General features: G+C 67.8%; 105 protein-coding genes and 1 other RNA gene (2 of these 106 only partly in view). 43 read left to right on the forward strand and 63 right to left on the reverse strand.

What is annotated here, in order from left to right:
- From tgt to secF, 4 genes are all read left to right on the forward strand, one after another.
- Window positions 1-905 carry the 3' portion of a tRNA guanosine(34) transglycosylase Tgt gene (gene tgt, locus A9Z05_RS02280; RefSeq protein ID WP_069616715.1) on the forward strand. Its footprint begins 283 nt before the window's first position, so the window shows 905 of its 1188 coding nt (coding positions 284-1188); its start codon lies beyond the left edge, outside the window; its stop codon occupies window positions 903-905.
- 232 nt (window positions 906-1137) lie between these two features.
- Window positions 1138-1461, forward strand: coding sequence for a preprotein translocase subunit YajC (gene yajC / locus A9Z05_RS02285; RefSeq protein ID WP_006476868.1), 324 nt, complete (start codon window positions 1138-1140; stop codon window positions 1459-1461).
- 107 nt (window positions 1462-1568) lie between these two features.
- Complete coding sequence (secD, locus tag A9Z05_RS02290; protein WP_069616716.1) at window positions 1569-3587, forward strand: protein translocase subunit SecD; 2019 nt, start codon at window positions 1569-1571, stop codon at window positions 3585-3587.
- Between the two features lie 18 nt (window positions 3588-3605).
- Window positions 3606-4556: a protein translocase subunit SecF gene (secF, locus tag A9Z05_RS02295; protein WP_069616717.1), complete on the forward strand. Its 951-nt coding sequence runs from the start codon at window positions 3606-3608 to the stop codon at window positions 4554-4556.
- 167 nt (window positions 4557-4723) lie between these two features.
- Here secF and A9Z05_RS02300 read toward each other — a convergent pair whose 3' ends face one another.
- The 6 genes from A9Z05_RS02300 to A9Z05_RS02325 all read right to left on the reverse strand — a co-directional run bounded on the left by A9Z05_RS02300 (window position 4724) and on the right by A9Z05_RS02325 (window position 9384).
- Window positions 4724-5158, reverse strand: a complete 435-nt coding sequence (locus A9Z05_RS02300; RefSeq protein WP_069616718.1) for a lysozyme inhibitor LprI family protein — start codon at window positions 5156-5158, stop codon at window positions 4724-4726.
- On the reverse strand, window positions 5146-5886 hold the full coding sequence (locus A9Z05_RS02305) for a LysM domain-containing protein (protein ID WP_069616719.1): 741 nt from the start codon (window positions 5884-5886) through the stop codon (window positions 5146-5148). Before A9Z05_RS02305 ends, A9Z05_RS02300 begins: the two co-directional genes overlap by 13 nt.
- 241 nt (window positions 5887-6127) lie before the next feature.
- On the reverse strand, window positions 6128-7405 hold the full coding sequence (locus tag A9Z05_RS02310; protein WP_069616720.1) for an MFS transporter: 1278 nt from the start codon (window positions 7403-7405) through the stop codon (window positions 6128-6130).
- A 202-nt stretch (window positions 7406-7607) separates the two neighbouring features.
- The gene (locus tag A9Z05_RS02315; protein ID WP_006476873.1) at window positions 7608-8189 is read right to left on the reverse strand and encodes a YceI family protein; all 582 of its coding nucleotides are present in this window, start codon (window positions 8187-8189) and stop codon (window positions 7608-7610) included.
- A 65-nt stretch (window positions 8190-8254) separates the two neighbouring features.
- Complete coding sequence (locus A9Z05_RS02320; protein ID WP_069616721.1) at window positions 8255-8815, reverse strand: YceI family protein; 561 nt, start codon at window positions 8813-8815, stop codon at window positions 8255-8257.
- 8 nt (window positions 8816-8823) lie between these two features.
- Window positions 8824-9384, reverse strand: coding sequence for a cytochrome b (locus tag A9Z05_RS02325; protein WP_069616722.1), 561 nt, complete (start codon window positions 9382-9384; stop codon window positions 8824-8826).
- 259 nt (window positions 9385-9643) lie between these two features.
- Here A9Z05_RS02325 and A9Z05_RS02330 point away from each other — a divergent pair, with 259 nt between their 5' ends.
- The 8 genes from A9Z05_RS02330 to A9Z05_RS02370 all read left to right on the forward strand — a co-directional run bounded on the left by A9Z05_RS02330 (window position 9644) and on the right by A9Z05_RS02370 (window position 18765).
- Window positions 9644-10309 carry a paraquat-inducible protein A gene (locus A9Z05_RS02330; RefSeq protein WP_069616723.1) on the forward strand — a complete coding sequence of 222 codons (666 nt, stop codon included), beginning with the start codon at window positions 9644-9646 and terminating at the stop codon, window positions 10307-10309.
- A complete protein-coding gene (locus A9Z05_RS02335) occupies window positions 10306-10941 on the forward strand; it encodes a paraquat-inducible protein A (RefSeq protein ID WP_069616724.1) in 636 nt (211 codons plus the stop codon). Before A9Z05_RS02330 ends, A9Z05_RS02335 begins: the two co-directional genes overlap by 4 nt.
- Window positions 10934-12553 (forward strand): intermembrane transport protein PqiB, encoded by a 1620-nt coding sequence (locus A9Z05_RS02340; RefSeq protein WP_069616725.1) that lies wholly within the window; start codon window positions 10934-10936, stop codon window positions 12551-12553. The genes A9Z05_RS02335 and A9Z05_RS02340 overlap by 8 nt, the downstream gene beginning before the upstream one ends.
- Window positions 12550-13263, forward strand: coding sequence for a membrane integrity-associated transporter subunit PqiC (locus A9Z05_RS02345; protein WP_069616726.1), 714 nt, complete (start codon window positions 12550-12552; stop codon window positions 13261-13263). The genes A9Z05_RS02340 and A9Z05_RS02345 overlap by 4 nt, the downstream gene beginning before the upstream one ends.
- A 484-nt stretch (window positions 13264-13747) precedes the next feature.
- Window positions 13748-15877 (forward strand): site-specific recombinase, encoded by a 2130-nt coding sequence (locus A9Z05_RS02355; protein WP_069616728.1) that lies wholly within the window; start codon window positions 13748-13750, stop codon window positions 15875-15877.
- A 153-nt stretch (window positions 15878-16030) separates the two neighbouring features.
- A complete protein-coding gene (locus A9Z05_RS02360) occupies window positions 16031-17332 on the forward strand; it encodes a class I SAM-dependent RNA methyltransferase (protein WP_069616729.1) in 1302 nt (433 codons plus the stop codon).
- Window positions 17333-17600: 268 nt separating this feature from the next.
- Entirely contained in the window at window positions 17601-18005 is a 405-nt protein-coding gene (locus tag A9Z05_RS02365; RefSeq protein ID WP_006476880.1) for a VOC family protein, read from the forward strand.
- Between the two features lie 73 nt (window positions 18006-18078).
- Window positions 18079-18765, forward strand: a complete 687-nt coding sequence (locus tag A9Z05_RS02370; protein ID WP_069616730.1) for a YafY family protein — start codon at window positions 18079-18081, stop codon at window positions 18763-18765.
- A 73-nt stretch (window positions 18766-18838) separates the two neighbouring features.
- On the opposite strand, the gene A9Z05_RS02375 is transcribed toward A9Z05_RS02370, so the two are convergent.
- The gene (locus A9Z05_RS02375) at window positions 18839-19762 is read right to left on the reverse strand and encodes a carbon-nitrogen hydrolase family protein (protein ID WP_069616731.1); all 924 of its coding nucleotides are present in this window, start codon (window positions 19760-19762) and stop codon (window positions 18839-18841) included.
- A gap of 89 nt (window positions 19763-19851) precedes the next feature.
- On the opposite strand from A9Z05_RS02375, the gene A9Z05_RS02380 reads away from it, so the two are divergent.
- Window positions 19852-20772: a LysR family transcriptional regulator gene (locus A9Z05_RS02380; protein WP_069616732.1), complete on the forward strand. Its 921-nt coding sequence runs from the start codon at window positions 19852-19854 to the stop codon at window positions 20770-20772.
- 87 nt (window positions 20773-20859) lie between these two features.
- Here A9Z05_RS02380 and A9Z05_RS02385 read toward each other — a convergent pair whose 3' ends face one another.
- Genes A9Z05_RS02385 through A9Z05_RS02395 form a run of 3 tightly spaced genes read right to left on the reverse strand, consistent with a single transcriptional unit; the run spans window position 20860 to window position 23788 of the window.
- Window positions 20860-22314: an NAD(P)(+) transhydrogenase (Re/Si-specific) subunit beta gene (locus A9Z05_RS02385; protein WP_069616733.1), complete on the reverse strand. Its 1455-nt coding sequence runs from the start codon at window positions 22312-22314 to the stop codon at window positions 20860-20862.
- Window positions 22311-22637, reverse strand: a complete 327-nt coding sequence (locus A9Z05_RS02390; protein ID WP_069616734.1) for an NAD(P) transhydrogenase subunit alpha — start codon at window positions 22635-22637, stop codon at window positions 22311-22313. The genes A9Z05_RS02385 and A9Z05_RS02390 overlap by 4 nt, the downstream gene beginning before the upstream one ends.
- 11 nt (window positions 22638-22648) lie before the next feature.
- Complete coding sequence (locus A9Z05_RS02395; protein WP_069616735.1) at window positions 22649-23788, reverse strand: Re/Si-specific NAD(P)(+) transhydrogenase subunit alpha; 1140 nt, start codon at window positions 23786-23788, stop codon at window positions 22649-22651.
- A gap of 291 nt (window positions 23789-24079) precedes the next feature.
- Here A9Z05_RS02395 and A9Z05_RS02400 point away from each other — a divergent pair, with 291 nt between their 5' ends.
- The 3 genes from A9Z05_RS02400 to A9Z05_RS02410 all read left to right on the forward strand — a co-directional run bounded on the left by A9Z05_RS02400 (window position 24080) and on the right by A9Z05_RS02410 (window position 27531).
- Complete coding sequence (locus A9Z05_RS02400; RefSeq protein ID WP_069616736.1) at window positions 24080-24589, forward strand: NUDIX hydrolase; 510 nt, start codon at window positions 24080-24082, stop codon at window positions 24587-24589.
- Window positions 24586-25791 carry a tRNA 2-thiouridine(34) synthase MnmA gene (gene mnmA / locus A9Z05_RS02405; RefSeq protein WP_069616737.1) on the forward strand — a complete coding sequence of 402 codons (1206 nt, stop codon included), beginning with the start codon at window positions 24586-24588 and terminating at the stop codon, window positions 25789-25791. Before A9Z05_RS02400 ends, mnmA begins: the two co-directional genes overlap by 4 nt.
- A 120-nt stretch (window positions 25792-25911) precedes the next feature.
- Window positions 25912-27531 (forward strand): FMN-binding glutamate synthase family protein, encoded by a 1620-nt coding sequence (locus A9Z05_RS02410; protein WP_069616738.1) that lies wholly within the window; start codon window positions 25912-25914, stop codon window positions 27529-27531.
- A gap of 110 nt (window positions 27532-27641) precedes the next feature.
- Here the strand turns inward: A9Z05_RS02410 and A9Z05_RS02415 are convergent, their stop codons facing one another.
- Entirely contained in the window at window positions 27642-28253 is a 612-nt protein-coding gene (locus tag A9Z05_RS02415) for a glutathione S-transferase family protein (protein ID WP_069616840.1), read from the reverse strand.
- Window positions 28254-28440: 187 nt separating this feature from the next.
- Between A9Z05_RS02415 and A9Z05_RS02420 the strand changes: the two genes are divergently transcribed.
- The 10 genes from A9Z05_RS02420 to A9Z05_RS02465 all read left to right on the forward strand — a co-directional run bounded on the left by A9Z05_RS02420 (window position 28441) and on the right by A9Z05_RS02465 (window position 39000).
- Entirely contained in the window at window positions 28441-29826 is a 1386-nt protein-coding gene (locus tag A9Z05_RS02420; protein WP_069616739.1) for an aminopeptidase P N-terminal domain-containing protein, read from the forward strand.
- Window positions 29827-29863: 37 nt separating this feature from the next.
- The gene (locus A9Z05_RS02425) at window positions 29864-31051 is read left to right on the forward strand and encodes a UbiH/UbiF/VisC/COQ6 family ubiquinone biosynthesis hydroxylase (RefSeq protein WP_069616740.1); all 1188 of its coding nucleotides are present in this window, start codon (window positions 29864-29866) and stop codon (window positions 31049-31051) included.
- 138 nt (window positions 31052-31189) lie between these two features.
- Window positions 31190-32257, forward strand: a complete 1068-nt coding sequence (dusB, locus tag A9Z05_RS02430; RefSeq protein ID WP_069616741.1) for a tRNA dihydrouridine synthase DusB — start codon at window positions 31190-31192, stop codon at window positions 32255-32257.
- Window positions 32254-32487, forward strand: coding sequence for a Fis family transcriptional regulator (locus tag A9Z05_RS02435; RefSeq protein ID WP_006476892.1), 234 nt, complete (start codon window positions 32254-32256; stop codon window positions 32485-32487). The genes dusB and A9Z05_RS02435 overlap by 4 nt, the downstream gene beginning before the upstream one ends.
- Before the next feature lie 44 nt (window positions 32488-32531).
- Window positions 32532-34097, forward strand: coding sequence for a bifunctional phosphoribosylaminoimidazolecarboxamide formyltransferase/IMP cyclohydrolase (purH, locus tag A9Z05_RS02440; RefSeq protein ID WP_050013802.1), 1566 nt, complete (start codon window positions 32532-32534; stop codon window positions 34095-34097).
- Between the two features lie 154 nt (window positions 34098-34251).
- Window positions 34252-34794, forward strand: a complete 543-nt coding sequence (gene ruvC, locus A9Z05_RS02445; RefSeq protein ID WP_069616742.1) for a crossover junction endodeoxyribonuclease RuvC — start codon at window positions 34252-34254, stop codon at window positions 34792-34794.
- A 192-nt stretch (window positions 34795-34986) separates the two neighbouring features.
- Complete coding sequence (gene ruvA / locus A9Z05_RS02450) at window positions 34987-35568, forward strand: Holliday junction branch migration protein RuvA (protein ID WP_031402135.1); 582 nt, start codon at window positions 34987-34989, stop codon at window positions 35566-35568.
- Window positions 35569-35674: 106 nt separating this feature from the next.
- A complete protein-coding gene (ruvB, locus tag A9Z05_RS02455) occupies window positions 35675-36745 on the forward strand; it encodes a Holliday junction branch migration DNA helicase RuvB (protein ID WP_069616743.1) in 1071 nt (356 codons plus the stop codon).
- A 24-nt stretch (window positions 36746-36769) separates the two neighbouring features.
- The gene (locus tag A9Z05_RS02460; RefSeq protein WP_069616744.1) at window positions 36770-37720 is read left to right on the forward strand and encodes an oxygenase MpaB family protein; all 951 of its coding nucleotides are present in this window, start codon (window positions 36770-36772) and stop codon (window positions 37718-37720) included.
- Between the two features lie 152 nt (window positions 37721-37872).
- The gene (locus A9Z05_RS02465; RefSeq protein WP_069616841.1) at window positions 37873-39000 is read left to right on the forward strand and encodes a ParB/Srx family N-terminal domain-containing protein; all 1128 of its coding nucleotides are present in this window, start codon (window positions 37873-37875) and stop codon (window positions 38998-39000) included.
- Window positions 39001-39061: 61 nt separating this feature from the next.
- Here the strand turns inward: A9Z05_RS02465 and A9Z05_RS02470 are convergent, their stop codons facing one another.
- The 3 genes from A9Z05_RS02470 to tyrS are packed head-to-tail and all read right to left on the reverse strand — an operon-like array spanning window position 39062 to window position 41444.
- Complete coding sequence (locus A9Z05_RS02470) at window positions 39062-39724, reverse strand: histidine phosphatase family protein (RefSeq protein WP_069616745.1); 663 nt, start codon at window positions 39722-39724, stop codon at window positions 39062-39064.
- A 23-nt stretch (window positions 39725-39747) separates the two neighbouring features.
- Window positions 39748-40206 carry a D-aminoacyl-tRNA deacylase gene (gene dtd / locus A9Z05_RS02475; protein WP_069616746.1) on the reverse strand — a complete coding sequence of 153 codons (459 nt, stop codon included), beginning with the start codon at window positions 40204-40206 and terminating at the stop codon, window positions 39748-39750.
- Complete coding sequence (gene tyrS / locus A9Z05_RS02480) at window positions 40203-41444, reverse strand: tyrosine--tRNA ligase (RefSeq protein ID WP_059581097.1); 1242 nt, start codon at window positions 41442-41444, stop codon at window positions 40203-40205. The genes dtd and tyrS overlap by 4 nt, the downstream gene beginning before the upstream one ends.
- A 142-nt stretch (window positions 41445-41586) precedes the next feature.
- Here tyrS and A9Z05_RS02485 point away from each other — a divergent pair, with 142 nt between their 5' ends.
- Window positions 41587-42735, forward strand: a complete 1149-nt coding sequence (locus A9Z05_RS02485; protein ID WP_069616747.1) for an anhydro-N-acetylmuramic acid kinase — start codon at window positions 41587-41589, stop codon at window positions 42733-42735.
- A 104-nt stretch (window positions 42736-42839) separates the two neighbouring features.
- Here the strand turns inward: A9Z05_RS02485 and erpA are convergent, their stop codons facing one another.
- From erpA to rplM, 3 genes are all read right to left on the reverse strand, one after another.
- Window positions 42840-43211 carry an iron-sulfur cluster insertion protein ErpA gene (erpA, locus tag A9Z05_RS02490; RefSeq protein ID WP_034187117.1) on the reverse strand — a complete coding sequence of 124 codons (372 nt, stop codon included), beginning with the start codon at window positions 43209-43211 and terminating at the stop codon, window positions 42840-42842.
- Between the two features lie 217 nt (window positions 43212-43428).
- Window positions 43429-43821, reverse strand: coding sequence for a 30S ribosomal protein S9 (gene rpsI, locus A9Z05_RS02495; protein ID WP_006476904.1), 393 nt, complete (start codon window positions 43819-43821; stop codon window positions 43429-43431).
- 10 nt (window positions 43822-43831) lie between these two features.
- Window positions 43832-44260 (reverse strand): 50S ribosomal protein L13, encoded by a 429-nt coding sequence (gene rplM / locus A9Z05_RS02500; protein ID WP_009687896.1) that lies wholly within the window; start codon window positions 44258-44260, stop codon window positions 43832-43834.
- 311 nt (window positions 44261-44571) lie between these two features.
- Between rplM and A9Z05_RS02505 the strand changes: the two genes are divergently transcribed.
- On the forward strand, window positions 44572-44874 hold the full coding sequence (locus A9Z05_RS02505) for a DUF1090 family protein (RefSeq protein WP_069616748.1): 303 nt from the start codon (window positions 44572-44574) through the stop codon (window positions 44872-44874).
- A gap of 415 nt (window positions 44875-45289) precedes the next feature.
- Complete coding sequence (locus A9Z05_RS02510; protein WP_074801272.1) at window positions 45290-45754, forward strand: OsmC family protein; 465 nt, start codon at window positions 45290-45292, stop codon at window positions 45752-45754.
- Window positions 45755-45819: 65 nt separating this feature from the next.
- Here the strand turns inward: A9Z05_RS02510 and rnpB are convergent.
- The 3 genes from rnpB to pyrC form a co-directional block, all read right to left on the reverse strand.
- Window positions 45820-46231, reverse strand: an RNA gene (rnpB, locus tag A9Z05_RS02515) — RNase P RNA component class A.
- 12 nt (window positions 46232-46243) lie between these two features.
- Window positions 46244-47134, reverse strand: a complete 891-nt coding sequence (locus A9Z05_RS02520; protein WP_069616749.1) for a DUF3025 domain-containing protein — start codon at window positions 47132-47134, stop codon at window positions 46244-46246.
- Window positions 47131-48195, reverse strand: a complete 1065-nt coding sequence (gene pyrC / locus A9Z05_RS02525; protein WP_069616750.1) for a dihydroorotase — start codon at window positions 48193-48195, stop codon at window positions 47131-47133. Before pyrC ends, A9Z05_RS02520 begins: the two co-directional genes overlap by 4 nt.
- Window positions 48196-48398: 203 nt before the next feature.
- Between pyrC and A9Z05_RS02530 the strand changes: the two genes are divergently transcribed.
- Together A9Z05_RS02530 and A9Z05_RS02535 are read left to right on the forward strand one after the other, a co-directional pair.
- Window positions 48399-49313, forward strand: coding sequence for a class II glutamine amidotransferase (locus A9Z05_RS02530; RefSeq protein ID WP_069616751.1), 915 nt, complete (start codon window positions 48399-48401; stop codon window positions 49311-49313).
- Between the two features lie 613 nt (window positions 49314-49926).
- Window positions 49927-55206 (forward strand): autotransporter outer membrane beta-barrel domain-containing protein, encoded by a 5280-nt coding sequence (locus tag A9Z05_RS02535; RefSeq protein WP_069616752.1) that lies wholly within the window; start codon window positions 49927-49929, stop codon window positions 55204-55206.
- Window positions 55207-55287: 81 nt separating this feature from the next.
- On the opposite strand, the gene A9Z05_RS02540 is transcribed toward A9Z05_RS02535, so the two are convergent.
- The 6 genes from A9Z05_RS02540 to A9Z05_RS02565 form a co-directional block, all read right to left on the reverse strand.
- Complete coding sequence (locus tag A9Z05_RS02540; protein WP_069616753.1) at window positions 55288-56013, reverse strand: amino acid ABC transporter ATP-binding protein; 726 nt, start codon at window positions 56011-56013, stop codon at window positions 55288-55290.
- The gene (gene gltK / locus A9Z05_RS02545; RefSeq protein WP_059581074.1) at window positions 56010-56687 is read right to left on the reverse strand and encodes a glutamate/aspartate ABC transporter permease GltK; all 678 of its coding nucleotides are present in this window, start codon (window positions 56685-56687) and stop codon (window positions 56010-56012) included. The genes A9Z05_RS02540 and gltK overlap by 4 nt, the downstream gene beginning before the upstream one ends.
- Window positions 56687-57427 carry an amino acid ABC transporter permease gene (locus A9Z05_RS02550; RefSeq protein WP_069616754.1) on the reverse strand — a complete coding sequence of 247 codons (741 nt, stop codon included), beginning with the start codon at window positions 57425-57427 and terminating at the stop codon, window positions 56687-56689. Before A9Z05_RS02550 ends, gltK begins: the two co-directional genes overlap by 1 nt.
- Before the next feature lie 84 nt (window positions 57428-57511).
- Window positions 57512-58405 (reverse strand): glutamate/aspartate ABC transporter substrate-binding protein, encoded by an 894-nt coding sequence (locus tag A9Z05_RS02555; RefSeq protein ID WP_069616755.1) that lies wholly within the window; start codon window positions 58403-58405, stop codon window positions 57512-57514.
- A 262-nt stretch (window positions 58406-58667) separates the two neighbouring features.
- Window positions 58668-59954, reverse strand: a complete 1287-nt coding sequence (locus tag A9Z05_RS02560) for a Glu/Leu/Phe/Val dehydrogenase (RefSeq protein WP_027807464.1) — start codon at window positions 59952-59954, stop codon at window positions 58668-58670.
- Window positions 59955-60231: 277 nt separating this feature from the next.
- Window positions 60232-61197 carry a LysR substrate-binding domain-containing protein gene (locus A9Z05_RS02565; protein ID WP_069616756.1) on the reverse strand — a complete coding sequence of 322 codons (966 nt, stop codon included), beginning with the start codon at window positions 61195-61197 and terminating at the stop codon, window positions 60232-60234.
- A gap of 255 nt (window positions 61198-61452) precedes the next feature.
- On the opposite strand from A9Z05_RS02565, the gene purB reads away from it, so the two are divergent.
- On the forward strand, window positions 61453-62841 hold the full coding sequence (purB, locus tag A9Z05_RS02570) for an adenylosuccinate lyase (RefSeq protein ID WP_050013818.1): 1389 nt from the start codon (window positions 61453-61455) through the stop codon (window positions 62839-62841).
- Between the two features lie 73 nt (window positions 62842-62914).
- Here purB and A9Z05_RS02575 read toward each other — a convergent pair whose 3' ends face one another.
- Window positions 62915-64336 (reverse strand): FAD-binding oxidoreductase, encoded by a 1422-nt coding sequence (locus tag A9Z05_RS02575; protein WP_069616757.1) that lies wholly within the window; start codon window positions 64334-64336, stop codon window positions 62915-62917.
- A 276-nt stretch (window positions 64337-64612) separates the two neighbouring features.
- On the opposite strand from A9Z05_RS02575, the gene A9Z05_RS02580 reads away from it, so the two are divergent.
- Complete coding sequence (locus A9Z05_RS02580; RefSeq protein ID WP_069616758.1) at window positions 64613-65260, forward strand: TetR/AcrR family transcriptional regulator; 648 nt, start codon at window positions 64613-64615, stop codon at window positions 65258-65260.
- Window positions 65261-65331: 71 nt separating this feature from the next.
- Here A9Z05_RS02580 and A9Z05_RS02585 read toward each other — a convergent pair whose 3' ends face one another.
- The 4 genes from A9Z05_RS02585 to edd all read right to left on the reverse strand — a co-directional run bounded on the left by A9Z05_RS02585 (window position 65332) and on the right by edd (window position 69929).
- Window positions 65332-65835, reverse strand: coding sequence for a gluconokinase (locus tag A9Z05_RS02585; protein ID WP_059581058.1), 504 nt, complete (start codon window positions 65833-65835; stop codon window positions 65332-65334).
- A gap of 13 nt (window positions 65836-65848) precedes the next feature.
- Window positions 65849-67210: a GntP family permease gene (locus A9Z05_RS02590; protein WP_069616759.1), complete on the reverse strand. Its 1362-nt coding sequence runs from the start codon at window positions 67208-67210 to the stop codon at window positions 65849-65851.
- A 216-nt stretch (window positions 67211-67426) separates the two neighbouring features.
- Window positions 67427-68053: a bifunctional 4-hydroxy-2-oxoglutarate aldolase/2-dehydro-3-deoxy-phosphogluconate aldolase gene (gene eda, locus A9Z05_RS02595; protein ID WP_006483410.1), complete on the reverse strand. Its 627-nt coding sequence runs from the start codon at window positions 68051-68053 to the stop codon at window positions 67427-67429.
- 19 nt (window positions 68054-68072) lie between these two features.
- Window positions 68073-69929, reverse strand: coding sequence for a phosphogluconate dehydratase (edd, locus tag A9Z05_RS02600; RefSeq protein ID WP_069616760.1), 1857 nt, complete (start codon window positions 69927-69929; stop codon window positions 68073-68075).
- Between the two features lie 294 nt (window positions 69930-70223).
- On the opposite strand from edd, the gene A9Z05_RS02605 reads away from it, so the two are divergent.
- Window positions 70224-71072, forward strand: coding sequence for a MurR/RpiR family transcriptional regulator (locus A9Z05_RS02605; RefSeq protein ID WP_050013824.1), 849 nt, complete (start codon window positions 70224-70226; stop codon window positions 71070-71072).
- A gap of 93 nt (window positions 71073-71165) precedes the next feature.
- Here A9Z05_RS02605 and A9Z05_RS02610 read toward each other — a convergent pair whose 3' ends face one another.
- The 9 genes from A9Z05_RS02610 to A9Z05_RS02650 all read right to left on the reverse strand — a co-directional run bounded on the left by A9Z05_RS02610 (window position 71166) and on the right by A9Z05_RS02650 (window position 80474).
- Window positions 71166-71588, reverse strand: a complete 423-nt coding sequence (locus A9Z05_RS02610) for a CopD family protein (RefSeq protein ID WP_006483416.1) — start codon at window positions 71586-71588, stop codon at window positions 71166-71168.
- A 23-nt stretch (window positions 71589-71611) separates the two neighbouring features.
- Window positions 71612-72883 (reverse strand): glutamate-5-semialdehyde dehydrogenase, encoded by a 1272-nt coding sequence (locus A9Z05_RS02615; protein ID WP_069616761.1) that lies wholly within the window; start codon window positions 72881-72883, stop codon window positions 71612-71614.
- Between the two features lie 168 nt (window positions 72884-73051).
- A complete protein-coding gene (gene holA, locus A9Z05_RS02620) occupies window positions 73052-74146 on the reverse strand; it encodes a DNA polymerase III subunit delta (RefSeq protein WP_069616762.1) in 1095 nt (364 codons plus the stop codon).
- A gap of 18 nt (window positions 74147-74164) precedes the next feature.
- On the reverse strand, window positions 74165-74716 hold the full coding sequence (gene lptE, locus A9Z05_RS02625; protein WP_069616763.1) for an LPS assembly lipoprotein LptE: 552 nt from the start codon (window positions 74714-74716) through the stop codon (window positions 74165-74167).
- A 38-nt stretch (window positions 74717-74754) separates the two neighbouring features.
- The gene (gene leuS, locus A9Z05_RS02630) at window positions 74755-77349 is read right to left on the reverse strand and encodes a leucine--tRNA ligase (RefSeq protein WP_069616764.1); all 2595 of its coding nucleotides are present in this window, start codon (window positions 77347-77349) and stop codon (window positions 74755-74757) included.
- Window positions 77350-77646: 297 nt separating this feature from the next.
- A complete protein-coding gene (locus tag A9Z05_RS02635) occupies window positions 77647-78102 on the reverse strand; it encodes a biopolymer transporter ExbD (RefSeq protein ID WP_069616765.1) in 456 nt (151 codons plus the stop codon).
- 24 nt (window positions 78103-78126) lie between these two features.
- Window positions 78127-78795: a MotA/TolQ/ExbB proton channel family protein gene (locus A9Z05_RS02640; protein WP_069616766.1), complete on the reverse strand. Its 669-nt coding sequence runs from the start codon at window positions 78793-78795 to the stop codon at window positions 78127-78129.
- Between the two features lie 18 nt (window positions 78796-78813).
- Window positions 78814-79611, reverse strand: coding sequence for a 4-hydroxy-tetrahydrodipicolinate reductase (dapB, locus tag A9Z05_RS02645; RefSeq protein WP_069616767.1), 798 nt, complete (start codon window positions 79609-79611; stop codon window positions 78814-78816).
- A gap of 65 nt (window positions 79612-79676) precedes the next feature.
- On the reverse strand, window positions 79677-80474 hold the full coding sequence (locus A9Z05_RS02650) for an outer membrane protein assembly factor BamE (protein ID WP_069616768.1): 798 nt from the start codon (window positions 80472-80474) through the stop codon (window positions 79677-79679).
- Between the two features lie 141 nt (window positions 80475-80615).
- On the opposite strand from A9Z05_RS02650, the gene fur reads away from it, so the two are divergent.
- A complete protein-coding gene (fur, locus tag A9Z05_RS02655; protein ID WP_006400349.1) occupies window positions 80616-81044 on the forward strand; it encodes a ferric iron uptake transcriptional regulator in 429 nt (142 codons plus the stop codon).
- A 91-nt stretch (window positions 81045-81135) separates the two neighbouring features.
- Here fur and A9Z05_RS02660 read toward each other — a convergent pair whose 3' ends face one another.
- The 3 genes from A9Z05_RS02660 to A9Z05_RS02670 all read right to left on the reverse strand — a co-directional run bounded on the left by A9Z05_RS02660 (window position 81136) and on the right by A9Z05_RS02670 (window position 84114).
- Window positions 81136-81669, reverse strand: a complete 534-nt coding sequence (locus A9Z05_RS02660; protein ID WP_069616769.1) for an ureidoglycolate lyase — start codon at window positions 81667-81669, stop codon at window positions 81136-81138.
- Between the two features lie 13 nt (window positions 81670-81682).
- On the reverse strand, window positions 81683-82690 hold the full coding sequence (gene alc, locus A9Z05_RS02665) for an allantoicase (protein ID WP_069616770.1): 1008 nt from the start codon (window positions 82688-82690) through the stop codon (window positions 81683-81685).
- A 104-nt stretch (window positions 82691-82794) separates the two neighbouring features.
- The gene (locus A9Z05_RS02670) at window positions 82795-84114 is read right to left on the reverse strand and encodes a C4-dicarboxylate transporter DctA (RefSeq protein WP_069616842.1); all 1320 of its coding nucleotides are present in this window, start codon (window positions 84112-84114) and stop codon (window positions 82795-82797) included.
- Between the two features lie 211 nt (window positions 84115-84325).
- On the opposite strand from A9Z05_RS02670, the gene A9Z05_RS02675 reads away from it, so the two are divergent.
- Window positions 84326-85048: a FadR/GntR family transcriptional regulator gene (locus A9Z05_RS02675; protein WP_176730134.1), complete on the forward strand. Its 723-nt coding sequence runs from the start codon at window positions 84326-84328 to the stop codon at window positions 85046-85048.
- Window positions 85049-85150: 102 nt separating this feature from the next.
- Here the strand turns inward: A9Z05_RS02675 and A9Z05_RS02680 are convergent, their stop codons facing one another.
- Together A9Z05_RS02680 and A9Z05_RS02685 are read right to left on the reverse strand one after the other, a co-directional pair.
- Window positions 85151-86209, reverse strand: coding sequence for an L-idonate 5-dehydrogenase (locus A9Z05_RS02680; RefSeq protein ID WP_069616772.1), 1059 nt, complete (start codon window positions 86207-86209; stop codon window positions 85151-85153).
- A gap of 13 nt (window positions 86210-86222) precedes the next feature.
- Complete coding sequence (locus tag A9Z05_RS02685; protein ID WP_069616843.1) at window positions 86223-86996, reverse strand: SDR family NAD(P)-dependent oxidoreductase; 774 nt, start codon at window positions 86994-86996, stop codon at window positions 86223-86225.
- A 151-nt stretch (window positions 86997-87147) separates the two neighbouring features.
- Between A9Z05_RS02685 and A9Z05_RS02690 the strand changes: the two genes are divergently transcribed.
- Entirely contained in the window at window positions 87148-88038 is an 891-nt protein-coding gene (locus A9Z05_RS02690; protein WP_069616773.1) for a LysR family transcriptional regulator, read from the forward strand.
- Window positions 88039-88115: 77 nt separating this feature from the next.
- On the opposite strand, the gene gap is transcribed toward A9Z05_RS02690, so the two are convergent.
- Both gap and tkt read right to left on the reverse strand, forming a co-directional pair.
- Window positions 88116-89126 (reverse strand): type I glyceraldehyde-3-phosphate dehydrogenase, encoded by a 1011-nt coding sequence (gene gap, locus A9Z05_RS02695; RefSeq protein WP_006476940.1) that lies wholly within the window; start codon window positions 89124-89126, stop codon window positions 88116-88118.
- A gap of 86 nt (window positions 89127-89212) precedes the next feature.
- On the reverse strand, window positions 89213-91285 hold the full coding sequence (tkt, locus tag A9Z05_RS02700) for a transketolase (protein ID WP_069616774.1): 2073 nt from the start codon (window positions 91283-91285) through the stop codon (window positions 89213-89215).
- A 215-nt stretch (window positions 91286-91500) separates the two neighbouring features.
- Here tkt and speE point away from each other — a divergent pair, with 215 nt between their 5' ends.
- From speE to A9Z05_RS02715, 3 genes are all read left to right on the forward strand, one after another.
- Window positions 91501-92358: a polyamine aminopropyltransferase gene (speE, locus tag A9Z05_RS02705; protein ID WP_069616775.1), complete on the forward strand. Its 858-nt coding sequence runs from the start codon at window positions 91501-91503 to the stop codon at window positions 92356-92358.
- 87 nt (window positions 92359-92445) lie between these two features.
- Window positions 92446-92862, forward strand: a complete 417-nt coding sequence (locus A9Z05_RS02710) for a glyoxalase/bleomycin resistance/extradiol dioxygenase family protein (RefSeq protein ID WP_069616776.1) — start codon at window positions 92446-92448, stop codon at window positions 92860-92862.
- Between the two features lie 17 nt (window positions 92863-92879).
- Window positions 92880-93647, forward strand: coding sequence for a 16S rRNA (uracil(1498)-N(3))-methyltransferase (locus A9Z05_RS02715; protein WP_069616777.1), 768 nt, complete (start codon window positions 92880-92882; stop codon window positions 93645-93647).
- Window positions 93648-93762: 115 nt separating this feature from the next.
- Here A9Z05_RS02715 and A9Z05_RS02720 read toward each other — a convergent pair whose 3' ends face one another.
- The 3 genes from A9Z05_RS02720 to A9Z05_RS02730 all read right to left on the reverse strand — a co-directional run bounded on the left by A9Z05_RS02720 (window position 93763) and on the right by A9Z05_RS02730 (window position 97493).
- Entirely contained in the window at window positions 93763-94326 is a 564-nt protein-coding gene (locus A9Z05_RS02720) for a barstar family protein (RefSeq protein ID WP_006476945.1), read from the reverse strand.
- Window positions 94327-94342: 16 nt separating this feature from the next.
- A complete protein-coding gene (locus A9Z05_RS02725) occupies window positions 94343-94774 on the reverse strand; it encodes a ribonuclease domain-containing protein (RefSeq protein ID WP_031398890.1) in 432 nt (143 codons plus the stop codon).
- 376 nt (window positions 94775-95150) lie between these two features.
- On the reverse strand, window positions 95151-97493 hold the full coding sequence (locus A9Z05_RS02730) for an NADP-dependent malic enzyme (RefSeq protein WP_305143979.1): 2343 nt from the start codon (window positions 97491-97493) through the stop codon (window positions 95151-95153).
- Between the two features lie 134 nt (window positions 97494-97627).
- Here A9Z05_RS02730 and thiL point away from each other — a divergent pair, with 134 nt between their 5' ends.
- Genes thiL through A9Z05_RS02745 form a run of 3 tightly spaced genes read left to right on the forward strand, consistent with a single transcriptional unit; the run spans window position 97628 to window position 99693 of the window.
- Window positions 97628-98626 carry a thiamine-phosphate kinase gene (gene thiL, locus A9Z05_RS02735; RefSeq protein WP_069616779.1) on the forward strand — a complete coding sequence of 333 codons (999 nt, stop codon included), beginning with the start codon at window positions 97628-97630 and terminating at the stop codon, window positions 98624-98626.
- Complete coding sequence (locus tag A9Z05_RS02740; RefSeq protein ID WP_069616780.1) at window positions 98616-99161, forward strand: phosphatidylglycerophosphatase A; 546 nt, start codon at window positions 98616-98618, stop codon at window positions 99159-99161. The genes thiL and A9Z05_RS02740 overlap by 11 nt, the downstream gene beginning before the upstream one ends.
- 31 nt (window positions 99162-99192) lie before the next feature.
- Window positions 99193-99693 carry a CinA family protein gene (locus A9Z05_RS02745; RefSeq protein ID WP_069616781.1) on the forward strand — a complete coding sequence of 167 codons (501 nt, stop codon included), beginning with the start codon at window positions 99193-99195 and terminating at the stop codon, window positions 99691-99693.
- Between the two features lie 37 nt (window positions 99694-99730).
- Here A9Z05_RS02745 and A9Z05_RS02750 read toward each other — a convergent pair whose 3' ends face one another.
- From A9Z05_RS02750 to A9Z05_RS02810, 13 genes are all read right to left on the reverse strand, one after another.
- Complete coding sequence (locus tag A9Z05_RS02750) at window positions 99731-100789, reverse strand: phosphorylcholine phosphatase (protein ID WP_069616782.1); 1059 nt, start codon at window positions 100787-100789, stop codon at window positions 99731-99733.
- A gap of 199 nt (window positions 100790-100988) precedes the next feature.
- Window positions 100989-101816 carry an orotidine-5'-phosphate decarboxylase gene (gene pyrF, locus A9Z05_RS02755; RefSeq protein ID WP_006483119.1) on the reverse strand — a complete coding sequence of 276 codons (828 nt, stop codon included), beginning with the start codon at window positions 101814-101816 and terminating at the stop codon, window positions 100989-100991.
- Window positions 101817-101855: 39 nt separating this feature from the next.
- The gene (locus tag A9Z05_RS02760; RefSeq protein ID WP_069616783.1) at window positions 101856-102917 is read right to left on the reverse strand and encodes an aldose 1-epimerase; all 1062 of its coding nucleotides are present in this window, start codon (window positions 102915-102917) and stop codon (window positions 101856-101858) included.
- 49 nt (window positions 102918-102966) lie between these two features.
- A complete protein-coding gene (locus A9Z05_RS02765; protein ID WP_069616784.1) occupies window positions 102967-103776 on the reverse strand; it encodes an SDR family NAD(P)-dependent oxidoreductase in 810 nt (269 codons plus the stop codon).
- Window positions 103777-103798: 22 nt separating this feature from the next.
- A complete protein-coding gene (araH, locus tag A9Z05_RS02770) occupies window positions 103799-104812 on the reverse strand; it encodes an L-arabinose ABC transporter permease AraH (RefSeq protein WP_069616785.1) in 1014 nt (337 codons plus the stop codon).
- Between the two features lie 88 nt (window positions 104813-104900).
- Window positions 104901-106412, reverse strand: coding sequence for an L-arabinose ABC transporter ATP-binding protein AraG (gene araG, locus A9Z05_RS02775; protein ID WP_069616786.1), 1512 nt, complete (start codon window positions 106410-106412; stop codon window positions 104901-104903).
- Between the two features lie 66 nt (window positions 106413-106478).
- Window positions 106479-107474, reverse strand: a complete 996-nt coding sequence (locus A9Z05_RS02780) for an arabinose ABC transporter substrate-binding protein (protein ID WP_069616787.1) — start codon at window positions 107472-107474, stop codon at window positions 106479-106481.
- 111 nt (window positions 107475-107585) lie between these two features.
- On the reverse strand, window positions 107586-108365 hold the full coding sequence (locus tag A9Z05_RS02785; RefSeq protein WP_069616788.1) for an SDR family oxidoreductase: 780 nt from the start codon (window positions 108363-108365) through the stop codon (window positions 107586-107588).
- Window positions 108365-109042 carry a 2-dehydro-3-deoxy-6-phosphogalactonate aldolase gene (locus tag A9Z05_RS02790; RefSeq protein ID WP_069616789.1) on the reverse strand — a complete coding sequence of 226 codons (678 nt, stop codon included), beginning with the start codon at window positions 109040-109042 and terminating at the stop codon, window positions 108365-108367. Before A9Z05_RS02790 ends, A9Z05_RS02785 begins: the two co-directional genes overlap by 1 nt.
- A gap of 22 nt (window positions 109043-109064) precedes the next feature.
- Window positions 109065-110090 carry a 2-dehydro-3-deoxygalactonokinase gene (locus A9Z05_RS02795; protein ID WP_069616790.1) on the reverse strand — a complete coding sequence of 342 codons (1026 nt, stop codon included), beginning with the start codon at window positions 110088-110090 and terminating at the stop codon, window positions 109065-109067.
- Entirely contained in the window at window positions 110087-110986 is a 900-nt protein-coding gene (locus A9Z05_RS02800; RefSeq protein WP_011694140.1) for an IclR family transcriptional regulator, read from the reverse strand. The genes A9Z05_RS02795 and A9Z05_RS02800 overlap by 4 nt, the downstream gene beginning before the upstream one ends.
- 351 nt (window positions 110987-111337) lie before the next feature.
- A complete protein-coding gene (locus tag A9Z05_RS02805) occupies window positions 111338-111739 on the reverse strand; it encodes an EF-hand domain-containing protein (RefSeq protein ID WP_050013859.1) in 402 nt (133 codons plus the stop codon).
- An 80-nt stretch (window positions 111740-111819) separates the two neighbouring features.
- On the reverse strand, window positions 111820-113210 hold the 3' portion of the coding sequence (locus A9Z05_RS02810) for a S10 family peptidase (protein ID WP_069616791.1). Its footprint extends 220 nt past the window's final position; only the last 1391 of its 1611 coding nucleotides appear in the window; the start codon falls outside the window, past its right edge; the stop codon is at window positions 111820-111822.

Consider the following 113210-nt stretch of genomic DNA (forward strand, 5'->3'; position numbering starts at 1 on the left):
GCCTGCACGGCTTCATGGGCTGGAACAAGCCGATCCTGACCGACTCGGGCGGCTTCCAGGTGTTCTCGCTCGGCGATCTGCGCAAGATCACCGAGGACGGCGTCACGTTCGCGTCGCCGATCAACGGCGACAAGCTGTTCCTGTCGCCGGAAGTGTCGATGCAGATCCAGAAGGTGCTGAACTCCGACATCGTGATGCAGTTCGACGAATGCACGCCGTACGCGACCAACGGCGTGCCGACCACGCACAAGGAAGCGGCCGACTCGATGCGCATGTCGCTGCGCTGGGCGAAGCGCTCGCTCGACGAATTCGACCGGCTCGGCAACCCGAATGCGCTGTTCGGGATCGTCCAGGGCGGGATGTTCGAGGACCTGCGCGACGAATCGCTCGCGGGCCTTGCCGAACTGGGTTTCCACGGCCTCGCGATCGGCGGGCTGTCGGTCGGCGAGCCGAAGGAAGACATGATGCGCGTGCTGCGGCACGTCGGCCCGAAGCTGCCGGCCAACAAGCCGCACTACCTGATGGGCGTCGGCACGCCGGAGGACCTGGTCGAGGGCGTCGCGAACGGCATCGACATGTTCGACTGCGTGATGCCGACCCGCAACGCGCGCAACGGCTGGCTCTTCACGCGCTTCGGCGACGTGAAGATCCGCAACGCGACGCACAAGAACTCGCTGAAGCCGCTCGATGCGACCTGCACGTGCTACACGTGCCAGAACTTCTCGCGCGGCTACCTGCATCACCTGCACCGGGTCGGCGAGATCCTGGGCGCGCAGCTCAACACGATCCACAACCTGCACTACTACCTGCAGTTGATGAGCGAGATCCGCGACGCGATCGAAACGCATACGTTCGACGCATTCCGGCAGCGCTTCGCGGAGGATCGGGCCAGCGGGGTCGACTGACGGGCCGGTGGCCCGCCCGCTGTCCGCCACATAGGACGAGTACTAAATTGAGCCGCCCCGATACCGGTCGCGACCGCCAAACATTACAATTGCCTTTCCAAAAAAGCCGCGACGGTATCGGATCCTGCTTTAACAGCTTGATCCGAAAGCGCATTTGCCGCGCCGTTTGCGCATGGGGCCGGTGGTAGAATAACCGGCTTATTTTTCGATCTTCCCCTACGGAGAGACCAACGTGCCGTTCATTTCCAATGCCTTCGCGCAAGGTGCCGGTGGCGCCGAATCGAGCCTGATGAGCTTCCTGCCGCTCATCCTGATGTTCGCGGTGCTGTACTTCATCATGATCCGTCCGCAGATGAAGCGCCAGAAGGAACACCGCAACATGCTCGCGGCCATGGCGAAGGGCGACGAAGTCGTCACGAGCGGCGGCCTCGTCGGCAAGGTGACGAAGGTCACCGAAGGCTACATCGGCGTCGAAATCGCCGAAGGCACCGAAATCACCGTGCAGAAGGCTGCCGTCACGACCATTCTGCCGAAGGGCACGATCAAGTCGCTGTAAGGCTTAACACCGAGCGTCCGGCTCCCCGCGCCGTGCCCGCCTGAGAGAGCGGGCCGCCGCGGCGCCGGACGCGACGCTTTCACGCCAACCACCCGTTCGGCCCCCTCATGAATCGTTACCCACTCTGGAAATATGTCGTGATGGTCGTGGCGCTCGCCATCGGCCTTCTGTACACATTGCCCAACTTCTTCGGCGAAGCGCCGGCGGTGCAGGTGTCGAGCGGCAAGGCCACGGTCAAGCTCGACTCGACCACGCTGACCCAGGTCGAATCGGCGCTCGCGTCCGCGCAGATCAAGCCGGACGACATCACCTTCGAGAACACGGCGACCGGCGCGAACATCCGCGTGCGCCTGAAGGACACCGATACGCAGCTGCGCGTCAAGGACCTGCTGCAGAAGTCGCTGAACACCGACCCGAACGATCCGCAGTACGTCGTCGCACTGAACCTGCAGAGCGCGTCGCCGCGCTGGCTGACCGCGCTGCACGCGCTGCCGATGTATCTCGGCCTCGACCTGCGCGGCGGTGTGCACTTCCTGCTCCAGGTCGACATGACGGGCGCGCTCACGAAGAAGCTCGACTCCGACGCGTCCGACGCGCGCACGCTGCTGCGCGACAAGAACATTCGCGACGGCGGCGTGAGCCGCGTCGAGCAGTCCGTGGTCGTCAACTTCAGCGATGCGCAGACGGCGGAAGACGCCCGCAAGGTGCTCGCCGCGTCGATCACCGAGCTGCAATGGGCGACCCAGCCCGGCGGCGGCGGCACGCAAGTCGTCGGCACCTTCACGCCGGCCGTGCAGAAGGCCGTCGAGGACGCCGCGCTCAAGCAGAACCTGACGACGCTCCACAACCGCGTGAACGAGCTCGGCGTGTCCGAGCCGATCCTGCAGCAGCAAGGCAGCGACCGCATCGTCGTCGAACTGCCGGGCGTGCAGGACACCGCGAAGGCGAAGGACATCATCGGCCGCACCGCGACGCTCGAGGCGCGCCTCGCCGACCCGATCAACACGCACCCGAACCCGAACGACCCCGTGCCGCCGGGCGAGGAGCTGTTCACGCAAGGCAACCAGGCGCCCGTGCTGCTGAAGAAGGACGTGATCTTCACCGGCGACCGCATCATCGACGCATCGGCCGGCTTCGACGAACATCAGCGTCCGTCGGTCAACATCCGCCTCGATTCGGCGGGCGGCCGCGCGGTGCGCACGGTGTCGCGCGAGAACATCGGCAAGCCGATGGCGATGGTGCTGTTCGAGAAGGGCAAGGGCGAAGTGCTGACGGTCGCGACGATCCAGTCCGAACTCGGCGACCGCTTCCAGATCACGGGCCAGCCGACGCCGCAGGCCGCGGCCGATCTCGCGCTGCTGCTGCGCGCCGGGTCGCTCGCCGCGCCGATGGACATCATCGAGGAACGCACGATCGGCCCGAGCCTCGGCGCCGACAACATCAAGATGGGCATCCACTCGGTGATCTGGGGCTTCTGCGCGATCGCCGTGTTCATGATCGCGTACTACATGCTGTTCGGCGTGGTGTCGGTAATCGGCCTGTCGGTGAACCTGCTGCTGCTCGTCGCCGTGCTGTCGCTGATGCAGGCGACGCTGACGCTGCCCGGTATCGCGGCGATCGCGCTCGCGCTCGGCATGGCGATCGACTCGAACGTGCTGATCAACGAGCGCGTGCGTGAAGAACTGCGCGCCGGCCAGCCGCCGCAACTCGCGATCCAGGCCGGCTACGCGCATGCATGGGCGACGATTCTCGACTCGAACGTCACGACGCTGATCGCCGGCCTCGCGCTGCTCGCGTTCGGCTCGGGCCCGGTTCGCGCGTTCGCGATCGTGCACTGCCTCGGCATCCTGACGTCGATGTTCTCCGCGGTGTTCTTCTCGCGCGGGATCGTCAACCTCTGGTACGGCGGCCGCAAGAAACTGAAGTCGCTCGCGATCGGCCAGGTGTGGAAGCCGGAAGGCGCCGCCGCCGCGTCGTTCACCGACGCGGACGAATCGACCGACACCGCGCGCGCCGCGAAGCTCGCCGCCCCGGCGAAGGGCAACGCGCCGCGCGCCGGCAAGCCGCAGCTGCGCAACCGCGCGCAGCAACGCGTGTCGCCGAAGAAACCGGGCTCGACCCAATAAGGCCCCGGAGACGAAGCCATGGAATTTTTCCGCATCCGTAAAGACATTCCGTTCATGCGGCACGCGCTGGTGTTCAACGTGATCTCGCTGGTCACGTTCCTCGCCGCCGTGTTCTTCCTGTTCCACCGCGGGCTGCACCTGTCCGTCGAATTCACCGGCGGGACGGTGATCGAGGTGCAGTACCAGCAGGCCGCGGAGCTCGAGCCCGTGCGCGCGACGCTCGGCAAGCTCGGCTATGCCGACGCGCAGGTGCAGAACTTCGGCACGTCGCGCAACGTGCTGATCCGCCTGCAGCTGAAGGAAGGCCTCACGTCCGCGCAGCAGAGCGACCAGGTGATGGGCGCGCTGAAGGCGCAGACCCCCGACGTCACGCTGCAGCGCGTCGAGTTCGTCGGCCCGCAGGTCGGCCGCGAACTGGCGACCGACGGTCTGCTCGCGCTCGCGTGCGTCGTGATCGGCATCGTGATCTACCTGTCGTTCCGCTTCGAATGGAAGTACGCGGTGGCGGGCATCATCGCCAACCTGCACGACGTCGTGATCATTCTCGGCTTCTTCGCGTTCTTCCAGTGGGAGTTCTCGCTGGCGGTGCTCGCGGCGATCCTCGCGGTGCTCGGCTACTCGGTCAACGAGTCGGTCGTCATCTTCGACCGGATCCGCGAGACGTTCCGCCGCGAACGCAAGATGAGCGTGCAGGAAGTGATCAACCACGCGATCACGACCACGATGTCGCGCACGATCATCACGCACACGTCGACGGAAATGATGGTGCTGTCGATGTTCTTCTTCGGCGGCCCGACGCTGCACTACTTCGCGCTCGCGCTGACGGTCGGCATCATGTTCGGCATCTACTCGTCGGTGTTCGTCGCGGGCTCGCTCGCGATGTGGCTCGGCATCAAGCGCGAAGACCTGATCAAGGACAAGAAGACCGCGCACGATCCGGACGATCCGAACGCGGGCGCGCAGGTTTAAGCGCCGCGCCGTTTCGGCGGATATACGAAGGCCGGTCCTGTTGGACCGGCCTTTTTTCATGCAAGCGTCGCTGCCCTCTTCTCCCGGCGCGATGGCACGGGCGGCTTGGCTACGGTGTCGTGCCGGGCTGACTGGCGCCGCCGCGTCGAGATGCCGACGGCACCGCGCTACTTCAACGGTAAGTCAGACACCGCATCGCGTAATTGCGCGGCGCGTCTGTTATTGAGTTCTGCGACACAGGCTAGCCTTCTCACCTCAAGCGCATTGCCAATGGCGCCCCCGCCCAATGAGGAGGCAAATTCGCATTGCGCTTCACGGTATTTCACGAAAGCTTTCTTCGAGGCGGCCAGCTTGGTCGTGGCCAGACTGATGAACTTGGAGTCCTCATCCCACTTGGCAAACGCATTACGCACTTTTTCTTCGGCCCGCTTCAGCTCGACCTCGCTTGCCTCTTGCTTCCGCTGTAAACACTCTCTTATGCCAATCACTCCATTCGAGCAGTCGCCGCGCAGTTCTCGCTCGCTCTGAGCCGAAGTATGCGAGGCAGCTATCGAAACGAGCGGAAAAGCAATAGCTGCAACTAAAAATACTATTCTGCACATATCGCGCCCGTCCTTTTCTGTATCGCCTTCAATGCATAGTCGAGTTTTGCCGCATAATTGAAATCGCCTCCTCCGTTATAGCGTTGTGCTATCAACGTTGTAGAGATCTGCCGCCAGCTTGTGATGACGCGTTGCACAGATGCTTTCTGATACTTCAACGCCTGCCCAGGTCGTAGAACGGTAGCGGTCGGATTAAGCTTTCTCAGCGTATCTACTGTGCTTGCTTGCGCTTTTGCAATCTTGTCGAGGCTATCGCCGGGCTTAACGATGACCTCATAGATTTTGACATCGGCGTTCGACACGCTGCGGTACTCGTAATGGGCCGTTTTCATCAGCAAGTAACCGATCCCCGCACGAATGTTATGTGCCGGCATGCTTCGGACCGACCCCATTGTCAGCTGTCCGTTCCAGGCCGGTGGCAGAATCAAGTCGCCACCTTCGTTTCCCGACAGCAGGGATGCCAGCCCTGGATCGCCAGAGACGCCGATGCGCATGGGCTTGCTGTTCCATTCCGAGTCGGCCGCACCAGATTCGACCCATAGCATCGCCTTGATAAGCTGCCAATCCAACGGCCTGTATCCTGCTATCCCGGAAAGATGGCGGTTGTACTCGTCGACTGCCATCCGGATTTCGCAATCCCAGGAATCCCATCTGGTATCGCCTACCGCCTTGTCGATGCCGTCCTGCCATTTCTCGAAGCCTGTCTTCGATGGTGCTTGACCCGCCATATCAGTCCTTTCCGGTTAATTGCCGGTTGGTGTGCGAAATATCCCGCAAGACTCTACAAAGTGCAGGACAAAATCGCCATAAGACGTGACTGAATTTTGGAAGGCTCATTTTGAGCCTGAGCGGCGCTCGCAGAAATGCCATCAGCTCGCGAGCGCGGCTACATGACTGCCTGCTTGGCGGTACAAAAATCGCAGCCGCCTCAAAGGGCGGCTGACTCCCCGCCCGCGTCGCGTCGAAGCGTCACCGAAACCCGAACCGCCGCCGCAGCACGACCAGCGCCGCGAGGCTCAGCACGGCCGCGAACATCAGGTAAAAGCTCGGCGCGGTCTTCATCCCCGTCTCGCGGATCAGCCACGCGATGATGAACGGCCCGAAGCCGCCGAAGATCGTCACCGCGACGTTATACGCGAGCGACATCCCGGTGGTGCGGGTCTGCACCGGGAACACCTCGGACAACAGCCCCGGCAGCGCCGCGAAGTAGCCGGTCATCAGGAACGCGAGCAGCACCTGCAGCGCGATCAGCGTGCCGAAGCCCGGATGCGCGACGAGATACGCGAACGCCGGATAGATCAGCACGAGGATGCCGATGGCCGGCGCGATCATCACGCGCACGCGGCCGTAGCGATCCGACCAGTGGCCGACGAGCGGCGCGAACGCCATCTGGATCACGCCGACGACGAGAATCGCCGCAAAGGCGGCGGACGGCGCGAGGCCGAGCTGCTTCACGCCGTAGGTCGGCATGAACAGCACGAGATAGGTCGCGACGGTGCCGAGCACGACCACGCCCATCGCCGCGACGAGACGCGCCTTGTGCGACGCGAACGTATCGCGCAGCGGGTTCGCGGTGCCTTCGGCCGCGAGGAATTCGGGCGTCTCGTCGACCTTGGTGCGAATGTAGTACGCGACCGGCCCGAGCAGCAGCCCGAAGAAGAACGGCACGCGCCAGCCCCACGACGCCATCTGGTCGGCCGTGAGTTGCGCGTTCAGCACGGTGCCGAAGCCCGCGGCGAGCAGCGTCGTGAGCCCCTGGCTCGCGACCTGCCAGCTCGCGAAGAAGCCGCGCCGCCCCGGCACGTGCTCGGCGAGGAACGCGGTCGCGCTGCCGAACTCGCCGCCGGCCGAGAAGCCCTGCATCAGCCGCGCGGCGACGAGGATCACCGGCGCGGCGACGCCGATCGTCCCGTAGGTCGGCAGCACCGCGATGATCAGCGTGCCGGCCATCATCAGCAGGATCGACAGCGTGAGCGCGGCCTTGCGGCCCGCGCGGTCGGCATACGCGCCGAGCACGATCGCGCCGAGCGGCCGCATGAAGAACGACACGCCGAACGTGCCGAGCGTGAGCAGCAGCGACACGGTGTCGTTGCCGGCCGGGAAGAACAGCTTCGAGATCGTCACCGCGAAAAAGCCGTAGACGACGAGATCGAACCACTCGAGCGCGTTGCCGATCGACGCGGCGACCACCGCGCGCCACACGCGCGGCGACGAGGCAATGGAGCTGGACTGCGTGACGGCATGCATCGGCGATCTCCTTGTCGTTGTACGTTCTGTTCGGGGCGGCCACCGTCGCGTCGTCGGCCTGCCCGGCGCCGCAGGATTCGCATGGCCACATGCGGCGCTCGGGCGATTATAGGCGCGCAAAAAAAACCGCCGCGCCCCGGTAACGGGAGCGCGGCGGTTAGTCCGCGGCGGCCGGCGCAATGGCCGGCCCCGCCAGCGAGTCTTACTGCTGCTTGACCGCTTCGGCCGTGATCAGCAGCTTCGTCTTCATCTTGAAGCCGTACTGCTTGCCGTAGTCGAGGCCGAAATCGTCCCGGCTGAATTCGCCGACCGCATCGACGCCGCACACTTCACGCTTGAGCATCGGGTGCGGCATGCACTTGAACGAATCGATCTTCAGCGTCAGCGGCTTCGTGACGCCATGCAGCGTCAGGTTGCCGACCACCGACACCGGCTTGTCGCCGTCGAACTTGATCGTGCCCTTGTAGTTCGCCTGCGGGAACTTCGCCGCATCGAAGAATTCGGCCGTCTGCAGGTGCTCGTCGAGCTTCGCGCTGCCCGTGTGGATCGACGCGATGTCGGTCGTCACGTCGACCGTACCGGTCTTCGCCGCGCGATCGAGCGTCACGGTGCCGCTCGACTTGTCGAACTTGCCACGCCAGACCGACAGGCCGCCGAAGTGGTCGGCTTCGAAGCTCGGGTACGTGTGGCTCGGGTCGAACTGGTAGGTCGCGCTTTCGGCGAAGGCCGAGAACGACAGCGAGGCGGCCAGCGCGCCGGCGGCGATGATCAGATGCTTTTTCAAACTTTTTCTCCTAGGAACGGCGCCGCGCCCTCGCGCGGCATTCAGTTGACGCGGCAACCAGCCGCTTACTTCGTAGCGACGAGATGGAACTTGATCTGCACTTCGTCCGCGACGATCGACGTGTCCTTCCACTCGCCGGTGCCGACGTTGAAGGCCGAACGCTTGATCGGCAGCACGCCGTCGAAGGTCTGTGTCGCGCCGTTTTGCGCGACCGTGACGGGCACCGTGACGGTCTCGGCCTTGCCCTTGATCGTCAGCTTGCCGGTCACGTTGTACTTGTTGCCGCCGGCCGGCGCGATCGCCGACGACACGAAGGTCGCCTGCGGATAGGTCTTCGCGTCGAACCAGTCCTTGCCGGCGACCTGGTCGTTGTACATCTTGTCGCCGAGGTCGAAGCTCGCGACGTCGATCGTCATTTGCGCGCTGCCCTGCGCGGCTTTCGCCGGGTCGAACTTCACCTGCGCGGAAAACTTCTTGAACGCGCCTTCGGTCGGCACGTTCATCTGCTTCGACACGGCGGACACCTTGCTCTTCGCGAGATCGACGTCGGCATGCGCCGCGCCCGACGCGACAAGTGCCGCCGCGGCGAGCGCGGTCAGCATGGAGCGGGAGAAAGACACTTTCATGGGATCCTTCATTTGGCAAAGGGAAGCATGCGCGACAACAGGCCGTCGCGGTCCAACAGCTGGTGCTTGAGCGCCGCGAGCACGTGCATCGCGACGAGCGCAAGCAGAATGTAATTCAAAGAGACGTGCAGCGTCTTGAAGGTTTCCTTGAGCGCCGGATCGGGGTCGATCAGACGCGGCAGCGGCACGACGCCGAGATAGACGACCGGGATGTTCGACGCCGAGCTGTACAGGTAGCCCGTCACCGGAATCACGATCATCAGCACGTACAGCAGCATGTGCACGCCGTGCGACGCCGCGCGCTGCCACGCCGGCGTGCCGCCCGGCAGCGGCGGCGGCACGTGGGTCGCACGCCAGAGCACGCGCACGACGGCCAGCGCGAACACCGTCACGCCGATCCACTTGTGCCACGAGAAGTACTTCAGCTTGGTCGGCGTGAAGCCGGGGATGTCCGTCATCACCCAGCCGAGCGCGAAGCCGCAGACGATCAGCAGCGCGATCAGCCAGTGCAGTGCGATCGCGGGGTGCGCATAGCGTGCCGGCAGGGCCGGCGGCGATTTCGATGCCATCTTGGGTTCCTCAGTTCAGCGAACGGCTGCGCCGGTAAATTCGTCCGACGCATGTCAAGGGCGCCATGCTACCGCAACCTTTTGACGCGCGCGGACTCTGAGGACAGGCACGCCAGCCGGCTGACGGCTTCCCGTCATGTTACCGACCGGTCACGCAATTCATGATCCTTGACCCATCGAAAAAGCCCTTTTGGTAAGATTGGCGCGGGTTCCGGCCCCGTCGACGCGTTTCCCCAGCCGTCGCGACACCGCCTTTTCCATGCAACGATACGACCTGATTGCCTGCCACGAATGCGACGCACTGTTGCATAAACCGCGCCTCGCCGGCCGCGAGATCGCGCGCTGTCCGCGCTGCGACGCGCTGCTGTATCGCAACAGCACCACGCAGATCGAGCGCATCACCGCGCTCGCGGTCGCGGCGCTCGTCACGTTCATCATCGCGCAGACGTTCCCGATCCTCGAAATGGACCTGAACGGCACGCGCGTGCAGACGACGCTGATCGGCGCGATCGACGCGCTGTGGCATCAGGACATGGCGATCGTCGGCGTGATGGTGTTCTGCTCGACCGTGCTGTTTCCGCTCGTCGAGATGGCCGCGCTGCTTTACGTCCTGCTGCCGATCCGCCGCGGCGTCGTGCCGCCCGGCCTCAACGTCGTGCTGCGCACGATCCAGCTCGTGCGGCCGTGGGGGATGATCGAGGTGTTCATGCTCGGCATCGTGGTCACGATCGTGAAGATGGTGAGCCTCGCGCGCGTCGTGCCCGACGCGGCGCTGTTCGCGTTCGGCGCGCTCACGCTGATGACCGCCGTCGTGCTGATGTTCGACCCGCGCACGGTGTGGGACATCGCCGACGACCTGCGCGCCGGCCGCGCGCCCGGGCAGCCCGACCCTGCCGCGCCGCTGCCGGACGCGCCCCGCCGATGACGCGCCCTACGCCGACCGCCGCCCGCGAGGGCTACGCCAGCTGCCACGCGTGCGGGCTCGTGCAGACGATCGACCACCCGCACGCGCATTGCGCGCGCTGCGGCAGCGCGCTGCACGTGCGCACGCCGAACAGCATCATGCGCACGTGGGCGCTGCTGCTCGCGGCCGCGATCCTCTACATTCCGGCGAACCTGCTGCCGATCATGCGCACGTCGTCGATCGTCGGGTCGCAGCAGGACACGATCATGAGCGGCGTCATCTATTTCTGGACGTCCGGCGACTGGCCGCTCGCCGTCGTCGTGTTCGTCGCCAGCATTCTCGTGCCGATGCTCAAGCTCGGCGTGCTGACGATCCTCGTCACCAGCGCGCAGCGCCGCGCCGCCTGGCGGCCGCTGCAGCGCACGCGCCTCTACCGGATCGTCGAGCGCATCGGCCGCTGGTCGATGCTCGACATCTTCGTCGTGACGCTGACCGTCGCGCTCGTCCATTTCCGTTCGCTCGCCGTCATCACGGCCGGCCCCGGCGCCCTCGCGTTCGGCTCGGTCGTGATCCTGACGATGCTCGCGTCGATGCAGTTCGATCCCCGCCTGATCTGGGATCCAGTCGAAACCTCAGGGAATCACCATGAATAGTCCACAAGGCCCGCAGCACGACGCGCCCCGGCCGCCCGATCCGACGATCTCGACGAAAAGCGGCTGGCTGCCGTCGCTCGTCTGGCTCGTGCCGCTGATCGCCGCGCTGATCGGCATCGGCCTCGTGATCAAGTCCGTGCGCGAGCGCGGCCCGGAAATCACGATCAGCTTCCACAGCGCCGAAGGGCTCGAGCCGGGCAAGACCCAGGTCAAGTACAAGGACGTGGAGATCGGCACGGTCAAGACGATCAAGCTGTCGAAAGACCTGTCGCGCGTGCTGGTCCAGGTGCAGCTCAAGAAGGAAGCCGAGGATTTCGCGGTCAAGGGCTCGCGCTTCTGGATCGTGCGGCCGCGCGTCGGCGCGACCGGCGTGTCGGGGCTCGGCACGCTGCTGTCCGGCGCGTACATCGGCGTCGACGCCGGTCACGGCCAGGACACGCTGACCGACTTCACCGGCCTGGAGACGCCGCCCGCCGTCACGGGCGACCAGAAAGGCACGCAGTACGTGCTGCGCGGCGATTCGCTCGGCTCGGTCGATATCGGCTCGCCGGTCTACTACCGCCGCGTGCAGGTCGGCCAGGTGGTCGGCTTCTCGCTCGACAAGGACGGCACGGGCGTGACGTTCAACGTGTTCGTCAATGCGCCGTACGACCAGTACGTCGGGATGAACACGCGCTGGTGGCAAGCGAGCGGCGTCGACCTGCGGCTCGATTCGAGCGGCCTGAAGCTGAACACGCAGTCGCTCGCGACCGTGATCCTCGGCGGCATCGCGTTCCAGACGCCGCCGAACCAGGGCACCGGCACGACCGCGCCGAACAACACGACGTTCCGTCTCGGCTCCGACGAGGGCGACGCGATGCGCGACCCGGACGGCCAGCCGCTGCAGGTCGTGATGAACTTCAACCAGTCGCTGCGCGGGCTCGCCGTCGGCGCGCCGGTCGATTTCCGCGGCATCGTGCTCGGCGAAGTGACGAACATCGGCATCGACTTCGATCCGAAGACGAAGAACTTCCTGATGCCGGTGACGATGAACGTGTATCCGGAACGCCTCGGCCGCCGCTTCCGCGAGACGATCGAGAGCAAGGGCGAACCGGCGCGCCGCGAAATCGTCGAGCGGCTCGTCCAGCACGGGCTGCGCGGCCAGCTGCGCACCGGCAACCTGCTGACGAGCCAGCTGTACGTCGCGCTCGACTTCTTCCCGAAGGCGCCGGCCGTGAAGATCGACACGGCCCGCCAGCCGCTCGAGCTGCCGACCGTGCCGAACACGCTCGACGAGCTGCAGCTGCAGGTCGCCGACATCGCGAAGAAGCTCGACAAGGTGCCGTTCGACCAGATCGGCGCGAACCTGAACAGCGCGCTCGCGAATGCCGACAAGCTGTTCAAGCAGCTCGACACGCAGGTCGCGCCGCAAGCGCGCGACACGCTGTCGGCCGCGAAGCAGACCTTCTCGACCGCCGAAGCGACGCTGCAGCAGGATTCGCCGCTGCAGTCCGACGTACGCGGCGCGCTGAAGGAGCTCACGCGCACGCTGCAATCGCTGAACGCGCTCGCCGACTATCTGGAGCGCCACCCCGAATCGCTGCTCAAGGGCAAGCCAGGAGATAAGCAATGACGACACGCGTGAACGGTTTCGCGAGCGGCGCGGCGGCAGTCTTCGCCGCACTGGCGCTCGCCGCGTGCAGCTCGCCGCCCGCGCGGTTCTACACGCTCAGCCCGGCCGACGCCGCGGCGCCGCTGCGCACCGCGCCGGCCAACCCGGCGTTCCTGATCGAGGTGCCGTCGGTCGGCGTGCCCGAGCAGGTCGCGAAGAACCAGTTGGTCGTGCAGAAGAACGCGGCGCAGGTCGACGTGCTGGAGCAGGAACGCTGGGCGGCGCCACCCGCCGACGAGATCCGCCGCGCGCTGTCGGACGATCTCGCCGCGCAGCTCGGCACGATCGACGTCGCGAATTCCGCGTATCCGGCCGGCGTGCCCGTGTACCGCATCAGCGTGAACGTGCAGCGCTTCGAGTCGTGGCCGGGCAAGCGCGCGGCGATCGACGCCGTATGGAGCGTGCGCTCGCTCGCCTCGCAGGCCGTGATGACCTGCCGCACGAGCGTCGCGGAACCGGTCGCGGACGGCTACGACGCGCTCGTCGCCGGCCACCGGCGCGCGCTCGACGTGATTGCGACCCAGGCCGCGGCCGGCGTGCGTGCGATGGCCGCCCGCCGCGGCGCGGTGTCCGCGGCCGGCGGCAAGACGGCCGCCGCGCCGGCCGTGCCGTGCCCGGCCAACCCGACGGCCGGCGGCGACGCCGGCGCGACGGGCAAGTCCGGCGCATAAGCGAACGCAGACGGCGCGCGGGGAAACGTTCGACACGGCGTTCGCCTGCGCGGGGTCGAACGGCGCGGCGCGTCCCGTCGCACACGCCGAAAGCCGAACGCCAGCGGCACGCCGCCGCAGCCGGCCTCGCACGCCGCCGCCATCGGCCGGACGGACATGACATTCTTTGTCAAAAGCCGCCGGAACCCGCGCCACGCAATGCGGTCGGCTTGCGTTTTCCGGCCCGATTGACGATCCTACGCACTTTCAGGCTCGCGCCGTTCGTCGTGCGCACCAGCCAGCGGCGCCGGGCCGCGTTCGGCCCGACCGCCGTGCCTCCCGGCGCCCGCACGCGAACCGCGTGCACCGCGACGGGGCAGCCGCATCGCGGGTCGCCGCGCATCGTCCGGCCACCGGCCCCGTCTCACCCGTTCTCACCGGCGCCGCGCCGTTTCCCCGGCCGGCATCCCGAACCCGCCCATCCCGGGCTTTCGCTATTCCGTTTATGTTTCGTTCCCTGACGACCCTGATCAAGAAGTGGCGCGCGTCGCGCAATGCCGGCCACCAGCTCGATGCGCTGCTCGCGCACGCCGACGCCGGCGCGTCGTACGCCGAGCGCAGCGAATGGCTGATCGAGCTCGCGCACTGGCTGCGCCGCAACGGCACGGTGCTGGACGCGCCGGCCGAGCGCGACGCCGACACGCGCGCATATCCGGCCCATGCGCGGCTGCGCTACCTGTTTCACGTGCTCGATCGCAACCCCGCGTGGAAAGCGCACGCGGCGCGCATCCTGCGCGGCATCCTGCGCGAGTGCGACGGCATCTCGCTGCTGTGCGATGCGGGCATGCCCGTGCATTCGGGTTTCTTCGGCGCGCTGTTCGAGCGGATCGACTCGTCGCTGATCCCGCCCGCGCCGAACCGCCGCGAGCTGTCGGCGCTGTTCACGCTGATGTTCCCGACGCCCGAGGACGCGAAATGGATCGACGCGCTGCCCGACGATCTGCTCGCGCGCGTCGCCGAGCTGATCTCGTTCGACGTCACCGACGAAGAGCGCCACGAGCCCGGCTCGTTCTCGCGCGACCTGCTGGCCGCGCTGCACAACCTGACCTGCCAGATCAGCTCGACCGGCCTGTCGCAGACGGTGCGCAGCCGGCTGTCCGACGACGACGCGCGCCAGCCGCTGGAACGCCAGCCGCTCGAATCGCAGCCGTTCTACCGCCTCACGCGCGCGATGCTCGCGGTCGAAACCGCGCATGCGGCCGTCGAGGACGGCGGCGACCCGAGCAAGCTGCTGCACGAGGTGAATTACCTGCGCGTGCTGCTCGACGAATGCCGGATCGCCGTCGACGAGGTGTTCGCGCACCTGTACCGCAACGGCGTGTCGGTCGACATCGTGTTCCAGGTCGAGCGGATGCGCATGCGCATCCTGCGCGCGGAAATGCTGCTCAACGCGTGGATGGCGCGCGACGACCTGCGCGGCATGGCGCACCTGACGGCCGAACTCGTCGATGCGAACCAGAGCAGCCAGAGCGTCGCGCACCTGGTGCGCAGCAACTTCTCGCTGTTCGCGCGCAAGCTCGTCGAGACCAACGCGGACACCGGCGAGCACTACATCTCGCGCGGCCGCGCCGAGTATCTGAAGATGCTGCGGATGGCCGCGGGCGGCGGCCTCGTCACCGTCGCGACCGTGTGCGTGAAGTTCGCGATCACGGGCGCGCACCTGCAGTCGATGCTCGAAGGGTTGCTCGCAGGCATCAACTACGCGGCCAGCTTCATGCTGATGCACTTCCTGCACTTCACGCTCGCGACCAAGCAGCCGGCGATGACCGCGCCGACGCTCGCGCGCGAGCTCGACGACACGGGCCACGACGAAGGCGTGAAGGCGTTCGTCGGATCGGTGATCGCGCTGATCCGCACGCAGGCGGCCGCGATTTCCGGCAACGTGCTCGTCGTGCTGCCGGTGTGCCTGCTCGTGCAGCTGTTCGCGAGCAACGTGCTGCACGCGAACCTGATCTCGCCGGAGAAGGCGCACGCGACGCTGCACTCGTTCTCGCTGCTGGGCCCGACGCCGTTCTATGCGGCGCTCACGGGCGTGCTGCTGTGGGCGTCGAGCCTGCTCGCGGGCTGGGCCGACAACTGGTTCGTGCTGCACCGGGTCGGCGACGCGCTCACGTACAACCGCCGGCTGCGCCTGACGCTCGGCGCGGCCGGCGCCGCGAAGCTCGCGCACTTCTGCCGGTCGAACGTCGCGGGCGTGGTCGCGAACGTCGGTCTCGGCCTGATGCTCGGCCTCGTCCCGGCGATCGTCACCGTGTTCATGTTCCCGTTCGAAGTGCGGCACGTGACGCTGTCGGCCGGCTCGATCGGGGTCGCGCTCGGCGTGCTGGGCAAGGGTGCGCTCGGCACGCCCGAGCTGTGGTGGGCCGGCGCGGGCGTCCTCAGCATGGCGATCCTCAACGTGCTCGTGAGCTTCGCGCTCGCGTTCACGATGGCCGTGCGCTCACGCAGCCTGCGCCCGACCAAGGTGCGCGCGCTCGTCGCGGCGATCGTCCGCACGGTGCTGTCGAATCCGCTCGCGCTGTTCTGGCCGGCGGCCAACCCCGCCGCGCGCGCCGGCCAGCCGGGCGCGCACTGAGCCGCGGCGGCGCGGCGGCGGCTGCCCGGCCGCCCCTCGCCGCCCGCCCGGCACGCGCGAGCGGCCGTCGCGCCGGCGGCGCCGCGCCGAAACGCCGGCCCCGGTCGCCGCGCCGCGTACAATAGTGGACTTTTGCACGTTCTCACCCGCCTTATGTCCTCGCCCACCCTGTTCGAATTCTTCGCCCCCTGCCCGCGCGGCCTCGAAGCGGCGCTTGCCGCCGAGCTGGCCGAAATCGCCGGCCGCCACCTGAACGGCGCGCCGTTCACCGCGGGCGCGCAGGTGCCGGGCGGCGTCCATTTCAGCGGCGGCTGGGCCGCCGGCATGGCCGCGAACCTCCATTCGCGGATCGCGAGCCGGATCCTGCTGAAGATCGCGCACGGCCCGTACCGCAACGAGCAGGACGTCTACGCGCTCGCGCTCGAGCAGCCGTGGGAACGCTGGTTCGCGTCGACGCAGACGCTGCGCATCGACATCACCGCGATCAAGTCGCCGCTGAAAAGCCTCGAATTCACGACGCTGCGCGTGAAGGATGCGATCTGCGACCGGATGCGCGAGAAAACCGGCTCGCGCCCGAGCATCGACACCGGTGCGCCGGACGTGCGCGTGTTCGCGTTCCTGACCGTCAACGCGTGCACGCTGTACCTCGACACGTCGGGCGAGCCGCTGTTCAAGCGCGGCTGGCGTCTCGACAAGGGTGCGGCGCCGCTGCGCGAGAACCTCGCGGCCGGCATCCTGCGCCTGACGGGCTGGACGCCCGGCACCGCGCTGTACGACCCGATGTGCGGCAGCGGCACGTTCCTCGCGGAAGCCGCGCAGATCGCGCTCGGCGTGGCGCCCGGCGTCGAACGCCGGTTCGGCTTCGAAAAGCTCAAGCAGTACGACATCACCGCGTGGCAGGGGCTGAAGGTCCCGGCGCTGGACGCGAAGCGCGCGGCGCGGACCAAGCGCGGCGAAGCGCTCGGCGTGTACGGCAGCGACATTTCCGGCGACATGCTCGAGAAGGCGCGCGCGAACCTCGAGCGCGCCGGCGTGCCGTCGGTGTGGCTCAAGCAGGTCGACGCGCGCGGGATGACGCCGCCGTGCGACGGGCCGGGCATCCTCCTCGCGAACCCGCCGTACGGCGAGCGGATCGAAGTGCGCGGGCGCAGCGCGCGCGGCGAGGTGCGCGAAACCGGCCGCAACCGCGGCAACGACGACGCATTCCGCCGCACGCACACCGACGCGCCGGACAGCGAGTTCTTCAACGCGCTCGGCGATGCGCTGAAGCAGCGCTTCACGGGCTGGCAGGCGTTCCTGCTGACGTCCGATCGTTCGCTGCCGGGCCAGTTGCGGCTGCGCGAATCGGCCAAGACGCCGCTGTTCAACGGCGCGCTCGAATGCCGGCTGTTCCGCTTCGACCTGATCGCCGGCAGCGTGAAGGCACGCCCGGCCGCGCCGGAAGGCGACGCCTGACACGCGAACCGGCCGCTGCGGCCGCCTGCTGACACCCAGACGACGCCCGGCACCCGCCGGGCGTTTTTCTTTACGCCGCCGTCCTGCACGCCCCCTCGCCTCGCATCCGCGCGGCGCGGTCCCGCCCGACCGGACGCCACCGCAGCCGCCTTTTGTCAGCGCCGCCATGACTACTGACAGCACGCTGTCAGCAGCCCCCCGCCACACTGCAATCCCGGCGCAATGCAAGGCTGGTTTCCATCAAGAACCGAACAACAAGGAGCTCGTCATGACGTCAGCAACCGCCACTGCCACCCCGGAGCGCGCGATCGCGTGGTTCGACATTCCGTCCCTCGATTTCGACCGCGCGATCCGCTTCTACGAAACCGTGCTGCAAACCACGTTGCAGCGCGCGGTCATCGGCGGCGTACCGATGGCGACGTTCGACCGCGACGCGTCGAGCACGGGCGGCAGCATCGTATTCGATCCGCAGCAGATCAAGCCGAGCGCGAACGGCGTGCTCGTCTACCTGAACGCCGGCGAATCGGTCGTCGCGGCGCTCGAACGCGCGAAGCGCGCGGGCGGTGTCGTGCAGGGCTCGGTCGTCGAGCTGCCGAACAACTACGGCTACGTCGGCTATCTGATCGACACGGAAGGCAACCGCGTCGGCCTGCACGCGCCGAAATGCCACTGAGCGCAGCGGTCAGCGGGCCGGCGCGGCGCTATCATCGCGAAGTCCCCGTCGCCAGAGGAATCGAGGTGCTGTCATGACCCGTCGTGCCGACCGCCTGTTCCAGATCGCCGAGCTGCTGCGCGGGCGTCGGCTCACGACCGCGCAGCAGCTGGCCGACTGGCTGTCGGTGTCGCCGCGCACGGTCTATCGCGACGTGCGCGACCTGCAACTGTCCGGGGTGCCGATCGAAGGCGAAGCCGGCATCGGCTACCGGCTGAACCGCAACGCGAGCCTGCCGCCGCTCACGTTCACGGCCGAGGAGCTGTCGGCGCTCGCCACCGGCGCGCGCATGCTCGAGACCTGGGGCGGTGCGCGCTTCGCGAGCGGCGTGCGCTCGGCGCTCGCGAAGATCGCGTCGGCGATGCCGGCCGACAAGCGCACGGCGCTCGACCGCCTGCCCGTGTTCGCGCCGTCGTTCCACATCGACGAGACGTTTTGCGCGAAGGTCGACGCGATCCACCAGGCGATCGACACGCGCCACATCGTCAGCTTCGACTATCGCGACCGGCTCGGCGCGCATTCGCAGCGCCGCGTATGGCCGCTCGGGCTCGTCTACTGGGGCGGGCGCTGGACGATCGGCGCGTGGTGCGAGCTGCGCGACGATTTCCGCACCTTCGACATCGCGCGGATGGGCGACATCACCGTGCACGAGCAGTTTCCGGACATGGAAGGCCGGCGGATCGCCGACTACATGCGAATCGCGGAAGCGCCGATGCGCTGACGCGGCAAGGCGGCGGGCGTACGCCGCCGCCCTTCATGTTCCGGGCGCCAGGTGGCGCCCGGCCCTGCCTGCGTTACCCGCCGAACACCACCGGCCGCTTCGGCCGCTCGTCGACGTGCAGCGAAAACACGTCCGCACGCGCGTAGTGGCCGACGACGTCGAAGTCGTAGCGCGCCTTCACGAGCTCGTCGGTGTCGATGCGCGCGGTCACGAGCCCGGCCTCGCCGATCAGCGGCTCCGTCAGCAGGTCGCCGAGCGGCCCGACGATCACGCTGCCGCCGCGGATCAGCGGCCGCTCGGGGTCCCAGCCCGGCACGTCGATGCCGAGCGCGCGCGGCGACGGCTGCACCTGGCACGCGCTCACGACGAAGCAGCGCCCCTCGTGCGCGATGTGCCGCATCGAGCTCTGCCACACGTCGCGCTCGTCGACGGTCGGCGCGCACCAGATCTGCACGCCTTTCGCGTACATCGCGCAGCGCAGCAGCGGCATGTGGTTCTCCCAGCAGATGGCGGCGCCCGCGCGGCCGGCGGCCGTGTCGACCACCGGCAGCGTCGAGCCGTCGCCCTGCCCCCAGATCAGCCGCTCGGTGCCGGTCGGCATCAGCTTGCGGTGCTTGGCGACGAGCCCGTCGCGCGGATCGAAGAACAGCGCCGTGCAGTACAGCGTGCTGCCGCCGCGCTCGATCACGCCGACCACGAGGCTCGCGCCCGTGCGCTGCGACAGCGCGGCCAGCTCGTCGGTTTCCGGCCCCAGTACGTCGATCGCCTGCGCGGTGTAGCGCGCATACGCGTCGCGCCCTTCAGGCAGCCGGTAGCCGAGCCGCGTGCCGAAGATCTCGCCTTTCGGATAGCCGCCGAGCACGGCCTCGGGCAGCACGACCAGCGACGCGCCGCTGTCGCGGATCGCGGTTTCGTAGCCGAGGATCGTGTCGAGCGTGGCGCGCGTGCCGGCGGGCGATGCGCCGATCTGCAGCGCGGCGATGACTGAGGTGGACATTTAGGCGTCTCCGGTAAATGCGGTGAATGGGATGACGCCATCTTTGTCGATATCATTTCATCGATCAAATCGATACAACGATAACTGACATGAATACAGATGATATCGTCGGCCTCGACCTGAACCTGCTGAAAGTGTTCGAGGCGCTGTACGAGGAAGGCGGCGCGAGCCGCGCGGCGCTGCGGCTCGACCTCACGCAGTCGGCGGTCAGCGCGGCGCTCGGGCGGCTGCGCGTGATCTATGCCGATCCGCTGTTCGTGCGCACCGGCCGCGGGCTCGCGCCGACGCCGCGTGCCGACGAACTGAAGCCGATCCTGTCCGATGCCCTCGACCGCTGCCGCGAAAGCCTCGCGATCGCGGCCGACGGCGGCGATCGCGTCGGCCGCACGATCTCGATCGGGCTGTCCGACGATTTCGAGATCGCGCTCGGGCGCGCGCTGATCGATGCGGTCGCGCGCGAAGCGGCCGGCATCCGGCTGATCTTCCGGCAGACGCACAGCGGCATCGCCGGCGACGCGCTGCTGCGGCACGGCGTCGACGTCGCGATCGCGTCGGGCGGGTTCTCGGCGAACGGGCTCAGCCGGCGCGCGGTCGCCACGGGCGGCTATGCGTGCCTGATCGATCCGGCCGGCCGCGCGCGGTCGCCGCGCACGCTGACGCTCGCCGAATTCCTGCGGCGCGACCACCTGCTCGTGTCGTCGGGCGGCGTGATCGGGATCGTCGACGAGGCGCTGGCCGCGCTCGGACACAAGCGGCGCGTCGCGGCGTCGACCACGCATTTCGCCGCGCTGCCGTACCTGCTCGCCGGCTCCGACGCGGTCGCGACGATCCCCGCGCATGCGGCGCATGCGATCGCGCAATCGACCTCGCTGCGTGCGCTCGCGTGCCCGGTCGACCTGCCGCGCTATCCGGTCGAAATCGGCTGGCGCACGAGCACGCAGCGCGACCCGGCGATCGTGCGCGTGCGCGACACGATCGCCGCCTGCGTCGCACGTCTCGTCGCACCATGAAAAAAGCCCGGCCGGCTTGCGCCGGTCGGGCCTGTCCGGGGCACCGCGCCCGCGTATCGATACGGGCGCCGCATGCCGGCGCCTGCGTTACTCGACGGCCTTCACCATGTCCTCGATGACCTTCTTCGCATCGCCGAACACCATCATCGTCTTGTCCATGTAGAACAGGTCGTTGTCGAGGCCCGCGTAGCCGGCCGCCATCGAGCGCTTGTTGACGATCACCGTGCGCGCCTTGTACGCCTCGATGATCGGCATCCCCGCGATCGGCGATTTCGGATCGGTCTTCGCGGCCGGGTTCACCACGTCGTTCGCGCCGAGTACGAGCACCACGTCCACCTGGCCGAATTCGCCGTTGATGTCCTCCATCTCGTGCACGATCTCGTACGGCACTTCCGCCTCCGCGAGCAGCACGTTCATGTGGCCCGGCATCCGCCCGGCAACCGGGTGGATCGCGTACTTCACGTCGATGCCCTTCTCGATCAGCTTGTCGGTCAATTCCTTCAGCGCGTGCTGCGCGCGGGCGACGGCAAGCCCGTAGCCCGGCACGATCACGACCGTTTCCGCGTTGCCGAGCATGAACGACGCATCGTCGGCCGAACCCGACTTCACCGGCCGCTGCTCCTGCGCGCCCGTCGCACCGCCGGCCGACGCTTCGCCGCCGAACCCGCCGAGGATCACGTTGAAGAACGAACGGTTCATCGCGTGGCACATGATGTACGACAGGATCGCGCCCGACGAGCCGACCAGCGAACCGGCGATGATCAGCATCGCGTTGTTCAGCGAGAAGCCGATGCCGGCCGCGGCCCACCCCGAGTACGAGTTCAGCATCGACACGACCACCGGCATGTCCGCGCCGCCGATCGGGATGATGATCAGCACGCCGAGCACGAACGCGATCGCCGTCATGATGATGAACGGCAGCCACGCCTGCGTGATGAAGAACAGGATGCCGAAGCCGAGCATCGCGATCGCGAGCATCAGGTTGATCAGGTGCTGGCCCGCGTACACGACCGGCGCGCCCTGGAACAGCCGGAACTTGTACTTGCCCGACAGCTTGCCGAACGCGATCACCGAACCGGAGAACGTGATCGCGCCGACGAACGTGCCGATGAACAGCTCGACGCGGTTGCCGTACGGGATGAAGCTCGACGACACCGCATCCTGCGGCACGAGCCCGAACGCTTCCGGCTCCGACACGACCGCATACGCGATGCACACGGCCGCGAGACCGATCAGCGAGTGCATCGCCGCGACGAGTTCCGGCATCTTCGTCATCTCGACACGCGCGGCGACGAATGCCCCGACGCCCCCGCCGACGATCAGCGCGCCGAGCACGAGCGCGAGGCCGAGCGGCAGGTTCGCGCCGAGCCACGCGGCCTGCTTGACGATCAGCGCGATGGTCGTGAGGATCGCGATGGCCATCCCGACCATCCCGAACAGGTTGCCGCGCCGCGCGCTTTTCGGGTTCGACAGCCCCTTCAGCGCCTGGATGAAGCACACCGACGCGACGAGGTACAGCAGCGTAACGACGTTCATGCTCATCGCGCGCCCTCCTTGCCGCCCTCGATACGCTTGGGCTCCTTCTTGCGGAACATCTCGAGCATTCGCCTCGTCACGAGAAAGCCGCCGAACACGTTGACGGCCGCGAGCGCGACCGCGAGCGTGCCGAACAACTTGCCGGTCGCACCGACGGTGAGCGCCGCCGCGAGCATCGCGCCGACGATCACGATCGCCGAGATCGCGTTGGTCACGGCCATCAGCGGCGTATGCAGCGCCGGCGTGACGTTCCAGACGACGTGGTAGCCGACGTACACCGCCAGCACGAAGATGATCACGTTGATCACCGTGTGATTGATGACTTCCATGGTCTCCTCCGTTACTTGCGCGTGAGTTCGCCGTCGCGGCACAGCAGCGTCGCGGCGACGATGTCGTCGGTCAGGTCGATGTTCAGCGCGCCTTCCTTCGTGACGATCAGCTTCAGGAAGTCGAGCAGGTTGCGCGCATACAGCGCCGACGCGTCCGACGCGACCATCGATGCCAGGTTCGTGTAGCCGGCGATCGTCACGCCGTTGTGCACGATCACCTGGTCGGCGACGGTCAGCGGACAGTTGCCGCCCTTGCGACCGTCGATGTCCGGGCCGCGGCCGGCCGCGAGATCGACGAGCACCGAGCCGGGCTTCATCGACTGCGCCGTTTCGACCGAGATCAATGTCGGCGCCGGACGGCCGGGAATCAATGCGGTGGTGATCACGATGTCGGCCTGCTTCGCGCGCTCGTGCACGAGCGCGGCCTGGCGGCCGAGCCACGACGGCGGCATCGGGCGCGCATAGCCGCCGACACCTTGCGCGGCTTCGCGCTCTTCGTCGGTTTCGAACGGGACGTCGAGGAATTTCGCGCCGAGCGACTCGATCTGCTCCTTCACGGCCGGCCGCACGTCGGACGCCTCGATCACCGCGCCCAGCCGCTTCGCGGTCGCGATCGCCTGCAGGCCCGCGACGCCCGCGCCGAGAATCAGCACGCGCGCCGCCTTCACGGTGCCCGCGGCCGTCATCAGCATCGGCATGAACCGCGGATACAGCGACGCGGCCACCAGCACGGCCTTGTAGCCGGCGATGTTCGCCTGCGACGACAGCACGTCGAGACTCTGCGCGCGCGTCGTGCGCGGCGCGGCCTCGAGCGCGAAACCGGTCACGCCGGCCGCGGCGAGTTGCGCCGCCTGCTCGCCGTTGAACGGCTCGAGCATGCCGACCAGCACGGCGCCGCGCTTGAGCAACGGCAGTTCGGCGTCGGTGGGCGCCTGGACCTTCAGCACGAGATCGGCACCCAAAGCGGCCGACTGGTCGGTCAATTCGGCGCCGGCGGCCACATAGGCTTCGTCGGGATAGCTGGCGGCGCTGCCGGCCCCTTTCGCGATACTGACCCGATGGCCGGCCGCCGCGTATTTCTTCACGGTTTCCGGCGTCGCGGCCACGCGCGCCTCGTTGGCCCGCGTTTCAGCAGGCACTCCAATATGCATCGTCAGTTCCTCCAGTCATTGTCAGTATTTCTTTTCTTGCGATCTTTACTGCACAACGAGCCGGACAGGCTGACTTACCGGCTCACGAGCAACGGCGTTCACGCTGCACTTTAACCGAAAGCGATGGCCCCGCCAGCACTTTCCGCACGACCGTGCTCGAATGCGACATGAGTCTGGCCGCTGCCGTCACGCGTCGGCGGGGTGGACGATCTGCGGGGTCGGATTCGTCTAACGGGCGGCCGGCGGGGAACGACCGGCAGCGTTCGGGCGCAACCGGTAAAATGCCGAACCATGAAACCCGAAATCTGGACCCCGCATGTGACGGTCGCCGCGCTCGTCGAGCGCGCCGGCCGCTTTCTCGTGATCGAGGAAGAAACCTCGACGGGCCTGCGCATCAACCAGCCGGCCGGTCATCTCGAAGCCGGCGAGACGCTCGCCGACGCCGTGATCCGCGAAACGCTCGAGGAAACCGCGCACCCGTTCACGCCCGACGCGCTCGTCGGCGTCTATCTCGCGCATTACGATCGCCCCGGCAGCGCCGGCGCGACCTACCTGCGCTTCACGTTCTGCGGCACGGCCGGCGAACCGGTCGCGGGCCATGCGCTCGACGACGGCATCGTCCGTACGCTGTGGATGACGGCCGACGAGCTGCGCGCATGCAGCGAGCGCCATCGTTCGCCCGCGGTGATGCGCTGTGTCGACGACTACCTCTCCGGGCGGCGCATTCCGCTCGATTTCGTGCACACGCACTCGGTCGCTCCGCGCCCCGAGGCATTCGAACGTCAGGCGGTCAGCAAATGAACAAGCGTCGTGTAGTGGTGGGCATGTCGGGCGGCGTCGATTCGTCGGTGACCGCATGGCTGCTGAAGGAACAGGGCTACGACGTGGTCGGCCTGTTCATGAAGAACTGGGAAGACGACGACGACGGCGAATACTGCTCGACGCGCCAGGACTGGATCGACGTCGTGTCGGTGGCCGACCTGATCGGCATCGACGTGGAAGCCGTCAACTTCGCGGCGGAATACAAGGACCGCGTGTTCGCCGAGTTCCTGCGCGAATACTCGGCCGGCCGCACGCCGAACCCCGACGTGCTGTGCAACGCCGAGATCAAGTTCAAGGCGTTCCTCGACCACGCGATGTCGCTCGACGCGGAAATGATCGCGACCGGCCACTATGCGCGCGTGCGCGAGCGCGACGGGCGTTTCGAACTGCTGAAGGCCTTCGATCATACGAAAGACCAGTCGTACTTCCTGCACCGGCTGAACCAGGCGCAACTGTCGAAGACGATGTTCCCGCTCGGCGAGATCCCGAAGACGAAGGTGCGCGAGATCGCCGCGCAGATCGGGCTGCCGAATGCGAAGAAGAAGGATTCGACCGGCATCTGCTTCATCGGCGAGCGGCCGTTCCGCGATTTCCTGAACCGCTATCTTCCGACGAAACCCGGCCCGATGAAGACGCCCGACGGCAAGGTGGTCGGCGAGCACATCGGCCTCGCGTTCTACACGTTCGGCCAGCGCAAGGGCATCGGCCTCGGCGGCAGCAAGAGCGGCAGCGGCGAACCGTGGTTCGTCGCCGCGAAGGACATCGCGTCGAACACGCTGTACGTCGTGCAGGGCCACGACCATCCGTGGCTGCTGTCGCGCGAGCTCGTCGCCGGCAACGTGAGCTGGGTCGCCGGCGAGCCGCCGGCGGACGGCTTCGCGTGCGGCGCGAAGACGCGCTACCGGCAGGCCGATGCGGCGTGCACGTTCGGCCGGGCCGCGTTCGGCCGGGCCGCGTTCGGCGGGGCCGCGATAGGTGCCGCGGCCGCCGGCCCGGCAGGCGAAGCGCGCTTCTCGCTCGCGTTCGACGACGCGCAGTGGGCGGTCACGCCCGGCCAGTCGGCCGTGCTGTACGACGGCGAGATCTGCCTGGGCGGCGGCATCATCGAATCCGCGGCCACCGGCCAGCCCGGGCAGGCTGCGGCGGCGGGCCAGGCGCCGGCGCTCGCCGAAGCACGCTGATATCCATTCGGTTTAGACTTGCGGCACGCCGCGCCCGGCGGAACACGATTCCGCCGCGGCCGGCGCGCCGCCTTCGCAGCGTACGCATGGCGGCACCTCAGAATGCTTACGGAGCCCCCCATGCTTTCAAGACGCTACCTCGCGATGTGGTGCGCCGTGCTGCTGCTCGTCGCGGCGGCCGCGCTCGCGTCGGTCCACCTCCTCTCCTGGCTGTGGATCGCCATCCCCATCGCCCTCGTCGCGCTCGGCCTGTACGACCTGAACCAGGACCGCCACGCGATCCTGCGGAACTACCCGCTCTGGGGGCACTTCCGCTTCCTGTTCGAATTCATCCGACCTGAAATCCGCCAGTACTTCGTCGAGGACGACACCGACGAAAAACCGTTCTCGCGCGCGCAGCGCAGCCTCGTCTACCAGCGTGCGAAGAACGTCGCCGACAACCGTCCGTACGGCACCGAGCTGAACGTGAAGGCCGTCGCGCACGAATGGATCAGCCATTCGCTCGCGCCGACGAAACTGCCGAACCACGATTTCCGCATCCGCGTCGGCGCGAATCGCGCGCAACCGTACGACATTTCGATCTTCAACATCTCGGCGATGAGCTTCGGCTCGCTGTCCGCGAACGCGATCCGCTCGCTGAACCTCGGCGCGAAGAAAGGCGGCTTCGCGCACGATACCGGCGAAGGCTCGCTGTCGAAGTACCACCGCGAGAACGGCGGCGACATCATCTGGGAAATCGCGTCCGGCTACTTCGGCTGCCGCAACGACGACGGCACGTTCAACCCCGACAAGTTCGCGAAGCAGGCCGCCGATCCGCAGGTCAAGATGATCGAGGTGAAGCTGTCGCAGGGCGCGAAGCCCGGCCACGGCGGCGTACTGCCGGCCGCGAAGATCACGCCGGAAATCGCCGAGACGCGCGGCGTGCCGATGGGCAAGGACTGCATCTCGCCCGCGACGCACTCGGAATTCTCGACGCCGCGCGGGCTGCTCGAATTCGTCGAGCGGCTGCGCACGCTGTCCGGCGGCAAGCCGACCGGTTTCAAGCTGTGCATCGGCCATCCGTGGGAATTCTTCGGGATCGCGAAAGCGATGCTCGAGACGGGCATCGTGCCCGACTTCATCGTCGTCGACGGCGCGGAAGGCGGCACCGGCGCGGCGCCGCTCGAATTCACCGACCACGTCGGCGTGCCGCTGCAGGAAGGGCTGCTGCTCGTGCACAACACGCTCGTCGGGATCGGCGTGCGCGACCGCGTGAAGCTCGGCGCAAGCGGCAAGATCATCACCGCGTTCGACATCGCGCGCACGCTCGCGATCGGCGCGGACTGGGTGAACTCGGCGCGCGGCTTCATGTTCGCGGTCGGCTGCATCCAGGCGCAGCACTGCCACACCGACCGCTGCCCGACCGGCGTCGCGACGCAGGACCCGGTGCGTCAGCGCGCGCTCGTCGTGCCCGACAAGGCCGAGCGCGTCTACAACTTCCACCGCAATACGCTGCATGCGCTGCAGGAACTCGTGCAGGCGGCCGGCCTCGCGCATCCGTCCGAGCTGCGCGCGCATCACATCGTGCAGCGGGTCGCGCCGCACGAGGTGCGCCTGATGTCGCAACTGCTGAAATACCTGAAACCCGGTGCGCTGCTCGACGGCCACACCTGCGGCTTCTCGCTGTACGACAAGTGGTGGCCGATCGCGCGCAGCGATTCGTTCACGCTCGGCGAAGCCGTGTACGCATCGATCGAGTGACGCAAGCGGTCAGCCCGCTCCGGCGGCGGGCGGCCTGCGCCGCAAAAAGAAAAGCGCCCCGCGGGGCGCTTTTCTTTCGTCTGCCGAATGCGTGACGGCCGGGCCGCGGCTCAGTTCTGCGGCAGCGTATCGACGAACGACGGTCGTTGCTGCAGCTTCACGAAATGCTTGTCGAGGTTCGGGTGGCGATCGCGCCAGTCGAGCTCGGGCATCCGGAAGTCGAGATAGCCGAGCGCGCAGCCGAGTGCGATGTCGGCGAGCGTGTAATGATTGCCGACGCACCACGTCTTGCCGCCGAGGCCCTGCGACATCGCGACGAGCGCGTCGTCGATCTTGCGTTGCTGGCGCGCGATCCAGCTCGCGCTGCGCTGCGCTTCGTCGCGCATCGTGTGTTCGAGACGAATCGCGACAGCGGCGTCGAGCACGCCGTCGCCCAGTGCTTCCCAGCAGCGCACTTCGACGCGCTCGCGGCCCGACGGCGGAATCAGCTTGCCGACCGGCGACAGCGTATCGACGTATTCGCAGATCACGCGGGAATCGAACACCGCGGCACCATCCTCCATCACGAGGCACGGGACCTTGCCGAGCGGATTCGACGCATGAATGCTCGTGTCCGGCGCCCACACGTTCTCGAGCTCCAGCTTGTAGTCGATCTTCTTTTCAGCAAGCACGATCCGCGCCTTGCGGACGTACGGGCTGCTGAGCGAACCGATTAATTTCATCATCTGCCTTTTTAAGGGAACCGCCGAGAGTATACGTTGTCGTCGATCATAACCGGCCCGCGCGGCCGGGCAGAAAATCGCCCGTCCGGCCTGTGGAAGGTTTGCAACAGCCGCCGCCAAGCCCCGTCGGGCGGGCCTTCCAGCCGCCGCCCTGACGCGCGGCGTCCGGCGGCGCTACAATCGAACGATGAATGCGCCCCTCGATACCGCCATCGCCGTCGACGTCTACCGCCAGCGCCGTGAACGCGTGCTTGCCGCACTGCGTGCCGCGGGCGGCGGCGTCGCCATCGTCCCCACCGCGCCGGAAATGCTGCGCAACCGCGATACGGCCTACCCGTACCGGTTCGACAGCTACTTCCATTACCTGACGGGCTTCACCGAGCCGGATGCCGTGCTCGTGCTGAACGCGGCCGCGCCGCACGGCGCGCCGGAATCGATCCTGTTCTGCCGCGCCAAGAACGTCGACCGCGAGATCTGGGAAGGCTTTCACTACGGTCCCGACGCCGCGCGCGACGCGTTCGGCTTCGATGCGGCGTTCGCGACCGACGTGATCGACACCGAAATGCCGCGCCTGCTCGCCGATGCGGGCACCGTGCACTACCGGTTCGGCGCATCGGCCGAGTTCGAGCGCCAGCTCGCCGGCTGGATCGACGCGGTGCGCGCGCAGGCACGCACGGGCGTCGCTGCGCCGGACGCGCTGCTCGACCTCACGCCGCTGCTCGACGACATGCGGCTCGTGAAGGACGAACACGAACTCGCGATCATGACGCGCGCCGCGCACATCTCGGCGCTCGCGCACCGCCGCGCGATGCAGGTGTGCCGCCCCGGCATCCGCGAATACGAGCTCGAGGCCGAGCTGCTGTACCTGTTCCGCAAGCACGGCGCGCAAGCGCCCGCGTACGGGTCGATCGTCGCGGCCGGCGCGAATGCGTGCGTGCTGCACTACCCGGCCGGCAACGCGGCCGCGCGGGACGGCGACCTGATCCTGATCGACGCCGCGTGCGAACTCGACGGCTATGCGTCGGACATCACGCGCACGTTCCCGGCCAACGGCCGCTTCTCGCCCGCGCAGCGCACGCTGTACGACATCGTGCTCGCCGCGCAGCAGGCCGCGATCGACGCGACGCGCGCGGGCGTGCCGTTCGAGGCGCCGCACGACGCGGCGGTGCGCGTGCTCGCACAGGGGCTGCTCGACACCGGCATCATCCCGAAAACGCGCTTCTCGAACGTCGACGACGTGATCGCCGAGCGCGCATACACGCGCTTCTACATGCACCGCACGGGCCACTGGCTCGGCATGGACGTGCACGACTGCGGCGACTACCGCGAACGGCTCGCCGCGCGCGACGCGAACGGCGCGCTGCCGTGGCGCACGCTGAAGCCCGGCATGGCGCTGACCGTCGAGCCGGGCCTGTACGTGCGCGCGGCCGACGACGTGCCGCCCGAGTACTGGAACATCGGCATCCGCATCGAGGACGACGCGATCGTGCGCGAGCACGGCTGCGAACTGATCACGCGCGGCGTGCCGGTCGCGGCCGACGAGATCGAGGCGCTGATGCGCGCGGACGCATGACCGGCCGCCGACCGTTACCCCCGTTTCACGAATCAAGATGACGACCGCTTCCTCCCCGGCCACGCCGGATTACGACCTCGCCATCGTCGGCGCGGGCCCCGTCGGGCTCGCGCTCGCCGGCTGGCTCGCGCGCCGCAGCGCGACACAGCATGCATCGATCGCACTGATCGATGCGCGCGAACCGGCCGCGAGCGCGAACGACCCACGCGCGATCGCCGTGTCGCACGGCAGCCGCGTGCTGCTCGACACGCTCGCGTGGCCCGCCGACGCCACGCCGATCGAACATATCCACGTATCGCAGCGCGGCCATTTCGGCCGTACGCTGATCGACCGCGACGAACACGCGCTCGCCGCGCTCGGCTACGTGGTGCGCTACGGCTCGATCGTGCAGGCGCTCGCGGGCGCCGTGCGCGGCACGCGCGTCGACTGGCTGACGTCGACCACCGCACGCGCGCCGCAGCAGGACGCCGACGGCGTCACGCTGACGCTCGACGGCCCGCAAGGCGAGCGCCCGCTGCGCGCGCGCATCGTCATCAACGCCGAAGGCGGGCTGTTCCACGAACAGCCCGCCGATGCAGGCAAGCATCGCCGCGACTACGGGCAGACCGCGCTCGTCGGCACGGTCACGGTTTCGGCGCCGCGCCCGAACGTCGCGTGGGAACGCTTCACGCACGAAGGCCCGCTCGCGCTGCTGCCGCTCGGCGGGCCGCGTCAGGCCGACTACTCGCTCGTGTGGTGCTGCACGCCCGACGAAGCCGCGCGACGCGCCGCGCTACCCGACGACGCGTTCCTGCGCGAGCTCGGCGGCGTGTTCGGCGAACGCATGGGCGCGTTCGTCGCGATCGCCGGGCGCGCATCGTTCCCGCTCGGCCTGAGCGCCGCGCAGACGCTCGTCAGCGGCCGCGTCGCGATCGTCGGCAATGCCGCGCAGACGCTGCACCCGGTGGCGGGCCAGGGGCTCAACCTCGGGCTGCGCGATGCGCACACGCTCGTCGACACGCTGTCCGCGCAAGGCTTCGAAGCAACCGCGCTCGCGACCTTCAACGCACGCCGCGCGCTCGACCGGCGCTTCACGATCGGCGCGACCGACACGCTGGCGCGGCTGTTTACGATCGACACGGGCCCGCTTCCGCTGCTGCGCGGCGCGGCGCTCACCGCGCTCGAATTCGTGCCGCCGCTCAAGAAGGCGATCGCGCGCCAGATGATGTTCGGCCAGCGCAACTGACGCACGGCCGCACCGCATAGCCCGTTCGGGCAAACCAGGCAAACCGGGTCAAATCGGCGGGGCATGGGAATACGGTAAAATGCCCGTTTTCCGTCTTCCCTCCCCCTGCCCGCGCGCGTCGCGGGCGGCGCCATTGCGATGCCCGTTATCGGCCCTCACGTATTGCGTAACAACCTGTTCGTCGCCCCGATGGCCGGGGTGACGGATCGTCCGTTCCGCCAGCTGTGCAAACGGCTGGGGGCCGGTTACGCCGTGTCCGAGATGGTCGCGTCCAACGCGCAGCTGTGGAAAAGCGCGAAGACGATGCGGCGCGCGAACCACGAAGGCGAAGTCGAGCCGATCGCGGTGCAGATCGCCGGCGCCGATCCGGCGATGATGGCCGAAGCGGCCCGCTACAACGTCGACAACGGCGCGCAGATCATCGACATCAACATGGGCTGCCCGGCGAAGAAGGTCTGTAACGTCGCGGCCGGCTCCGCGCTGCTGCAGAACGAGCCGCTCGTGCAGCGGATCGTCGAGGCCGTCGTCGCGGCGGTCGGCACCGGGCCCGACGCGGTGCCCGTCACGCTGAAGATCCGCACCGGCTGGGACCGCGAGCACAAGAACGCGATCACGGTCGCACGCCTGGCCGAAGCGGCCGGCATTTCGATGCTCACCGTGCACGGCCGCACGCGCGCCGACCTGTACCGCGGCGACGCCGAGTACGACACCATCGCGGCCGTGAAGGCGGCCGTACGCATTCCGGTCGTCGCGAACGGCGACATCACGTCGCCCGCCAAGGCGAAGGCCGTGCTCGATGCAACCGGCGCCGACGCGCTGATGATCGGTCGCGCCGCGCAAGGCCGGCCGTGGCTGTTCCGCGAAATCGATCATTTCCTGCAAACCGGCGAACTGCTGCCCCCGCCGCGGATCGACGAGATCCAGCACGTGATGAACGAACACCTGGAAGACCACTACGCTTTCTATGGCGAATTCACCGGCGTCCGTACTGCGCGCAAGCACATCGGCTGGTACACTCGCGGCCTTTCCGGTGCCAACGGATTCCGGCACCGAATGAACACGCTCGATTCCACCCGCGAGCAGCTCGCCGCCGTCAATGCATTCTTCGAGGCGCAAAAGGCGCTGTCGGACCACCTCGTCTACGTCGATGACGATGCGGAAAACAGCCAGGGCGAGTCGGACGACCATAACCAGTTAGCAGCATGAGCAAGCACAACATCGAACAATGTGTCCGCGAGAGCCTGGACGTGTATTTCCGGGATCTAGACGGCTCCAATCCGCACGACGTCTATGAAATGGTGATGTCCTGCGTCGAAAAGCCGATGCTCGAGGTCGTGCTCGTACAGGCCGGCGGCAACCAGTCGCTCGCCGCCGAGTACCTCGGCATCAATCGCAATACGCTGCGCAAGAAGCTGCAGCAGCACGGCCTGCTGTAGGCGGCCGTCCCGTCCCCGTTTCCCTGGCTATTGGTGGTTCCATCATGATCAAGCAAGCGCTCATTTCCGTTTCCGACAAGACCGGCATCGTCGACTTCGCGAAGTCGCTGTCCGACCTCGGCGTCAAGCTGCTGTCGACGGGCGGCACCGCGAAACTCCTCGCCGACGCCGGCCTGCCCGTGACCGAAGTGGCCGACTACACCGGCTTCCCGGAAATGCTCGATGGGCGCGTGAAGACGCTGCACCCGAAGGTGCACGGCGGCATCCTCGCCCGCCGCGACCTGCCCGAGCACATGCAGGCGCTGGAGCAGCACGGCATCCCGACGATCGACCTGCTGGTCGTGAACCTGTATCCGTTCGTCGCGACGATCGCGAAGGACGACTGCACGCTCGCCGACGCGATCGAGAACATCGACATCGGCGGCCCGACGATGCTGCGCTCGGCCGCGAAGAACCACCGCGACGTGACGGTCGTCGTCGACCCGGCCGACTACGCGGTCGTACTCGATGAAATGAAGGCGAACGGCAACACCATCGGCTACCCGACCAACTTCCGCCTCGCGACGAAGGTATTCGCGCACACCGCGCAATACGACGGCGCGATCACGAACTACCTGACGAGCCTGACCGACGAGCTGCAGCACGCATCGCGCAGCGCGTACCCGGCCACGCTCAACATGGCGTTCGACAAGGTGCAGGACCTGCGCTACGGCGAGAACCCGCACCAGAGCGCGGCGTTCTACCGCGACCTCGCGACGCCGGCCGGCGCGCTGGCGAACTACCGTCAGCTGCAGGGCAAGGAACTGTCGTACAACAACATCGCGGATTCGGACGCGGCGTGGGAATGCGTGAAGACGTTCGACGCGCCGGCCTGCGTGATCATCAAGCATGCGAACCCGTGCGGCGTCGCCGTCGGCAACGACTCGGCCGACGCGTATGCGAAGGCGTTCCAGACCGACCCGACCTCCGCGTTCGGCGGCATCATCGCGTTCAACCGCGAAGTCGACGAAGCGGCCGCGCAAGCCGTCGCGAAGCAGTTCGTCGAAGTGCTGATCGCTCCGTCGTTCACGGACGCCGCGAAGCAGGTGTTCGCCGCGAAGCAGAACGTGCGCCTGCTCGAGATCGCACTCGGCGACGGCCATAACGCATTCGACCTGAAGCGCGTCGGCGGCGGCCTGCTCGTGCAGTCGCTCGATTCGCGCAACGTGCAACCGAGCGAGCTGCGCGTCGTCACGAAGCGCCAGCCGACCGCGAAGGAAATGGACGACCTGCTGTTCGCCTGGCGCGTCGCGAAGTACGTGAAGTCGAACGCGATCGTGTTCTGCGGCAACGGCATGACGCTCGGCGTCGGCGCCGGCCAGATGAGCCGCGTCGATTCCGCGCGCATCGCAAGCATCAAGGCGCAGAACGCGGGCCTGACGCTCGCCGGTTCGGCGGTCGCGTCGGATGCGTTCTTCCCGTTCCGTGACGGCCTCGACGTCGTCGTGGCGGCCGGCGCGACCTGCGTGATCCAGCCGGGCGGCTCGATGCGCGACGACGAAGTGATCGCGGCGGCCGACGAGCACGGCATCGCGATGGTCCTGACGGGCGTGCGCCACTTCCGTCACTGATCGCGGCATGCGGCCCGCGCGGCCGCTGCACGAGAACCCGGCGGCCTCACTCCCGCCGGGTTTTTTATTGCGCGGCGCCGTCGCGCACGACCGGGCGACCGGCTTGCCGCACCATTCGTTGTAGTATCGCTGCATCACGCCATTCTCCTCACTCATGCGAATTCTCGGCATCGACCCCGGCCTGCGCGTCACCGGCTTCGGCGTCATCGACGTCAGCGGCCACCGGCTCGCCTATGTCACGAGCGGCGTGATCCGCACGCCGACGGCCGACCTGGCCACCCGGCTCGGCACGATCTTTCAAGGCGTCTCGACGATCGTGCGCGAACACGCGCCCGATCAGGCCGCGATCGAAAAGGTGTTCGTCAACGTGAACCCGCAGTCGACGCTGCTGCTCGGCCAGGCGCGCGGCGCCGCGATCTGCGGGCTCGTCGCGGGCGGGCTGCCGGTCGCCGAATACACGGCGCTGCAGCTCAAGCAGGCCGTGGTCGGCTACGGCCGCGCAACCAAGACGCAGATGCAGGAAATGGTCACGCGGCTGCTCAACCTGTCCGGCCAGCCGGGCTCCGACGCCGCCGACGCGCTCGGCATGGCGATCTGCCACGCGCACGGCGGCGACACGCTCAGCACGCTCGGCGGCCTCGCACCGGCGCTCGCGCAGAAAGGGCTGCGCGTGCGGCGCGGCAGGCTCGTCGGCTGACGCCGGCCGCGCGCCGCGGCACGTACGTCGGCTCGACTGCGTCGGCCGCTTTGGCTGCGTTGGCCGGCTCGACCGTTCTACCCACGCCCGACACGCCCGCGACACGCGCCGCTTCGGCCTGACGGCCGCGCCCATCGGCATTGCGCCGCGCGTGCGCTACACTCGCGCTTTCTTCCTCGCATCCCGTCCTCCATGATCGGTCGCATCGCCGGCATCCTGCTCGAAAAGAACCCGCCTCATCTGCTCGTCGACTGCAACGGCGTCGGCTACGAAATCGACGTGCCGATGAGCACCTTCTACAATCTGCCGCAAACGGGCGAGCGCATCGTGCTGCTCACGCAGCAGATCGTCCGCGAGGACGCGCACCTGCTGTACGGCTTCCTGACGCCGCAGGAGCGCACGACCTTCCGCGAACTGCTGAAGATCACCGGCATCGGCGCGCGCATGGCGCTCGCCGTGCTGTCCGGCATGAGCGTGCAGGAGCTCGCTCAGGCCGTGACGATGCAGGACGCCGCCCGCCTCACGCGGCTGCCCGGCATCGGCAAGAAGACGGCCGAGCGCCTGCTGCTCGAACTGAAGGGCAAGCTCGGCGCCGATCTCGGCGCGCTCGCCGGCGCCGCGTCGCCGTCCGACCATGCGACCGACATCCTCAACGCGCTGCTGGCGCTCGGCTACTCCGAGAAGGAAGGCCTGGCCGCGATCAAGAACGTGCCGGCCGGCACCGGAGTGTCCGAAGGCATCAAGCTCGCGCTGAAGGCGCTGTCGAAGGCGTAACGCGGTCGATCCGGCCGTCGAAGCCAGTGTCGCGCCGCCGCGCGGCGCCCGCCAGTCGGCCGTTCGGCCAGGTGGTTCGGGCGCCGTCGCGCGGTACAATGACCGCATGATTGAAACCGACAAACTCGCCACCGAACAGCGGATCATCGCCGCCACGCCCGCCTCGTCGCACGAGGAGGTGTTCGAACGTGCGTTGCGGCCGCGCCAGCTCGACGACTACGTCGGTCAGGAAAAGGTGCGCGGCCAGCTCGAGATCTTCATCGAAGCCGCGAAGCGCCGCGCCGAGCCGCTCGACCACGTGCTGCTGTTCGGGCCGCCGGGTCTCGGCAAGACGACGCTCGCACACATCATCGCGCGCGAGATGGGCGTGAACCTGCGCCAGACGTCGGGCCCCGTGCTCGAGCGCGCGGGCGATCTCGCCGCGCTGCTGACGAACCTCGAAGCGAACGACGTGCTGTTCATCGACGAGATCCACCGGCTGTCGCCGGTCGTCGAGGAAATCCTGTATCCGGCGCTCGAGGATTACCAGATCGACATCATGATCGGCGAAGGCCCGGCCGCGCGCAGCGTGAAGCTCGACCTGCAGCCGTTCACGCTGGTCGGCGCGACCACCCGCGCGGGCATGCTGACCAATCCGCTGCGCGATCGTTTCGGGATCGTCGCGCGCCTCGAGTTCTACGACGCCGAACAACTGTCGCGCATCGTGCGGCGTTCGGCGTCGCTGCTGAATGCGCAGATCGATCCGAACGGCGCGCTGGAAATCGCGAAGCGCTCGCGCGGCACGCCGCGGATCGCGAACCGGCTGCTGCGCCGCGTGCGCGACTTCGCGGAAGTAAAGGCCGACGGCCAGATCACCGCGGCCATTGCCGACGCCGCGCTCGCGATGCTCGACGTCGATCCGGTCGGCTTCGACCTGATGGACCGCAAGCTGCTCGAAGCGATCCTGTACAAGTTCGACGGCGGCCCGGTCGGCATCGACAACCTCGCGGCGGCGATCGGCGAAGAGCGCGACACGATCGAGGACGTGCTCGAACCATACCTGATCCAGCAGGGCTTCCTGCAGCGCACGCCGCGCGGGCGCGTCGCGACGCTGCTCACGTATCGCCACTTCGGGCTGTCGGTGCCCGATGCCCGCCGCACCGAACGCGACGAGTGGGATACCCCGGACGGGAAGTAATCCGTCGCCCGAGCCGCACCCGCCATGACGACGCCGCCCAGCCGCCACCCCACCACCGTGCCGGGCCCGCGCTGGGCGGAGCCGATCCGCAAGCGGCTCGTGGCCGGCATCACGCACCTGACGGCCGGCGGCGGCGGCCCGTCGATCGATCTCTCTTCGCCGCCTGGCGACCCGGGGCTATTCGGCCCCGACGCCGTGTGCTGGCGCGTGCATGCCGATTTCACGTCGATGATGACGGGCGGCATCGCCGCGCTGCTGCTGCAGGCGCTCCACCCGCTCGCGCTCGCGGGCGTCTGGGATCATTCGTCGTTCCGCACCGACATCTTCGGCCGCTTGCGGCGCACCGCCACGTTCATCACGGGGACGACGTTCGGCAGCCGCACGGACGCGCTCGCGCTGATCGAGCGCGTGAAAGCGATCCACGCGCACATCTCGGGCAGCGCGCCGGACGGACGGCCCTACCGCGCCGACGATCCCGCGCTGCTGACCTGGGTGCATGTCGCGGAAGTGTCGAGCTTCCTCGCCGCGCACCTGCGTTACGTGAATCCGGCGCTGTCAGGCGAACTGCAGGACCGCTATTACGCAGAGACGGCGCTGATCGCCGAGTTGCTCGGCGCCCGCGAGGTGCCGCGTTCGCGCGCCGAGGTGGCCGCCTATCTCGCACGCATGCTGCCCGAACTCGAAGCCGGGCCGCGTACGTTCGACGTGATGTCCATCCTGCTGAACGTGCCGGTCGCGAAGCCGGCGCTGCGGCCGGCCGCGTCGCTGGTGATGCATGCCGGGATCGACCTGCTGCCGCCGTGGGCGCAGCGCATGCTCGGCGTGTCGACGTTCGCGCCGTTGCGGCGCGCGGTGGTCCGGCCCGGCATACGCGCGGTCGCGCCCATACTGCGCTGGGCGCTCGTGAACGGCGCGTCGAAGCGTGCGCGCCGCCGCGCGACGGCCTCCCCGTCCGACGGCACCCCGTCTGCCTGACGATCCGTTTATTCAGATCATTTCAATTTGCCGTCAAATAGCTGTGACAAGCTGACGGGCTTGCACCCGCGCGCGCTCGCGCGTTCTGCTCGTCACCGATGTCCAGTGACCCGCGCGACGTCCCGCCCACCGACCAACGCCTGATGCCCGCGATGCCACGCCTGCCGATCCGTTTCGCCGTTGCCGCCAGCCTGTCCACCGTCTTCGCCCTCGCCGCGTGTGGAGGCGACGATGTCGCCGCCGTCGCGCGCATGGACGCACAACCGCCGTCCGGCGACACGACAACCGCACCGGCCCCCACGCCGCTCGCGGCCAACCCGCCGCAACCGGGCCAGTGGAAAGCCGCCCGCGCCGGCGACCTGATCGACGTGACGCTCGGCGATCTTCATCCGACGCAGGGCGCGATCGGCTACGACCAGATCTACTACAAGCTCGGCCGCTACGAACGGCAGCCCGACAAGAAGTTCGACGACTTCTGCGCGGACGAAGGCCTCGGCGGCATCGCATCGAGCGGCTACACGGCCCGATCGTCGCTGCGCGAGCCGGCCAGCTACACGTGCGCGACGACCGACGCGAACGGCCGCGACCGCTCGGTGCTGAACCCCGTCGTGATCGGCCCGAACGGCGATGCGCTGTACCTGACCGACGGCCACCACGGCCTGTCGACTTACTACGAGACGCCCGACGGCGGCCCGGCGCTGCACGTGCACGTCGTCGTCAAGGACAACCTCAGCGACTACTCGGGCGACGCGTTCTGGCAGCAGATGCAAAGCCGCGGCTATCTGCGCCTGAAGAACGGCGAAGGCAAGCCGATCACGACCGCGCAACTGCCGACCGGCCTCGGCCTGACACTCGGGATGACGAACGACCGCTATCGGTCGCTCGTCTATTTCACGCGCGACATCGGTTACAGCAAACCCGCACAAGCGACCGACTACCTCGAGTTCTACTGGGCCGACTGGCTGCGCGCGCAGCCGGGCACGTTCGCGCTGGCCGGCTACGACCTGACGCGGCCCGGCGCGACCGATCCCGATCCAGCGAAGGCCGACACGGGCTACCTGAATGCGGTCTGGCATGCGTCGACGCGGATGGTCGCGGCCACGGACCCCGTGATCGACGGCAAGACGGGCGCCGACCTCGGGCGCGCCGATGCGATCAACGGCGGGAGGAAATACAGCAAGGGGGAATTCGACAAGCTGCGCCAGCCGATCACGGCCGACAAGCCCGGCAAGATCGCGTACGCGCTCGACTACAAGACACGCCACGGGCTGCCGCGGTAGGCGTCACACCGGAGGGAACGGAACCCCGGCCCGGCCGTGCCGGACGGCGGGGCCCGCGTGCTCAGAGCACCTTGCGGTACCCGTCGTCGTCGCTCGCGGCTTCGAGATGCGACACGTCGGCCCACTGCACGACCTGCGCGCGGCCATCCACGTAATCGACGACGTTGATGCTGGTGTTGAGCAACGGATAGTTGCGCGGCGCCGACAGCTCGATCCCGTTCGCGAAGCGATACACGCAATCGAGCACGCCGCCGTGCGCGACGCACGCGATCCGGCCGCCCGGATGCGCGGCGACGATCGGTTCGAGCGCATGCAGCACGCGGTGATAGAACGCACGCTGCGACTCGCCGCCCTCCGGCGCGAAGCCGGGATCGCGCGTCTGCCACGCCGCATACGCGTCCGGAAACAGCGCCTCGATCTCGGTGCTGTCGTGCCCCTGGAACGCGCCGTACGAGCGTTCGCGCAACCCTTCGCGCAGCAGCAGCGGCAGCCCGAGCACATCGGCGAACGGTTGGGCGGTCTGTTGCGCGCGCATCAGGTCGCTCGAATACACCGCGTCGATCCACGCGCCGTCGCGGGCCTCCCGGCCAAGCCGTGCAGCCAGCCGCTGCGCCTGCGCGAGCCCCGTGTCGGCCAGCGGGATGTCGATATGCCCCTGGATGCGCTTGATGCGGTTCCAGGCCGTCTCGCCATGGCGGATGAAAAGAACCTGCGTGGTGGCCATCGCGGCGCGTCTCCGGGGAAGAATCAGGGCCGCACTTGCAGCCAGAACGTCACGGGGCCGTCGTTGACGAGCGACACCTGCATGTCCGCGCCGAACTCGCCCGTCTCGACGATCGGGTGCCGCATACGCGCGGCCGCGACGAAATAGTCGAACAGCCGCGCGCCTTCGTCGGGCGGCGCGGCCGGCGTGAAGCTCGGACGCAGCCCGCTGTTGGTATCGGCCGCGAGCGTGAACTGCGACACGAGCAGCAGGCCGCCTGCACGACCTTCGCCGTCGATGTTCGATACCGGCAGGTTCATCTTGCCGGCTGCGTCGCTGAACACGCGGTAGCCGAGCAGCTTCGCGAGCAGCTTGTCGGCCGCGGCCTCGGTATCGCCGCGCTCCGCGCAGACGAGCGCGAGCAGGCCCGCGCCAATCTCGCCCGTCGTCCGGCCGCCGACGCGCACGTCGGCGCGCGTCACGCGCTGGATCAGCGCGATCATGCGGTCAGCGTGACGCGTGCGAAGCGGCGCTTGCCGACCTGCACGACGAACTCGCCGGCCTCGACCTTCAGGCCCTTGTCCGACACGGTCGCGCCGTCGATCTTCACGCCGCCCTGCTCGATGTTGCGCAGCGCTTCGCTCGTCGACGGCACGAGGCCCGCCTGCTTCAGCAACTGACCGATCGCGAGCGGCGCGCCGGCCAGCGTGACCGACGGAATGTCGTCCGGCACGCCGCCCTTCGCGCGGTGGTTGAAGTCCTCGAGTGCGCGCTCGGCGTCGGCCTGCGAATGGAATCGCGCGACGATTTCCTGGGCGAGCAGCACCTTGAAGTCGCGCGGGTTGCGGCCGCCTTCGGCCTCGCGCTTGAAGCCGGCGATTTCATCGAGGCTGCGGAACGACAGCAGCTCGAAGTAACGCCACATCAGCGTGTCCGAGATGCTCATCAGCTTGCCGAACATGTCGGTCGGCTTCTCGCTGATGCCGACGTAGTTGCCCTTCGACTTCGACATCTTCTCGACGCCGTCGAGGCCTTCGAGCAGCGGCATCGTCAGGATGCACTGCTGTTCCTGGCCGTACTGCTTCTGCAGTTCGCGGCCGACCAGCAGGTTGAACTTCTGGTCGGTGCCGCCGAGTTCGAGGTCGGCGTTCAGCGCGACCGAATCGTAGCCCTGCATCAGCGGGTACAGGAATTCGTGGATCGAGATCGGCACGCCGCCCTGGAAGCGCTTCGTGAAATCCTCGCGCTCGAGGATCCGCGCGACCGTGTAGCGCGACGCGAGCTTGATCATCCCGTCCGCGCCGAGCGGCATCGACCATTCGCTGTTGTAGCGGATCTCGGTCTTGTCGCGATCGAGCACGAGCGCGGCCTGCTCGAAGTAGGTCTTCGCGTTCGATTCGATCTGCTCGCGCGTGAGCGGCGGACGCGTCGCGTTGCGGCCCGACGGGTCGCCGATCAGCGACGTGAAATCACCGATCAGGAAGATCACCGTATGGCCGAGGTCCTGCAACTGGCGCATCTTGTTCAGCACGACCGTATGGCCGATGTGGATGTCCGGTGCGGTCGGATCGAGGCCGAGCTTGATGCGAAGCGGCGTGCCGGTGGCCGCGCTGCGCGCGAGCTTCTGCGCGAACTCTTCCTCGATCAGCAGCTCGTCGACGCCGCGCTTCGTGACGGCGAGCGCATGCCGGACTTCGTCGGTGATCGGGAAAACGGGCTTGGAACTGGGTTCGGTGCTCATCGGTGCCAGGAAGAATGTCGCAAAAACAGGGATTTTCCCATAACTTGCGCGCGCATCGCTTAACGACGCGTCACGTTACGCGGATAATCGGGCGCAAGGCGCGCGGGACCGGCCCGCGCCGCACGATCCAGGAGAACCCAACGTGCCGCAACGACCGCCGCAGCATGCCCATCCCGCAGACGGCATCTACTTCGGGCTGATGTCGGGAACCAGCATGGACGGCGTCGACGGCGTCGCCGTGCGTTTCGAGGCCGGCCGCGCGCCGGCCGTGCTCGCGGAAGCGTTCGTCGGCTTCGCGCAATCGCTGCGCGACGCGCTGTTCGCGCTGCAGCAGCCCGGCGACAACGAGATCGACCGCGAATCGCTTGCGGCGAATGCGCTCGTCGCGCGCTATGCGGTCTGCTGCCATGAATTGCAGCGCACCGCCGGGCTGTCGCGCGACGAGATCCGCGCGATCGGCGTGCACGGCCAGACGGTGCGCCATCGCCCCGAGCGCGGCTATACGCGCCAGCTCAACAATCCGGCGCTGCTCGCCGAGCTGACCCAGATCGACGTGATCGCCGATTTCCGCAGCCGCGACGTGGCCGCCGGCGGCCACGGCGCGCCGCTCGCGCCGGCCTTCCATGCGACGGTGTTCGGCGCGCCGGGCCAAACGCGGGTCGTCTGCAATCTCGGCGGGATCAGCAACATCACGATCCTGCCCGACGCGGGCGGCGACGTGCGCGGCTTCGACTGCGGCCCGGCGAATGCGCTGATCGATGCATGGGCGACCCGCCATCTGGGCAAGCCGTACGACGACGGCGGCAAGTTCGCCGCACGCGGCGCCGTCCACGCGCCGCTGCTCGACGCGCTGCTCGACGAACCGTATTTCACCGCGCCGCCGCCGAAAAGCACCGGACGCGACCTGTTCAATCCCGCGTGGCTCGATGCGAAGCTCGCCGGATTCCCGCAGCTTGCGCCAGAGGACGTGCAAGCCACGCTCACCGCGCTCACCGCCGTGTCGGTCGCACGCGACATCGCGCAGCACGCACCGGGCTGCCAGGCCGTGTTCGCATGCGGGGGCGGCGCACGCAACCCGGTGCTGCTCGATGCGCTCCGGCACGCGCTGCGCGAGGCCGGCGTGCCGGCCGCCGTCGACACGACGGCCGCGCTCGGCGTGCCGCCGCAGCAGGTCGAAGCGCTCGCGTTCGCGTGGCTCGCGTACCGCTTCACCGCGCGCCAGCCCGGCAATCTCGCGACGGTCACCGGCGCCGCCGGCAACCGCGTGCTCGGCGCGCTCTATCCGCGCTGATACGATGCGCGCCGCGGGGCGGGCGCCGCAGCGCGAGCGAACAAAAAACGGGGCATGAAGCCCCGTTTTTCATTCCGGCGAACCGGCGCGGATCTGCCGTGCGCTCAGACCGAGAACGACGAACCGCACCCGCAGGTCGTGGTCGCGTTCGGGTTCTTGATCACGAACTGGGCGCCGTTGAGGTCGTCCTTGTAGTCGATCTCGGCGCCGACCAGGTACTGGTAGCTCATCGAGTCGATCAGCAACTGGACGCCGTTCTTGTCCATCACGGTGTCGTCCTCGTTGACTTCCTCGTCGAACGTGAAGCCATACTGGAAGCCGGAACAGCCGCCACCCTGCACGAACACGCGCAGCTTGAGGTCGGGATTGCCCTCTTCGTCGATCAGTTGCTTGACCTTGTCGGCCGCGGCGTCGGTGAAGACGAACGGCAGCGGCATATCGGTCGTCGTTGCTGCGGATTCGGTAACAGCGTTCATTCGAACTCTCCAAAAAGCTTTAGCCGCTATTGTAGGGCCGATCAGAAGATCGTGCTGAAGTCCATGAAATCAATAGGTTCTTGTCGATTTCGTCAAACGCGCCCGCGCCGGGGCCTCCACAGCGACCCGGAAGCGGATATAAAAAAACCGCCAGCGTGAAAGCTGGCGGTTTTTTCCGGCGGACGCCGCCCGAAAGCGGCGAGGCCATGAAGCGGGATTAACGCTTCGAGAACTGCTTCGCGCGGCGTGCCTTGCGCAGACCGACCTTCTTACGCTCGACTTCACGCGCATCGCGCGTGACGAAGCCTGCGCTCGACAGCGACGGCTTCAGCGTCGCATCGTAGTCGATCAGTGCACGGGTGATGCCGTGGCGCACTGCGCCTGCCTGACCCGTTTCGCCGCCGCCGTTGACGTTCACCTTGATGTCGAACGTCTGGCCGTGGTTCGTGAGTTCCAGCGGTTGACGCACGATCATCAGCGACGTTTCGCGCGAGAAGTAGTCAGCGATGGGCTTGCCGTTGACGATGATGTCGCCCTTGCCAGCCTTGATGAAGACACGTGCGACTGCGCTCTTGCGGCGGCCCGTACCGTAGTTCCAGTTACCGATCATGTGGGTCCCCTTAGATCTCGAGCGCCTTCGGCTGTTGAGCCGAGTGCGGATGCGTCGCTTCTGCGTAGACCTTCAGCTTCTTGATCATCGCGTAGCCGAGCGGGCCCTTCGGCAGCATGCCCTTGACCGCCTTCTCGAGCGCGCGGCCCGGGAAGCGTTCCTGCATCTTGCCGAACGTCGTTTCATAGATACCGCCCGGGTAGCCCGAGTGACGGTAGTACTTCTTGTCCAGCGTCTTGTTGCCCGTGACCTTCAACTTGCTCGCGTTAATGATGATGATGAAATCACCAGTGTCGACGTGCGGGGTGAACTCAGGCTTGTGCTTGCCGCGCAGACGGCGTGCCACTTCGCTGGCAACACGGCCGAGAACCTTATCCGTCGCGTCAATCACGTACCATTCGCGCGTCACCTCATGGGCTTTTGCGGAAAACGTCTTCATGATCGATCCAAAAAAAATGCTTTGCCCGATGTGTTCTTCCTGCTTGTCTGTGTGCGCTTCGAGGCGCGGTGCAGGCTCTCCCTGTTCTTTTTCCGTGGGCATGAATGCGGAAAAGCCCTGAATTATAAAGGAAATACGGCTGCGTGGTCAAAGAGAATCCACGCCCCGTGTTCGCGGCGGCCGAAATGGGCCAAAATCCGGTCGTGCCCCGACAAGCCAGGCGAACCGAGCGCCTGGGGCGGCACCCATCGACGCGCGGCACATGACCTTGCCGCGCCAGACCGGCCAAACCCGAAAAACAACAAATCAGCATGATGAAACAACGACTTACGCCCTTCGTCGCGGCCGCCCTGCTGGCCGCCGCGGCGCCCGCCGTCGCCGCCTCCGGCTGCGAAGCCAAGCTCGACGCGCTCGATGCGCGCATCGCCGAAGCCCGAACCGCCCATGCCGAAGACCGCATCGTGCGCCTGCGCGCCGTGCGCGAACGCGTCCGCCATTTCTGCGCACGCGGCCACGGCCATGCGTCGGCCGCCGCCGCGCCCGCGACCGATGCCGGCGCGCGCGGCACGCCGCCGGACGCAACGTCGCAACCGGCCGCGCGACAGCCCGCGTGACGGCGCGGTGCCGGCGCGCGCAAGCCGCGCGCCGATGTTTGCATGGGACGAAAAAAAGCCCGAACGGCTGGTTCGGGCTTAATCCACCTCAGGAGGAGGGTGGAGGAGACATTCGGAGGTTGCCGCAGCGCGACAACCAATGTGGCTCATTATACGAATGCCCGCCCGACTCCACAAGAAAATTTGCATTGCGAAATCAACTCCCACGATACGGGATCTCAACTAAACCGCCGACAAGAATGGATTTTTATTTAAAATCAATCACATAAGTGAATCACACACGACCTGGAACCGCCGGCATCTAGAGCAAAACCCCTAAATTCGGTAGGGAAAGCGCCGCTCGCCGCCCCGCTTGCTCGGCGCCGGCGTTGCTCGTCGTGCAGCGCATCAGCCGACCGTTGCGCCGCGGGCTACAATGCCGGATCGAATTCGAATCAGGCAACGCTGGAGCGCAAGCATGGAATGCAAAGTAAGCTGGATGGGCCAGGACGGCATGGCGTTTTCCGCCGAGACCGGCAGCGGGCACCTCGTCACGATGGACGGCGCGCCCGAAGGCGGCGGCCACAACCTCGCGCCGCGTCCGATGGAGATGGTCCTGCTCGGCACCGGCGGCTGCACGGCTTATGACGTCGTGCTGATCCTGAAGAAGAGCCGCCAGGAAGTGAGCGGCTGCTCGGTCACGCTGAAGGCGGAACGCGCGAGCGAAGATCCGAAGGTGTTCACGAAGGTGCACTTCCACTTCACGGTCACCGGCCGCAACCTGAACCCGGCCACGGTCGAGCGCGCGATCAACCTGTCGCACGACAAGTATTGCTCCGCGTCGATCATGATCGCGAAGACGGCCGAACTCACGCATTCGTTCGACATCGTCGCCGCCTGATCGCACAGCGCGCACGAAAAAAGGGCCGGCGCTCCGCAGGGAGCGCCGGCCCTTTCGCATTCGAACGGCAAAGCAGGCCGATAAGCCGGATTCTGTGCACGCTGCGCGCCGAAGTGCGCAACGCGTGGCAGCCATTCCTCTAGGCGCGCCATTGCTGACGCGCTCAAGCTTCCTACCCGCAGACGAGACGGGGGCCCCGTCCTGCATCCGAAAATGCGCGCCTGCCTACTTGGAATTGCTCCGGGTGGAGGTTACCGTGCCGGCGGACGTCGCCGTCGCCGCGGTGCGCTCTTACCGCACCGTTTCACCCTTACCTGATCCCGGCTTGCGCCGGGCCATCGGCGGTTTGCTTTCTGTTGCCCTGTTCCGCGTGTCGCCACGGATGGCCGTTAGCCATCACCCTGCCCTGTGGAGTCCGGACTTTCCTCGCCCCCGCGCGCCCGAAGGCGGCGAGGCCGCGACTGCCTGGCCTGCTTTGCGACGCGCATTCTAGCACTGCGCGCCACCGTCGGCAGCGCGCGAGCGGCGGCCGCGGCGAAACACGGCCGGATCGTCGTAGAACGCGGCGTCGGCGTTCGCCGCGCACCAGCCCGGCACGCCGAGCACCGGCAGCGGCGCGAAATCGCGACTCGTCAGCGGGCGCGTCGTCAGTTCGGCGGCGATCCGCGCGTCGACATGCGCGCGCCGTTGCGCGTCGGACCACGAAAAATAGTCGGCGCCCACGTCGACGATCCACGCGTGCGCAGTGCAGGACTTGTAGGGAACGACGAGCTGTTCGAGCAGCGCATGGCCGACCAGCCGCGCTTCGCAACGCGTGCCCCACGCATCGCGCGCGGCCACCAGCAGCCGCGGCCAGTCGAAGCCGCGCAGCGCGTCGGCGAGCACACGGTCGGCGGTGACGAACAGCGCCGCGTTCTCGTCGAACAACGTGAGCGCATCGCGCAACGTGCCCCGCACGGGGCCGACGCCGCCCGCCGCGTCGATCGCGGCGGCCTGGCGCGCGTTCAGCGCGGCCTTGGTGCGCGGGTAGGCGAACCAGACGAGCGCATTGAAGAAGTCGTGAAGATTGTGGCGGGTCGGCACGCGGCCGGTGTCCGCAATATGGGTCTCGTACGCGATGCCGGACGGCAGCTCGGCCTGCGGCACGAAGCGCAGCGGCCTGCCGCGACCGGTGACGCGATCGCCGCCTGGCGACACACCGGCGAACGCGCCGTTCAACGCATCGAGCAGCGCGGCCTCGCCCGCACGGGCGGCCGCCTGCCATGCGCGGCCCGGCGCCCGGTAAGGCGCGAGCCACGGCGCGGACCAGTCGATCCGCGCGAAATCCGCCGCCGCACGACCGGCCGCGGGGCCGGGTTCGCGCGGCGGCGCGCAGCTCACGCGAGTTTCCAGCCGATCGTCTCGCCGCCGCGCAGCGGCACGACCGGCGTATCGCCCGCGAAGATCTCGCGCGGCAGTTCCCACGCCTCGCGGCGCAGCGTGACCGTCTCGGCGCTGCGCGGCAGCCCGTAGAAATCAGCGCCGAAGAAGCTCGCGAACCCTTCCAGCTTGTCGAGCGCGCCGGCGGTGTCGAATGCTTCCGCGTACAGCTCGAGCGCGTGCAGCGCCGTGTAGCAGCCCGCGCAGCCGCACGCGGCTTCCTTCACGCCGCGCGCATGCGGCGCGCTGTCGGTGCCGAGGAAGAAGCGCGGGTTGCCCGACGTCGCGGCCTCGACCAGCGCCACGCGATGCGTCTCGCGCTTCAGCACCGGCAGACAGTAGTAATGCGGGCGAATCCCGCCGACGAACAGCGCGTTGCGGTTGTACAGCAGGTGATGCGCGGTGATCGTCGCGCCGAGCAGGCCGGGCGCCGCGTCGGCATCGCGCACGTAGTCGGCCGCGTCCTTCGTCGTGATGTGCTCGAACACGACCTTCAGGCCCGGGAAATCGCGGCGCAGCGGCGTCATCACGCGGTCGATGAACACCTTTTCACGGTCGAACAGGTCGATCGACGCATCGGTCACCTCGCCGTGCACGAGCAGCGGCATGCCGGTTTCCTGCATCGCCTCGAGCGTCTTCGCGCACTTCGCGAGATCGGTGACGCCATGGTCGGAATTCGTCGTAGCGCCTGCCGGGTACAGCTTCACGCCGTGCACGAAACCGCTTTCGCGCGCGCGGCGGATTTCGTCGGGCGGCGTGTTGTCGGTCAGGTACAGCGTCATCAGCGGTTCGAACGTCATCCCGGCCGGCAGCGCGGCAAGGATGCGCGCGCGATAGGCCTGCGCCTGCGCGGTGGTCGTGACCGGCGGCTTCAGGTTCGGCATCACGATGGCGCGGCCGAACTGGCGGGCGGTGTGCGGCAGCACGGCGGCGAGCATGTCGCCGTCGCGCAGGTGCAGGTGCCAGTCGTCGGGACGGGCGAGCGAAAGCGTCGCCGGGGAGGAAGCGTTCGAGGCAGTCATAGGAGGCGTCGTGAAGAACGGGCTTGCGATCGGCGGGGCCGGAACGCGCGTGCGCGGGCCGATTGACGGCAAACCGCAACACGGGGCCTTTGGCCAGCGGAATCCGCTTTTTACCGCTCAGGGCTCGGTGATATGCTAGAAGCGCATTGTACCGGGGTTCGCCCGGTTCGTTACCTCTGCTTCAGCCTGCCGCCCCACGTAAAATGTGCCAACTCCTTGGAATGAACTGCGCCGCGCCGACGGACGTCACATTCTCCTTCACAGGTTTCGCGGCCCGGGGCGGGCTCACCGATCACCATGCCGACGGCTGGGGCATCGCGTTCTTCGAAGACAAGGCGTGTCGCCTCTTCATCGATCACCAGGCATCGGCCACGTCGCCGATCGCCGAAATGGTGAAGCGCTACCCGATCAAGTCCAAGAACACGATCGCGCACATCCGCAAGGCGACGCAAGGGCACATCCTGCTCGAGAACAGCCATCCGTTCATGCGCGAACTGTGGGGCCGGCACTGGATCTTCGCGCATAACGGCGACCTGCAGGACTACGCGCCGGACATGGACGGCAGCGTCTACCATCCGGTCGGCACGACCGACAGCGAACAGGCGTTCTGCGTGCTGATGCAGGGGCTGCGCGAGGCCTTTCCCGGCGCGCAGCCGCCGCTGCCCGAGTTGTTCGAGCGGGTCGGCGAACTGACGCGCGGCATCACCGATCACGGCGTGTTCAATTTCCTGATGTCGAACGGCCAGGCGCTCTTCGCGCACTGCTCGACGCGGCTGCACTACCTCGTGCGGCGCTGGCCGTTCTCGACCGCGCATCTCGTCGACGAAGACCTGTCGATCGACTTCGCGAAATACACCACGCCCGAGGATCGCGTCGCGGTGATCGCGACGCAGCCGCTCACCGACAACGAAGTCTGGACCGCATTCGAGCCGGGCGAGTTGATCATGTTCCAGTGCGGCGACGTCGCCGCGCGGATGCAGATTCCGGTGCCCGAGCGCGTGCTCGAGAAGCTGCGCAACCCGTCGCTCGACGCGTCGGCGTCCGCGCCGCGCACGGTGATGCGCGAAGCGCTCGCCACCGCGGCCGACGGCGATTCCGACGACGCGATCGATTTCTGAAGCGCGGCATCGGCCGCGTCTGCTTCCTGCTCGCTTCCTGCTTGCCGCGCGTGCGTCGTACGATGCGTCCGACGACATCCGTCATCGGCGCAAATCGCCCCGCTCCGGCCGATACGGTTTCATTTCGACCACCGCCCTGCGCAATGGCTCGACGTCTCGCAACATTCGCTTGATTTTATTAATTTACAAGTGAAAATAAGTAAAAGATGAAGCGAACGAAATAACCGTCAATTAAAACAAAAAAAATCCCGGGCCCGCATTTTATCGCGCCTCATCCGCTGGAACCGTGCGCTATCCCACAAACTCCCGCAGTCCTCCCGGCTTTTAACGAAATCCCCTCCAAACCGCCACCACCAAGGCTTTCGGTTCGATCAACCACACAAATCAAAAATACCACGCATTACGGTTCGCATCATTACAGTTTCCCCTTTCTCGATAATCGACGACCACCCGAATCAGTAGACTCGCCCCATCCTCGGTGTAACGAAACACGATTGGCGCGACACGCAGCCATAGCCGCCGCACGCCCCTTCGGATCATTTCCCCACCGCGGAATGCGAATTCGCCGGATCGCGGCGAATGCCACTTCAAAAAGAAGAAAGAGGGGTATGTCGTGAATCACTCATTTCGATCGATATGGAGCGACGCCGCGGGCTGCTGGGTCGCGGTGGCGGAAACGGCTCGGGCGCGCGGCAAGCGCTCGGGCAGCGAATCGGGCTCGAGTCAGCGCACGGCGCACGGCGCAGCGGACCGCGTGGCACGCCGCTCGCCGTTGCGCGTCGCGGCGGTCGGGGCCGCACTGGCCGCGCTGTCGACCGGCGTTGCGCACGCTTCGACCTGCGGCGACGGCGCGGCCGCCGCGAGCGGCAGCACCTGCGCACTCGGCAGTTTCAGCCCGACCGTCAACGACAACCTGGCCGGCGCCACGACCGTGTCGGGCGGCGACACGGTCGGCGTGACAGGCGCATGGACGGGCGCCCCCGGCGACCCGGGCTATACGCTGACGCCGCTCGGCAGCGCGACCATCGTGTCGGGTAACCCGAACCAGCCGCTGATCTCGCTCGGCGGCAAGACGCAAAGCGTCAGCACGCCCGACTCGATCACGGCCACCCACACGTCGGTCGCCACCTACAACTCGGCCGAATTCGCCGCATCGACGGCCGGCGCGGCCAACGTGCCCGTGTATCACGACGTGAACGGCGGCCAGTACGTGAACACGCGGATCGGCACCGTCGACGGCACCGGCGGCACGCTGAACGTGTCGATCGGCCATTCCGCGAATGCGCCCGACGCGACCGGCAACGCGATCTCGATCGCACCGAAGCAGACCGACCTGACCTTTGCGGACGGCACCGGAGTGGCAAAAAGCGTCGTCAACTGGAATTCCCGCAACCAGATCTGGCTCGGCACTGGCGACTATCTCGCCAGCGGCGGCCCGGTCGGCCAGCTCCAGCTCGACGTGCCGGCCTACACGGGCACCTTCACCGCGTTCGACGGCAGTCGCTGGACCGTCACCGACGCCGCCTCGCTCGCCGCCTACAACGACTTTCTCGTGCGCTCGGTCCAGAGCGGCGCGCTCGGCTCGCAGGCCGCCTACGACACCGCGTTCGGCCAGGCGGTCACGTTCTCGCAGCAAACCTTCCAGTACGCGAACAACGTATCCGCCGGCGACAAGAACACGCTGCCGATCGATCACCTGTCAGTGATGCACGGCGCGGGCGCGAACGCGACGCTGCACATCGGCAAGGACGGCCAGATCGACTTCCGCGGCACCAACACGATCGAATCGAGCTCGGCCGTGCTCGCGGAAAACGGCGCGCACTTCGTCAACGACGGGCGCTTGTCGGGCGACTTCACGCTGGTACGCCTCCTGAGCGGCGCGAGCGGCGTCAACAACGGCGTGATCTCGTCCGGCTACGCGTCCGGCAACAACGTCGACACGAGCGGCAGCACGCCACCCGACAATTTCGGCTTCCACGCGTACACCGAGGGCAACGGCGTGTACGCGAGCGGCTCGGGCACCACGTTCGCGAACCACGGCGTGATGAACGTCGGCGCATGGACGCTCGACGGCAACCGGCCCGACCTGCAGAACTACGCGGTGGCCGCGACGGACGGCGCGCGCGCGTCGAACGCCGGCACGATCAACGTCGGCGTCAACGCGACGACGCTCGACAGCCAGGTGATCGGCGGCCTCGTGGCCGGCGGCAGCTTCACGAACGAAGCCGGCGGCACGATCTATCTCGGCCGCGCCGCGCAGTACGACGCCACGTCCCCCGAAGCGGCAAACGACGTCGCGCTGTCCGCGCATGCGTACGGCATCCTGCTCGGCGCGTCGGGCACCGCCAGCAACCTCGGCACGGTCGTGATCGGCTCGCAGACGCAGAATGGCGCCGCGCTGGCGAGCATCGGCTCCGCTTCCGGCACGCTGACCAACGCGGGCGCGATCGTCGTCAACGGCGCCGCGCCCGGCACGCCGCTCGCCAACGTCGGCATGCTCGCGGCCGACACCGCCGCGACCGTGACCAACACGGGCACGATCACGCTGAATGGCGTGAACGGCATCGGCATCATGGTCGTCGGCACCGGCACGAACGCGACGACTGCCACGTCGACCGGCACGATCGACGTGGCCGGCGGCCTCGACCCCGCGTCGGACACGCGCAACTACGGCGTCTGGGCCGAAGGGCCGCTCGCGAAGGCCGCGCTCGACGGTGCGTTGAACCTGACCGGCACCGGCGCGATCGGCGTGCATGCACGCTCGGGCGCGACGATCGACGTCGGCGCGAACGCGGTGCCGGCCTTCAGGTCCGGCACGAACCAGATCGGCTTCTACGCATACGGCGCGGGTTCGAAAATCAACGTCGCCGCGCAGCACCTGAGCGTCGACACCGACGACTCGACGCTGTTCCGCGTCGCGGGCGGCGCGGCCTACACGGGCGCGTCGGCGGCCGGCACACTGACGACCGACGTCAACGGCCAGCGCTCACGCGGCGTACTCGCGACCGACGCCGGCACCACGCTGTCGACCGGCAACGCGGTCTACCACGTCAACGGCGCGAACGGCGTCGCGATCGCCGTGGAAGGCGGCGCGAAGGGCACGATCGACGCGGGTGCGACGATCGACCTGAACGCGGCCGGCGCGACCGCGGGCATCGTCGACGGCCAGGCGCACGACCTCGCCGGCGCGAACGCCGGCGCGCCGGTCGCGACGACGCTGACCAACCATGCCGCCGTCACGTCGTCGACCGCCGGCGTGACCGGTTTCATCGCGCAGAACCTCGGCACGCTGGAGAACCGCAGCACCGTGCTGCTGACCGGCGCGGGCTCGACGGGCGTCGTGGCCGGCACGCTGGGCACGGTAAACAACGCGTCGACGATCCGCGTCGCCAACGGTACGGGCGCACTCGTGCAGGGTGCGTCGGCCACGCTCGCCAATGCGGGTTCCATCGAAGCCGACGACGGCCTCGCGGGCGTACGCCTGACGGGCGCCGGCGCATCGGTCGCGCTGTCGGGCGCCGGCACCGTCATCGCGAACGGCAGCGCCGACGGCGTGCTGATCGACTCGACGGTGACCGGCGGCGGTATCGCGGCCGGCGCGACGTCGATCGCGGTCGGCGGCTCCGGCAGCGGGATCCGCAACCTCGGTGCGAATGCAACGATCGCGCTGTCCGGCACGCAGATCGCCACGACCGGCAACGGCGCCGCCGGCGTCACGTCGACCGGCGCCGGCGCGCGCATCGCGGCCGACGCGGCCACGGTCGTGCGCACGAGCGGCGCCGACGCGCGCGGCCTGTTCGTGTCGGGGGCCGATTCCACGCTCGCGGCCAACGGAACGACCGTCGCGACGACGGGCACGAACGCCCATGCGATCGTCATGGACGGCGGCGCGACGGCCCTGCTGTCGGGCGCGAAGATTTCCGCATCGGGTGCCGCGGCCGACGGCGTCGTCGCGCAAAACGGCGGCCGCATCGCCGATACGGGTTCGTCGCTCGCGAGCGCGGCCGGCAACGGCGCAACCGCGAACAGCGGCGGCGTGCTCGCGTTGACCGGCACGGCGCTCACGGGCGCGACGGCCGGCGTGCTGACGTCCGACACGCTCTCGAACGGCGCGACCAGCTCGGTGCTCGTCGACGGCGGCAGCGTGACGTCCGCCGCCGGGCCGGCCTTCGCCGCGCGCGGCGGCACGGCCGACATCGCGGTGCGCAACGGTACGGTCGTCACCGCGGGCAACGGCATGCTGCTGAACCTCGCGAACGGCAGCAACGTGACGTTCAATGCATCGGCGGTGAACCTCGCGGGCGACATCGTTTCCGACGCGTCGAGCACGGGCAACGTGTTACTTGCGAACGGCACGACGCTGACCGGGAAGATCGACCCGGTCGCGCTGACGGTCGACGGCACGAGCACGTGGCGCATGACGGGCAGCTCGGTGCTGAGCAGCCTGAACAACGCGGGCCTCGTCGCGTTCGCCGCGCCGACCGGCTCGCCGATGTTGACCGGCAGCTACAAGACGCTGACGACCGGCGGCTACGTCGGCAACGGCGGCACGATCGCGCTGAACACGTATCTCGGCGCCGACGCGTCGCCGACCGACCGGCTGATCGTGAACGGCGGCGCGGCAAGCGGCACGACCGGCCTGAAGATCGCCAACACGGCCGGCACCGGCGCGCAGACGACCGGCGACGGGATTCCGGTGGTCGTCACGGCCAACGGCGGCACGACCGCCGCGTCGGCGTTCCATCTCGCGGGCCCGGTGCAAGCGGGCGCGTACGAGTACCGGCTCTATCGCGGCGGGCAAGGCGATGCGAACGGCTGGTACCTGCGTTCGCAGCTCGACCAGACCGACCCCGGCGGCCCGATCCGCCCGTCCGGCGGCGGCGACGGCGGCATCGACGGCAACGGCAACGGCGGCACGCTCGCGTATCGTCCGGGCGTCTCCGGCTACGCGATGACGCCGCTCTTGAACGCCGACTACGGCTTCGCGACGCTCGGCAAGCTGCACGAGCGCGTCGGCGACATCGACAACGTCGAGAAGCAGCAGCCCGGCAATCGCGACGGCGTGTGGGGGCGCATCGGCGGCCAGAGCCTCGATGCGAACGCGGGCCGTTTCTCGGCCGACGAACGTACGTTCTTCGCGCAGTTCGGCAAGGACTGGACTGTCGACCAGACGCCTAACGGCGCCGGCAGCACGCATGCGGGCGTGACGGCCAGCATCGGCGTGTCGAACGCGAGCTTCAGCGACATGGCGCGTGCGGGCTCGCCCAACCTGTCGACGTCGACGGGCTCGGTCGAGATGCACGCGCAGAGCGTCGGCGGCTACTGGACGCGCTACCTGTCCGACGGCACCTACTTCGACAGCGTCGGGCAGGTCACGCACTACGGCAACCGCTATCGCGACAGCTACGGCAACGAGGCGTCGCAGAACGGCTTCGGCGTCGCACTGTCGCAGGAAGTCGGCAAGCCGTTCGCGATCGGCGCGTTGCCGGTCGCGGTCGAGCCGCAGGCGCAACTGATGTATCAGTATCTGAAGCTGAACGGGTTCAACGACAACGTGTCGGCCGTATCGGGCACGACGACCAACGCGCTGCGCGGCCGCGTCGGCGTGCGCATCTTCCGGCCGAACCTCCAGTCGAGCGCGGGCGGCGGCGCCGCGACGCCGTACTTCACCGCCGACGTGCTGCACGACTTCCTGTCGCCGGGGCAGACCGTCGTCGGCGGCACACCGTTCGCGACGCATCTCGGGCGCACCTGGTACGAGCTCGGCGTCGGCGTGACCGCCGGCTTCGGCAAGTCGGGCGAGCTGTACGCGAATGCGAAGATCGCGCGCAACATCGGCGGCGATTACCGGCGCGGGATCGTCGGGCAGGTCGGCTACCGGTACAGCTGGTAACGCCCGGCGGCGGACGAAAAAAAACCGCCCGGCTGCATGCCGGGCGGTTTTCGCATGGGCGTGCGCCAGATGTGCGAACGCTCAGTGCAGGATCTTCGCGAGGAAGTCCTTCGCGCGTTCCGATTTCGGATTCGAGAAGAAATCGTCCTTGCGGTCGTCCTCGACGATCGCGCCCTTGTCCATGAAGATCACGCGGTGCGCGACCTTCTTCGCGAAGCCCATCTCGTGCGTGACGACCATCATCGTCATCCCTTCCTGCGCGAGTTCGACCATCACGTCGAGCACTTCGTTGATCATCTCGGGATCGAGCGCGGACGTCGGCTCGTCGAACAGCATCGCGATCGGGTCCATCGACAGCGCGCGCGCGATCGCGACACGCTGCTGCTGGCCGCCCGACAACTGGCCCGGAAACTTGTGCGCATGCGCCTTCAGGCCGACGCGATCGAGCAGCTTCATGCCCTTCTCCGCCGCTTCGTCCTTGCCGCGGCCGAGCACCTTGATCTGCGCGAGCGTCAGGTTCTCGGTGATCGACAGGTGCGGAAACAGCTCGAAATGCTGGAACACCATCCCGACCTTCGAGCGCAGCTTCGACAGGTTCGTCTTCTTGTCGCCGACCGACTGGCCGTTCACGAGGATCTCGCCCTGCTGGAACGGCTCCAGGCCGTTTACGGTCTTGATCAGCGTCGACTTGCCGGAGCCCGACGGGCCGCACACGACGACCACTTCGCCTTTCTTGACCTCGGTCGTGCATTCGGCGAGGACCTGAAACTGGCCGTACCACTTCGAAACGTTCTTGATGGAAATCATCTTGTGACCTTTTTCTGGAGACCCTTGACGAGAGCAGACGCCAACGAGCAAATCACGAAATAGCATGCGCCGGCGAACAGGACCATCTCGACGGTCGTGCCGTCGCGATCGCCGATGTTGGCGGCCGTGCGGAAGAAGTCCGCGAGACTGATCACGTACACGAGCGACGTATCCTGGAACAGGACGATCGCCTGCGTGAGCAGCAGCGGCACCATCGCGCGGAACGCCTGCGGCAGGATCACGAGGCGCATCGCCTGCGCGTAGTTCATGCCGAGCGCGAACGCGGCATTCACCTGCCCGCGCGGCACCGCCTGGATGCCGGCGCGGATGATCTCGGAATAATACGCGGCTTCGAACAACGAGAACGCGACCATCGCCGACGCAAGGCGGATGTCGATCGTCGGCGACAGCCCGAGCACGCCCTGCAGCACCTGCGGCACGATCAGGAAGAACCACAGCAGCACCATCACGAGCGGGATCGAGCGGAACACCGTCACGTACGCTTTCGCGAACCACGCGAGCGGCTTCACGCCGGACAGCCGCAGCAGCGCCAGCAGCGTGCCCCAGACGATCCCGACCACGATCGCGATCAGCGTGATCTTGAACGTGACGATCGCGCCCGACCACAGCGTCGGCAGCGCGCCGGGAATACTACTCCAGTCGAACTGATGCATCACTTGCCTCCGATGTAGCCGGGCAGCCGCGTACGGCCTTCGATCCAGCGCATGAACGCCATCACGACGAGGTTGATGACCACGTACGCGAGCGTCACGGCGATGAACGACTCGTAGGTCTGCGCGGTGTAGTCGACGAGCTGGCGCGCCTGCGCGGACAGGTCGAGCAGGCCGATCGTCGACGCGACGGCGGAGTTCTTGAAGATGTTCAGGAATTCCGACGTGAGCGGCGGCACGATGATCCGGTACGCGACGGGCAGCAGCACGTAGCGATACGTCTGCCATTGCGTGAAGCCCATCGCGAGGCCGGCCGCGCGCTGGCCCTTCGGCAGCGCGTTGATGCCCGAGCGCACCTGTTCGCACACGCGCGCGCCGGTAAACAGGCCGAGACAGACGATCGACGCGGTAAAGAACTGCGTGCCGGGCGGCAACTGCTTGATCCAGGTGCCGATCGATGCGGGCAGCAACTCGGGTATCACGAGATACCAGACGAAGAACTGCACGATCAGCGGGATGTTCCGGAAGATCGACACGTACACGGTGCCGATCGCGGCGAGCCACTTGTTCGGCACGGTGCGCAGCACGCCGAACAGCGACCCGACGATCAGCGCGATGACCCAGGCGACGAGCGACACTTCGATCGTCACCCAGAAGCCGGACATCAGCCATCCGAAATAAGTCGTCGGCTCGCCGGTCGACACGGGGCTCAGAAAGATGCCCCAGTTCCAGTGGTAAGACATGGGCAAGACTCCAGCAAAAAGAAACGGAAGAAGCGTGGCCTCTTCCGTCTCATTAGCGTCATTTCTGCATCAACGGCCGTGTGGTCAGTCGAGCGCCTTGTCGTTCGGGTTCGCGTACAGCTTCTTCATCGACTCGGACAGCGGGAAGTTCAGGTTCAGCCCCTTCGGCGGGATCGGGTTCTCGAACCACTTCGCGTAGATCTTCGCGGCTTCGCCCGACTTCTCGACTTGCGAGATCGCGTCGTCGACGACCTTCTTGAAGTCGGCGTCGCCCTTGCGCATCATGCAGCCGTAAGCTTCTTCCGATTGCGGCGTGCCGACGATCACCCATTCGCCCGGCTGCTTCGCCTTCGCGCGCTCGCCCGCGAGCAGCGCGTCATCCATCATGAACGCGACCGCGCGGCCCGATTCCAGCGTGTTGAACGAATCGCCGTGATCCTTCGCGCTGATGATGTTCATGCCGAGCTGCTTGTCGTTGTTCATCTTGCGCAGCAGGCGCTCCGACGTCGTGCCGGCGGTCGTCACGACCGTCTTGCCCTTCAGGTCGGCGAAATCCTTGACGCCCGAATCCTTCTTCGTCATCAGGCGCGTGCCGATCACGAAGATCGTGTCGGAGAACGCGGCTTGCTGCTGACGCTCGAGGTTGTTGGTCGTCGAGCCGCACTCGATGTCGACCGTGCCGTTCTGCACGAGCGGGATGCGGTTCTGCGACGTGACGGGGATGTTCTTCACCTGCAGGTTCGGCAGGTTCAGCTTCTTCTTCACCGCGTCGACGATCTTCAGCTGGAACTCGCGCGAATAGCCGACCACCTGCTGGTTCTGGTCGTAATAGGAGAACGGAATCGACGATTCGCGGTGGCCCAGCGCGATCACGCCCGTGTCCTTGATCTTCTTCAGCGTGCCCGTCTCCTGAGCGTACGCGCCGCTTGCGAACGCGCAAAGCGCCGCCACCATCAGGACTGCCTTGTGGTATTTCATTTTTGGTCATCTCCTTGGCTAAAACCCGCGCCAGTGTATCAAAGTAATATTTTTGAAAGTACTGGTTGTTTACCGCACTACGAATCGCCCTGTGCGAAGCCGTCCTCCCGGCTCCGGACGCTCCAGATGCGCGCGCGGGCGGTGCCGGATTCGGCACCGCCCGCGAGGGTTCACATCCGCAATCGGGTGGATTGCGTCATGAATCGGTCATCGTCGACGATCAGGGACGCCCGGTTGGGGACGCCCCATCGGGGACGCTCCATCAGGGGTAGAGACCGCGCATTTCGCGCGCCATCAGGATGCGCTTGCACGCGACGATGAACGCCGCCGTACGCACCGTCACCTTGTGCTCTTCCGCGACCGCCCACACGCCGGCGAACGCTTCGCGCATCACGCGCTCGAGACGATGGTTGATTTCGTCTTCCGTCCAGAAGAAGCTCGAGAAATCCTGCACCCACTCGAAGTACGACACGGTCACGCCACCGGCGTTCGCGATCACGTCGGGGATCACGAGCACGCCGTTCGCGCTCAGGATGTCGTCCGCCGCGGTCGTCGTCGGGCCGTTCGCGCCTTCGACGATGATCTTCGTGCGGATCTTCGCCGCGTTCTTCTCGGTGATCTGGTTTTCCAGCGCCGCCGGGATCAGGATGTCGGTCTCGACCGTCCAGAACTCGTCGTTCGGCATCGGTTCCGCGCCTTCGAAGCCCGCGACGCCGCCCGTGCGGGCGACGTGGTCGAGCAGCTTGTTCGAATCGAGGCCGGCCGGCTGGTAGATCGTGCCCGTGTGATCCTGCACCGCGATCACCTTCGCGCCCGCTTCCTGGAACAGCTTCGCCGCGATGCCGCCGACGTTGCCGAAGCCCTGCACCGCGATGCGCGCGCCTTCGATTTCGAGGCCCTTCTTCTTCGCCGCTTCCGAGCCGACGACGAACACGCCGCGGCCCGTCGCTTCCTTGCGGCCGAGCGAACCGCCGAGCGCGATCGGCTTGCCGGTCACGACGCCGGTCGACGTCTGGCCCTGGTTCATCGAGTACGTGTCCATCATCCACGCCATCACCTGTTCGTTGGTGTTGACGTCCGGCGCCGGAATGTCGGTGTTCGGCCCGATGATGATGCCGATTTCGCTGGTGTAGCGGCGCGTCACGCGCTCGAGCTCACCACGCGACAGCTTGCGCGGGTCGACGCGGATGCCGCCCTTCGCACCGCCGTACGGCACGTTCACGGCCGCGTTCTTCACCGACATCCATGCCGACAGCGCCATCACTTCCGACAGCGTCACGTCCTGGTGGTAGCGCACGCCGCCCTTGCCCGGGCCGCGCGACACGTTGTGCTGCACGCGATAGCCTTCGAAGTGCGCGACGGTGCCGTTGTCGAGCTCGATGGGGCAGTCGACGATCAGGATGCGCTTCGGACGCTTCAGCGTTTCGAGCCAGCGCGACAGCGAACCGAGGTACGGCGCGACGCGATCGACCTGCTGAAGGTAGTTGCCCCACGGGCCGAGATCGTCGGCGTGCAGGTAGGACGGGATGGACTGCTGTTGCGAAGACATGGAAGCTCCAACGTTCAACGGATTGCGCACATTGTCGAAAAACCCGTTTTTTTTATCCAATGCCGTTTGATTATTCGATTATGCGTTTCTTGCATGATCGCGATTTTCCGCAAATCCGCGGTCGATTTGCGCAAGAACGCCCGCGATCGGGCAGGCATCGCGTTCGTGGAAAACCGGATTGGACGGGCGCGGGCCGGCCGCCGGACGGCGGGCCGACCGGCGCCGGGAGGCCCGCCGTCAGCCGGGCGGGCCAATCGGCCGGGTTAACCGCCGACGGTTAACCGGGAGTATCGCCGGCGGTCTCGCGCAGTTCGTCGCGCACGACGTCCCACAGCGCACGCACGAGCTTCTGCCGCGGATCGTCGCCCTGCAGCGCGAGCTTGTCGCAGTACAGCCGGATCTCCATCGTCAGCGTGAACGGATGCGCGCCGCCGCGCACCGACCGGTCGAGACGGATCAGCCGGCCGCCCGCGACCGCGTCCTCGACCGCGCTGTGCGGCAGGAACGCGACGCCGTGGCCCGCGAGCGCCATCGCCTTCAGCCCTTCGGCCATGTCGGTTTCGTACACGCGGTCGAGGAACAGCCGCGTCGGCGCGTTCGCGACGATGACTTCGGTCATCCGGCCGAGATACGCGTTCGGCGTATACGACAGGTACGGCACGCGCGCATCGGCCGTGCCCGGCAGCGTATGGCGCGGCCGGCCCGCGCGGCCGGGTGCCGAGAACGGGCTGATCGGCTCGCTGCCGAGGACAAGCATGTCGTAGCGGGCCGGGTCGAGCGCGACCGGGTGGCTCGGGTGGTGGTAGCCCATCACGAGATCGCAGCCGCCCTCGACGAGCGACAGCACCGCGTCGTGCACGTTCAGCGCACGCAGCCGCGTGTGGACCTGGCCCATCTTCGCCTCGATCCGCTCGAGCCAGCGCGGAAAATACGTGAGCGACAGCGTGTGGGGCACCGCGAATTCGATCGTCGGCACCGGCGTGCCGACGTGGCCGCGCAACAGTGTGCGCGCCTCGTGCGCCTGCGACAGCATCGTCAGCGCCTGCTCGTAGAAGATCTGGCCGGCCTGCGTGAGCCGCGTCGGATAGACCGAACGATCGATCAGCTCGGTCGCGAGCCATGCCTCGAGCGCCTGGATGCGCCGCGAAAACGCCGGCTGCGACACGTGCCGCAGCTCGGCCGACCGGCTAAAGCTGCGCGTTTCCGCGAGCGAGACGAAGTCTTCGAGCCATTTCAGTTCCATGCAGGCGGGCGCGGCGGGCGGCGGTCGGGAAGAAGCCTGCATTCTACCGGCGGGCGGGCCCGGCCGGCGGCTCGGCGCGCGGGCCGGCGAGCCTGCGCGGGCGGGCGCCGGCTCGCCGTTCGCGCGCCGCCCGGGCGTCGTGCGCCCGCGGCAAGCGCGGCCGGACCGGTTCGGCCGGAATCGACGCGCGCCGATGGTAAAATGCCGGATTCTCCTCCCCTCGTTCGCCCCGGCCCCCAAAGGCCCTGCCCGATCATGTCCGACACTCGTCCCGATACGCTTTTCGCCCTCACCGCGCTCTCGCCCATCGACGGCCGCTACGCCAGCAAGACCGAAGCGCTGCGCGACTGGCTCTCCGAAGCCGCCTTCATGCGCCACCGCGTCACCGTCGAGGTGCACTGGCTGATCGCACTGTCGCGCGCCGGCTTCGCGGAAGTCCCGCGCTTCTCGGAAGCCTCCGAGCAGTTCCTGCTGCAGCTCGCCGAGCGCTTCACCGCGCACGACGCCGCGCGCATCAAGGAAATCGAGCGCGTGACGAACCACGACGTGAAGGCCGTCGAATACTGGCTGAAGGAATCGGTGAAGGGCCAGGCCGAACTCGAGAAGGCGAGCGAATTCATCCACTTCGCGTGCACGTCCGAGGACATCAACAACACGTCGCACGGGATGATGCTCGCCGGCGCGCGCGAACACGTGATCCTGCCGGCGCTGCGCACGGTCTACCAGCGCCTCGTCGCGCTCGCGCACGCGCACGCCGAACAGCCGATGCTGTCGCGCACGCACGGCCAGCCGGCCAGCCCGACGACGCTCGGCAAGGAACTCGCGAACGTCGCCGCGCGCCTCGCCCGCGCGATCGCGCGCATCGAGAAGGTCGAGATCCTCGGCAAGATGAACGGCGCGGTCGGCAACTTCAACGCGCACCTGTCCGCGTATCCGGAATTCGACTGGGAAGCGTTCTCGCGCGACGTGATCGAAAACCGCCTGAAGCTCACGTTCAACCCGTACACGATCCAGATCGAGCCGCACGACTACATGGCCGAACTGTTCGACGCCGTGGCGCGCGCGAACACGATCCTGCTCGACCTCGACCGCGACGTGTGGGGCTACATCTCGGTCGGCTACTTCAAGCAGAAGACGAAGGCGGGCGAAATCGGCTCGTCGACGATGCCGCACAAGGTCAACCCGATCGACTTCGAGAATTCGGAAGGCAACCTCGGCCTCGCGAACGCGACGCTGCGCCACCTCGCCGACAAGCTGCCGGTGTCGCGCTGGCAGCGCGACCTGACCGACTCGACGGTGCTGCGCAACATGGGCGTCGCGCTCGGCTACTCGCTGCTCGCGTACGACTCGCTGATCCGCGGCCTCGACAAGCTCGAAGTGAACCCGCAGCGCCTGAACGAAGATCTCGACAACTGCTGGGAAGTGCTCGCGGAGCCGGTGCAGACGGTGATGCGCCGCTACGGCATCGAGAACCCGTACGAGCAGCTGAAGGAACTGACGCGCGGCAAGGGCATCACGCGCGAAGCGCTGCAGGAATTCGTCGGCACGCTCGCGATCCCGCAGGATGCGAAGGATCGCCTGCTCGCGATGACGCCGGCGTCGTACATCGGCAAGGCCGTCGAACTCGCGAAGCGGATCGCGTAAGCGCCGCCGTCACCTGACGCAAAAAAGCCCGATGCGAATTGCCTTCGCATCGGGCTTTTTGCTTTTGGGCCGGTCAGAACGAGATCATCCGCCCCGGGTTGAGCGCGCTCATCACGCTCATCGCGGCCTTCGCGGCGGGAATCGCGATCGGCGACAGCTGCCGGCCGAGCGGAATCGCGCGATGGTCGATGCCCGTGAGCATCGAGAAGTCGTCGTTGCGGCCGACGAAATCGTCGCAGATCGCCTTGCCGATCCGCACCGTCTGGGCAACGCCGTGCCCGCTCCAGCCCTGCACCATGTACATCGGCACGCGGCCGTCGGTCTTGCGGCTGTCGGTCGCGCCGTTCAGCGTGAAGTCGCTGACGCCGCTCCAGCAGTAGTCGAGCGCGAAGCGGCCGTCGTGCTGCGGAAACACCGCGTTCAGCCGCGTCAGCAGATACGCGTTGACGTCGGGCTGCGCCCAGCAGCTGCCGGTGCCCTGCCCGCCGAACAGCAGGCGGTTGCCGCGCACCGGCCGGTAGTAGTCGATCTGGAACTGCGTGTCGTACACCGGCATGCCGGCCGGCATCAGCGTCGCGACGTCGACGTCGAGCGGCGCCGTCACGCTCACGTACGTGAAGAACGGCACCGTGGTCGCCGCGCCGTCGTCGAGCAAACGGAACGTCGTGTTGTGCAGCGCGAGCACCACCCCCTTGCGTGCGGTGATGGTGCCGCCCGGCGTCGTCGCGACGACGCCGGCGGGCGTCTCGTCGAGCTCGAGCACTTCGGCGCCTTCGAACAGCGCGCCGCCGTTCAGCCGGAAGCCGTGCACGAGGCCGCGCACCAGCGCGAGCGGGTGAATCTGCCCGCCGATCGCGTCGATCGCCGCGCCGTGATACAGCCCCGAGCGCACGTATTCGTCGTGCAGCTGATGGCGGCCGACGAGCGTCACGCCCGCATCGCCGAGATGGCGGCGCGCATCCGCGCCGTCGAGCAGCGCGCTCATGTGGCCGGGGTGGACCGCCGCCGTCACGTGGCCGCGCTTGCGGTCGAGATCGAGCGCGTAACGCGCGCCGATCCCGTCGATCAGCTCCATCGATTCGGCCGACGCGAAGCGCCACAGCCGCTTCGCGTCGTCGTGCGACAGGTTCTCGATCATGTCGGCGGCTTCCCAGCGCGCGAGGCCGGGCGTCAGTTGCCCGCCGTTGCGGCCCGACGCGGCCGATCCGACGTGATGCTTGTCGACGAGGATCGTGTCGACGCCCGCTTCCGCGAGATGCAGCGCGGCCGATGCGCCGAGCAGGCCCGCGCCGATCACGAGCACGTCGCAGACGGCGTCGTGCGCGAGCGGCGCGCTGTTTTCATGGCGCGACAACGACGCCTCGTACCAGTTGGCCGGGCGTTCGCCGTCGTAGCGGGCCGGATCGCACCAGTTCCAGTTGTCTTTTTCGATGTTCAGTTGCGTTTGCTCGAAACGCGCTTCGCCCTGGATCAAGGGCTTGTTGTGGGACGTCATGATTGCACTTGCATGGTCTTGGGCCGCCTGTCGAAGAGCCTGTTGGCTTCGCGGGTGGGGGCAGCCGGTTCCACATGGGGGTCAACGAGAAAGGGGGCGCGATGGCCCGTGTTGACGGCGGCACGCTCGTGCCGCCTGGATCCCGGACTGTGCGAAAGCACGTATTGAAAGGTGCCGGGACACCCAATTTCTACACCGCAGAAATAATTCTACAGTGTAGAATAAGCTTTCGTCAAGTTTACAGCCGGTACCACGCCGGCCTGCCTGCCCGCCTCGATGAAAGACAAACCCGCCCCGGGGCCGCGCGGCCTCGACAAGGACGCGCTCGTCGCGGCCGCGCTCGCGCTGCTCGAAGACGTCGGCGAAGCCGCGTTCAGCGTGCGCAAGCTCGCGCAATCGGTCGGCTGCGACCCGATGAGCGTGCTGTATCACTTCAAGTCGAAGGACGGCCTGAGCCGCGCGATCGCGAATGCGCTGTCGCGCTCGCTCGTGCCGGTCGATCCGTCACTGCCGTGGCGCGAACGGCTGCGCGACCTCGCGCGCCAGTACCGCGCGCTCGCGCTGCGCTACCCGGCCGCGTTCGCGCTACTGCAGCGGCACATGAGCACGGGGCCGGCCGACCTCGCGCACATCGAGGCCGTGCATCGCGCGCTGACCGACGCCGGCATCCCGCGCGCGGCGCTGCCGTCGGTATGCGTCGGCTGGTACGCGAGCGTGATCGGCCTGGCCGCCGCCGAAGCGGGCGGCCTCACGCGTCCCGCGAACGAGGTCGAGCTCGCGGAAATGCACGCGCTGTCCGACGTCGCGCATCCGCTCGTCAAGTCGGCCGCGCCGCTCTATGCGCAGCTCGATCCGGCGGTCGTGCACGACACGATGCTCGACGTGCTGCTCGACGGCATCGCGCAACGCACACACATGGCCTGACCGGCGTCCGCGCCGCCAACGAAAAAAGCGCCCGAAGGCGCCTTTTCGATGACGATGACCGCGAACCGCGCTCAGTGCTGATGTGCGAGGCCGATCTTCAGCATGACCTGATCGACGATCTGCTCGGGGGTCAGCTCGATGCTGACTTCGATCGCTTCGTCCGGCCCCGGCTCCTCGAGCGTGTCGAGCTGGCTCTTCAGCAGCGACGGATCGAAGAAATGGCCGGTGCGGCTCTTCAGGCGCTCCTGCAGCACCTCGAACGAACCCTTCAGATACACGAACCGCACGTCGGTGTCGGTGCCGCGCAGCACGTCGCGGTACGAGCGCTTCAGCGACGAGCACGTGAACACGGCCGTTTCGCCCGCGCGCTGCTTTTCCTCGATGGCCGCACGGATCGTGCGCAGCCACGGCCAGCGGTCTTCATCGGTCAGCGGAATGCCGTGGTGCATCTTTTCCTTGTTCGCCGCGCTGTGAAACGCGTCGCCATCGGTATAGCTGCACGACAGGCGTTCCGCCAGCATTTCGCCGATTCGCGACTTGCCCGCGCCCGACACGCCCATTGCGATCAGAATCATTGACTACCCCTTGTTACAGAACCACGCTCAGCAGCAGCGTAAAGCTCAGACCGAGCACCGAGATGATGGTTTCAAGCAGCGACCAGGTCTTGAACGTCTGGCCGACCGTCATCCCGAAATATTCCTTGATCAGCCAGAAGCCGCCGTCGTTCACGTGCGAGAAGATCAGCGAGCCCGAGCCCGTCGCGAGCACGAGCAGCTCCGGCCGGACCGCCGCGCCCGACGCCGCCGCGATCGGCGCGACGATGCCGCAGGCGGTGGTCATCGCGACCGTCGCCGAACCCGTCGCGAGACGCATCAGCGCCGCGACGAACCAGCCGAGCAGCAGCGGCGACAGGTGCGCGTGCTTCGCGGTCTCGACGATCTGCTGCGAGATCCCGCTGTCGCGCAGGACGCCGCCGAAGCCGCCGCCCGCGCCGACGATCAGCGTGATGCCGGCGATCGGCGCCAGGCACTCGCCGCAGAACTTCTGGATCTGGTCGCGGTTGAAGCCCTGCTTCGCGCCGAAGGTCCAGAAGCTCACGAGCACGGCGATCAGCAGCGCGACGTCGGAGTTGCCGGCAAAACGCAGCAGGTTGTTCGGCAGCGACTTCGGCGTGAACACCAGGTCGGCCCAGCTGCCGACGAGCATCAGCACGACGGGCAGCAGGATCGTGAACAGCGTGATGCCGAAGCTCGGCAGTTCGCGCTTGCGGCCATCCGCGTTCGAATCGACGAATTGCGATGCGAGCGGGTTGTTTTCCGGCAGCTTCACGAACTTCGAGATCATCAGCGCGAACAGCGGGCCCGCGATGATCGCGGTCGGCACGCCGACGACGAGGCCGAATGCGATCGTCTTGCCGATATCGGCGCCGTATTGCTGGACGGCCAGCAGCGCGGCCGGGTGCGGCGGGATCAGCCCGTGCACGACCGACAGGCCGGCCACCATCGGCAGGCCGACGACGAGCAGCGACTTGCCGGTGCGCTTCGCGACGTTGAACGCGATCGGGATCAGCAGCACGAAGCCGACTTCGAAGAACACCGGCAGGCCGACGATGATCGCGACGAACATCATCGCCCAGTGGATGTTCTTTTCACCGAACCAGTCGATCAGCGTGGTCGCGATCCGCTCGGCGCCGCCCGATTCGGCCATCATCTTGCCGAGCATCGTGCCGAGGCCGACGACGATCGCGATGTGGCCAAGCGTGCCGCCGGTACCCGTTTCGAACGACTTGACGATCTTGTCCATCGGCATGCCGACGACGAGGCCGAGGCCGAGCGAAACGATGATCAGCACCAGGAACGGGTAGATCTTGTAGCGCGCGATCATCAGGATCAGCGCGGCAATCGCGATCAGCGTGAATACGAGCAGCATGCTGCCTTGGACGGCCCCCATGTGGCACTCCTCCTAGAATTGTTCGAACCGGGCGAGTCGTTGCGAGTATGCCCGGCTATGCAGGTCTCCGAAACACGGGGGTACCCCCCCGTCAGGACGCTGAATTTTACTTATCTTTGCGATCCGCGGATAGAACCGGTTCCATCAGCAAAAACCCTCGGAAAAACAAGCATTAACGCTTGCTTCCGAGGGTCGATTCTTCATTTCATACAAGCATTAGCGCGGCAACTGGCTCGCCGCTTGCGCGAGGCGCGTGACTTCGGCCCAATCCTGCGCGGCGAGCGCGGCCTTCGGCGTGAGCCAGGAGCCGCCGACGCACACGACGTTCGGCAGCTTCAGGAAGTTCGGCGCCGTATCGACCGTGATGCCGCCGGTCGGGCAGAACTTCAGCGCCGGGAACGGGCCGTGGAACGCCTGCAGCATCGGCACGCCGCCCGCCTGCTGCGCGGGGAAGAATTTCACGATGTCGTAGCCGAATTCGAGCGCCTGGATGATGTCGCTCGGCGTCATCACGCCCGGCAACAGCGGCAGGCCCGCGTCGAGCGACGCGAGATGCAGTTCCTTCGTCAGGCCCGGCGACACGCCGAACGTCGCGCCCGCGCGCTTCGCCTGCGCGCAGTGCTCGGGCTTCGTGATCGTGCCGACGCCGACGACGATGTCGTCCGCGAGCTGGCTCGCGCGCTGGATCGCCTCGAGGCCCGCCGGCGTGCGCAGCGTGATCTCGAGCACCTTCACGCCGCCCGCGTGCAATGCGCGCGACACGTTTTCGCCCTGCTCGACCGAGTCGAATGCGAGCACCGGAATGACCGGGCCCAGCTTCACGATTTCAGCAATCGTCTTCATTGAATTGGCTCCTTGAAATTCATGCGGCGACGCTGGCAGCCGTTTCGCCGACCAGCGTCCCGAAAACCGATGCGCCCTGCTCGGCCGGTGCGGCCGCCGCGCGGAACACGCCGAACAGTTCGCGGCCGAAACCGACTTCGTTCTCGGCCTGGTGCTGCGGCTGCGCGACCGGGCGCGCGTGCCATTCGGCGTCGTCGAGCTCGATGTCGAGCACGCCGGCCTCCGCGTCGATCACGAGCATGTCGCCCGTTTTCACCTTGCCGATCGGGCCGGCCAGCAGCGCTTCCGGCGACACGTGGATCACGGCCGGCACCTTGCCCGACGCGCCCGACATGCGGCCGTCGGTGACCAGTGCGACGTGGAAGCCCTGATCCTGCAGCACGCCGAGCAGCGGCGTCAAACGGTGCAGTTCGGGCATGCCGTTCGCGCGCGCGCCCTGGAAGCGCACCACCGCGACGAAATCGCGCTTCAGCTCGCCGCGATCGAACGCTGCCTGCACGGCTTCCTGCGAGTCGAACACGATCGCGGGCGCCTTCACCTTGCGGTGCTCGGGCGCGACCGCCGAGATCTTGATCACGCCGCGGCCGAGCCGGCCCTGCATCAGGCGCAGGCCGCCGTCCGGCTGGAACGGGTCGCGAATGCCGCGCAGCACCTTCGTGTCGTGGCTCTCGGCCGCGCCGTCGACCCACGTCAGCTTGCCGTCGATCAGCTTCGGCTCCTTCGTGTAGTGCGCAAGGCCCTTGCCGGCGACCGTCGTCACGTCCTCGTGCAGCAGCCCGCCTTCGAGCAGGTTGCGCACCAGGAACGCGACACCGCCCGCCGCGTGGAAATGGTTCACGTCGGCCTTGCCGTTCGGGTAGATCTTCGCGAGCAGCGGCACGACCGCCGACAATTCGTCGAAGTCGTTCCAGTCGATCAGGATGCCGGCCGCGCGCGCGATCGCGACGAGGTGCAGCGTGTGATTGGTCGAGCCGCCCGTCGCGAGCAGCGCGACGATCCCGTTGACGATCGCCTTCTCGTCGATCACATGACCGATCGGCGTGTACTGGCCGCGCTCGACGGTCAGGTCGAGCACGCGGCGCGCAGCCTCGGCCGTCAGCGCGGTGCGCAGCGGCGTGTGCGGATGAACGAATGCCGAGCCCGGCAGGTGCAGCCCCATCAGCTCCATCAGCATCTGGTTGCTGTTCGCGGTGCCGTAGAACGTGCAGGTGCCGTGGCCGTGATACGCGGCCGATTCGGCTTCGAGCAGCGCGTCGCGGCCGACCTGGCCGGTCGCGAACTGCTGGCGGATCTTCGCCTTGTCGTCGTTCGACAGGCCGCTCGTCATCGGGCCGGCCGGCACGAAGATCGTCGGCAGATGGCCGAACTGCAGCGCGCCGATCAGGAGGCCCGGCACGATCTTGTCGCAGATGCCGAGGCAGAGCGCCGCGTCGAACATGTTGTGCGTGAGCGCGATCGCCGTGCCCATCGCGATCGCTTCGCGCGAGAACAGCGACAGCTCCATCCCCGGGTTGCCCTGCGTGACGCCGTCGCACATCGCCGGCACGCCGCCCGCGAATTGCGCGACCCCGCCGTTCTCGCGCGCGGCCGCCTTGATGATGTCGGGGAAATCCTTGTACGGCGCGTGCGCGGACAGCATCTCGTTGTACGAGGACACGATGCCGATGTTCGGCTCGCGAATCGCCTTGATCGAGAACTTGTCGTTCCCCTCGAGGCCCGCGAAGCCGTGCGCGAGGTTCGCGCACGACAGCGCGCCGCGTGCCGGGAACTTGCCTTGCGCGCCGTCGATGCGCTGCAGATAGGCGGAACGGGTCGATTGGCTGCGGGCGATCACGCGTTCGGTGACCTTCGCCAGAGTGGGGTGCAGCGACGTCATGCTGGGCGCTCCTGTATGCCGGCCGACACCGGCGGTTGGAATCGTGGGGACGGTCGAGCTTCGTCGATCGAACGAAGCAAGTCTAGTAGAAAAACTACAAGCACGCAATGCGGATCGACGTACGCGCAACCGTTATTCCCGCTACCATCAAGGCTCCAATCGGTAAAAACCCTAATTCGCGTGGCTAGCCTCGCATTCAAACCAGTGCGATTGCGCTAGTATTTTCATGTAGATTTTCTACAATTTGAGTGCGATACACTCGCTCATCCGAACCTGATTTCCACCTGCCGTCCCATGCTGCCCCGCATTGAAGCGATCCGCGCCGAGTTGCGCCCGTCCGAGCGCAAGCTCGCCGACTACATCCTCGCCGCGCCGCGCGAGGTGCTCGACCTCGCGATGACCGAGCTGTCGACCCGCGCGGGCGTCAGCCAGCCCACCATCGCACGCTTCTGCCAGGCGCTCGGCTGCAGCGGCTTTCGCGAATTCAAGATCCGGCTCGCGCAGAGCGTCGCGCCGGGCGTGTCGTCCGTATACCGCGACGTCGAGCCCGACGAGCCGGCGCCCGGCATCATCGGCAAGGTGTTCGACCGCACGATCGGCGCGCTGATCGAGGTACGCAACAGCCTGTCGGCGGGCAGCGTCGCCGATGCGATCGCGCTGCTGTCGAACGCGTCGCGGATCGAGTTCTACGGCGCCGGCGGCTCGGGCATCGCCGCGCAGGACATCCAGCACAAGTTCTTCCGGCTCGGCGTGCCGAGCGTCGCGTATTCGGATCCGCACACGTTCTCGATGTCGTCGGCGCTGCTCGGGCCGCACGACGTCGTCGTCGCGATCTCGAACACCGGCCGCACGCGCGACATCGTCGACGCCGCGCGCTCCGCGCTCGCGTGCGGCGCGAAAGTCGTCGCGATCACGCAGAGCCATTCGCCGCTCGCGAAGCTCGCGACGGTCAGCCTCGCGTCGAACGTCGCGGAGGAAACGGACGTGTTCTCGCCGATGACGTCGCGGATGTCGCATCTCGCGATCGGCGACATCCTCGCGGTCGGCGTCGCGCTGTCGCGCGGGCCGGCGCTGATGGAACGGGTCGGCCGCGCGAAGGAGGCGATCACGCGGCGCCGGATCGACGACCCGACCAAGGACTAGCCGTCGCGAAACGCCGCGCGTAAACGACGAACGGCGCCCCGAGGGGCGCCGTCGCACATGATTCGATGGCGGCGTACTCGCCGGCCGCGCCGCTCAGAACGGCTTGATCACGACCAGCGCGACCGCCGCGAGCATGCCGAGCACCGGCAGCTCGTTGAACACGCGATACCACTTGTCGGTGCGGGTGTTCTCGCCGCGCTCGAACACCCGCAGCAGATGCCCGCAATACGCGTGGTAGACGATCAGCAGCAACACCACCGTCACCTTCGCGTGAATCCAGCCCTGCCCCTGCCCGATGCCGATCACGAGCCACAGCCACAGCCCGCACGCGAGCGCGGGCACCGCGATCATCGTCATGAAGCGGAACAGCTTGCGCGCCATCAGCAGCAGGCGCCGCACCGCGGCCGGATCGGTCTCCATGGCCAGGTTCACGTAGATGCGCGGCAGGTAGAAGAGCCCCGCGAACCACGCGGCGATCAGAACGACATGGAACGTCTTGACCCAGAGCATTGCCATCGATTGTGCGCCTCGCGGTTGACTTACTGACGGCCTTCGCCGTGCCCGAGCACGACGTACTTCAGCGACGTCAGCCCCTCCAGGCCGACGGGGCCGCGTGCGTGCAGCTTGTCGTTCGAGATGCCGATTTCCGCGCCGAGGCCGAATTCGAAACCGTCCGCGAAGCGCGTCGACGCGTTGACCATCACGCTCGCCGAATCGACTTCGCGCAGGAAGCGCATCGCGCGGTCGTGATCCTCGGTGACGATCGCATCCGTGTGATGCGAGCCGTAGTGGTTGATATGCTCGATCGCGGCGTCGAGGCCGTCGACGACCTTGATCGCGAGCACCGGCGCCAGATATTCGGTATGCCAGTCTTCTTCCGTCGCGTCGACGAGCGGGCCGATGCCCGCATCGGCGAGCACCGCGCGCGCGGCCGCATCGACGCGCAGTTCGACCTGCTTGTCGCGATACAGCGTGCCGAGCGGCGGCAGCAGCTGCGCGGCGATGCCGCTCGCGACGAGCAGCGTCTCCATCGTGTTGCAGGTGCCGTAGCGATGCGTCTTCGCGTTGTCGCAGACGGTCAGCGCCTTCGCGAGATCGGCACGATCGTCGACATACACGTGGCAGATGCCGTCGAGGTGCTTGATCATCGGCACGCGTGCCTCGTTGATCAGCCGTTCGATCAGGCTCTTGCCGCCGCGCGGCACGATCACGTCGACGAATTCGGTCATCGTGATCAGCTTGCCGACCGCCGCGCGATCGGCCGTCGCGACGACCTGCACCGCATCCTGCGGCAGCCCGGCCGCTTCGAGCCCTTCGCCGATCAGCTTCGCGAGCGCCGCGTTCGACTCGAGCGCTTCGGAGCCGCCGCGCAGGATCGTCGCGTTGCCCGACTTCAGGCACAGCGCGGCCGCGTCGATCGTCACGTTCGGGCGCGACTCGTAGATGATGCCGATCACGCCGAGCGGCACGCGCATCTGGCCGACCTGGATCCCGCTGGGGCGAAACTTCAGGTTGCCGATCTCGCCGATCGGATCGGCCAGCGACGCAACCTGGCGCAGCCCTTCGACCATCGTGTTCAGCGCCTTGTCCGACAGCGTCAGGCGGTCGACGAACGCCGCATCGAGCCCCTTTTCACGGGCGCGGGCGACGTCGCGTGCATTCGCATCCTTCAGCGCCTGCGCGTCGCGTTCGATCGCGCGGGCCACGGCGTCGAGCGCCGCGTTCTTCGCGGCCGTGCTGGCGCGCGCCATCGCGCGGGAAGCGTGCCGGGCGCGACGGCCCAGGTCGGTCATGTACTGATCGATATCCATCGTGTGACTCGAGAAGCGAGCCGCGTGGAGCGGCATGAATTCGTGGGGGAAGCGGGACGGCCATCCGGCGGGGTAACGGCCGCCAAACCGCGCCGCGCCGGGCGGCGCGCCGGTCATCAAAGCATTGTAAGCGGGTTGCGCAGCGCGCGCTGAAGGCCCGAACGGGACTTAGCGTCGCACGCGACCCGCGGTCGGCGGTCGCTCGCCGCGGGCGCCCGCGACCGTCATCGCGAGCTGGAACAGCCCGTCCCACGGGTCGGGCGGCGGTTCGTCCTGCGTGCGGCGGCCCGGCGTGACGGCCGTGAGCCCCTTGACCTGCCGGTCGAGCTTCGCGGCGAACGCGAGCGCCTTTTCGAGCACTGCTTCCGACACGCGGTTCAGCGCGGGCGCGATCAGCCGCTCGCGCGGCCCCCACACGCGGTTCTCGCGCAGCAGCGTCGCGAGCGGCTTGCCGGCCGTCGTGCCGCGCTTGATCCGCAGCAGCGTGCGCAGTTCCTCGACGACGGCCCACATCACGAGCACGATCGCCTCGCCCTCGCCCTTCAGCCCGTCGATCATCCGCGCGAGCCGCGCGGCGTCGCCGGCGAGCATCGCTTCGTTCAGCTTGAACACGTCGTAGCGCGCGACGTTCAGCACCGCGTCGTGCACCTGCTCGAACGACAGCGCGCCCTGCGGATACAGCAGCCCGAGCTTCTGGATTTCCTGGTGCGCGGCGAGCAGGTTGCCCTCGACGCGCTCCGCGATGAACTGCAGCGCGCGCCGCCCGTCGTCGCCGGACGCGACGCGCTGGCCCTGCATCGACAGACGCTGGCCGATCCAGTTCGGCAGTTGCGCACGATCGACCGGATCGATCTTCAGCGCGACGCCGCCGTTCTGCAGCGCGGTAAACCATGCGGATTTCTGCGTGGCCGCGTCGAGGCGCGGCAACGTGACGAGCATCAGCGCATCCGGATTGGGCGTGGCCGCGAGCGTCTTCAGCGCATCGGCGCCCTCCTTGCCCGGCTTGCCCGACGGAATGCGCAGCTCGATCAGCTGGCGCTCGCCGAACAGCGACATCGCCTGGGTCGCGCCGAGCAGCACGCTCCAGTCGAAGCCGCGCTCGACCGTATGCACCGAACGCTCGGTGAAGCCGGCCGCGCGCGCGGCCGCACGAATGCGGTCGCACGCTTCCTGCGCGAGCAGCGGCTCGTCGCCGTAGACGGTATAGAGCCCGGCCAACCCCTTCGCGAGGTGCGGCTCCAGCGCATCAAGTCGCAATTGCATCGCTGCGTGCGCCCGCGATCAGAGCGGCGGCGGCGGCAGCGGCGCGCGCGGCGCCACGCCCGGCACCACGTCCTCCGGCGCCGGCGTCAGCGAATGGACGATCGCGAGACGCCGCATCAGCTGATCGACCGCGTCGTTCTGCATGTCGCCGTACAGGATGTCGGCTTCCTGCGCCTTCGCGTTCGTGTACTGGTCGCTGTACGTCATCGCACGGTTCAGCGCGATCGCGCTCGGCGGGATCAGCACGGTGCCGTCCTTGCTGGTCAGCGTGTAGTTCAGCGTGTAGAACAGCGCGTATTCCTGCGCGGAGCCGTACTTGTTGAGCGTCAGCGTGTTCTGGCCACGCGACTCCCACATGCGCAGCACGGCGTCGGCGTCGTCCGCCGACTTGACGATCTTCGTGTCGCTGCCGGCCTCGACGAGGCGCGTGAGCCGCGCCCCGACGGACGCCGGCGCACCGGCCACGAACAGGTGCTTGAACGCGTAGTCCTGCTGGCCGCGCAACTGGAAGCCGCATGCCGACAGCACGACCGCGCTGCCGACGAGCATCAAAAACGATCTGCGGATCACCTTCGCTCCTTCTGGGTACGTCCGACGGCCGGCGGCCGTCAGACGACGATGTTCACGAGGCGGCCCGGCACGACGACGATCTTCTTCGCCGGCTTGCCGTCGCTGAATTTCGCGAATGCCTCGTCGGCCACCGCCGCCGCTTCGATCGCGTCGCGGCTCGCGTCCTTCGCGACCTTCAGCGCGCCGCGCACCTTGCCGTTCACCTGCAGCACGAGTTCGATCTCGGCCTGCTCGAGCGCGGCCTCGTCGACCTTCGGCCACGGCGCATCGAGCAGCGGGCCGAATTCGTCCGCGTAGCCGAGCGCCTTCCACAGCTCGAACGTGACGTGCGGCACGACCGGGTACAGCACGCGCAGCAGCACGCCGTACGTCTCGCGCAGCACGGCGGGCGTCGCGCCCTTCGCGCCGTCGATCGCGTTCAGCATCTTCATCGCGGCCGACACGACCGTGTTGTACTGCAGGCGCTGGTAGTCGAAATCGGCCTGCTTCAGCACGCTGTAGATCTCGCGGCGCAGCGCCTTGTCGGCATCGCCGAGCGTCGCCGCGTCGAAACCGGCGCGGGCGGCGAGCGCTTCGCGATTGCCGTAGCCGAAGCTCCATACGCGGCGCAGGAAGCGGCTCGCGCCTTCGACGCCCGCACCCGACCACTCGAGCTGCTGCTCCGGCGGCGCGGCGAACATCGTGAACAGACGCGCGGTATCGGCGCCGTACTGGTCGATCAGCAGTTGCGGATCGACGCCGTTGTTCTTCGACTTCGACATCTTCTCGATGCCGCCGAGCACCACCGGCTGACCGTCCGCATTCAGCGTCGCGCCGACCGGGCGGCCCTTGTCGTCGTGTGTGACCGTCACGTCGAGCGGGTTGTACCAGGTCTTCTTGCCCGCCGCGTCTTCGCGGTAGTACGTCTCGTTCAGCACCATCCCCTGCGTGAGCAGGTTCTTCGCCGGCTCGCCGAACTTCACGAGGCCGAGGTCGCGCATCACCTTGGTCCAGAAGCGCGAATACAGCAGATGCAGGATCGCGTGCTCGATGCCGCCGATGTATTGATCCATCGGCATCCAGTAATCGGTGCGCGCGTCGACCATGGTCTCGGCGTCCGGCGCCGTGTAGCGCGAGAAGTACCACGACGAATCGACGAAGGTGTCCATCGTGTCGGTTTCGCGCTTCGCGGCCGCGCCGCACTTCGGGCACGAACAGTTCAGGAACGCTTCCGACTTCGCGAGCGGGTTGCCCGAGCCGTCCGGCACGAGATCTTCCGGCAGCACGACGGGCAAGTCCTGCTCCGGCACCGGCACGTCGCCACACGACGGGCAGTGGATGATCGGGATCGGCGTGCCCCAGTAGCGCTGGCGCGACACGCCCCAGTCGCGCAGGCGCCACGTGACCTGCTTGTCGCCGAAGCCGCCGGCGTTCAGGTCGGCGGCGACCGCATCGACCGCTTCCGCGTAGCGCAGGCCGTCGTACTTGCCGCTGTTCACGCAGACCGCGGTTTCCTTGTCGCCGTACCACTCCTGCCATGCGTCGAGCGAGTACGTCTGCCCTTCGCTCGCGATCACCTGCTTGATCGGCAGATCGTATTTCTTCGCGAACGCGAAATCGCGCTCGTCGTGGCCCGGCACGCCCATCACCGCGCCTTCGCCATAGCTCATCAGCACGTAGTTGCCGATCCACACCTCGACCGGCTCGCCGGTGAGCGGGTGCTTGACCGAGAAGCCGGTCGCGACACCCTTCTTCTCCATCGTCGCGACGTCGGCCTCGGCGACGCCGCCGCGCTTGCATTCTTCGATGAACGCGAGCAGTTCCGGCTTGTCCTGCGCGAGGCGCGTGGCGAGCGGGTGCTCGGCCGCGATCGCGCAGAACGTGACGCCCATGATCGTGTCGGCGCGCGTCGTGAACACGCGCAGCAGCTTCTGCTCGCCGTCGAGTTCGTACGGGAAGCCGAAGTTCACGCCGAAGCTCTTGCCGATCCAGTTCTGCTGCATGATCTTCACGCGCTCGGGCCAGCCGAGGCCGTCGAGGTCGTTCAGCAGCTCATCCGCGTACTGCGTGATGCGCAGGTAGTACATCGGGATCTCGCGCTTCTCGACGAGCGCGCCCGAGCGCCAGCCGCGGCCGTCGATCACCTGCTCGTTCGCGAGCACGGTCTGGTCGACCGGGTCCCAGTTCACGGTGCCCGTCTTCTTGTACGCGATGCCCTTCTCGAGCATCTTCAGGAACAGCCACTGGTTCCACTTGTAGTACTCGGGCTTGCACGTCGCGATTTCGCGCGACCAGTCGATCGCGAGGCCCATCGACTGCATCTGGCCCTTCATGTAGTCGATGTTGTCGTAGGTCCACTTCGCGGGCGGCACGCCGTTCGCCATCGCGGCGTTCTCGGCCGGCATCCCGAACGCGTCCCAGCCCATCGGCATCAGCGTGTTGTAGCCGTTCATCCGCAGATAGCGGTACATCACGTCGTTGATCGTGTAGTTGCGCACGTGACCCATGTGCAGCTTGCCGGACGGATACGGCAGCATCGACACGCAGTAGAACTTCGGCTTCTGCGAATCTTCCTTCGTCTTGTAGGCATCGGCTGCGCGCCAGTCGCCCTGGGCGGCGGCTTCGACGTCGGCGGGTACGTATCTCTCGTGCATGGTGTGGTTCGGGCTAGGCTTTAAGCGGCGCGACGGCTCGCGCGCAGGATTGGATCGAAAATCGTGCGTGCCCGGCGGCACTGCAGGTTCGCTGTTGCGGGACCTGTTCGGGGTTTCCGGATATTTCCCGGGTTACCGGGAAAATTCCGGGTTACCTGGAAAAAACCTGCCAACCGGGAAAAACGTTGATTATACCGTCAGCGCCGGCCCATCCGGCCGGTCTTGCGGCGCGCGGCCCGTTCCCGCGGCGGGCGCGGACCCGCGTGATGATCATCCGCGCGGCGGTTCGCCGGCGCGTCAGTGTCGCGCGCCCGCGGCGGCGGGCGCCGCGGTACCCGCCGGCGGCACGTCGGTCACGAAGCCGATCCGCGTGAGCCCCGCGGCCTGCGCGGCGCCCATCACCTGCGCGATCACGTCGTAGCGCGTCGCGCGCGACGCGCGCAGCCGCAACTCGGGCGGCGCGGCGCCCGCGGCAGCCGCCCGGAACCGCGCGGGCAGCGCGTCGAGCGCCACGGGCGCGTCGTCCCAGTAGAGCTTGCCCGCGTCGTCGATCGACAACGTGACGGACTGCGGCGTGTCGCGCGCGACGCTCGCCGCGACCTTCGGCAGGTCGAGCCGGATCGCATGCGTCATCAGCGGCGCGGTAATGATGAAGATGACGAGCAGCACGAGCATCACGTCGATCAGCGGCGTCATGTTGATCTCCGCCATCGGCGCGGACGTCTTGTGGTGCTCGAGCCCGCCGAATGCCATGGTCGTTCCTCCGGAGCCGGCGCGTCAGGCGCCCTGCGCGCACACGAATACGTGCAGATCGCGCGCGAAGCCGTCGAGTTCCTCGGCGAGTTGCCGGACGAGCCGGCCGAGGATGTTGTACGCGAGCACTGCGGGAATCGCGACGACGAGCCCGAACGCGGTCATGATCAGCGCCTCGCCGACCGGCCCCGCGACGTTCTCGATCTGCGCCTGCCCACTTGCGGCGATGCTGCCGAGCGCGTGATAGATGCCCCACACGGTGCCGAGCAGCCCGACGAACGGCGCGGTGCTGCCGATCGACGCGAGCAGCACCTGGCCGAATTCGAGGCGCCGCTGCGAGCGCAGCATCGCATGACGCAACGCGCGCAACACGCGTTCGCCGCGCTCGACGCGCGCGGCCAGCGCGGCCGGGTCGTGGTCGTCGGCCGCGTCGCGCGCGGCTTCGGCGAGCGGCACGAACACGCGCTCGCGATCGGCGCCGGCCAGCGCGGCGATGCCCGCGTCGAGCGACGGCGCGCGCCAGAACGCGGCGAGCGCGCGCGGCCCCTGCCGCTTCGCGCGGACCAGCAGCCAGGCTTTCATGAGGAGGAAGCACCAACTGGCGACGGACATCGCCAGCAGCACATAGGAGACGGCATGCGTGATCGCATCGCCGCTTTCGAGGTAGTGGACAACGCCGGTGGGAATCGCCATCGGAGTTTCCTCGCGGGGTCAGCGCAGGCCGAGCACGTCCTGCATGTCGAACAGGCCGGCGCCGCGCGCCGACAGGAAGCGGACCGCACGCAACGCGCCCTGCGCGTACGACACGCGGCTCGACGACTTGTGCGTGATCTCGATGCGCTCGCCGATCCCGGCGAACAGCACGGTGTGGTCGCCGACGATGTCGCCGCCGCGCACCGCGGCAAAGCCGATCGACGACGGATCGCGCTCGCCCGTCACGCCGTGGCGGCCGTACACCGCGCAGTCGTCGAGCGAGCGGCCGAGCGCGCCGGCGACGGCCTCGCCCATCATCAGCGCGGTGCCCGACGGCGCGTCGACCTTGTGGCGGTGATGCGCTTCGATGATCTCGATGTCGTAGCCGTGCGAGAAATGCTGCGCCGCGAATTCGAGCAGCTTCAGCGTGACGTTCACGCCGACGCTCATGTTCGCCGCGAACACGATGCCGATCTTGGCCGCCGCGGCCTGCAGCTCGGCCTTCTGCTCGGCGCTGAAGCCGGTCGTGCCGATCACGAGCCTCACGTCGTGGCGCAACGCGGCCTCGATGTGCGCCATCGTGCCTTCCGGACGCGTGAAATCGATCAGATAGTCGGCCTGCGCGAACACGGCGTCGAGGTCGTCGGTCAGCCTGATCCCGGTGTCCTTGCCGAGAAACGCACCGGCATCCTGGCCGAGGAACGGCGAACCGGCGCGGTCGAGCGCGCCGACGAGCTGCGCGTCGGCATCGTTGAGAACGGCTTCGATCAGCATCCGGCCCATTCGGCCCGATGCGCCGGCAATCGCAATCTTCATGGCTTTCTACACGACAGGTCTAAAGGCGGGCGGCGCATGCCGCCCCGTTTCCGCACGCCGGCCGCTTACTGCGCCGGTGCGGTGAGCGGCTGGTTCTGCAGGTTGTCCGAGCCTTGCGGGCCGACCGGCGGCGCCGCTTCGTTCGTCGCGTTCGGCTGCGGCGGACGATGGAACTGGAACTGCGGCTGGATCGCCGGCGCGGCGCCCGGCGGCTGGCCGCCCGGTACGGGCGCGCCGCCCGAGGCCTGCGCGGCCGGCGTGAACCGGCGCGACGCCGAACCCTGGCCCGACACCTGGTTGGTCGCGCGGTTCGCCGCGCGCGCCGCCTGCGCGTTCGCATCCTGGTCGACCACCGCGCCGGACGCCGGCTCGGCGGCCGGGCTCGCGGCAGCAGCAGCCTGCGCGGCGCTCGCGGCCGCCGCGGCTTCGGACGCCTTCTTCGCCGCGGCAGCGGCCTTCGCCTTCTTGCCGCCGCGGTCGCCGTCGATGTCGGCGAGCAGGTCGAGCTCGGACGGCAGGTTGTCGGCGCCGGTCCAGCTCGCGACGCGATCGCCCGAGAAGTTGATGACGAGGTCGCGCTGCTGGACGATCGACGTCGAGCCGCGCTTGAAGTAGAAGAGGTAATCCCAGCGATCCGCGTGGAACATGTCCGCGAGCAGCGGCGTGCCGAGCAGTGCGCGGACCTGCTCGCGCGTCATGCCGACCTGCAACTGTGCGGCCTTCTCCTGCGACACGAAGTTGCCCTGCACGACGGTGATCCGATACGGCGTGATGCTCTGCGCGATGCGCTGCGTCACGCTGTCGTACGACGAACAACCCGCCAGCGCGACGACGGCGGCGGCAGCGATGATGGCACTCCGCATGCGACTCCTCTGAAAGTGCGAAAGCGATTCTGGGATCATTTCCTTCACCGTGCTGGCCCGCGTGCAGGCCGCGCGTATATCTGGAACGGCGAAAAGCCGGTAACATTGAAGCCCTGCATTGTACTCTAGGGATGCCTAGCCATGACCAATCCGACGGATCTCAAGAATATCGGGCTAAAGGCCACCCTACCGCGCCTCAAGATTCTCGAGATTTTCCAGCAGAGCCCCGTGCGTCACCTGACGGCCGAAGACGTCTACCGCAACCTGCTCAACGAGCAGCTCGACATCGGGCTCGCCACCGTCTATCGCGTGCTCACGCAGTTCGAGCAGGCCGGCCTGCTGTCGCGCAGCAACTTCGAATCCGGCAAGGCGGTGTTCGAGCTGAACGAAGGTTCGCACCACGACCACCTCGTGTGCCTCGATTGCGGCCGCGTCGAGGAATTCTTCGACGCCGAGATCGAGAGCCGCCAGCAGGCGATCGCGAAGGAGCGCGGCTTCCGGCTCCAGGAGCACTCGCTCGCGATGTACGGTTCGTGCACGACCGAGAACTGCCCGCACCGCAAGCACTGAATCGCGCCACCCGCACACAGCACGGCCCGGCCGGCATCTCGCCGCCCGGGCCGTGTGCTTTTTCGGCGCACGTGCCGTGCGCCCGGCATGCTTACGAAAGCCCTTCGGCGCGCGCGCAGGCCGGCTCGAGATCGAGCGCCCACGCGCGCTCCAGCGGGATCTCGTCGCAGTTCGGCTGCGGGCCGCCGCGATCGACGATCACGAAATCGCTGACCGCGTCGAGCGCGAGCAGCGGATGGTGCCAGACGCCCTTCGCATAATTGACGCCCTGCCAGCCCTCGGCCAGGAAAGCGCGCATCGCGTCGGGCCGGAATTCGCCGGCCGGCGCGACGACGATCGCGTAGCGCGACACCGCCGCGAGCGGGATGAACGCCTGGCTGCCGTGCGGATGGCGCTCCATCAGCGTGACCGCGACCGGCAGCGCGCGCGGCTGCGCACGAAACACGCTGACGAGCGGCCGACCGCCGTCCGCGCACACATCGATCGTCGCGAGATCGTGAAAGCGCTCGGTCGTGCCGCCGTTGATCGGGAAATGCCGCGCGCCTTCGAGCGCGATCACGTCGCCGAACGGCGCGAACGCTTCGCGGGTCAGGCGCTCGACGCGCAGGATCGGGGTTCCGCTCATGCCGCTGCCTCCTTCAAGCCGGCTCGCCCCACAGACGCAGGCGCGACACGCCGCCGTCCGGGAAGATGTTGAACCGCACGTGCGTGACGGGGCCGAGCGCCGCGAGCTGGTCGAACGTGTGCACGTGATCCATCTGCAGCTTCTGCTCGCCGAGCAGCTCGGCCCAGAACATCGCCTGCGTGACGAGCGAATCGTCGGTGCCGCCCGTCACGTGCGCGGCCTGCAGCGAGCAGCGGTCGGGGAAATTGCCCTTGAAGAACGCCGTATCGACCTCGACGCGCCGGATGATGCCCGGCCGCGCGAGCGCGACGATCGCCCAGTCGTTGCCGGGCTCGCGGCGGCGCCGCGTTTCCCAGCCGTCGCCCATGTTCGCGCCGCGCCCCGGCATCAGCATCTGCGAGGCCGGGCCGAAGTGCTGGTTGTTCGCGGCCACGAGATAGCCGCCGTTCTCGATCGCCGCGAGATCGATGAGCTCGCCCGCCGGCACGTGACGCCAGTCGCGCTGCGGCTGGCCGTACACGCGCAGCCGCGCCAGCCCGCCGTCCGGATACAGGTTCACGCGCAGGTGCGTGACCGGCCGCGCATCGTCGACGCTCACGTAGTGATGCGAATTACCCTGCAGCGTCGTCGCGGGGACGATCGTGCGCCACTCGGCGTCGTCGGGCGGCGTGTCGCCGTCCACCGCGCAGGCCTCGATCGACGCGGCCGGCGGAAAGTTGCCGGTGAAGTGGCTCGTGTCGAGATCGACGCCATGGATCACGCCCGGCCGCGCGAGGCGCACCACGCAGAAATCGTGGCCGGTCGTGCGCTTGCGGCGCGTTTCCCAGCCGTCCATCCACTTGCCGTGGTCGTCGTACTTGCCGGGAATGAACACGGCCGGCTCGGGATCGAGCATGCGCTCCTTCGGCGCGAAGAATTCGTCGCTGGCGAAGAGCGCCTGCGCGCCGAGGCGCGGGTCGGCGAGGTTCATGTAGCGCCGCGTGAAAGCCGGCGCGTTCGGATCGAGAATGGGGGCTGCCATGTCGTCTCCATCGTTTTGAGAAGCGCCGGCGCATCAGCGCGCCGGTCGCATGAAGTTCGGTCGCGCGGCGCGGCCGGGGAAGCCGCGCCGCCCGGGCGTCGCGCTCAGAGCGCGTGGGCCTGATCGCCTGCGACCGGTGCGGCGCCGCCCGGCGCGTCGGCCACGTAGCGCAGCTCGCGGTTCAGCACGCGCGTCGCGCGGGCGCGGTCGATGTCGTTCTCCCATACCGCGACGACCACCGTCGCGACGCAGTTGCCGATCAGGTTGGTCAGCGCGCGGGCGATGCCGACGAACCAGTCGACCGGCAGGATCAGCACGAGGCCGAGCACCGGAATCGCGGGGATCGCCGACAGCGTCGCCGCGAGAATCACGATCGCCGAGCCGGGAATGCCGTGCGCGCCCTTCGACGTGACGAGCGACACGAGCAGCACGACGATCAGGTCGTGCGTGGACAGCGGCGTGTTGGTGGCCTGCGCGATGAACAGCACGGCGAGCGTCAGGTAGATCGAGAAGCCGTCGAGATTGAACGAATAGCCGGTCGGGATCACGAGGCCGACCGTCGAATCCTTGATGCCCATGTATTCGAGCTTGCTCATCACCTGCGGCAGCACCGCGTCCGACGACGCCGTGCCGAGCACGATCGACAGTTCCTCGCGCAGGTAGCGGATCAGCTTGAACACCGAGAAGCCCGCGAGCCGCATCACCACGCCGAGCACGACCGTGACGAACACGAAGCAGCTCAGGTAGAACACCGCAACCAGGTAGCCGAGCTGCTTGAGCGACGCGACGCCGTACTTGCCGGTCGTGAACGCGATCGCGCCAAGCACGCCGAGCGGCGCGAGCTTGATGATGAAGCCGATGATCCGGAAGAACACGTGCGACAGTTCCTCGATCAGCGAATTGACGCGCTGCGCCTTGTCGCCGAGCAGCGACAGCGCCGAGCCGAACAGCACCGCGAACACGAGGATCTGCAGGATGTCGCCCTTCGCGAACGCGTCGATCGCGGTGTCGGGGATGATCTTCATCAGGTAGCCGGCCGTATCCTTCAGGCTTTCGGCGTTTTTAGCGTACGTCGACAGCGACGCCGCATCGAGCGAGCGCAGGTCGATGTTCATCCCGACGCCCGGGCGCGTGACCCATGCGAGCACGAGCCCGATGCCAAGCGCGAGCGTCGTCATCACCTCGAAGTAGACGACGGCCTTCAGGCCGACCCGGCCGACCTTCTTCAGGTCGCCCGCATTGGCCATCCCGCTGACCACGACGCAGAACACGATCGGGCCGATCACCATCTTGATCAGCTTCAGGAAGCCGTCGCCGAGCGGGCGCAGCGACTCGGCGAAATGCGGGAAGAACGCGCCGAGCGCGACCCCGAGTATCAGTGCGACGACTACCCGGCCAAACAGCGAATTGAGGAATTTCGACACGGCGCTCTCCCGATCCAACGGTTGCAGTTTCGTCTGTTCATACTGGTAAGACCAGTGATGTTATGGTGGATAGTAGGAAGCCGATATAGTCGCGTCAAGGACGGACAAAATAGGGATTTCCCGCCCCCGCGCACGTGCGGGCGGCGCGTCGGAAAGGGGCGGATCGTGGCTTTCCCGTAGCCGGTCGTGCACGGCCTGCGTGCGGATTACAATGCCGGTCAGACCGGCCATCGTTCACACCATGAAAAATGTTCCGCATACCGTGACCGACACCGCCATCGCAACGATCCGCGACCGGATCGAGGCAGGCGTGTACCCGGTCGGCAGCCTGCTGCCGGCCCAGCGCCAGCTCTCCGAGGAGCTGGAGATCAGCCGCGCGTCGCTGCGCGAGGCGCTGTCGACGCTCGAGGCGCTCGGGATGCTGCGCATCCGCGCGGGCAAGGGCGTGTACGTCGAAAGCGCGCAGGCGTCGGCCGCGCATCCGTGGCGATTCGCCGAGCAGTCGTCACCGCCCGACACCTACCAGATGCGCTACGCGCTCGAAGGGTTCGCCGCGCGGATGGCCGCGCACGTCGTCAGCGACGACGACATCGCGTGGTTCGAGGACAACCTCGCCGACCTGCACGTCGCGCTGACCGACAGCGTGCTCGACGAGGCATCGCGGCTCGACTTCGACTTTCACATGCGGATCATCCATCTGGCCGGCAACGCGGCGATCGAGTCGATCCTGCGCAGCAGCGCGGACATCATGAAGGAAAGCCAGCGCATGCCCTTCTACCGGCGCGAGCTGCTGCTGTCGACGTGGCACGAGCACCGCGCGATCGTCGACGCGCTGATCGCGCGCGATGCGGCCGCCGCCGGCACCGCGATCGAAACGCATATCGCGAACGCCGCGCAGCGCGCAGGCGTCTTCTTCCCGACGCCCGGCGCGTAACCCTCCCGCGCCGACGCCCGACGAAAAAGGCACGCGCCGCGCATCGCGGGCGTGCCTTTTTGCCAACGGCGCCGCTGCCGTCGCGACGCTAACGCCGCACCGTCAAGCGGCCTCGTTCGCGAAATCGATCAGCACCTTCATCGCACGCTGGCGGTCGCCCGCCAGTTCGAACGCGAGGTTCGCGTCGCGCATCGGGAACACGCGCGTGACGGCCGGCCGCAGGTTGACGCGCCCCGCGTTGATCAGTTGCACCGCCAGCGCGAATTCCGCGTGGAAGCGGAACGAGCCGCAGATCGACAGTTCCTTCGCGACCACGACGTTCTGCGGCAGGCTCACGTCGCCGCCGAGCCCGAGCTGCACGACAACACCGCGCGGCCGCATCACGTCCAGCCCGTCGCGCAGCGCGCGCGCATTGCCCGAACACTCGATCATCACGTCGAACGTGCCCTTGCCGGCGCTGTAGCGTTCGACCCAGCCGCTATCGGCCGCCGCGTTGATCGCCCGGTCCGCGCCGAGCGCGCGCGCCACGTCCAGCGGCGCGTCGACGACGTCGGTCGCGACGATCTCCGCCGCACCGTGCACGCGCGCCGCCGCGACCGCCAGCACGCCGATCGGCCCGCAACCCGACACGAGCACGCGCTTGCCGATCAGCGGGCCCGCGCGCGACACCGCGTGCAGCCCGACCGCGAACGGCTCGGCCAGCGCCGCGAGCGACAGCGGCACGTGATCGGCGACCTTCACGCATTGCACCGCGTCGCACACGAGCGCGTTACGGAACGCGCCCTGCACGTGCGGCATCCGCATCGCGCTGCCGTAGAAGCGCATGTCGAGACACTGGTTCGGCAGCCCTTCGAGACAGTAGCGGCATGCGCCGCACGGCCGGCTCGGATTGACCGCGACGCGGTCGCCGACCTGCACCGACGTCACGTCCGGCGCCACTTCCGCGACCGTGCCGGCTACCTCGTGGCCGAGCACCATCGGCTGCTGCAGCCGGATCGCGCCGAAGCCGCCATGCCGGAAGTAATGAAGGTCAGAACCGCAGATGCCGCCCATCGCGACGTCGACGCGCACCTGGCCCGGGCCAATCTCGCCCGCGTCCTGCTCCTCGACCCGCAGGTCGTTCGGCCCGTGGATCACGACACACATGCAACGCATACGCACGACATTCTCCTTGTCAGACGGCGCTCGTCAGCCCGCCATCGACGAACAGCGTCTGGCCGTTCACGAAATCGGATGCGGCCGACGCGAGAAAGATCGCCGCGCCGCACAGCTCGTCGACCTGCCCCCAGCGGCCGGCCGGCGTGCGCTTGCACAGCCAGTCCGAAAACGCCGCGTCGTCGACCAGCGCGCGATTCAGTTCGGTTTCGAAATAACCGGGCGCGAGCCCGTTCGCCTGGATACCGTGGCGCGCCCAGTCCGCGCACATCCCTTTGGTCAGCATCCGCACCGCGCCCTTGGTCGCCGCGTACGGCGCGATCGTCGGCCGCGCGAGCTCGCTCTGCACCGAGCAGATGTTGATGATCTTGCCGCGGCCGCGCGCGATCATGTGCCGCGCGACGGCCTGCGCGACGTTGAACACGCCGTCGAGGTTCACGCGCATCAGCGCATGCCAGTCGTCCGGGTCGAATGCGTCGAGCGGCGCCCGCCGCTGGATGCCGGCGTTGTTCACCAGGATGTCGATCGCGCCGACGCGCGCCTCGAAATCGTCGACCGCCGCGCGTACCTGCGCGTGCTCGGCCACGTCGAACACCGCGTGGTCGGCCGCGAAGCCTTCGTCGCGGAACTGGCGCGCGAGCGTCGCGGCCTTCTCTTCATTGCGATCGTTGATGACGATTGCCGCCCCGGCTTCCGCGAGCCCGCGGGCGAGCGTCAGCCCGATCCCGCGGCCGGAACCGGTAATCAGCGCGCGGCGGCCATCGAGGCGGAACCGGTCAAGCGCGTGGGTCATGGATGTCTCCTCGTGCCAGTCGAGCCGGCTGCCCGTCGCGGCCGGTCTCGCGTTGACGGTATCTTCGGCCGCCGGCCCGGTCCACGCCAATGGTCTTTTTTGATCCGGTTATCATGAAAATTGATTACCGTACGTCTCGCACCCGCCGCCCATGGAACTCAAGCAATTGCGCGCCTTCGTCACGCTCGCGGAAGAGCTGCATTTCGGGCGCGCCGCGCAGCGCCTGTGCATCGTGCAGCCCGCGCTGAGCATGCAGATCAAGGCGCTCGAGGCGGAGCTCGGCGCGCGCCTGTTCGAGCGCGACCGGCACAAGGTCGAGCTGAGCGACACCGGGCGCGTGTTCCTGCCCGAAGCGCGGGCGACGCTGCAGCAAGCTGCGCGCGCGGAACAGACGGCGCGGCTGTCGAGCCGCGGCGAAATCGGTACGCTGCGGATCGCGTTCGTGTCGTCGGTCTTGCCGGCGCTGCTGCCGGCGGTGCTGCGCACGATGCGCGAGCGCTATCCGCTGATCGCGCTCGAACTGAAGGACATGCCGACGCCCGACCAGATCGCCGCGCTGCGCGACCGGCGAATCGATTTCGGGATGGTCCGGCTGCCGGCCGCGTATCCGGGTATCGACACGCGCGTGGTGCTCGAGGAAGGGTTCGTCGTCGCACTGCCGCTCGAGCATCCGCTCGCCGCGCGCGACACGATCGCGCCGGCCGACCTGAGCGGCCACCCCACGTTCGTGCTCGCGCGCCGCTACGCGCCGGGCTTTCACGACGACATGCTGCTCGCGCTGAGCCGCGCAGGCACGACGCTCGAGATCGCGCAGGAGTTCGGCGAGTTCACGACGATGCTCGCGCTCGTCGCGGCGGGAATGGGGATCGGGCTGATCCCGGCGCAGGCGGCGAGCGCGCTGCCGCCGAACGTGCTCGCGCGGCCGCTCGATCTGGCCGGTCACCGCAGCGGCATCGGGCTCGCGTGGACCGATCTCGACAGCCCGCTGAAGCGGGCTTTCGTCGATGCGATCGAGCACGTGACGGCGAACGCCGGGCAATAAAAAACCCGGCCGGGAAACCCCGGGCCGGGTTCGTTCGCCACGCCGGCCGCCTTCCGGCGGCCGCGCGACGTGCGCGATTACTTCGCGTTCGCGAATGCGATTGCCGTATCGAGCATGCGGTTCGAGAAGCCCCACTCGTTGTCGTACCAGCTCGACACCTTCACGAGGCGGCCCGACACCTTGGTCAGCGTCGCGTCGAACGTCGACGAAGCCGGGTTGTGGTTGAAGTCGATCGACACCAGCGGCGCGTCGTTGTAGCCGAGGATGCCCTTCAGCGCGCCTTCCGATGCTTCCTTCATGATCGCGTTGACTTCCTCGACCGTCGTGTCGCGCTTCGCGATGAACGACAGGTCGACGATCGACACGTTGATCGTCGGGACGCGGATCGCGTAGCCGTCGAGCTTGCCGTTCAGTTCCGGCAGCACGAGGCCGACGGCCGATGCGGCACCCGTCTTCGTCGGGATCTGGCTGTGCGTGGCCGAACGCGCGCGGCGCAGGTCTTCGTGATAGACGTCCGTCAGCACCTGGTCGTTCGTGTACGCGTGAATCGTCGTCATCAGGCCGGTTTCGAGGCCGATCTTGTCGTTCAGCGGCTTGACGAGCGGCGCGAGGCAGTTCGTCGTGCACGATGCGTTCGAGATGACCGTGTGCTCGGCCTTCAGCACGTCGTGGTTCACGCCGTAGACGATCGTCGCGTCGACGTCCTTGCCGCCCGGCGCCGAGATGATCACCTTCTTCGCGCCGCCCTTCAGGTGCGCGCTCGCCTTTTCCTTCGTCGTGAAGAAGCCCGTGCACTCCATCACGACGTCGACGCCCAGCTCGCCCCACGGCAGTTCGGCCGGGTTGCGGTTCGCCAGCACGCGGATCTTGTCGCCGTTCACGACGAGGTAGTCGCCGTCGACCGACACTTCGCCCGGGAACTTGCCGTGCGCGGTGTCGTACTGGGTCAGGTGCGCGTTGGTCTTCGCATCGCCCAGGTCGTTGATCGCGACGATCTCGAGATCGTGCTTCTTGCCGTTTTCATAGAACGCGCGCAGCGTGTTGCGGCCGATACGGCCGTAGCCGTTGATTGCGACGCGAATCGTCATGGTTATCTCCTGATGGCTGAAAAAATTCGTTTCGTGCAGCTTCACGGGGCGACGCGCGCAACGGGTGGCGCGCGCCGCACATGCTTTTAGGCCAGCACGGCCTTGGCCGTCTCGACGACGTGTTCGACGGTGAAGCCGAAGTACTTGAACAGCACGCCGGCCGGCGCCGATTCGCCGAACGTGTCGATCCCGACGACGCCGCCTTCGAGGCCGACGTACTTGTGCCAGAAGCTCGTCACGCCCGCTTCGATCGCGACGCGGCGCACGCCGTGCGGCAGCACGCGTTCGCGGTATTCGGCGTCCTGGCGGTCGAACACGTTGGTCGACGGCATCGACACGACGCGCGCCGCGATGCCCTGCTGCGCGAGCGGCTCGACGGCCTTCATCGCGAGTTCGACTTCCGAGCCCGTCGCGATCAGGATGATCTTGCGCGCGACGATCTCTTCATCCCAGTCCTTCAGCACGTAACCGCCCTTCTCGATGTTGGCGATCTGCGCATCGGTACGCGGGTTGAACGCGAGGTTCTGGCGGCTGAAGATCAGGCTCGACGGGCGGTCGGCGGCGACCGCGTGGGTCCACGCGACGGCCGTCTCGACCGTGTCGGCCGGACGCCAGACGTCGTGGTTCGGGATCAGGCGCAGGCTCGACACGTGCTCGATCGACTGGTGCGTCGGGCCGTCTTCGCCGAGGCCGATCGAATCGTGCGTGAACACGAAGATCGACGGCACCTTCATCAGCGCGGCCACGCGCAGCGCGTTGCGGCTGTAGTCGGAGAACGTCAGGAACGTGCCGCCGAACGGCTTGTGGCCGCCGTGCAGCGCGAGGCCGTTGATCGCGGCGCTCATGCCGAATTCGCGCACGCCGTAGTTGATGTGGTTGCCGAGCAGCACGCCCGCGCCTTCCGGATTCGCGCGCACCGCCTTCGACGCCTTCCAGTTGGTCAGGTTCGAGCCGGTCAGGTCGGCCGAGCCGCCGAGCAGCTCGGGCAGCGCGGCGGCGAGCCCTTCGATCGCCTGCTGCGACGCCTTGCGGGTCGCGACCGTCTCGGCGCGCTCGTTCGCGCCGGCGATGATAGCGGCAGCCTTCTCGGCCCAGTCGGCCGGCAGCTTGTTGGCCATCCGGCGCTCGAATTCGGCGGCTTCTGCCGGGAACTTCGCGCGATAGGCGGCGAACGTCGCGTCCCATTCGGACTCCGCGCGCTTGCCGGCTTCCTTCGCGTCCCATGCCGCATAGACTTCCTGCGGAATCACGAACGGCTCCCAGGTCCAGCCGAGCGCCGCGCGCGTCTTCGCGATTTCTTCCGCGCCGAGCGCCGCGCCGTGCACGTCGTGGCCGCCGGCCTTCGTGGCCGCGCCCTTGCCGATCACCGTCTTGCAGCAGATCAGCGTCGGCTTGTCCGACAGCTTCGCCTTCGCGATGGCTGCGTCGACCGCGTCGACGTCGTGGCCGTTCACGTTCGGGATCACGTTCCAGCCGTACGCTTCGAAGCGCTTCGGCGTGTCGTCGTGGAACCAGTTCACGACGTCGCCGTCGATCGAGATGCCGTTGTCGTCGTACAGCGCGATCAGCTTGTTCAGCTTCAGCGTGCCCGCGAGCGAGCAGGCTTCGTGCGAGATGCCTTCCATCAGGCAGCCGTCGCCGAGGAACACGTACGTGTGGTGATCGACGATCTTCGCGCCGTCACGGTTGAACTCGTCGGCCATCAGCGCTTCGCCGAGCGCCATGCCGACCGCGTTCGCGAGACCCTGGCCGAGCGGGCCGGTGGTCGTCTCGACGCCCGGCGTGATCCCGTATTCCGGGTGGCCCGGCGTCTTCGAGTGCAGCTGGCGGAAGTTCTTCAGCTCTTCGATCGGCAGGTCGTAGCCGGTCAGGTGCAGCAGCGAGTACAGCAGCATCGAGCCATGACCGTTCGACAGCACGAAACGGTCGCGGTCGGCCCAGTGCGGGTTCGTCGGGTTGTGCTTCAGATGGCGCGACCACAGCGCGACGCCGATTTCGGCCATGCCCATCGGCATGCCGGGGTGGCCGGAGTTCGCTTGCTGGACGGCGTCCATCGCGAGCGCACGGATCGCGTTGGCCATCAGGGTGGTGGAGGCGGGAGACGAAGTCGTCATGTCGAGTCCGGAGAACGAGTCGAGGAAACGGGGGCACGGCGGCATCCGGAAGCTCGAGCGTCAATCGTTCCCGGCGCGCGGTGCGGCGCCTGACGGACGCGAAGCGGACGGAGCCAACGGACGGGGCTGCAAAGCTCGTCATTTTAACAGATGGGCCGACATTTCCCTTGTCGGCGCATAGTGTTCCGGCACGGTTTTCCGTCCAACCGCCCGCCTCCTATAATTCAGGCGTCGGAACTCCCTGCCCCAGCGGCCCGCCCGTGAGCACCACCCTTCTCTTTCACCCGACGCCCGACGCCACCTACGGCTTCCCGAATGCGCGGCGGCTCGCGCACGTCGCATCCGCGCACCAGCAGATCGAGGTCTGGGAAACGCCGCAGCTCGGCCGGCTGTTTACGCTGGACGGCCGGCCGATGACGTCGGTCGGCGACGAGTTCGTCTATCACGAGTGCATGACGCACCCGGCCGCGCTCGCGCATCCGTGCCCGAGGAAGGCGCTCGTGCTCGGCGGCGGCGACGGCGGCGCCGCACGCCAGTTGCTCAAGCACGCGTGCATCGAGCGGATCGTGATCGCCGAACTCGACGACGAGGTGGTCGGGATGGCGCGCCGCTATCTCGACGACGTGCACCAGGGCGCGCTCGACGACCCGCGCGTCGAGGTCGTGATCGGCGACGCCGCGCATTTCGTCGAATCGACGGTCGAACATTTCGATCTCGTCGTGTTCGACCTCACGCCGCCCGATTCGCCGGCGGCCGGCCTCTATACGCGTGCGTTCTACGCGCGGCTCAAGCGGATCCTCACGCGCTGCGGCGCGATCTCGATGCATCTCGGCTCGCCGGTGTTCCATGCCGCGCGCATCGCCGCGCTGCTCGACGACCTGCGCGCGAGCTTCGCGGTCGTCGATCTGCTGTCCGCGCACGTGCCGCTGTACGGCTCGCAGTGGCTGATGGCGATCGCGAGCGACACGCTCGATGCGGCCGCGCTGTTCGCGCACGACGTCGACGACCGGCTCGCGGCCCGCCGCGTCGGCGGCTTGCGCTATTACGATGCGCGGCTGCATGCGTCCCTCTTTACCCTGCCGCGCGCGCTGCGCGATACACTGGGCGTTCGCCGCTGAACATCCGGACGGCCGCAACGTTCCATTGTTCCAGCATGAGACCGGCGCAGGCGCCGACGCGCCGACACCGTGCAACAGGAGATTTTCATGACCGATCCACGTCCGGCCAACGTGCCTTGGTTGACGCCCTACCTGGCCGTACGCAACGCGCGCGCGGCCATCGAGTTCTTCAAGGCCGCATTCGGCTTCACCGTACGCGACGTGCACGACGAGGACGGCGCGATCATGCACGTCGAGATGGCCTATCGCGGCCAGTTGATCGTGATGTTCGCGCCCGAAGGCGCGTTCGGTTCGCCCGCGCTCACGCCGAAGCGCGCGAACGCCACCGCGCCGCAATCGTTCTATCTGTATGTCGACGACGTCGACGCCACCTGGCAGCGCGCGCTCGATGCGGGCGCGAAATCACTGAGCGCGCCGCAGGACCAGTTCTGGGGCGACCGGTTCGCGCAGATCGAGGATCTCGACGGCTACCGCTGGGCGCTCGGGTGCCGTCTCGACGCATGACCGAAACCGCCACACGCATGAATGAAGCCACCACCACCGCGGCCGTGCCGCGCTTTTTCGTCGACGCCGCGCTGCGCGCCGACGCCACGCTCGCCTTGCCGGCCGACGTCGCGCGCCACGTGCAGGTGCTGCGCCTGCAGCCGGGCGACGTGCTCGCGTTGTTCGACGGCACGGGCGGCCAGTACCGCGCGCGACTCGTCGAGCTCGACAAGCGCAACGCGCTCGCGCAGATCGATACGTTCGAGCCTGTCGAGGCCGAACCGCCCTATCGCGTGACGCTCGCGCAGGGGATCGCCGGCGGCGACAAGATGGACTGGGTGATCGAGAAGGCCGTCGAGCTCGGCGTCGCGGCGGTCGTACCGCTGTCGACCGCGCGCGGGGTCGTGAAGCTGTCCGGCGAACGGGCGGACAAGCGCGTCGCGCACTGGCGCGGCGTCGTGCGCGCGTCGTGCGAGCAATGCGGACGCAACCGCGTGCCCGACGTCGTGCCGGTCGCCGGGTTCAACGCGTGGCTCGATGCGCTGCCGGCCGCGCCGGCCGACGGCGAACTGCGGCTGCTGCTGTCCCCGCGCGCGAGCATCCCGTTCGCGTCGCTGCCCGACGCGCCGCCCGCGGCGGCCGTCACGCTGCTGATCGGGCCCGAAGGCGGGCTGTCGCCCGACGAGGAAAATGCGGCCCGCGCACGCGGGTTCACCGCGCTGTCGCTCGGGCCGCGTGTGCTGCGCACCGAGACGGCCGGCGCGGCCGTGCTCGCGGCGGTGGCGGCGCGCTGGGGCGGGTGGTGACGCGCGTCAGCGCGTCGCGCCATGCAGCCGAGCGCGAGTCGCACACGCAAAAAAGCCCGCTCGAAGCGGGCTTGTTACCGAATCGCCGAATCGGCCGCGCGGGCCGACCGTGCGCTTACGCGAACGAGTAGAACACGCGGAACGCGACCTTGCGCTCGGCCCAGAATTCGGCCGCCTCGCGGAACACGTCGAGCAGCGTTTCGCGCCCTTCCTTGTCGAATTTCTGCGCGATCGGCAGCCCTTCCAGGACGATCACGAAGCCGGGCTGCGCGCCGGCCTTCGCGACGAGGTCGGTGAGGCAGTCGTACAGCGCGTCGTAGTTCTTCCCGAAATGCTTCGGAAACAGGAACGAGGTCGCGATCGTTTCCATGACTTCCTGCTTCGACTGCGCGGCGCCGCAATACGCATACAGGAAATGCTGGCCGAGCCGACCGGCTTCGTCGGCGAGATCCTGCACGCGGAACGCGCGGATCGACTGCACGAGATTGGGTCGCACGGTCGTGAAAAGGCTCATAGGCTCCTCGTTCGATGAAAGCCCGGGCTCGGCTTCCTGTTGCTCCGGCGTGCCGCCGGCCTGCGCCGCCGCGTGCAGCTGAATCACACGCTGAAACAGATTGCCGTCGCCGGCCGCGAACAGTTCCGCCGCCGCCGTATCGTGCGCGTAGATGGAGTCGCTCATGCCATTCGTCCCGAAGTCATTCAACAATACGTTTAAAACTGTTGTAGTGGTCGCCCGTGTAATAACAGTTGTCGATCCGGCGCAACGGCCCGCCACAGACGATCCGGCGCGCGCCGCGATTGCGCGCACGCGGCGTCGGCACCGTGTACTCATGGTAGTAGCCGCGCTTCGCCTTCGGCAGGATCCGCTCGCGATTGCCGAACACCACGCCGTCTTTCTCGTACGGATAGGGGCCGCCGGCGCCGATCAGGCCCAGCGTGGTCACGGCCTCGCGCGGAAGACGGGCGGTCGGGATCGTATCGAGCCCGCTCGCGGCCACGTCGGCCGGAACGGCCTCCCGTGCGTAAGCGGCGGAAACCAGACTGCCCGTCGGCGTGCCGACGATACCCATCGCGAACATCGCGAAGACGGACGCGAGCGCGCCGTTGCGGAGCCACTTGCGTGCCATGAACCAGGGTTCCCGCTGTTAAATCAAGTAGTTGACGACCAACAAAGGCGTTAGCGTAGCGTTATTGGCCGCGCGAATCAATGTCCGTTTGGGAATCGAAAGCCCCGCGACACCCGTTATTCCGTATTTCTTACCGAAATTACACTACATTTATCTTACATGAGATAAAATGCGGGCGGCATCGCTCGTATGGCAAGACCCTGCCTCCTTGCCGCACTCTATTACCCGGGGTGGAGCGATGCTGCTGTTGCTTATGGGAAGCGCGGTTGCGCCCTGCCCGCGGCGTGCCCATTGCGGGCACGCCTCTTTTTGCCTTTGTTTACATTTCGCCCGACCCACGGCGCCGGGGCGACCGGCGCCGCGAGGTCGTTCCGGCTCAGCGCGCGGCGTTGACGTCGGCGACCAGCAGCGCCGCCATGTTGACGATGCGACGAACGGTCGCCGATTCGGTCAGCACGTGCACCGGCTCCGCGGCGCCCAACAGGATCGGCCCGATCGCGATGTTGTTGCCCGCGGCCGTCTTCAGCAGGTTGTATGCGATGTTCGCGGCGTCGATGTTCGGCAGGATCAGCAGGTTCGCGTCGCCTTCGAGCGTCGATTCCGGCAGGATTTCCTTGCGCAGCGCCGCATCGAGCGCGACGTCGCCGTGCATTTCGCCGTCCACCTTCAGCTCCGGCGCGGTTTCCTGCAGGATCGCGAGCGTATCGCGCATCTTCTTCGCCGAAGGGGCATTGCTCGTGCCGAAATTCGAATGCGACAGCAGCGCGACCTTCGGTTCGATGCCGAAGCGGCGCACTTCTTCCGCGGCCATGATCGTGATCTCGGCCAGCTCCTCCGGGGTCGGATCGACGTTCACGTGCGTATCGACGAGGAAGATCTGGCGGCCCGGCAGCACGAGGCCGTTCATCGCCGCGTACACGCTGCAGCCCGGACGCTTGCCGATCACCTGGTCGATGAAGTGCAGGTGGCGGTGCGTGGTGCTGATCGTGCCGCAGATCATCCCGTCCGCTTCGCCCTTCTTCACCAGCATCGAGCCGATCAGCGTCGTGCGGCGACGCATTTCGACGCGCGCGAGCTGCTCGCTGATGCCCTTGCGCGCCATCATCTTGTGGTACGTCTGCCAGAAGTCGCGGTAGCGCTCGTCGTGCTCAGTGTTGACGACCGTGAAATCGGTGCCGGGCGTGAGGCGCAGGCCGTAGCGCTGGATACGATGCTCGATCACCGACGGGCGGCCGATCAGGATCGGCTTCGCGAGTTTTTCGTCGACGATGATCTGAACGGCGCGCAACACGCGCTCTTCTTCGCCTTCCGCGAACACGACGCGCTTCTTCTCTTCCGGCGCGGCGCGCGCGATCTGGAAGATCGGCTTCATCGTCGTGCCGCTGTGATACACGAACTGCTGCAGATGGACGCGGTACGCCTCCATGTCCTCGATCGGGCGCGTCGCGACGCCGCCGTCCATCGCGGCCTGCGCGACGGCCGGCGCGATCTTCACGATCAGGCGCGGATCGAACGGCTTCGGAATCAGGTATTCGGGCCCGAACGACAGATCCTGGATACCGTACGCGGTCGCGACGATGTCGCTCTGCTCGTGCTGCGCGAGTTCGGCGATCGCATTGACGGCCGCGATCTCCATTTCACGCGTGATCGTCGTCGCGCCGACGTCGAGCGCGCCGCGGAAGATGAACGGGAAACACAGGACGTTATTGACCTGATTCGGGTAGTCGGTACGGCCGGTGGCCAGCACCGCGTCCGGGCGCACTTCGAGCGCGAGTTCCGGCAGGATTTCCGGCGTCGGGTTCGCGAGCGCGAGGATCAGCGGGCGCTCGGTCATGCCCTTCACCATCTCCTGCTTCAGCACGCCTGCGGCCGACAGGCCGAGGAAGATGTCCGCGCCGTCAATCACTTCGGCCAGCGTGCGGGCGTCGGTTTCGCGCGCGAAACGCTCCTTGTCCGGATCCATCAGCTCGGTGCGGCCCTTGTAGACCACGCCGGCCAGGTCGGTCACCGTGATGTTCTCGAGCGGCAGGCCGATGTCGACCAGCAGGTCGAGACACGCGAGCGCGGCCGCGCCCGCGCCGGACGCCACGAGCTTGACCTTCTTGATGTCCTTGCCGACGACCTTCAGGCCATTCGTGACGGCCGCGGCCACGACGATCGCGGTGCCGTGCTGGTCGTCGTGGAACACCGGGATCTTCATCCGCTTGCGCGCTTCGCGCTCGACGATGAAGCAGTCCGGCGCCTTGATGTCTTCGAGGTTGATCCCGCCGAAGGTGGGCTCCAGCGCGGCGATCACGTCGACGAGCTTGTGCGGGTCCGACTCGTTCAGCTCGATGTCGAACACGTCGATGCCCGCGAACTTCTTGAACAGCACGGCCTTGCCTTCCATCACCGGCTTCGACGCGAGCGGGCCGATGTTGCCGAGACCGAGCACCGCCGTGCCGTTCGTCACGACGCCGACCAGGTTGCTGCGCGCGGTGAAGCGCGCCGCGTTCAGCGGATTCTCGACGATCTCCTCGCACGCGAACGCCACGCCCGGCGAATACGCGAGCGCGAGGTCGCGCTGGTTGATCATCTGCTTGGTCGGGGCGATCGCGATTTTGCCGGGGGTCGGAAATTCGTGATAGTCGAGCGCGGCTTCGCGGAGCTTGGCTTTGGAGGAGGCTTGGGTGGACATGTGTCTCTTGACGGGCGGATTAGAATAACTGTTCGACGGCATTGTAGCGCCAATCATTGGCCGCCAGACCGGCGATTCGGGTGCGACGGCCGCGACAAAAATGGTCTGGATGGTGCAGAAGCGCCGCCGCCCGCCTCGTACAATGCCGTTCCTTCAATCGTTTCGGATCGCCCGCCGTGCCAGCCGCCCTCTCCGAGTTCTCGCTGATCGAACGCTTCTTCACGCGCCGCGCCGCGCAGGGCGCCCGCGCGTCGACGCTCGGCATCGGCGACGATTGCGCGCTGATCGCGCCCCGATCCGGGAAATTGCTGGCCATTTCGACGGACATGCTGGTGGAGGGCCGCCACTTCTTCCCCGATGTCGCGCCGGACGCGCTCGGCCACAAGACGCTCGCGGTCAATCTGTCGGACCTCGCCGCGATGGGCGCCGCGCCGCGCGCCTTCACGCTCGCATGCGCGCTGCCGCGCGCCGACGCGGCGTGGCTCGAGGCGTTCAGCAACGGCCTGTTCGCACTGGCCGAGCGATACGGCTGCGAACTGATCGGCGGCGACACGACGAGCGGGCCGCTGAACCTGTGCGTGACCGTGTTCGGCGAAGTCGCGCCCGACGCGGCGCTGCGGCGCGATGCCGCGCGCGAAGGCGACGACGTGTGGGTGTCCGGCACGCTCGGCGATGCGCGCGCGGGGCTCGGCGTCGCTCGCGGCGAATGGACGGCCGGCGTGGAGGAGGCCGCCGCATTCCGGCGCGCGCTCGAGCGTCCGGAGCCGCGCGTCGCGCTGGGGCTCGCGCTTGCGGGCGTCGCGCACGCGGCGCTCGATCTCTCCGACGGCCTCGCCGGCGATCTCCAGCACATCCTGACGCGCTCGAACGTGCGCGCCGAGATCGACGCCGACGCGGTGCCGCGCTCGGCCGCGCTCGCGACGCTGCCGGCCGACGTGCAGCGCCGCTGCACGCTGGCCGGCGGCGACGACTACGAACTGTGCTTCACGGCGCCGGTGGCGGCCCGCGCGGCGGTCGAAGCGGCGGGCGCCACGGCCGGCGTGCCGGTCACGCGAATCGGTACAATACACGCGTTGTCCGCGCCGTCGGCGCAACCTGCCATCGCGTGGCGCGACGCCGCCGGCGCGCCCCTCGCTCTCACGTTGCACGGTTTCGACCACTTCCATGCAGACTGATCCGACGCCCGCGCACGCCGCGGCCGAGCCCGGCGCCGCGCCGCCCGCGCCGACCCGCACGACGGCCCGCTTCATGCTGTCGCACCCCGCGCATATCGTGTCGCTCGGCTTCGGCAGCGGGCTCGCGCCGATCATGCCCGGCACGTTCGGCTCGCTGTTCGGCTGGCTCACGTTCGTCGTGCTCAATCGCTACCTGACGGTGCCCGAATGGTGGGCGCTGATCGCCGTCGGCTTCGTGGCGGGCACCTGGATCACCGGCTTCACCGCGAAGCAGGCCGGCGTGTCCGATCCGGGCGCCGTCGTCTGGGACGAGATCGTCGCGATCTGGCTCGTGATGCTGTTCGTCACGCCCGCGACCTTCGTCGGCCAGCTGTGGGCGTTCGTCGCGTTCCGCTTCTTCGACATGCTGAAGCCGCCGCCGATCCGCTACTTCGACCGCCGCCTGAAAGGCGGGCTCGGCATCATGGTCGACGACCTCGTCGCCGCGTTCATGACGCTGCTGGTGATCGCGCTGTGGCGCTCCGTCGCCGGCTGACCGATTTCCCGACTTCCGTTCCCCGACGCGCATGCCAACCGATTCCGTCGTCCATCAGCTTGCGATCCGCGCAGGCAACAAGCTGCGTGACGAGCACCTGACGCTCGCCACCGCCGAATCCTGCACCGGCGGCATGATCGCCGCGGCGATCACCGACATTTCCGGCAGCAGCCAGTGGTTCGAGCGCGGCTTCGTCACGTACTCGAACCAGGCCAAGATCGAGATGATCGGCGTGCCGTCCGACCTGATCGACAAGCACGGCGCGGTCAGCGAACCCGTCGCGCGCGCGATGGCCGAAGGCGCGCTGCGCAACAGCCGCGCGCAGGTCGCGCTGTCCGTCACCGGCATCGCGGGCCCGGGCGGCGGCAGCGAGAAGAAGCCGGTCGGCACCGTATCGTTCGGCTGGAGCAACCGGCTGCATACCGACGTCGAAACGCTGGTGTTCAAGGGCGACCGCGAACAGATCCGCACGCAGGCGGCCGCACATGCGCTGCGCGGGCTGCTGAAGCTACTCGACGAACGCGAACGCTGATCGGGCCGGGCGCGCGTGCCGCGCCCTTCCTGCTCGCTTACTGAATCGCGTCGGGCTTCACGACGATCCAGTTCTTGTCCGCCGTCACCGGCAGCCCGAGCGCCTTCTGCTTCGCGGCCGATTCGTCCGACCACGCGCGGATCTGCGTCATCTGCTTGTCCTTCTTGTTGACCCACACGCGCACGCCGCCGCGCGCGACGTCGGTCGCGTTCAGCAGCATGTAGCCGTCGGACGTCGGCGTGTCGCCCGCGACGAGCACCGGCTTCTTCCACTGGTCGATCCAGCCGACGATCGAACCGAGCTTGCCTTCGTACCACGTCATCGGGTTCATCAGGAACGGCGTGATCACGAGATTGCGGTTCGCGGCCTCGTCGTACTTGCCGGCCTTGATCTGCAGCCGCGACGTCGTCAGCGCGCCGGTCGCCGGGTTGCGCAGCAGCGTCGTCACGCCGATCACGTTCTGCGGCTTCACGTTGTAGCCGTACTTCGGGTCGGCCAGCACGAGCCGCGCGAGTTCCTCGTGCGCGGCCGTCATCACGTAGACGTCGATGCCGTTCTCGCGCAGCGCGTTGTACAGCTCCTGCATTCCGCGAAAGAAGCGCGGCGGGTTCACCGTGCCGTCGACGACCTTGTCGCCCTGCCAGTAGCGGATCGGGATCGGCTTGCCGTCGGCGAGCATCGCGTCGATGTGGCGCTTCAGGTCGGCGAGCGACTGCCCGGCGAACGCCTGCGCGATCCATGGATAGCAGACCAGATCGTCGATCTCGCACAGCCGGTAGTAGTAGCTCGTCAGCGATTCCTTGTAGTCGGCGGAATCCTTGAACGGGATCAGCTTCAGCGACGGGTCGAGCGAATCGCGCGTCAGCACGCCGCGGTTCTCGAGATACGGCAGCAGCGCTTCCTCGAGGTCGTAGCGGTAGGTCGTGTTGTCGGCGTCGAACACCGCGTAGTCGCCGCGGTTCGCGTGCGCGGCGATCATCGCGTTCAGCGCCTTCGCGCTGTCGGCGGGCCAGTGCGCCAGGTCGGCCGCATGGGCGAACGTCATGCACAGCGACGCGGCGAACGCGCTCAGAAGACGGCGGGACAGCTTGGGCATGGCGTCGCTCCTTTTCTTGACATTTTTGTGACGAATCGATGACAGACGGCAGCATGGCGCGACTAAATTGCGCACGTGCGGTACGGAAGCGACGGGAAATTGTTCGCGTGCGCCAGGACGGCGACCACGCGATAAAGGCGCGCGGCCCGCGGACGCGGACGCGGCGATCGAAGGCCGCCCGGAGTGGGCGGCCCGTATTTCAGCGATGCGCGTTGATCGTGTCGCGCGTCTTCTGCGCGGCGAGCGCCGCGGCTTCGGCGAAATCCTCGCCTTTGCTCGCGTACAGGATCGCACGCGACGAGTTGATCATCATCCCCGTGCCGTCGGCCGTGCGGCCCGCGTTGACAGTCGCCTGCACGTCGCCGCCCTGTGCGCCGATGCCCGGGATCAAGAGCGGCATGTCGCCGACGATCCCGCGCACGATCTCGATTTCCTTCGGGAACGTCGCGCCGACCACGAGGCCGAGCTGGCCGTTCTTCGCATTCCACTTGTTCGCCGCGAGATCGGCGACGACCTGGTACAGCGGCCGCCCGTTCGTATCGAGGAACTGCAGGTCGGACCCGCCCGGGTTCGACGTGCGGCACAGCACGATCACGCCCTTGCCCTCATGCTCGAAGTACGGCTCGACCGAGTCGTAGCCCATGTACGGGTTCACCGTGACGGCGTCCGCGCGATAGCGCTCGAACGCTTCGCGCGCGTACTGCTCGGCCGTGCTGCCGATGTCGCCGCGCTTCGCGTCGAGGATCACGGGCAGGCCCGGATGCTGGAGATGGATATGCGCGATCAGCCGCTCGAGCTGGTCTTCCGCGCGATGCGCGGCGAAGTACGCGATCTGCGGCTTGAACGCGCTCGCGTACGGCGCGGTCGCGTCGACGATCTGCCGGCAGAATTCGAAGATCGCGTCGGGCTGGCCGTCGAACTGCACGGGAAAGCGCGACGGCTCGGGATCGAGGCCGACGCACAGCAGCGAATTCGTGCGCTGCCACGCGGCGCGCAGCGATTCAATGAAAGTAAGCGGGGAAGACATGGCGGGTACTCGCGGCAAACCGTTGGTAGACCGCGTATTTTACCCGTGTCGCCGGCGTCCCCCGCGCGTCGCGGCATTGCTGCGCGCATCGGTGCGCCCGACGGTAAACGCGAAACGCCGCGTGAGCCGCTCGCCGGGCGCGAGCAGCGTCATTCCGTGCGCGGTCGCGCCGCCCGGCAGGTTCACCGCATTGATCGGATGATCGACCGGCTCGAAGCAGAAGAAATCCTCGCCCGGCGGCGTATAGAGCACGTACGCGTCGGCGTCGGCCGCGACGGTCAACGACAGCCGACGGCGCGGCCAGCTCACCGTCGCGTGGCCGCCCCAGCCGGTGAACGCGTGATTGACGAGCGCGGCCGGCAGCGGATACGCGACCCCGAACTGCCAGGCCGGCGGCACGCTGACGTGCCGCACCGGCAGGAAATCGGCGCCCGACAGCCACAGCCCGCCCGCCGCCGCGGCCAGCTCCGTCACCGCATCGCGCACGAGGAACGGATGCACGCCGAGCCCGAACGGCAGCCGCGCGCGGCCCGCGTTCTCGATCGTCAGCGCGATCGACAGCGTCGCGTCGTCGAGTTCGAACGACTGGATCGCGCGGAACGCGTACGGCGCGCCGGCGGCGCGGTCGAGCGACAGTTGCAGCGACGTGTCGGTCGCCTCGTCCACCTGCCACGGCGCGAGCCAGCCGTCGCCGTGGATCGGCAGCGGCTCGTCGCGGCGGTTGCGCGGCACCGCGACCTTGCGCCCGTCGCATTCGAAACGTCCGTCGCCGATCCGGTTCGAGTACGGCAGCAGCGGATAGCACGCGAGCTCGTTCGGGTCCGTCGCCGTCTCCGGGTGTTCGCAACGGCGGAACACCGGCATCAGCACGCCGTTGTCGCCGCGCCAGTCGAAGCGCGCGATGCCGCCGCCGAGGTGCGGCAGCACGTCGAGCCGCAGCGACGCGTTCGACAGCGTGACGACCGCCGCGGGCGCGGCGCCGACGCCCTGCGCGAACACGGCCGTCTGCGGGCCGGGGCTGACCGGCTGGGCGGCGGCGGCCAGGCGCGCGCGGCGCGACTGGCTGGCGGACGACGATGCGCGCGAGGACGTGGCGGTCATGGTGAGCTCCTTTCCTTCGTCGAAGAAACGATGCAGGTCGTGCGAGCGGTCAGGCCCAGCCGCCGTCGACGATCACGTCCTGCGCGGTGATCATCCGGCTGTCGTCGGCCGCGAGAAACAGCGCCATCCGCGCGAGGTCGGCGGGCAGCAGTTCGGCGTCGATGCACTGGCCGGCCTTGATCGCCGCGCGGCCCGCGTCGTCGAGCCACAGCCGGCGCTGCTTGTCGGTCATCACCCAGCCGGGCACCAGCGAATTCACGCGGATGCCGAACGGGCCGAGATCGCGCGCGAGGCCGCGCGTCAGGCCCTGCACGGCCGCCTTCGCCATCACGTAGACGGGATAGCCGCCGTTCTTCAGCATCCAGCTGATCGAGCCGAGATTGATGATCGCGCCGCCGCCCTGGCGCTTCATGTCGTCGATCACCGCCTGCGCGGCGAAGAACTGGTGGCGCAGGTTCACCGCGATGCCCGCGTCGAACGACGCGGGCGTCACGTCGCCGATCGCATGGCGTGCGTCGTTCGCCGCGTTGTTCACGAGCACCGCGATCGCGCCGATGCGCGCGCGGATCGCGTCGATCGCGCCGCGCAGCACGTCGACGTCGGTCAGGTCGCAGGACAGGAACAGCGGCGCATGACGCACGTGCGCGAGGCGTTCGGCCAGCGCGGCGCCGGCCGCCGCGTCGAGGTCGACGAACGCGACGCGCGCGCCCTGTTCGGCGAAGTGCTCGACGAACGACGCGCCGATGCCGGTCGCGCCGCCCGTGATCAGCACCGCGCGATCCTCGAGGCTCGGGTAGCGCGCGAAGCGCGCGTCGCTCGCCGCCGTGTGCGTGCCCTGCACTGATGTGTCGATGGTCATGCGGATCGTCTCCGTGGATTCGTCAGTCGCGTACGCCGCGATTCTTCAGCTGGTCGAGCAGCACGGCCGCGAGCAGGATCGCGCCGCGCACCAGGTACTGGTAGAACGCGTCGATGTTCAGCAGGTTCATCACGTTCTCGACGGTGCCCATGATCAGCACGCCGATCACGACGCCCGAGATGGTCGCGCGGCCGCCCATCAGCGACACGCCGCCGAGCACGCACGCGGAGATCACGTTCAGCTCGAAGCCTTGCGCGGCGTTCGGCTGGCCCGACGTGATGCGCGACGCGAGGATCACGCCCGCGAGCGCGGTCACCGCGCCCTGGATCAGGAAAATGTATACGCGCGTGCGTTCGACGTTGATCCCCGCGAGCCGCGATGCTTCCGGGTTGCCGCCGATCGCGAGCGTGTTGCGGCCATAGACGGTCTGGTTCAGCAGCACGCCGAACCCGATGAAGCACAGCAGCGTGACCCAGATCGGCAGCGACACGCCGAACATCGACAGCCCGCCGAGCGCGATGAACGTATCCGACGACACGCCGACCGCCTGCCCCTTCGACACGATGAAGCCGAGCCCGCGCACGATTTCCATCGTCGCGAGCGTGGTGATCAGCGCGTTGATCCGCAGGTACGCGATCACCGCGCCGTTCACGAAGCCGATCGCGGCGCCGGCCGCGACCGCGGCGACGATCGCGACGAATGTGTTGTCGGTCGCGTTCAGCACCATCGCGCACAGCACGCCCGAGAACGCGACGGTCGAGCCGATCGACAGGTCGAAGTCGCGCGACGCGAGACAGAACATCATCGTGCACGCGACCATGCCGATCTGCGAGATCGACAGCGCGAGGCCGAGCATGTTGTCGATCGAGAAGAAGTGATCGACGGTCAGCGACATCGTGATGAACATCACCGCGAAGATCGCGATCAGGCTGTATTCGGTCAGATGCTGCCACCACTTCTGGCGGTCGCTCTGCTGTGGCACCAGCGCGTCGGCCGACTTCACTGCGGCGCTGGCAAGGTTTTCGTTGGCTTGCATGATGTGTCTCCTGCTCCTGCATCGCGCGGCCCGCGCCGCGCGTGTTCGATTCGAATGTCCCGGGCTTGTCCGGACGTAGCCGGCCGCGTCAGGCCGCCTCGACCGCGCTCGTCTGCGGCAGCGCGAGGTTCAGCACCGCGTGCTCGTTCGCCTCGGCGCGCGGCAGCTCGCCGGCGATCCGGCCTTCGCGCATCACGACGATGCGGTCGGACACGCCGAGCACTTCCGGCAGTTCCGACGACACCATCACGATCGCGCAGCCGCGCTCCGCGAGCCGGTAGATCACGTCGTAGATCTCGTGCTTCGCGCCGACGTCGATCCCGCGCGTCGGCTCGTCGAGGATCACGACCTTCAGGTCGGGCTCCGCGAGCCAGCGCGACAGGATCGCCTTCTGCTGGTTGCCGCCCGACAGGAAGCGGATCTTCTGCCGCCGGTTCGGCGTCTTGATCTTCAGCCGCTGGATGAAACGATCGGCCGTTTCGCTTTCGGTCTTGCCGTTGATGAAGAGCCCCGCGCGCAGCGAATGGCGGCGGCAGCTGATGTTGATGTTCTCCGCGACCGACGCGATCGCGATGATCCCTTCTTCCTTGCGGTCCTCGGGGCACAGCACGATGCCGTGACGGATCGCGTCGCCGGTGCGCTTCACGTCGATGCGCTTGCCGTCGAGCGTCAGCACGCCCGCGCGCCGGCGGTCCGCGCCGTACACGAGCCGCATCAGCTCGCTGCGGCCCGCGCCGACGAGCCCGAAGAAGCCGACGATCTCGCCCGCGCGCACCGAGAAGCTGGCGGGTTCGCGCAATGCCGGGCCGTCGACGCCTTCGGCGGAGAACCGCACGTCGCCGAGCGCGCGCGGCGCGTAATGGTAGATGTCCGCGATCTCGCGCCCGACCATTTCGGCGACGAGCCGCTCGCGCGGCACGTCGGCCAGCGCTTCGTGCGACGCGATCTTGCGCCCGTCGCGAAAGATCGTGCATGCATCGCACAGCCGGTAGATCTCGTCCATCCGGTGCGAGATGTAGATCAGCGCGCGGCCTTGCGCGCGCAGATCGTCGACCAGCTTGAACAGCACTTCCGTCTCGCGATGTGACAGCGAACTCGTCGGTTCGTCGAGCGCGATCACGCGCGCATTGCGCATCAGCGCCTTGCAGATCTCGACCATCTGCCGCTGCGCGATCGACAGCCGCCCGAGCCGCGCGTCGGGATCGAGGTCCACGCCCATCTCGGCGAGCCGCTCGCGCACGTAACGCTTCGCCTCGCGCTTCCTGACCCAGCCGAACGCATTCGGCAGGCGGCCGAGCAACAGGTTCTCCGCGACCGTCAGGTCGGGCACGTACTGCAACTCCTGGTGAATCACCGCGATGCCGGCCGCGATCGACGCGGCCGCATTCGCGAACTGCACGGGCTGGCCGTCGACCAGCACGCTGCCCGCATCGGGCTGGTATTCGCCGCCGAGAATCTTCAACAGCGTCGACTTGCCCGCGCCGTTCTCGCCCATCAGGCCATGCACCTCGCCTGCATGCACGTCGAACGAAATGCCGTCGAGTGCGCGCACGCCGGGAAATACCTTGCCGATATTGTCAAAACGCAGTGCCGCTGACACGTCGTCTCCCCACTTCCAGATCCATCGACCGCCGGCCGCCGCGTCGCGCGGCAGCCGGCGGGCCGCTTACTTCGACGCGAGCCCCATCTCCTCGCGCACCTTCGACACGTTGTCGCGCGTCGCGAGCATGCCCGTCGTCAGCGTCAACGGCGGCGGCGCCTTGCCCTGCGTGATCCACGTGTACATCAGGTCCGAGGTTTCCTCGCCGTGGCGCTTCGGGCTGATGATCACGGTGCCGTAGAAGCCCGTCGGCTGCGGCTTCTTGAACTCGTTCAACGCCGAATCGGAACCGCCGATGCCGATGCCGATCATGTTGTCGGCCTTGAAGCCGCGCCCTTCGGCCGCGCGCACCGCGCCGAGCACGGCCTCGTCGTTCAGGCCGTACGCGACCCAGTGCTTGAACTGCGGGTTCTTCGTGAGCGCGATGTTCGCCGCGTTGAACGCGTTCTCGGTGTCGGTCTTCGCCTGCGGCGCCGCGACCACGTTCGCCTTCGGGAAGCCGGCGGCGACCAGCGCGTCGGTCGCGCCGCTCGTGCGGTCGTGCGCGGTCGGCAGCTGCTCGTAGGTGATGTCGATCGCGCCGACGTCCTTCATGTCCCAGCCGCGCTTCTTGATCTCGGCCGCGATGCCGTCGCCGACCTGCTTGCCGATGTTGTACGCGGAAATCCCCATGTGCGGCACCGACTCGATCGGCTTGCCCGCACCGTCGACGAGGCGGTCGTCGACCGTCATCATCTTCAGGTTGTGCGACTTCGCCTTCGCGACGATGCCCGGCCCGAGCTTCACGTCGGGCGTGCAGATGATGAAGCCCTGCGCCTTCTGCGCGGACAGGTTGTCGATCGCGCTCATCACCTTCTCGCCGGACGGCGCGCCGATCTTCACGAGCGTGAAGCCCTTCTGCTTCGCGGCGATCTCGGCGAATTTCCACTCGTCCTGGAACCACGGCTCTTCCGGCTGCTTCACGAGGAAGCCGATCTTGACCGGGTCGGCCGCGTGCGCGACCGGGCTGCCCATCACCACCGCGGCCGCGGCGGCCAGCGTTACGAACGTTCTGCGTTTCATCTCCAGTGTCTCCTTGTTTTCATCGAACAGGATGCAGCCGCTTGTTGGTTTCGACGCAGCGTGCGCGCGGCCGTCGCACGTGCGGTCTTTCGAATCGTCACGTCACTTGTGTCAGTCGTGATACAGCGCCGCGCGCCCGCCGTCGACGGTGATGCACGCGGCATTGATGAACGGCGCCTCGTCGGACGCGAGAAACACGGCCGTCATCGCGACCTCCTCCGGTGTCCCGATCCGCTTCATCGGCTGCAGCGCGAGCGTCTCGGCACGCGCGGCGGCCGGATCGGGCTGCGTGTCCCACCAGTCGCGCGTCAGTTGCGTCTCGATGTAGCCCGGCGCGATCGCGTTCACGCGTACGTTGCGCGCCGCGTATTCGATACCGAGCGCACGCGTGAGGCCGAGCACGCCGTGCTTCGCGACGGGGTACGGAAAGCAGCCCGGGATGATCCTGAATGCATGCGTCGACGCGATGTTCACGATGCTGCCGCGGCCGCGCTCGACCATGCCCTCCAGCGCCGCGCGGCAGCCGTGCCACACGCCGTCGAGATCGACCGCGAAGCAGCGGCGCCAGTCGTCGTCGGTCATCGTCAGCGGATCGGCGAACACGTTGATGCCCGCGTTGTTCACGAGCACGTCGAGCGGGCCGAACGCGGCTTCCGTCTGCGCGAGCGCATCGCGCACCGCCTGCTGCCGCGCGACGTCGGCCTGCAGCGGCAGCACGCGCGCGCCGTCGCATTCACGTGCAATCGCGGCGGCCGTGTGCCGCGCCTGCGGGAAGTCGAGATCGACGAGCGCGACGGCCGCGCCTTCGCGCACGAACGCACGCGCGATCGCGGCGCCGATGCCGCGGCCCGCGCCCGTCACCATCGCAACCTTGCCCGCGAGGCGGCCCATCATGCGGCTCCGCCGCGTGCGGCGCGCAAGCCGGCCTGGAACGCGCGCGCATTCGCCGCGGTCGTGTCCGCCGACTGGCCGGGGCGGTACAGCGCCGAGCCGAGCCCGAAGCCGTTCGCGCCGGCGTCGAGGAACGGCTGCATGTTGTCCGGCGAAATTCCGCCGACCGGAATCAGCGGCACCGCGCGGTCGATCACCGCGCGCCACGCCTTCACGACGATCACGCCGAGCTGCTCGGCCGGGAACATCTTCAGCACGTCGGCGCCATGCGTCAGCGCCGCGAACGCTTCGGTCGGCGTCGCGACGCCCGGCGCGCTCGCCAGCCCGCGCTCGCGTGCGCGGCGGATCACGGCCGCGTCGCCGTGCGGCATCACGATCAGCGCGCCGCCCGCGTCCTGCACGCGGTCGACGTACTCGGCGCGCAGCACGGTGCCCGCGCCGACGATCATGTCGTCGGGCAGCGCACGGCGCAGCGCCGCGATGCTGTCGAACGGCTCCGGCGAGTTGAGCGGCACCTCGACGATCCGGAAGCCGGCTTCGTACAGCGCACGGCCATGGTCGGCCGCTTCGGCGGGCGTGATGCCGCGCATGATCGCGATCAGCGGACACGCGTCGAACGCACGCATCAATGCGGCGTGGGGCGTGTACGGTGCGGGCAATGTCAGGTCGGACGGCATCGGCAATTCCTCTTCAAGCAGTTCACTGGTCGGCACAGACTGGCTCGCCGTCCGCGCGTACGAGCCCGGCGCGCGACGCGATCCGCCACAGGCCGCGCTCGGTCGCATGCGGGACGACACGCGCACGCGCATGACCGAATACCCGGAGCGCATCGACGTAGCGCGAACACAAACCGTCGTCGCCGATCAGCAGCAGCGGCTGGTCCGCGAGCGCGATGCCGCGCTCCGCGAGCATCGCGTCGAGCGCGTTGAGCTCATGGCCGATCAGCAGGCCGGACAGGTAGTCACCCTGCGCATCGGGGGCGAGCCGGTCGGTCAGCCCCAGCGTGCGCGTGCTGAAAATCGTCGCGAGCAGGCCCGTGCGCTGCGCGCCGCGTGCGACCGCCACGCCGCGCAGGAACGCCGCGCGATCGGGCGATTCGCCCGCGCGCATCGTGCGGCCGAGGATCGTGTGATCGCGCAGCACCGCGAACAGCTCGCCCGTCATGAAGGTCTGGAAGCGTTCGATCAGCCCGTCCTTCACCCACGCCCATTTCGCATGCGTGCCCGGCAGGCCGATCAGTACCCCTGAACGATCGGCGCCAAGCATCGGATCGCTCGCGAGCGCGCCGACGATCTGCGTTTCTTCGCCGCGCATCACGTCGGGCAATTCGCCCGTCGCGATCACGCCCGGCACGATCGAGACCGTCGCGCCGCGCGCCGTCGTGACCGTGATGAGGCCCGCGACGAGCGCGTCGGCGCCGGCCGGCACCGCGACGTACGGCGCCTCGCGCCAGCCCTGCGCGCTGCCGACCATCCCGGCGGCGAGCACCGGCAGGCCGGGCGTACGGTCGAGCCAGTCGCCGCACGCTTCCTCGAACACCGCGTCGAACCCGCGCGCGCCGCCGCCGGGCACGTGCATCACGCCGGCCGCCCGGCTGCGCATATCGATCGGCACGCCGTGCGCGTCGTACAGATACGCGCGCAGCGACGTGGTGCCCCAGTCGAGCGCGATCAGCGACGGGGACGCGGAACTGGCATCCGGAACGGGCCGGGTCGAAGTCGTCATCGTTTGATCCTGCGGGTACCCTGCGGCGGGCTCCAGCCCAGTTCCGCGGAAATGGCTCGCGCTTCGCGCTGCACGAGCGGAATCAGTTCGTCCATGCGGTCGTGCGGCATGTACGGAATCGTGCTGGCGACCGACACCGCCGCGACGATCGCACCCGACGCGTCGCGGATCGGCGCGGCCACGCAGCGGATCGACGCCTCGTTTTCCTCGAGATCGAACGTATAGCCGCCGGCCGCGTAATGGGCCATGCGCTGCAGGAACGCGCTCGTCTCGGGCCGGTTGTCGGGCTTGAAGTTGACGCCGGCCAGCGCGCGCCGCGCGGCTTCGAACAGCGAGCGCCACAGATCGGGATCGAGGTCGAGCATCATCGCCTTGCCGATGCCGGTCGACGCGAGCGGCATCCGGTGGCCGACGCGCGAGCGCATCTCCAGGCCGCGCGTGCCGGGAATCTTGTCGATGTACAGCACGTCGTCGCCGTCGCGCACGCCGAGATGGATCGTGTCGAGCGTCGCTTCCGCGAGCGCTTCCAGATGCGGGCGCGCCACCGCGGTCAGCGGCATCTGCTCGAGCGCGATCGTGCCGAGCTCGATCAGCTTCGGGCCGAGCAGGTAGCCGCCCTGCACCTGGCGCAGATAGCGCGCCTGCACGAGGCTGCTGACGAGACGGTGCGTCGTGCTGCGCGTCGTGCCGAGCGCGGCGCCGATCGCACGCATGTCGCGCGCGCCGTTCGCGATCGCCTCGAGGATCGCGAGGCCGCGCAGCAGCGTCTGCGTGCCGGCCTGCTGCGCGGCGAGGTCGAGCGGCGTGCTGGTCGCGCCGATGCTGTCGGTCAGCGACGTATCGGCCGGCATCGCGCGCCGGGCGTCGAGGGCAAGGGAGTCTGGCATCTTGGTCATGGAACGGGGCGTCTTCAACGGAATCGGTGAAGCCGCTCGCGCGGCGCCGGAACGGCGTCCGGTGCGGCGGCGTGGCGGCGGTCGATGCACCGAGTAAGGCGCCCGGCGAACTTCATGGAAGGTGTCTCCGTGTGCGACGGGCGCCGCGCGATGCGTGGGTCCGAAGCTGTCGATGTGCTTCGGATTGTAGGAGCGCACGCACTCGTCTCCAATATTTGAATGCGTTGTCCAGATAATGAGAATTCATGCGGAATCGGCGGCGGGCTCGATGCGCTGGCCGCGCCATGCGCGCGGGGGCGGGACCTGCCGTGCCGCAGGTTCCGCCCCCCGTTTGTTCACGCCGTCCCGCGCTTACTGCTGACTCGTGCTGCGCGCCTGCATGTAGCGCTGTACGTCGGCGAACGACACGCGGCCGCTGCCGCCCGCGTCGATCTGCCGGAAGTGGTTCGCGACATAGCCGAGGCCTGCCGCGCGCGCCTGCGACTCCGTAATCGAACCCGTGTTCTGCGTGTCGGCCGCGCTGAACTGCCGCGCGAGCTTGCGCACCACCTGCGCATGCAACGCGGCGCCGGTGGTCTGCGTGCCGGCGGTCGCATGGCGCGCGGCCGGCGGCACGTACGGATCGCCGAGCTGCGCCTGGCGCGCACGCGCCGGCGCGGCGGCGGCGTCGCTCGCCTGCGCGAACGCGGAAACGGATGCGGCGGCGCCGACGCATGCGAGCGCCGCGGCAACGACGATGAAACGATTCTTCATGTCAGGCTCCAGTCTGGAATGAGGTCGTCGACTGCCGGCGAGCGGCGCCGACGAGGACGCCTGTCGCCGGCCTCGCGCAATCAGTGCGCGGCCGCGTTGTAGAAGGTCACGAGGTCGGCTTTCTCCTGCGGGCGCGACGTATCGTCGAGATAGACCATGTGCCCGCCCTGATAGTCCCGGATCGTCAGGTTCGGTTGCGTGCCGAGCCGCGCGAGGTCGAGCTCGGTCTGGTAGAACGGCGTCGCGATGTCGTGATACCCGTTCAGCGACAGCACCTTCAGCGCCGGGTTCAGCGTCAGCGCCGCGGCCAGATCGGGGATCGTGTCGGGCATCGCGAGGCCGTCGTGCGTCCAGTCCCACGTGTTGATCGCATTGCTGCTCACCGAGTAGGCCGACTGCGCGGTGTACTTCAGTTCGTTCGGCAGATAGCTGCCGATCGTGTCGGTGAACGGCTTCGTGATGAACGAGCTGGACGGATCGCCGTCGGCCGCGAGCGGGCTCGACACGGGCACGTTCACGCGTGCGTCGTAGCGGCCGATCAGCGTGCCCGGCACCAGCGACAGCTGGAAGCTGTTGTCGAAGAAGGTCGGGACCACGTTGAAGTCCGCATTCCACAACGCCTGCTTCACGCCGGTCGAATTCGCCATCGTCGTGACGAGACTCGGCGGCGGCGGCGTGTGGCTCGCCAGGTACGCGTTCACGGCGGGCGCGTAGCTGCCGGCCGTCAGCAGCCGCATCTGGTCCGCATACTGCGGCAGGTTCGACGGATTCGGGTTGTCGAGCTGGTAATACGCGCCGACCGTGCCGTACGACGGCACGAAGCCGGCGCAGCTCACCGGGCTCGCGCCGTTGTTCGAGTTGCCGACATAGTCGCTCGCCATGTCGCAGTTCGTGTTGTAGTTCAGGATCGACGACTGCAGCACGATGCCGTCGAGCTTCACGCCGGCCGTCTCGAGCAGGTTCGCGAGCACGTCGGTGCGCGGCGTCCCGTACGACTCGCCGAACAGGTACTTCGGCGAATCGTTGCGCTGGTTCACGCTCAGGTAGCGCGTCACGAAATCGCGGAACGCGCCGGCGTCCTGGTCGACGCCCCAGAACGTCTGGTTCGTGTTCGGCGCGACCGCTTCCGAGAAGCCGGTGCCGATCGCATCGACAAACACGAGGTCGGTCGTGTCGAGCAGGGTTTCCTGGTTGTCGACGAACGGGAACGTCGACGTGTTCGCATTCGGGTCGCTGGTCTGGATCCGGCGCGGGCCGAACGAGCCGAGGTGCAGCCACACCGAGGCCGAGCCGGGGCCGCCGTTGTACAGGAACGTGACGGGCCGCTTCGCCGCGGGCTGGTTGTCGGCCGTGTACGCGACGTAGAAGAACGATGCTTCGGGCGCGCCCGTCTGCGGATTGCGCGCGACGAGGTGGCCGGCCGTGGCCGTGTACCGGATCGTCTTGCCGTTCAGCGTGATCTGATGGTGCG

This window comes from Burkholderia sp. A2, from assembly GCF_001729305.1.
Classification (GTDB): Bacteria; Pseudomonadota; Gammaproteobacteria; order Burkholderiales; family Burkholderiaceae; genus Burkholderia; species Burkholderia sola.

Excerpts from the sequence above, each read along its gene's own strand:
- A9Z05_RS02740 (WP_069616780.1), top strand. The coding sequence starts at position 98,616 with ATGCAGACTGATCCGACGCCCGCGCACGCCGCGGCCGAGCCCGGCGCC.
- A9Z05_RS02685 (WP_069616843.1), bottom strand. The coding sequence starts at position 86,996 with ATGACCCACGCGCTTGACCGGTTCCGCCTCGATGGCCGCCGCGCGCTG.
- dtd (WP_069616746.1), bottom strand. The coding sequence starts at position 40,206 with ATGATCGCGCTGATCCAGCGCGTGACGCGCGCCGACGTGCGCGTCGGC.
- A9Z05_RS02780 (WP_069616787.1), bottom strand. The coding sequence starts at position 107,474 with ATGAAACGCAGAACGTTCGTAACGCTGGCCGCCGCGGCCGCGGTGGTG.
- A9Z05_RS02355 (WP_069616728.1), top strand. The coding sequence starts at position 13,748 with ATGTTTCGTTCCCTGACGACCCTGATCAAGAAGTGGCGCGCGTCGCGC.
- A9Z05_RS02340 (WP_069616725.1), top strand. The coding sequence starts at position 10,934 with ATGAATAGTCCACAAGGCCCGCAGCACGACGCGCCCCGGCCGCCCGAT.
- A9Z05_RS02385 (WP_069616733.1), bottom strand. The coding sequence starts at position 22,314 with ATGAGCATGAACGTCGTTACGCTGCTGTACCTCGTCGCGTCGGTGTGC.
- A9Z05_RS02640 (WP_069616766.1), bottom strand. The coding sequence starts at position 78,795 with ATGGCGATTCCCACCGGCGTTGTCCACTACCTCGAAAGCGGCGATGCG.
- A9Z05_RS02590 (WP_069616759.1), bottom strand. The coding sequence starts at position 67,210 with ATGGGGGCCGTCCAAGGCAGCATGCTGCTCGTATTCACGCTGATCGCG.
- A9Z05_RS02370 (WP_069616730.1), top strand. The coding sequence starts at position 18,079 with ATGACCCGTCGTGCCGACCGCCTGTTCCAGATCGCCGAGCTGCTGCGC.
- A9Z05_RS02465 (WP_069616841.1), top strand. The coding sequence starts at position 37,873 with ATGCCACGCCTGCCGATCCGTTTCGCCGTTGCCGCCAGCCTGTCCACC.
- pyrC (WP_069616750.1), bottom strand. The coding sequence starts at position 48,195 with ATGACTGCCTCGAACGCTTCCTCCCCGGCGACGCTTTCGCTCGCCCGT.
- rplM (WP_009687896.1), bottom strand. The coding sequence starts at position 44,260 with ATGAAGACGTTTTCCGCAAAAGCCCATGAGGTGACGCGCGAATGGTAC.
- A9Z05_RS02345 (WP_069616726.1), top strand. The coding sequence starts at position 12,550 with ATGACGACACGCGTGAACGGTTTCGCGAGCGGCGCGGCGGCAGTCTTC.
- A9Z05_RS02395 (WP_069616735.1), bottom strand. The coding sequence starts at position 23,788 with ATGCATATTGGAGTGCCTGCTGAAACGCGGGCCAACGAGGCGCGCGTG.
- A9Z05_RS02415 (WP_069616840.1), bottom strand. The coding sequence starts at position 28,253 with ATGAAATTAATCGGTTCGCTCAGCAGCCCGTACGTCCGCAAGGCGCGG.
- A9Z05_RS02325 (WP_069616722.1), bottom strand. The coding sequence starts at position 9,384 with ATGGCATCGAAATCGCCGCCGGCCCTGCCGGCACGCTATGCGCACCCC.
- A9Z05_RS02410 (WP_069616738.1), top strand. The coding sequence starts at position 25,912 with ATGCTTTCAAGACGCTACCTCGCGATGTGGTGCGCCGTGCTGCTGCTC.
- A9Z05_RS02505 (WP_069616748.1), top strand. The coding sequence starts at position 44,572 with ATGATGAAACAACGACTTACGCCCTTCGTCGCGGCCGCCCTGCTGGCC.
- A9Z05_RS02790 (WP_069616789.1), bottom strand. The coding sequence starts at position 109,042 with ATGCCGTCCGACCTGACATTGCCCGCACCGTACACGCCCCACGCCGCA.
- A9Z05_RS02715 (WP_069616777.1), top strand. The coding sequence starts at position 92,880 with ATGAATGAAGCCACCACCACCGCGGCCGTGCCGCGCTTTTTCGTCGAC.
- A9Z05_RS02530 (WP_069616751.1), top strand. The coding sequence starts at position 48,399 with ATGTGCCAACTCCTTGGAATGAACTGCGCCGCGCCGACGGACGTCACA.
- A9Z05_RS02675 (WP_176730134.1), top strand. The coding sequence starts at position 84,326 with ATGCCGGTCAGACCGGCCATCGTTCACACCATGAAAAATGTTCCGCAT.
- mnmA (WP_069616737.1), top strand. The coding sequence starts at position 24,586 with ATGAACAAGCGTCGTGTAGTGGTGGGCATGTCGGGCGGCGTCGATTCG.
- araH (WP_069616785.1), bottom strand. The coding sequence starts at position 104,812 with ATGCAAGCCAACGAAAACCTTGCCAGCGCCGCAGTGAAGTCGGCCGAC.
- A9Z05_RS02565 (WP_069616756.1), bottom strand. The coding sequence starts at position 61,197 with ATGGAACTGAAATGGCTCGAAGACTTCGTCTCGCTCGCGGAAACGCGC.
- leuS (WP_069616764.1), bottom strand. The coding sequence starts at position 77,349 with ATGCACGAGAGATACGTACCCGCCGACGTCGAAGCCGCCGCCCAGGGC.
- ruvC (WP_069616742.1), top strand. The coding sequence starts at position 34,252 with ATGCGAATTCTCGGCATCGACCCCGGCCTGCGCGTCACCGGCTTCGGC.
- A9Z05_RS02585 (WP_059581058.1), bottom strand. The coding sequence starts at position 65,835 with ATGATTCTGATCGCAATGGGCGTGTCGGGCGCGGGCAAGTCGCGAATC.
- A9Z05_RS02540 (WP_069616753.1), bottom strand. The coding sequence starts at position 56,013 with ATGATTTCCATCAAGAACGTTTCGAAGTGGTACGGCCAGTTTCAGGTC.
- ruvB (WP_069616743.1), top strand. The coding sequence starts at position 35,675 with ATGATTGAAACCGACAAACTCGCCACCGAACAGCGGATCATCGCCGCC.
- A9Z05_RS02730 (WP_305143979.1), bottom strand. The coding sequence starts at position 97,493 with ATGCCGTCGAACAGTTATTCTAATCCGCCCGTCAAGAGACACATGTCC.
- A9Z05_RS02725 (WP_031398890.1), bottom strand. The coding sequence starts at position 94,774 with ATGGCACGCAAGTGGCTCCGCAACGGCGCGCTCGCGTCCGTCTTCGCG.
- tkt (WP_069616774.1), bottom strand. The coding sequence starts at position 91,285 with ATGCCGCCGTGCCCCCGTTTCCTCGACTCGTTCTCCGGACTCGACATG.
- A9Z05_RS02335 (WP_069616724.1), top strand. The coding sequence starts at position 10,306 with ATGACGCGCCCTACGCCGACCGCCGCCCGCGAGGGCTACGCCAGCTGC.
- fur (WP_006400349.1), top strand. The coding sequence starts at position 80,616 with ATGACCAATCCGACGGATCTCAAGAATATCGGGCTAAAGGCCACCCTA.
- alc (WP_069616770.1), bottom strand. The coding sequence starts at position 82,690 with ATGGCAGCCCCCATTCTCGATCCGAACGCGCCGGCTTTCACGCGGCGC.
- purB (WP_050013818.1), top strand. The coding sequence starts at position 61,453 with ATGTCCGACACTCGTCCCGATACGCTTTTCGCCCTCACCGCGCTCTCG.
- A9Z05_RS02760 (WP_069616783.1), bottom strand. The coding sequence starts at position 102,917 with ATGACCGCCACGTCCTCGCGCGCATCGTCGTCCGCCAGCCAGTCGCGC.
- A9Z05_RS02400 (WP_069616736.1), top strand. The coding sequence starts at position 24,080 with ATGAAACCCGAAATCTGGACCCCGCATGTGACGGTCGCCGCGCTCGTC.
- edd (WP_069616760.1), bottom strand. The coding sequence starts at position 69,929 with ATGACGTCGCTGCACCCCACTCTGGCGAAGGTCACCGAACGCGTGATC.
- A9Z05_RS02550 (WP_069616754.1), bottom strand. The coding sequence starts at position 57,427 with ATGTCTTACCACTGGAACTGGGGCATCTTTCTGAGCCCCGTGTCGACC.
- A9Z05_RS02555 (WP_069616755.1), bottom strand. The coding sequence starts at position 58,405 with ATGAAATACCACAAGGCAGTCCTGATGGTGGCGGCGCTTTGCGCGTTC.
- A9Z05_RS02320 (WP_069616721.1), bottom strand. The coding sequence starts at position 8,815 with ATGAAAGTGTCTTTCTCCCGCTCCATGCTGACCGCGCTCGCCGCGGCG.
- A9Z05_RS02375 (WP_069616731.1), bottom strand. The coding sequence starts at position 19,762 with ATGTCCACCTCAGTCATCGCCGCGCTGCAGATCGGCGCATCGCCCGCC.
- A9Z05_RS02510 (WP_074801272.1), top strand. The coding sequence starts at position 45,290 with ATGCCGGATCGAATTCGAATCAGGCAACGCTGGAGCGCAAGCATGGAA.
- A9Z05_RS02330 (WP_069616723.1), top strand. The coding sequence starts at position 9,644 with ATGCAACGATACGACCTGATTGCCTGCCACGAATGCGACGCACTGTTG.
- gap (WP_006476940.1), bottom strand. The coding sequence starts at position 89,126 with ATGACGATTCGCGTCGCAATCAACGGCTACGGCCGTATCGGCCGCAAC.
- A9Z05_RS02785 (WP_069616788.1), bottom strand. The coding sequence starts at position 108,365 with ATGGGCCGCCTCGCGGGCAAGGTTGCGATGGTGACGGGCGCGGGCCGC.
- A9Z05_RS02300 (WP_069616718.1), bottom strand. The coding sequence starts at position 5,158 with ATGTGCAGAATAGTATTTTTAGTTGCAGCTATTGCTTTTCCGCTCGTT.
- A9Z05_RS02470 (WP_069616745.1), bottom strand. The coding sequence starts at position 39,724 with ATGGCCACCACGCAGGTTCTTTTCATCCGCCATGGCGAGACGGCCTGG.
- A9Z05_RS02425 (WP_069616740.1), top strand. The coding sequence starts at position 29,864 with ATGACGACCGCTTCCTCCCCGGCCACGCCGGATTACGACCTCGCCATC.
- A9Z05_RS02610 (WP_006483416.1), bottom strand. The coding sequence starts at position 71,588 with ATGGCAATGCTCTGGGTCAAGACGTTCCATGTCGTTCTGATCGCCGCG.
- A9Z05_RS02745 (WP_069616781.1), top strand. The coding sequence starts at position 99,193 with ATGCCAACCGATTCCGTCGTCCATCAGCTTGCGATCCGCGCAGGCAAC.
- dapB (WP_069616767.1), bottom strand. The coding sequence starts at position 79,611 with ATGAAGATTGCGATTGCCGGCGCATCGGGCCGAATGGGCCGGATGCTG.
- A9Z05_RS02615 (WP_069616761.1), bottom strand. The coding sequence starts at position 72,883 with ATGGATATCGATCAGTACATGACCGACCTGGGCCGTCGCGCCCGGCAC.
- A9Z05_RS02380 (WP_069616732.1), top strand. The coding sequence starts at position 19,852 with ATGAATACAGATGATATCGTCGGCCTCGACCTGAACCTGCTGAAAGTG.
- A9Z05_RS02720 (WP_006476945.1), bottom strand. The coding sequence starts at position 94,326 with ATGAGCGACTCCATCTACGCGCACGATACGGCGGCGGCGGAACTGTTC.
- A9Z05_RS02575 (WP_069616757.1), bottom strand. The coding sequence starts at position 64,336 with ATGACGTCCCACAACAAGCCCTTGATCCAGGGCGAAGCGCGTTTCGAG.
- A9Z05_RS02305 (WP_069616719.1), bottom strand. The coding sequence starts at position 5,886 with ATGGCGGGTCAAGCACCATCGAAGACAGGCTTCGAGAAATGGCAGGAC.
- secF (WP_069616717.1), top strand. The coding sequence starts at position 3,606 with ATGGAATTTTTCCGCATCCGTAAAGACATTCCGTTCATGCGGCACGCG.
- A9Z05_RS02765 (WP_069616784.1), bottom strand. The coding sequence starts at position 103,776 with ATGACCATCGACACATCAGTGCAGGGCACGCACACGGCGGCGAGCGAC.
- A9Z05_RS02365 (WP_006476880.1), top strand. The coding sequence starts at position 17,601 with ATGACGTCAGCAACCGCCACTGCCACCCCGGAGCGCGCGATCGCGTGG.
- A9Z05_RS02750 (WP_069616782.1), bottom strand. The coding sequence starts at position 100,789 with ATGCCCAAGCTGTCCCGCCGTCTTCTGAGCGCGTTCGCCGCGTCGCTG.
- rpsI (WP_006476904.1), bottom strand. The coding sequence starts at position 43,821 with ATGATCGGTAACTGGAACTACGGTACGGGCCGCCGCAAGAGCGCAGTC.
- eda (WP_006483410.1), bottom strand. The coding sequence starts at position 68,053 with ATGAAGACGATTGCTGAAATCGTGAAGCTGGGCCCGGTCATTCCGGTG.
- dusB (WP_069616741.1), top strand. The coding sequence starts at position 31,190 with ATGCCCGTTATCGGCCCTCACGTATTGCGTAACAACCTGTTCGTCGCC.
- A9Z05_RS02360 (WP_069616729.1), top strand. The coding sequence starts at position 16,031 with ATGTCCTCGCCCACCCTGTTCGAATTCTTCGCCCCCTGCCCGCGCGGC.
- A9Z05_RS02580 (WP_069616758.1), top strand. The coding sequence starts at position 64,613 with ATGAAAGACAAACCCGCCCCGGGGCCGCGCGGCCTCGACAAGGACGCG.
- A9Z05_RS02390 (WP_069616734.1), bottom strand. The coding sequence starts at position 22,637 with ATGGAAGTCATCAATCACACGGTGATCAACGTGATCATCTTCGTGCTG.
- A9Z05_RS02605 (WP_050013824.1), top strand. The coding sequence starts at position 70,224 with ATGCTGCCCCGCATTGAAGCGATCCGCGCCGAGTTGCGCCCGTCCGAG.
- gltK (WP_059581074.1), bottom strand. The coding sequence starts at position 56,687 with ATGCATCAGTTCGACTGGAGTAGTATTCCCGGCGCGCTGCCGACGCTG.
- pyrF (WP_006483119.1), bottom strand. The coding sequence starts at position 101,816 with ATGTCTTCCCCGCTTACTTTCATTGAATCGCTGCGCGCCGCGTGGCAG.
- A9Z05_RS02635 (WP_069616765.1), bottom strand. The coding sequence starts at position 78,102 with ATGGCATTCGGCGGGCTCGAGCACCACAAGACGTCCGCGCCGATGGCG.
- A9Z05_RS02690 (WP_069616773.1), top strand. The coding sequence starts at position 87,148 with ATGGAACTCAAGCAATTGCGCGCCTTCGTCACGCTCGCGGAAGAGCTG.
- A9Z05_RS02560 (WP_027807464.1), bottom strand. The coding sequence starts at position 59,954 with ATGTCTTCGCAACAGCAGTCCATCCCGTCCTACCTGCACGCCGACGAT.
- secD (WP_069616716.1), top strand. The coding sequence starts at position 1,569 with ATGAATCGTTACCCACTCTGGAAATATGTCGTGATGGTCGTGGCGCTC.
- A9Z05_RS02805 (WP_050013859.1), bottom strand. The coding sequence starts at position 111,739 with ATGAAGAATCGTTTCATCGTCGTTGCCGCGGCGCTCGCATGCGTCGGC.
- A9Z05_RS02660 (WP_069616769.1), bottom strand. The coding sequence starts at position 81,669 with ATGAGCGGAACCCCGATCCTGCGCGTCGAGCGCCTGACCCGCGAAGCG.
- A9Z05_RS02435 (WP_006476892.1), top strand. The coding sequence starts at position 32,254 with ATGAGCAAGCACAACATCGAACAATGTGTCCGCGAGAGCCTGGACGTG.
- A9Z05_RS02650 (WP_069616768.1), bottom strand. The coding sequence starts at position 80,474 with ATGCGGAGTGCCATCATCGCTGCCGCCGCCGTCGTCGCGCTGGCGGGT.
- A9Z05_RS02800 (WP_011694140.1), bottom strand. The coding sequence starts at position 110,986 with ATGACCAAGATGCCAGACTCCCTTGCCCTCGACGCCCGGCGCGCGATG.
- A9Z05_RS02710 (WP_069616776.1), top strand. The coding sequence starts at position 92,446 with ATGACCGATCCACGTCCGGCCAACGTGCCTTGGTTGACGCCCTACCTG.
- purH (WP_050013802.1), top strand. The coding sequence starts at position 32,532 with ATGATCAAGCAAGCGCTCATTTCCGTTTCCGACAAGACCGGCATCGTC.
- A9Z05_RS02310 (WP_069616720.1), bottom strand. The coding sequence starts at position 7,405 with ATGCATGCCGTCACGCAGTCCAGCTCCATTGCCTCGTCGCCGCGCGTG.
- holA (WP_069616762.1), bottom strand. The coding sequence starts at position 74,146 with ATGCAATTGCGACTTGATGCGCTGGAGCCGCACCTCGCGAAGGGGTTG.
- A9Z05_RS02795 (WP_069616790.1), bottom strand. The coding sequence starts at position 110,090 with ATGACGACTTCGACCCGGCCCGTTCCGGATGCCAGTTCCGCGTCCCCG.
- A9Z05_RS02420 (WP_069616739.1), top strand. The coding sequence starts at position 28,441 with ATGAATGCGCCCCTCGATACCGCCATCGCCGTCGACGTCTACCGCCAG.
- erpA (WP_034187117.1), bottom strand. The coding sequence starts at position 43,211 with ATGAACGCTGTTACCGAATCCGCAGCAACGACGACCGATATGCCGCTG.
- ruvA (WP_031402135.1), top strand. The coding sequence starts at position 34,987 with ATGATCGGTCGCATCGCCGGCATCCTGCTCGAAAAGAACCCGCCTCAT.
- tyrS (WP_059581097.1), bottom strand. The coding sequence starts at position 41,444 with ATGAGCACCGAACCCAGTTCCAAGCCCGTTTTCCCGATCACCGACGAA.
- A9Z05_RS02460 (WP_069616744.1), top strand. The coding sequence starts at position 36,770 with ATGACGACGCCGCCCAGCCGCCACCCCACCACCGTGCCGGGCCCGCGC.